Below are 115,343 nucleotides of genomic sequence, written 5' to 3'. Positions count from 1 at the left end.
CGGGTTCCCCCGTCGTACAACCGGCAAGGCGGTAGTGGGCCAGCATTCCTTCCAATTCTTCGACATCAGGGTTTCCATGACCAAAGCGCTCGAAATCAAGCAACTACGCAAGGTCTATGACAACGGCTTCGAAGCTCTCAAGGGCATCGACCTTGACGTGGAACAAGGCGATTTCTTCGCCCTGCTGGGCCCGAACGGGGCCGGTAAATCGACCACATTGGGTATTGTTTCCTCACTCGTCAACAAGGGCTCCGGCACGGTCCGCGTGTGTGGGCACGATCTGGATACCGAACGTGAACGTGTGAAACGAAGCCTGGGTGTGGTTCCCCAGGAATTCAACTTCAACACGTTCGAGAAAGTCGAGGACATCCTCATCCAGCAGGCCGGCTATTATGGCCTCAGGCCCCGGCTCGCTCGGCAACGGGCGGAAAAATACCTGAAACAACTCGACCTCTGGGACAAACGCGATGTCCAGTCCCGCATGCTGTCCGGCGGCATGAAGCGCCGGCTGATGATCGCCCGGGCGCTGGTGCATGAACCGCGCATGTTGATTCTGGACGAGCCCACAGCCGGCGTGGACATCGAGATCCGCCGTTCCATGTGGCGCTTCCTGACGCAACTGAACGCCGAAGGCACCACCATCATCCTGACCACACACTATCTCGAGGAAGCCGAGAGTCTGTGCCGGAACATCGCCATCATCAACCACGGTGAAATCATCGCCCAGGCGCCGACCAAGGAACTGCTCAAAGGGAAGCAGCGGGCCACCTTCGTCGCGGACGTACGCGGCACCCTGTCCGAGGCGCCGGCGCTTGAAGGGCTGTCCAGCCGCCTGGTCGACGAACACAGCATCGAGTTCGACCTGACCAACGGCCAGAGCCTGAACCGGGTCTTCGCCCTGTTCGAGCAGGCCGGGCTGGACGTGGTCAGCATCCGTCCAAAAACCAATCGCCTGGAAGAACTCTTCGTCGACCTCACCACCCCCAGCCAACAGGAGGCCACTGCGTGAATCATCCTTACTGGGTCGCTTTCTCCTCCATCGTCTTCAAAGAGGTGCGCCGCTTCATGCGCATCTGGCAGCAAACCCTGTTGCCACCCGCCATCACCATGGTGCTGTACTTCATCATCTTCGGGAATCTGATCGGCAGTCGCGTCGGCACCATGGACGGCTTCGACTACATGCAGTTCATCGTACCCGGCCTGATCATGATGAGTGTCATCACCAACAGTTACGGCAACGTCAGTTCCAGCTTTTTCTCGAACAAGTTCCAGAAATCCATCGAAGAGCTGATGGTCGCACCGGTTCCGAACTGGGTGATCCTGCTGGGCTTCGTCATCGGTGGTGTATCGCGGGGGCTGGCCTGTGGCCTGATCGTGACCGCGCTCAGCCTCTGGTTCACCGACCTGCAGGTCCACAACATCTGGGTGACGCTCTCGGTGATCCTGATGACCGCCGTGGTCTTCGCCACCGCCGGCCTGATCAACGCCATCTTCGCCACCAAGTTCGACGACGTCACCATCGTACCGACCTTTATCCTGACCCCGCTGACCTACCTTGGCGGCGTTTTCTATTCGGTCTCCATGCTGCCGGAGGTCTGGCAATGGGTCAGTAAGCTGAACCCCATCCTGTACATGGTGAACACCTTCCGTTACGGCATCATCGGCATCAGCGATATCCCGATTTTCGCCGCCTATGGTATGTTGTTCCTGTTCATGGGTGCCCTGATGAGCTGGGCGCTCTATCTACTGCATACCGGGCGCGGACTGCGCAGCTGAAACCTGGAAAACGCCATGCATACCCCCGAACATTCGCCGCTGGGTAAAACCAGCGCCTACATCGCCGAGTACGACCCGAGTTTGCTGTTTCCGATCGAACGGAGCGGCAAGCGCGAGGAAATCGGCATCACCGGCGATCTGCCGTTCCACGGCGTGGACATCTGGAACGCCTATGAGCTGAGCTGGCTGAACGCCAAGGGCAAGCCGATCGTGGCGATGGGGGAATTTTTCATCCCGGCGGATTCGCCGCGACTGATCGAATCGAAGAGTTTCAAGCTGTACCTGAACTCCTTCAACCAAACGAAGTTCGACAGCGTTCGCGAAGCCGCCGACCGGATGACGGCCGATCTTTCCAGGGCCGCCGGGGCCGAGGTCCGCGTCACCCTGGTTCCGCTCAGCCAGATGGGCCACAGCGCTGACATCGCCGCCCTGCCGGGGCACTGCATCGACGAACTCGACATCGAAACCGACCAATACCAGACCGACCCCGGCCTGCTGGCCGCAGCGTCCGACGAGGTGGTCCACGAAGTCCTGCACAGCCACCTGCTCAAATCCAACTGCCTGGTCACCGGTCAGCCGGATTGGGGCAGTGTCGTTATCGACTACACCGGCCCTCGGCTCGATCAGGCCGCCTTGTTGAAATACCTGATCTCCTTTCGACAGCACAACGAATTCCACGAGCAGTGCGTCGAGCGGATTTTTCAGGACTTGAAACGGGAATGCGGGGTGAAACAATTGACGGTGTATGCGCGCTACGTTCGTCGGGGCGGTCTGGACATCAACCCCTACCGAAGCAACGACCCCAACTTCAAGGCGGATAACCGTCGGTTGGTTCGGCAGTAGTCTGGGAGGCTGGTTTATCTATCGTGGCATAAACCCGCAACGGGCGGCAGGGTATGCTTTTCCAGGGACCGCTGTAAATACGTCCATGTACGCTTAGCATCGGCATCCATGCCTCAGATGTCCCTTCCAAAGCATCCCCCCTCCGCCCGTTGCTGGCTTGCCGTGGCATGATTATCAGATGCCCACATTCCCAGAAAACTCCTCGACGGAAACTGCAGGCTAGCGCCGGGTGGGGGTGGACCTCCAGAGGGATGTGCGAGGCATGGATGCCGAGGTCAAGCCCCCATGGACGGGTTCACGGCGGCCCTCTGGAGGTCCACCCCCACCCCGGCGAGGGTTCAACCACAGTAACAAGGGGTGTAAGACACTCAAGGCGTCTTATTATTCAAAGAGGTTTTGACCTTCTCGATGGCAGAGAGAATCCTATCCCGGTCGTAATTCCGCACTTTCTCCATGTCGAGTGACAACGTGAAGCCCTCCAGCTCCAGTTCGGTAAAGCTGTGCTTGGCCCCCAGATCCCGCCGGAAATCCACCACCTGGTAGATCGGTACCGGCCGCGAAAAGCCCTTGGCCTTGATGTGCCCCTTCTCGCGGCACAGAATCTTGTCCTTGATCTGGGCATAGGTGTCGTACGACACCAGAATCTCGCCCGGCTCCGCCGAAGACTCCAGCCGGGAGGCCAGGTTCACCTCCTTGCCCAGAATGGTGTAGTCCATCCGCGTCTCGGCGCCGAAGTTGCCCACCGTGCAGTACCCCGAGTTGATGCCCATGCGGATTTCCAGCGGCTGCTGAATACCCTGGGCGCGCCAGCGCTGGCGCAGCACCCGCATCAGCTTGCGCATCTCGATCGCCATCGACACACAGGCCAGAGTGTCCTGGCGGGCGCCCTTGGATTCCGGGTCGCCGAAAAAGACCATGATGGCGTCGCCGATGAACTTGTCGATGGTGCCGCCGTACTTCATCACCACCCGGCTCATTTCGGTCAGATAGGTGTTGATCAGCTCGGTCAGCGCCTCGGCCTCCATCATCTCGGAGATCTCCGAGAAACCCTTGATGTCGGAAAAGAAGATCACCAGTCGCTTGCGCTGGGTTTCCAGCTTGACGTCGCGCTTGCCGCGGAAAATCGTCTCCCAGACCTGGGGCGAGAGGTACTTGGACAGTTTTTGCGACAGCGCGCGGTATTTTTGGCTCTGCGTATGCAGCTCCTGCCGGGTGGTTTTCAGATACCGCGCCTGCTGGGCCGTGTAATAGGCGTTGGTAGCCACGTGGAGACCGGCGCCGATGGCCGCGATGACATTGGTGATGGTGCTGGACTCGGTCAGGTAGGCCACCGGTTCGATGGCGTACATGACTCCGCCACCCAGCACCAGAAACAGCAGGCACAGGATGTAGGACGAGGTGCGCCCCACACAGATAAAGCTGGCGTTCGCCATGATGATCAGCAACAGCGTCGGTACCAGCGGCGAGCCCATGGCCACCAGGATGGCGCCGATGAAGAACGCATCGAACAGCATCAGGGTGTAGCCGACCTGCTTCGGATAGCGCTGGCGCAAGGGCATACTCAAGAACCGGATCAGCGTCGGGTAGAGCAGACAGAAGGCGACAATGATGGTGAACAGATTGGAGATCTGACCCGTATACAGAATACTGACCAGGGTACCGGCCAGCGTCAGATAGATCAGCGATCGAGAATTGAATTCGGCTGAAATCGGCAACACGGTGAAATCGTCATAGAGATCCAGATCAGGTGTTGCGGGCGGTTTGGCCGGTTTTTTCTTTTTTTGGGCGACAGGCCGCTTACTCATTAACGGGATTCCGCTGTTAATTCACACTTGGAGCGCCTCGCTGGATTTGTTCCGAGGCTCCCTAGTAAAGTGGTTGAGAACGGCTACCATACCCGATTCTCGAACCGAAATCACTGAGGGGACCATGCCCGACGAATCCACCCAGACACCCTTGACGCACTTGCAGACCCGCGTCTCCCATCCCAGGCTGACCGAACCCGGTCCCAGCCGCGACCAACTCGATGAGCTTTATCGGGCCGCCTTCCGCGCGCCGGACCATGCCTGGCTCAGACCCTGGCGATTCATCGAGGTCGGCGGTGACAAACGTACCCAACTCGGCGAATGGATGGCCGAAAGTGTTCGGGCTGAACAGCCGGACCTGGACGAAAAGCAAATCACCAAGCTGCTCAACGCACCGCTGCGGGCCCCGCTGGTGCTGATCGCCTGGGCCCGCATCACCGAGCACCCCAAGGTGCCGCCCATTGAACAGATCCTGGCTACCGGGGCCGCCTGCACCAACCTGGTCAACGCGGCTCATGCCCAGGGGCTCGGCGCCATCTGGCGGACCGGCACCGCAGCCTACAGCCCGGGCTTGCGGGCCAGGTTGGGCCTGGACACCGACGATGTACTGGTCGGGTTTATATACCTCGGTACCCCGGCCGGCGAGGACAAACCCATCCCCGAACTGGATCCGGCCGACTTTGTGTCCCGGCTTTAAACCGGCGCCTGCCGCCGTCGGGCGCATGATGTGAAGAGGCTAACTGATTGTTTTATATCAAAAACTTGCATTAGCCCCCGGTATCCTATAAAGTTCGCCGCCGTTGTGCAGGACATCCCGCGCAGTGGACAATATGGTGAGGTGGCCGAGTGGTCGAAGGCGCACGCCTGGAAAGTGTGTAACGGGAAACCGTTCGAGGGTTCGAATCCCTCCCTCACCGCCAGATTCAAAAAAAAGCCCCCGTGCCGCAAGGCCCGGGGGCTTTTTTGTAAGTGTCACTTATTTGTAGCTAGCGCCTCAAACTCTACTTCCAGTCCTCCAGTCCGTAGTCCGCCAAAATCTCCTGCAATCGGCCACTGTCCCGCAATTGACGTGTCCCCTCACTGAACATCGTTACATAGCCCGCCGTGGCGGCCTTGGCCGGACTGCAGGCGATGTACATCTCACTGCCTTCGCCGAGGTAACCGACCCGCTTCATTTGGCTCTGAACGCCCATGGATTTAAGTTTATGTCCCATAACAGCGGGCGATTCCAGGGTGGCGGTCAGGCGGCCGGCGAGAACCTTCCGGATGTTGTTTTCCAGGGCGTTATCGGCGTTGAGCCACTGTACGACGTCCGGGTTCTGTTCGGCGAAGGCGTCAAAAGCGTCGGAGTAGGCGTAACCGCCGATGACGCCGATTTTTTCGCCTTGCAGCGAGTCCAGCCCGTCATAGGCGAAGTCGCTGTCGGCCTTGGCGTAGACGGCGGTCTGGTCCAGGCCCCAATGTTCGTCCGGGAAGCGGAAATCCGGGGCGTCCTCGACATAGGCGCCGACCACGCAGTCGAATTGACCTTCGCGTACCGAATCCACCGCGCGGCGCCAGGGCATGGTTTGGTAGTCGACGCTGTGGCCGTTCTGCTCGGCGATCTCGCGGGCGAATTCGATCATGTATCCCGGCTGTGTCGTGCCGGGCTCGCAGTTCATCGGGCACCAACTGTCGGCGCGTATGGTGATGGTGTCTGACCAGGCGACGCTGGCGGCGGCACAGGAACAGGCCAATACAATCAGGCTGGAAACAGCTTTCATCCGTCTTCCCCTCTCATTGATCAACGCCTTGGGCGGTAAAAAAAGTGTAGGAAAGGGAAGGCGAGGTTCCACCGGATCGACCGGGTATCGCATTTTGTAATCTGTATTTGGTTTTCAGATCAATATCTTAGGGGGTATTTTATTTTTTGTAAGTTGCTTTTGAACACCATTAGTACTCGAAACGTTGATGTTGACGGTCGATGCGACAAATTTCAGGTCAAAATGACCTATTTATCGGGAGGAAATTACTAAAATTGATGCAGGCAAGCCAAACCTTTGACATTACAGTCGACGTCCATAAAGATGTGAACTCTTCCACAAAACGCTCACAGGGAATACGAGAATGGATTGGGTTTCATACCTGCTGTCGGGGCTCGGTTTGGCGCTCCTGTATCGGCTGGTGGCCGCGAACCTCAGAGGGATTCGCGCTAATAACAAGAAAATGCCGCACGACCGGGGGCAGGGGCGGGACTTCACCACGTCTCAAAGTCTCCATTCCCATGACGGTAGCACTGGCCTTGCGTTCGACCGTCATCGTAAAAAGTTGCGATTGCTGTACTCATTGGGCGGTTCACCGGTCGCCCGGACGCTGGATTACCACGACCTGTTGGCGTGCGAAATCCGGGAAGACGGTCGAACCGTGGCCAAATCCGAACGGGCCGCCAAGATCCGCAACCCCAGTCTGGGGCGCATGCCGGCATCCTCCGGTGACTCACCGGCCCCGTCCCAGGACGATCGGATCGGGCAGCTGGAGCTGAAATTGATTCTGAACGATCCTGCCCGGGCACAACACCGCGTGGTGCTGTTGGACCATCCGACCCGGCGCGGTGGCCCGACGCACCGTCAGGCCGATGCCGACATTCAGCATTGGTACCGTCTGATGAAAGTCCTGATCCATCAGGCGGATTCGACCGAAACACCCGAACCCGGTTTGCGTCCACTCACCGACAGCGGTGAGGCGGTATAGCCCAGGCGGCAAGAGGCTTGACCCCATCCCGGTTCTGAACCACTGTTTCAACCCGAATGCTAGCGGCTGATCGGTATGTTAAGACTCACTCACTTCGGTGTCGGTAACCTGCGGGACCTCGAGCTGACCGTGCAACCGGGTGAGATTCTGTGTCTGTCGGGTCCCTCCGGTTCCGGCAAGACCCGCCTGCTGCGTGCCATCGCCGATCTGGACCCCCACGACGGCGAAGTGGCCTTCAATGGTTCCCGCCAGAACGATCTTCCCGCCCATCAGTGGCGACGCCGGGTTATGTTGGTACCGGCGGAAAGCCAGTGGTGGGAGGAGCGCGTGGGCGCGCATTTCCCACTGGATGCCCGCGAGGAATGGGAGGCGCTCGGGTTTTCCGACAATCCGTTGTCTTGGCATGTCAGTCACCTGTCCACCGGCGAAAAACAACGTTTGTCGCTGTGGCGGGCGTTGGCACGTGGGCCTTCGGCCTTGCTGCTCGACGAGCCGACGGCCAATCTCGATAGCCACTCACGTTATTTGACGGAAACATGGCTGCAGGCGCGCATCCGCGAGCACGGCTGGCCGGTCATCTGGGTCGCGCATGATGAAGCCCAGATCGAAGGCGTGGCGGACCGTCATTTCGCGATAGTCGCGGAACACCTGAAGGAGGTGCCATGCCGGTCATCGAGCTGAGCCCCTGGGAGTTGGCGTTGGCGGCGGTGATGGTGCTGTTGCTGGCCGCGACCTCCTATTGGGCGCGTCTGGGCGTGGGTAAGTCCTTGCTTATTGGGGCGGCGCGCACGGTGGTGCAATTGTCGCTGATCGGTTTGGTGCTGGAAGCGCTGTTCGCCGTCGGGGCACTGATCTGGGTGGCTTTGCTGGCGATCGCGATGCTGCTGGTGGCCGGGCGCGAGGTGGTGGCGCGTCAGAATCGTCGGCTGATCCGGGGTTGGGCCTTTGGCATCGGTACCTTGTCGATGTTTGTGTCGTCTTTCACGGTGACGGTACTGACTTTGACGGTGATCATCGGTCCCGATCCGTGGTACCGGCCGCAGTATGCGATTCCGTTGTTGGGGATGATGCTGGGCAATACGATGACGGGGGTGTCGATTGGGCTGGATCGGTTGACGGACAGCGTCTGGCGTGGACGTCAGGTGATCGAGGCGCGGTTGATGTTGGGCCAGCCTTGGCAGGAGGCAATCGCGGATATGCGTCGGGATGCGGCGCGCAGTGGCTTGATTCCGGCGATCAATGCGATGGCGGCGGCCGGGGTGGTGAGTCTGCCGGGGATGATGACGGGGCAGATCCTGGCGGGGAGTCCGCCGTCGTTGGCGGTGAAGTATCAGATTCTGGTGATGTTCACGATTACCGTCGGGACGGGGTTCGGGACGCTGGTGGCCGTTTTGCTGGCCAGTCGGCGGTTGTTCGATCAACGCGAGCGGTTGCGGTTGGATCGCATATCGGCTTCTTCCAATTAAGTGGCTATGGTTCGCGTCGGGTGCCGGGCAGTATCCCTCCGGGTCGCCGTGAATACGTCCGTGTAGGCTAGACGGCAGCATCCTTGCTGCCCACTCCCCGGCTGGACACTGCCCGGCACCCGACGCTTGCATCAACGGTTATTCTCACCACTGACGGATCTTGTTTTGATTCGCGAGGCGGCTAAATCGCTTGTAGTTTAGCTCGATGGATCGGCGAGTACCTTATTCACTCCAAAGCCTGTTCCAAACTTTTACTACCATGAAACAGCGAATAAATCTTACCCAGGGTCCGTGGTTCGTTCAGGCAGTAGGCGATGGCGTCGGCGACGTCGGCTCGGGTGATCCATTGGTCGTCAGGGGCGGCGGGCCAGTCGGTGGTGAATTGGCCGGTGGCGGGGTCGTTGGTAAGGCGACCAGGGCGCAGGATGGTGTAGTCGAGCCCGCTGCGCAGCAGGTGGTCGTCGGCGAGTTTTTTGCAGACGGTGTAGTGTTTGATTTTGGCGGGGCCCTGTTCGGGGTTTTCGGCGCCGCGTGAGCTGACCATGACGAAATGTTGGATGCCGGCCTGTACGGCGGCGTCGATGGCTTTCATGGCGCCCCAGAGGTCGACGAGGATGGTTTTGTCGGGGCCGGTTTTGGCGCCGGAGCCGGCGGTGAAGACAATTTGGCTGCAGCCGCTGAGGGCGGAGGTGAAGTCGTCTTCGAGGTCGCCGATGACGGGGGTGGCGCCGAGGTCGCGCATGGCTTCGGCCTGGTCCTGGGTGCGGACCATGGCTTTCGGCGGTTCGCCGTTTTTGACGAGTTGTTCGACCAGCAGGCGGCCGATCTGACCGTTGGCTCCTATGATGAGGGTGCTCATGGGTGCTCCTTGTTGTCTTGTCTGGATCTGGTTCAGATGGCGACGTTTCCCGGGGTTGCAACCATTCGACCGAGTGAACAGTCGCGTTCAGTGGCGGCCGAAGAGGTTGATCAGTACGGTGAGGATGATGCTGATGATGATCATGGAGACGATGGGGAAGTAGACTCGGGTGCGTTCGCTTTCGAAGCGCAGGTCGCCGGGGAGCTTGCCGAACCAGTTGAGCAGGCCGGGGGCATAGTGGAGGATGAGGCCGATGACAATGAGGACGATACCGGCGAGGATGAACCAGCGTGACATGGGGTCGGGTCCGTTTGGTGGCTGTGGTGATGGCATGTCGGGGTGGTTGGTTTAACTTCAACTGTGGCTTAGCAGAGTCTAGTGCCAGTGGTTCGTGTAGGGTGGCGGGTTAGGCCTCCAGGGTCGCGCGGGGTGCCGCCCACTTAATACATCCCTGTAGGCTAGACGGCAGCATCCATGCTGCCCACTTCCCTGGGGACCTAACCCGCCACCCCACACTGGCTTGGTACAGCAACACTGTATGAGAGAAAGCCGGTTCAAACATTTGGTACGCAATTGGTTACAGGTTGGAGAATCGAATGAGCGACACTCAACATACGGTTAAAAGTCTTTCGGAAGAGTTGGCGCTGGGTCGAGCCGATCCTGTTGATGTGGTGGAAGAGGCGTTGGCTCGAGCAGCGGCTTCCGAGTCGGTGTTTATCTCTCTGCTGGAAGAGCGGGCGCGGTTCGAGGCGGAGCAGTCGCGGGCTCGGCAGCGGGCCGGTCGGCGATTGGGTCCGTTGGATGGGGTGCCGGTGGCGTGGAAGGATGTGTTCGATGTGGCCGGTTCGGTGACGACCGGTGGCAGTCGGGTGTTGAATCATCCGGCGGAGGCGGATTCGGAGTGCGCGCGTCTGGCGGGGCAGGCGGGTCTGGTTCCGGTCGGGAAGACGAATATGACGGAGCTGGCGTTTTCGGGGTTGGGCATGAACCCTCATTTCGGGACGCCGCATCATACTCCGGGCGAGGGCGCGGCCCGGGTGCCGGGCGGGTCGAGCAGTGGTTCGGCGGTGGCGGTGGCACAGGGCATTGTGCCGGTGGCGACGGGGTCGGATACGGCCGGTTCGTTGCGCATTCCGGCGGCGTTCAATGGGTTGTATTCCTATCGGCCGACGGTGGGCCGTATGCCGATGGCGGGGGTGTTGCCGTTGGCGCGGTCGCTGGATACGGTCGGGACGCTGGCGAGGACGCTGGGCGACTGTTTGTGGGTGACCGAGGCGATGCGCACCGGGTGTGCGGCGCTTCCGGAGCCGATGTCGCGGGCGGCGCTGACGCTGGTGTTCGATGAGAATGCGCTGGATTCGCCGTTGATCCAGGGTTCGGTCAAGGCCCGGATGCTGGAGGTCGCCCGTAAACTGGAAGAGGCCGGTATTCGCGTTGTGCGCCGCCGGGTTTCGGCGGTACGGGAAACATTGGCCGTGATCGACCGGTATGGCTGGCTCGGCGGTTACGAGGCGCTCGCCGAGTACCGCGATCTGCTGGAGCATCACCCCGCGGAGGCCTTCGATCCGCGCGTGCGCAACCGCATCCTCGCTGTTGGCCAGCAGCCGCCTGATCGGGCTGTTGTGCTGTATCGAGAACGCGAACGGCTGCAGCGGGCGTTGGCGCAGGAACTGGAAGGGGCATTTCTGTTGTCGCCGACTGTGGCGCATGCCGCACCGGAACTCGCGCCGCTGGTCGACAGTGACGATTTGTACATGAAGACCAATCTGGACACTTTGAAGTTGACCATGGTGGCGAGCTTTCTCGATTGCCCGGCCGTGGCCATGCCCGCCGGGACCGACGCCGATGGGCAGTATCTAAGCGTTCAGTTGTCCGCCCCCCGGGGGGATGATAACCGGGTACTGCGGGCGGCTTTGGCTGTTGATTCGGTTTGAGCCGGGCGTGGTTGGCCTCCGATACGCATTAATTTCCGCGAACACCGCTTGTAAGCCGGCGGTTTGAACACATTATGGTCACAGTGACATTCATCAGGTGGGCTTTGTGACCATGGAGTTCAAAGACTACTACAAGATCCTGGGCGTCAGCGACGACGCCGAGGCGTCTGATATCAAAAAGGCATACCGCAAACTCGCGCGGAAATACCATCCCGATGTGAGCAAGGAAGCCGGTGCCGAAGCCCGATTCAAAGAAGTCGGCGAAGCTTACGAAGTGCTCAGCGACCCGGAAAAACGCGCCGAGTATGACCAGATTCGCCAGCTCGGAGCCCGCGGTTATCAGCAGGGCGCGGCGGGTGCCGGAACCGGCGCGGGCCAGGGGTTCAGTGAAGAGGACCTCAGCCGTCAGTTCACCGATTTCTTCGAATCCATATTCGGGGGAATGGGCGGCGGCCACCGTCAGGCGGGACCCGACTGGCAGCAGGCCTTCAGCCAGCGCGGCCAGGACATGCACCACAAAATCGCCCTTTTCCTGGAGGAAGCCGCTTCGGGCGTGCAGCGACAAATCCGCCTGCAGGTCCCCGAGGTGGATGCCTACGGCCGTGTCCATCGCCGCACCAAGACGCTCAACGTCAAGATTCCACCCGGGGTTGTCGCCGGCCAACGCATCCGTTTGGCCGGGCAGGGCGGTCCGGGTGTCGGCGACGGCGCGACCGGGGATCTGTTTCTGGAAATCGAACTGGCTCCGCACCCGGTCTTCGGCGTGGACGGCAAGGATCTGCTGCTGACATTGCCCGTCACGCCCTGGGAGGCCGCCCTGGGTGCCCGGGTGAAGGCGCCGACGCTGACCGGCCAGGTCAATTTGACGATTCCCAAAGGGTCCGCCAGCGGCCAGCGACTGCGCTTGAAAGGCAAGGGGCTGGGGCGCAACCCGACCGGAGACCTGATCGTCACCTTGCAGGTCACGGTGCCCAAGCGCCATTCCGATGAAGCGCTGGCGCTTTACCAAAAATTGGCCCAGACTGAGGCGGACTTTGATCCCCGAAAGCAACTGGAGGCGCGTTCATGAACACGACGGTGACGACGATCGTGGTCACGGAGCACCAGTTGTCGGATGAAACCACCGTCTGGACGCTGACGGAGGTGTGCGAACGGACGGCCCTCAGTCGTGAGTCCGTCATGGACCTGGTCGATCTGGGCGTGATACGCCCGACGGCGGAATCCCGCCGTGGTGCGCGGGAATGGACCTTTCAGGACCAGGCACTGGCCCGTCTGCAACGGGCCAGCCGGTTGCGCCGCGAACTGGAACTGGATTGGGCCGGGGTCGCCGTGGCGATAGACCTGATGGAGGAAATTCAGCAGTTGCGTCGGGAGGTCGATTCCCTCCGCAAGCAACTCTATCGCTCCTGACACACCCGCTCATATGAACATTCAGGTTCCGCCCACCAGCACCAGCCTGCGCCGAGAGTGGCATGAGGTGGATTACAATTCACTCATTTCCGGTTCGGCAGCCACCACCTGGTTGCGACCGGCCCGTTTGGCCCGATAGACCCGCTGGTCAGCCTGTTTCAACCCCTCGTGAAAGCCCTGCTCGCCCTCGAATGCCGCCACGCCGGCACTGAACTGGACTTGAACCTCCTGTTCGCCGAAGGTGAAGGTGCGCCCGGCGACCAGTTCCCGGAGCGATTCCACAACCTCGGCGGCTTTGCGTTCGGAGACGTCGGAGAACAGAATAACGAACTCCTCACCACCCCAACGACAGACGACGTCGTCCTGTTTCAGGTTATTGCGCAATACCTTGGCGAAGGCGGACAACACCTTGTCGCCGATGTCGTGACCGTATCGGTCGTTAATGGCTTTGAAGTGATCGATGTCGATCAATACCACGACCGCCGGTTGGCGTGGGTTGTGCCATTGCGAGAGCGTTCGTTCCAAACCGGCGCGGTTGACCAGTGTGGTCAGGGAGTCGGTCAGTGAATTGCGCCGGTGGGTTTCGGCGGTGAATTTGATCGCGGAATAGGATTGCAGGTGAATCCACTCGGCCACCAGAGTCAGCAGGACGATAAACGCCGTCGAGGCTCCGATGCGAATCCGGGTACCTTGCGGATAGTCATAAGTGAAGCCGGCGTCCAGGCCGAACGACAGAAAAACGACGGCACAATACCCCAGGCCCAGCGTCAGACCGGTACGCAGGCCGGCCATCATGATCATCAGCACCACCAGACTGAATGAGAAGTAGACCCCCGTGCCATTGACGCCTCCGGTCACGGTCAGGTAACTCGAAAACAGCCACAGACCGGTGGCCACGAACAGACTGGCCGGACCGGTGCGCTGATTTCGATGGGCGTGAAGGATGGCCGTGGTGATAATGACGATAACAACCGCCAGGATGATGGCCGCTTCCCAGCGTTGATGATACAGCGACACCCCCAACAGGGGGATCATGACGAGATTGCCGGCGACGGCAAAAAATCGCATCAGCAACAGCTTGCGCTGCAGTTCGATTTCCTCGGGTGTGTTGCCCAGGTGCACGTTGGTTGGTCCTTACCGGTACGGCTCTCTCGCTATGATAGCAGTTGACCAGCGTTTACCACGGAATAAATAGTTAACTGCGTCACATTTCCGACTTGGTTGGCGAAACCGCCGGTACCCGTATGCCCGACGATGGACTGATCTGGTTCCGCCCGCGTCGTTTGGCCTGGTAGAGGTGTTCGTCGGCTTGATGCAGCGCCGCACGAAACTGGTCCCGGGATGCCATCAAGGCCAGACCGCCACTGAAATGCAATGTCAGCTCATGCGGTCCGAACACGAATACCCGGTTCGCCATCAGGACTCGCAATTCCTCCAGTGTCCGAAAGGCGGTGTCGAGGTCGATATCGCGCAGCACTACCACAAACTCTTCGCCACCCCAGCGGCAGAGCAGGTCGTAATGTTTGATGCTGTTGCGCAATACACGCGCGAAGGCGGTCAGTGCCTGATCGCCCAGGTCGTGTCCCAGTCGATCGTTCACCCCCTTGAAGTGGTCGATGTCGATCATGGCGACCACCGATCGTGGCGTGTCCGGGGGCCAGTCGTTCAACGCGTGCTCCAGGCCTGCGCGGTTGAACAATCCGGTCAGCGGGTCGGTCATGGCGTCTTTGTGGTGGTTTTCCGCCGTCACGGTAATGGCATCGTACGAACGAACCCGAATCCATTCGGTCACGGTGATCAGCGAGACGGTGCTCAGCGTGGAAATCAGGATGCGTTGTTCGTACAACTCGGTGTAGCTGTAGCCGGAGAGCCAGTTACTTGTCAGCGCCAGATAAACTCCGGCGGCGTAGACCAGAGTGATCAGCGCACCCAGGCGATGCCCGAGCATCATGATGACCACCGCGATCAGGCCATAGGTGTAGAGAATGCCGGTACCGCCCTTTCCACCGGTGACGGTGATGTAGAAAGAGAGCAGCAACAAGGTGAACGACAGGGTAAGGCTGGGCACAAACACGGTGCGAAGCACGCGCGCGAGCAGATAAGTCCCGGTTACAAATGCTGCTGCGAGTCCAATGACAGCCGCCAGGATCAGATTTCCATCGTGCAGAGCGATGATGCCCAATGGAATGAGGAATGCGTTACCAACCGATGCCAGAAACCCGAACAAGAAGAGTTTGCGGCGGAATTCGATTTCGCCCGGCGTCTTGCCAAAATACAGCATGGCCTCGCCTCCGTTGCGGTTCGCGTCTCAGTTTACAGCTGGCGGCCCGGCCAAAAATGGCGATGCTCCTTCATCAACCTGACAGTCCCGCAGTGACAAGTCTTGGATTAGATTGCTGTAAGGTGATTGCTCTGTCAATTCGACTCATGGCCGATCCCGTTTGGGTCACTCGCTTTGTTGAAAGCGTTGACGTTGCTGCCACAGCCCGAACGTAGTCAATATGGCGGCCAACGCAAAGCCGATGAAGGTCGCACCAAACCCGAAAACATCGGCCACGGCCCCCATCAGAAAGGCTCCGAAGGCGGGACCGCCCATGCTGACAACGGTCCAAACACTCATGATCCGGCCCCGAAAAGCGTCGCTGACCACCAGTTGCACCAGTGCCTGACAGCCGGTTCCAATGATGGTCATGCTGAGCGCGGAAACGATGACGACGGGAATCAGAAACGCCAGGCCCTGCAGCCAGACAACGGGTATCAACACCAGCGATCCGGTCAGCAGGGCGACGAACACCAGCCGGCTGATGCCCAGGGTGTTGCCGCGCTGTCGCGAAATGACCCAGCCGCCTACGATGGAGCCGGCCCCGGCAACGGCGGTAAGCGTGGCCAGTGCGCCTGCCGTCCCGCCGGCCAGTTCACCGGAAATCGCCGGCAGCAGCTCCATGACGGTGCGACCGACCAGGCCGTTGACCAGAGTCATCAGCAGGATCAATTGAATCAGGGGTGCACGCCCGATGAAGCGGAAACCGGCCCGCAAATCGGTAAGCAGGGATTCCGGCTCCTCCGGCTTTACGGGCGGGGCCGAGGGCACGCGTGTCAACAGGCCCAGTGTCGCGGAAAACAGCAGGGCGGACAGGGCAAACGCCCAGGCGGCGCCGAAGGCGCCCAGTATCCAGGCGCCGATGGCCGGGCCGATGATGCGGGATGTGTTGAATACGATGGCGGACAGACCGATGCCGCTGGGCAAGAGGTCCCGCGCCAGTATCTTCGGCATCAGCGATAGTCGCATCGGATGATGGGCCGCGGTGACGCAACCAAATGCCAGTGCGACCGAAAGCAACGCCACGATCGTCAGCCAGTCCTGAGCGGACAGGCCTACAATGGTCAGACAAATGGCGATATTGCATGCGGCCGTGGTGACCATGCCGTTGCGCGGGTCGACCCGGTCCGAGACCACGCCGAATACCGGGGACAGGAATATCGTCGGCGCCAGCAACATGACGCTGACCGTGCCGACCCAGAACGCCGACCGGGTCAGTTCCCAGGCGGTCCAGCCGATCAGGAAGCGAACGATCCAGACCGCGAGCGTGGCGCAGCAACTGGCGAAAAAGTAGAGACGAAAAACGGGTTCGCTGAGGGCGGAACGGTGTTTGGCGGTCGACGGTTCGCTGTGCGAGGCAGTGGACATGAAGCAGGCTGGCCAGAATGAACGCCAATGCTAGGGCTTTTTAAGGCGCTTTGCCAATCGACACGGCGGGAACGCAGCTGTCCATTTAACCGCCGGTTCGGGAGTTGCTCTGTTTGGATCCCGAGGTAGAGACTATACTGCGCGGGTTACCGTCTCCATTTTTACCAGGCAACCAGGAAACACATGGCCGAACGCAAGCGCACAATCCCGCGCCTGACCCGGGTCAATTACCCACCCCGGGTCTTCGGATTCGGAGCCACATTCGTTGCCATTGGCGCTCTGGTAGTCGACCGTGACTGGTCGCTGCTGCTGTTTATCCCGCTGACCCTGTTTTTTCTGGTCTATCCCCATCTGATCTACCTGGCGGATCGTCTGCGACGCGCCAACACCAGTCTCGAACATCGCGCCATGATGTTCGATGCCTTCATGCTGGGCGGGTTCACAGCCCTGATCGAATTTTCCGGCTGGATCTCCTATACCCTGCTGGCAGCGACGATTCTCAACAACACCATGACCGGTGGGCTGCGTCAGCTGCGCAATGCCATGGCGCTGTATCTGGCCGGTCTAGGCAGTTGGGGGCTGGTGGTCGGGTTCGATTGGCGGCCCGAGGCACCGCTGCCCATCGAAATCCTGACCATGGTGTCGTTGCAGTGCTACATACTGAGCACCGCCTGGGTCTTTTACACCCAGAACCGGCGGCTGAATGCCATAAAGATGGATGCCCAGGATAAGAACACACTGTTCGGTGTTCTGCTCGAGCTGAGAAGTTTGTCGGACCATGCCGAGGATCTCGATGAACTGGTCGAGGGAGCCCTGCGACAGTTCCGGGTTTTGCAGCCGGACCGCTCGTTCGGGTTCGTGTTGCGCGACAGCAATCGCCTGGAAACGCTGCAGTTCGCCGCCTTTTCCGAAGACATGGTGGAAAGTCAGCGGATCTGGGTGTTACGCCGATTGGTGCGGGCGCGGCAGAATTTGCCTGACGGCTATTATCTCGAAGGCGACGGCCAGCAAAACGGTTATTTCGTGTTTACCCTGCATTCACCGATTAACCTCAGTCAGGGGCTGCTGCTGGTGCAGGCCAAGCGGTTGTCCGAGACGGATACCAAGACCATCGGTTTGTTGCTCGATCAACTTGGCACCAGCCTCGCGAATCTGCTGCTGACACAGGAACTGAAGAAGGCGGCGGAGCGTGATGCGCTGACCGGTGTCTATAACCGGGCCAGCCTGGACCGGGATCTCAAGGCGGTGGAGTCGGTACGGCAGCACAACCCGAGCATCGATTATTCGGTGGTGCTGGTCGATCTGATCGGTTTGAAGCGGGTCAACGATCATTACGGCCATGAGGCGGGTGATCGCTTGATCAGTACGGTGGCGGAAGGCTTGAGTGCGGTGTCGCGTCGTGGGGATCGGGTGTATCGATTCGGCGGGGACGAGTTTGTGATTTTGTGCCAGGACAGCACTCTGGAGGGGGCTCAGGTACTGGGGGAGCGGATCGACCGGTTGGTGCGGGGGCGTGAGATGACCTTGGAGACGGAGCAGGGGGGATCGGTGACGGTGCCGATTCAGCTCAGCCTCGGGGTGGCCAATTCGGCGCATGATCCGGCCAGGGAGTTGCTGAAGAAGGCCGATGAACGGATGTATGCGGACAAGGCTCACTGGTACGAGACGAATGCCCGTTATCGGTGAGTGGTGGTAACCCGCACTGGCACGTTTTTCCTGGGGTCGATAGTTGCCAGAACCCGCACCGGCTGCCGGGTAGACCTATTCGGGGTCGTCGTGAACCCATCCATGGGGACTTGACGGCCGTGTCCGACCGCCATGGATGGCGGGAGTGCCGGTTTTGCATGGAGCAAAAACCGGCCGGGCGGCCGACATCCCCGAATAGGTCTACCCGGCAGCCGGCGCTAGCTATTAGTGGGAACATCAAGCCTTTAATAACTATTCCAACTTCAAATGAGACGTATCCGGCGCCGGAGGTGGAGGGTTCTTGTCTTCCTCGACCAGGGTTTCACCCACCTCGCCCATGGACAGGGAGGAGATATCGACGCGGACCGGTTCCGGTTGTTCCGCGTTCTCGACCAGGGTGACGCCGACTTCGGCGATGCTGAAACCGCTGGTGTCGACGGCGACGGGTTGGATGTCCCGGTGTTCGCCGATGTCACTGCCCGGAGGGAGGATGGTCCAGTCCGAGCTGGGTTCACCGGACGGGGAGGGGGATGCGGCGCCCGTTTCCGGCGCGGAGGTCGTTTGTGCCTGAGGTTCGGGCAGAGGTTGGCCGGCGGGTACGATGACGGGTTTGGCACCGATGTCCTTGAGCGCTTTTTGGTATTTGGCGGCCGTGGCCTTGTCGACTTTCAGTTTGATCGGCTGGGGTTGGCCGCTGAAAAAGGGTTCGATGCGGTGTTCTTCGGTTTTGAACAGTCGGGCCATGTCGGCTTTGACGAAATCCTCGAAGTAGCCGTCGAGGATTTCACCGCGGAAGTAGATGTCGTAGCGATCGGTGCTCATGCCAGCCAGTCAGCCTGTGTCGGGTCGATTTCCTGTCAGTTTAGCGCCCTCGCGCCGGGTTTTCATTTTTCGAGCCGCAGGTGGGCGAGCTTGAGGTCGCCTTTGGGGAAGGCGATGCAGGGCAATATCCAGCCGTCGGCCTGTTGGCCGCCGTTGAGTCCGTAGGGGTGGCGGCCGCGATAGTCGACGGCGCCGGACATCAGCCGGCACCGACAGACGCCGCAGGCGCCGTTGACGCAGGATTTGCGGATTTCCAGGCCGTGGTCGAGCAGGTTGTCGTACAGTGTTTTTCCCGTATTGCCTTGCACGATATCCAGCGGCGCCTGGTGCAGGCGAATGGCCACTCGGTTTGTCGTCACTTCTTCGGTCATGTTGGACACTGTTCCGGAAAGTAGACTTATACTGGCTGGATGCTACCCTGATCCAGGCGTGGGGTACAATGGCCGATACCGGTCAAGTCCCTGTTTTGGTTGTTTATTCAGGAGTCGTAGTGTCCAAATGGACGGCATGCTGTCGGATTTCAGTGACTTTCTGTTCAGGCTGTATCGCCGTGCGGAGGAACAGGCGCCCGGTGAATTCCAGGAGGCGACACTGGCCGACCTGTCCGGTTTGTTTCCCGTCGATTGCGCGGCCTGGGGCGGTGGCTTCGCGGCGCAGCGCGCGATCACCGATTTGGTGGTGTGGAACGAGGATGACCGCATTCTGACCGACTGGCACCAGGTTCGGGAAGTCGATCCGCTGTGCGACCATAACCTGCGCCATCCGGGGCACATGCATCACATCGATGATCTTCCAGAATACCGCCAGTCGCTGGCGTTCAACGAACACTGGCGCCGACACGACATCCATCAGTTGATGGCCACCATTGTCAACGAGCCGCAGTCGAATTACGTCAGTTTCATCGCCCTGTGCCATACCGACCCCAAACGACCGTTCCAGGATGCCGAGCGCGATCTGTCGCAGGCACTGCTGCCGCATCTGGTGCAGGCCCAGCGCCAGAACCAGCGTATTTATCTGGAGCAGTCGGCGAAACCGTCCGAGGCGGTTGCGCTGGTCTCGGCGTGTGGGCTGGTGCGTTCCGCGCATCCGGCCTTCGATGAGCTCAGTCGATCCCTTTGGCAACAGAGCAGCCGCATCCCCGACCCGGTAATGGCGGAGTTGCGTGATGCGGGGCAATGGCGGACTCCGGAAGCCGAAGTGGTGGCCCAGGCGCTGGGGTACGGCTACCTGATTCGCATCGCGGTCGGAGCGCCGGTGGCACGGTTGTCGGCCCGCGAGCGGGAAGTGGCGGAGATGTATGTCCAGGGGCTGACCTACAAGGAGATCGCCGGGTATCTGGACCGATCCCCGGCCACCATCCGCAACCTGATTGCCCGCTGTTATCAAAAATTGAAAGTGCACGACAAGGTGTCGCTCATTCGGCGCCTGGCCGAATAAGATGATGCATTTGCATCACAGACAATGCCCCTGATCGGACGGTAGCTTGACAGGCTGACACTACGCAGTAGCCTCTGGAGACCTGTATGTCCGTTCTATTACATTCCTATCGTCTGGCCCTGGCCGGTGCGATGCTGGCAACCCCGCTGGCCGGCCTGGCCGTTACCCTCGCACCCAGCCAGAGCCTCTCCGAAGACCAGTCCTTTCAAGTCGCCGTTGCCGATGTGGACGGAGACAACGACCTGGACCTGGTTTTCGGTCAGTACGACGACTATGTCGAGGTTTGGCTCAACGACGGCACCGGCCAGTTCTCCAATGCCGGCATTGACCTTGGCAATCAATACACATCCAGTCTGTACGTAGTCGATGCCAACAACGATAACCACCCAGACCTGTTCGTCGCGGGCGGTTCGGGACTTCAGGAAGCCTCCGCCCAACTGTTGTTGAACAACGGTTCCGGGAACTTTTCGGAAAACGCCAATGTCAGTGTGAGTGGGGAATATCCGGCTGACTGGACCATAGCCGACGTCGATGCGGATGGTGAGCTGGATATGGTCGCTCTGAATCGCAGTACCGGTTCCACCAAGTACTCCGTACTCTGGATCTGGTACGGTTCTGACGATTACGCAGCGTTGCCCAGCAAACGAGTTCTTAGCGACCTTGACTGCACGCGTGTTGAAGCCGCTGATCTTGCCGGTGACAGTGGCGATGAACTGGTTGTGGGTTGCAGACCCTATAACGCAGACGGTACTGACTACGCCGGTGGTATTCAGGTGTGGGAACACGATGGCATGGGTCTGACCGAACTGACTGCGGTCCTGAAAACCGATTGGGACATAGGCGATGTCGACTTTACCGATATCGACGGCAATGGCCATCTGGACATCATTGGTACCCACTTCAATAGTTCGACTCCCGTCTCCGTCACCGGCAAGGACCATTCCGTCTGGACAAATGATAACGGCACATTCACCGAGGCCGATCTCGATTTCGAGGGCATCTCACTGGACATCGCCGATGTCGACGGAGACAGCCGGGACGATCTCCTCATCGCCGACGGCAGCAACGTTCGTCTTTACCTGGGTGAATCCGGTACCAGTTTCGCTTACCAGGCCGGCGCCGCCAATGTCTGCAGCGCGTATGTGCAGCATGTGGCCACAGGCGACCTGAATGACGACGGCAAGACCGATCTGGCTGTGGCCGGCAACAGCATCACCGATCCGGCCGACTTCGTGCTGATCCAGGATGGCACCAATACTGAATGCCCAACCACCGGCGGCAGCGGAAGCTCAGGTGGAGATTCCAACAACGATGATGATTCCGACGACGGCGACTCCGAAGACTCCGGCGGAGGCGGTACCCTGGGATTCGGGTTCTTGCTTGTGCTTGGTCTGCTGAGCGTCGTTCGTATTAAACGAGACTGAAGAAAAAGAGAGGAGACTGATCATGGATGTTCAATTTCGATTCGCTCTCATCCCCTTGCTGGCCGGCCTTCTGGTCGGCTGCAACAGCGGCGGTGGCGGAGACGACGGCGGTGACGACGGAGGCAACGGCTCCTCCGCCTCCAGCGCCACCTCGGGCTCCGCCCAAAAAGGCCCCTTTCAAATGGGGCAAACCGTCACCGCCACACGCTTGAAGACCGATGGCAGCCTCAGCGGCGACACCGCCACCACCGAGACCACCGAACGGGGTGAATTCGAATTCACCGATCTCAACTGGGCCGGCGGCACCCAGCTGTCGATCGAAGGCACCTTCTATGACGAGATCGGCGGCAACTTCACCGGCACCGACCGCACCCTGCTGGCGGTCACCGATCTCGAAGATGGCCAATCCCTGTCGACCAACGTCAACCTCTATACCCACTTCATCGCCAAGCGGGTGCGTCACCTGATGGGGCAGGGCACCGCCTTCGCCGCCAGCCACGACCAGGCGAGAGGTGAACTGCAAAGCGCCTTCGCCATCGACAGCGCACCGAGCGACCTCAACCTGCTGCAAACCATCGACGGCACCTCCGAAGAAGACAGCGCCAACCTGCTCATGTTCTCCGCCGCCCTGCTCAAGGCCGGCATCGACCAGAACGGCCTCGACGCCATGGCCGACGACTTTGCCGACGATGGGGCAATTAATGGCGATGGGGTGGACGAGTTGAGTGAGGTGAACGCCGAACAGGACGACACCCTGCTCAGTGCCGCCCGCCTCAACCTGAAAAACCAATACAGCACCGAACCGCCTAACTCGGGAGGATCCGGCTTCGGCTGGATACTTGACGAATGCGCCCTGCAAACCCTGAACGAAACCAGTCGTCCCGTCTTCTGCACCAGTCAGGACGAGCAGGCCGAATTCAACCGCAGTAATGACCCGGGTGAGACCCGCTTCACGTCAGTATTCGTCTCGGAAAAACCGGGCCACTACTGGCTCGAAGTCAGCGTCGACGCCGAAGAAGACAGCCCCAGTTTCAACTCCTGGGAACTCTTCGGCGACGACGATGAAGACACGCCTCATTTTTGTGAAAACCGGGGCTATAACAACGGTACCGGCGACGGCAACCAGCACGCAGAAGGGCGCACCGATCGACTGGACATCAACGAAGCGCATTGCCTTGAATCCTACATCAGCCCCTCATTTGGCAGCGATGGACCCAACCACATCCTCGTTAACTGGTTCCTCGTCTCCGAAGGCGGCTCAAACCTCAGGGAAGCGGTCGAACTGACCCTGGGGAGCACCCATCGAGGTACCGTCGGCAACACCGTCTCCACCGCCCAGGACATGCCTGCCTACAGCTACTACCAATTCACCGTTAAACAAAGCGGTGACTACAGCATACTGGCCGACAACTACAGTAACGGAGGCAGCGGCTCCCTGCGCATCGCCCTGTTCGCCGACGAGGACGACTCCGGCGGCATCACCTTCTACAACGACCAGGAACGTGTCGACTTCATCGGAGGACCCGGCACCGACAGCACCAGTACCGAAATGGTGAAATCCCTCTCTGCCGGGACATACGCCGTTCGCATCTTCAACGGCACCAATTACCGTGGCGATTCGGACAGCAACCCACTGGAGTTTGATATAGAAGTGACCAAGCAGTAAGTCCAAGAACCCCTTACTACTGATTTATTTGAAAGCCCTTGCTGGACAAATGGTGAGGGCTTTTTACGTTAGTGGGCCCCGAATAGAGCCCTTGGAATCTGAAAAAGCTTTGGCAGGGATGCTTGTCTTTTAAAGCGGCCGCTGAGCCAAGCGCCTGGTGGCGGGGTAGACGTCTGGAGGGAAGTCCGCAGCATGGATGCTGCGGTCTAGTCTACAGGGAAGTATTCACGACGACCCTCCAGGCGTCTACCCCGCCACCAGGTGCGAACTCTAGCCACCTTAAAGCCGAGCCACCGGATGCAACCCGAAGCCCCTTCCGAAACACCTCTCAGACTAATTGTCTACAAAGTGTCATTGAACTATCGCGACTATTCAGGTTTAATGCCGAAAACCGTGAAGATTGTAGACAATGACGGAATCGAGAACCCAGGTCGACCGGATCTACCAGCAACTGCTCGACGCCATCGTCACCGGCGAACTGGCGCCGCACAGCCGCTTGCGCGAATCCGACCTCAGCCGCGAGCTCGGCATCAGCCGGGGGCCCCTGCGTGAAGCCCTGCACCGCCTCGAATCGCGCAAACTCGTCCGCAAAGTGCCCCATGTCGGCGCCCAGGTCGTCGGCATCGACCGTCAGGAACTCATCGAGCTCTACCAGATCCGCGAAAACCTCGAATCCCTCGCCTGCGAACTCGCCGCCGAACGCATGACCGACGACGAACTCGCCGAACTCGGCCGCATCCTCGACCGACATGCCCACTACCTGGACGACCAGGACGGCCAGTTCTACATTCAGCAGGACGGAGATCTCGACTTTCACTTCAACATCATCCAGGCCAGCGGCAACCGCTGGCTGATCAGTCTGCTGTGCGACGAACTGTACCAACGGGTGCGCATGTTCCGCTTCCAGTCCGCCCACCGGCGACGCAGACCCCGCCAGGCCCTGGAAGAACACCAACGCATCTATGAAGCCCTGCAGCAGCGCGACGGCGAACTCGCCTCCCTGCTTATGAAACGACACATACGCTCGGCACGTCGCGTGCTCGAACAACTCCAAACAGAGGAGACACCTTCATGACCGCCAAGACCGCCGGACGCCGTTTTCGAGACGCCCTGACCAACCACCAACCACTGCCCATCGTCGGCGCCGTCAACGCCTACAGCGCCATGCTCGCCGAACGCGCCGGACACCAGGCCATATACCTCTCCGGCGGCGGCGTCGCCAACGCCTCCTTCGGCCTGCCCGACCTTGGCGTCACCACCATGAACGACGTCGTCGAAGATGCCCGCCGCATCACCGCCGCCAGCGATCTGCCACTGCTCGTCGACATCGACACCGGCTTCGGCGGCGCCTTCAACATCACCCGCACCGTCCGTGAAATGGAACGCGCCGGTGTCGCCGCCATCCACATCGAAGACCAGGTCCTGCAGAAACGCTGCGGCCACCGCCCCAACAAGGAAATCGTCAGCAAAGGCGAAATGGTCGACCGCATCAAAGCCTGCGTCGACGCCCGCCACGACGAAGACTTCTTCGTCATGGCCCGCACCGACGCCTTCGCCCAGGAAGGCCTCGACGCCGCCATCGACCGCGCCCGAGCCTGTGTAGACGCCGGCGCCGACGCCATCTTCGCCGAAGCCGTCCACACCCTCGAGGACTACCAGGCCTTTGCCAACGCGCTCAACGTCCCCATCCTCGCCAACATCACCGAGTTCGGCAAAACACCGCTCTTTAACCAGAAAGAACTCGCCGACGTCGGCGTCGCCATGGTCCTGTACCCGCTCAGCGCTTTCCGCGCCATGAGCCTCGCCGCGTTGGAGGTGTACCAAAGCATCCACGACAACGGCGACCAGAAAGCCGTTGTCGACAAAATGCAGACCCGGATGGACTTGTACGACGTTCTGAACTACCACGAATTCGAGCAAAAACTGGATGAGCTGTTCGCCAGTTCCAAGGGTTGAATGAAGACTGTGGAGTTTTGTGGTTAAACCCGCGCCGGCTACCGGGTAGACCTATTCGGGGTCGCTGTGAACCCATCCATGGGAGCTTGACGGCCGCCGTCCGGGCGGCCGACATCCCCGTATAGGTCTACCCGGCATCCGGCGCTAGTCTGCGGTGGACTCTACATCCCGGTAATGGTCACAGAAGTAAAGGACGTTTTCTCAATGAAGTGGCACAGATGTGAGTGTTCGGCGCGGGGGTAGCCCCAAGCGGGGATGTCCGAGGCATGGATGCCGAGGTCAAGCGTCCATGGATGGATTCACAGCGACCCCGATTGGGGCTACCCCCGCACCGAACACGGACCAATGGCAAAAAGTGGCCCAAGGGTTCACATACCCAGGCAACCAACACACCAATGGCAGTACAGGGGCAAAAACCGACCCCGACACAAGAACACAACCAGGAGGTCAGTCATGGTTAAGAAAGCACTTGGAGGCGCCGGTCTGAGAGGCCAGGTCGCCGGAGCAACCCGTTTGTGTACCGTCGGCCAGGATGGCAGCGGCCTCACCTACGTCGGCTACGACATTCAAAGCCTCGCCGACCAGGCCCAGTTCGAAGAAGTCGCCTACCTGCTGCAACACGGTGAACTGCCGACCGCCAGCGAACTGGATAGCTATAAAACCCGGCTCGCCAAAAAACGCGAACTGCCGCAAGCGCTTAAAGACGTCCTCGAACGCATCCCCGCCAGCGCCCACCCCATGGACGTCATGCGCACCGGATGCTCCATGCTCGGCGTCCTTGAACCCGAAGCCGATTTCAGCGAGCAGGACGACAAAATCGAACGCATGCTCGCCGCCTTTCCCAGCATCATCTGCTACTGGCACCACTACGCCGCGAACGGCAAACGCATCGACACCGACTCCGATGCCGACAGCATCGGCGAGCACTTCCTCACCCTGCTGCACCAGAGCGAGCCCGACCCGACCCACATCAAAGTCATGCACGCCTCGCTCATCCTCTACGCCGAGCACGAATTCAACGCCTCCACCTTCAACGCCCGGGTCGCCGCCAGCACCCTGACCGACATCTTCAGCGCCGTCACCGGCGCCATCGGCACCTTGCGTGGGCCATTGCACGGCGGCGCCAACGAAGCCGCCATGGAGATGATCCAGGGCTTCAACGACCCCGACGACGCCGAGCAGAAACTGCTCAAGATGCTCGAAAACAAAGAAAAAATCATGGGCTTCGGCCACGCCGTCTACCGCACCAAAGACCCGCGCAACGCCATCATCAAGGACTGGTCGCGCAAGCTGGCGGAAGAGAGTGGCGACTCCAAACTGTACGACATCTCCGTGCGGTGCGAAGAAGTCATGTGGCGGGAGAAAGAACTGTTCTGCAACGCCGACTTCTTCCACGCCTCCGCCTACCACGCCCTAGGCATTCCGACCGCGTTGTTCACACCGATCTTTGTGATGTCTCGGGTCAGTGGTTGGACCGCGCACATCAAAGAGCAGCGGGAAAACAACCGGATTATCCGGCCAAGCGCGGATTACACCGGCCCCGAGTTGCGGAAGTTCGTACCGTTGAGTGAGCGTTAATACGTAGGGTGGGCAATGCCCACCACAAGTAACCACGCAAATGGCAATGGGTACCTCAATCGAATACCGAAATACGGGTGGAATACGGTGGTTGATCAATGGTGGGCAGTGCCCACCCTACGATTTGGCTTCGAAGCCAGCGGCTGATGCCGGGGGTAACCCCAGCGGGGATGTGCGAGGCATGGATGCCGAGGTCAAGCCTCCATGGATGGATACACGGCGACCCCGATGGGGTTACCCCCGGTAGCAGTCGCGAACCACAGCCACCGAACCCAGACCAACCACCGAACTCAGACAAACCACAGAACCAAAACAGGAACCACCATGAGTGCAAACGTTGACTTGAATGAACGTCCGGATTACGACCAGGTACTCCAGGACATCGCCGACTACGTACTGAACTACGACGTCACCAGCGACGAAGCCTGGGACACCGCCCGCAACTGCCTGATGGACACCCTCGGCTGCGGCTTGCTCGCCCTGCGCTTCCCCGAGTGCACCAAGCACCTCGGCCCGCTGGTCGAAGGCACCGTCGTTCCCAACGGCGCCCGCGTCCCCGGCACCCAACTGCGTCTCGACCCGGTCAAGGCTGCCTGGGACATCGGCGCCATCGTCCGCTGGCTCGATTACAACGACACCTGGCTCGCTGCCGAATGGGGCCACCCGTCCGATAATCTGGGTGCGATTCTGGCCGTAGCCGACCACATCTCCCAGGTCAAACTCAGCCGGGGCGAGCAACCGCTGACCATGGCCGACGTGTTGGAAGCCATGATCAAGGCGCACGAAATCCAGGGCATTCTGGCGTTGGAGAACTCCTTCAACCGCGTCGGTCTGGACCACGTCGTCCTGGTCAAGGTCGCTTCCACCGCCGTTGTTGCCAAGCTGATGGGTGCCAATCGCGAGCAGACGCTCAGCGCGCTGTCCCACGCCTGGGTCGACGGTCAGGCGCTGCGTACCTACCGTCATGCGCCGAACGCCGGTTCACGCAAGAGCTGGGCGGCCGGCGATGCCACCAGCCGCGCTGTACGTCTGGTCGATATCGCCATGCGCGGTGAAATGGGTATTCCGGGTGCGCTAAGTGCGCCGCAATGGGGCTTCTACGACGTCCTGTTCAGTAAGACCAACAAGGACCAGCAGGTGAAGCCGGAAGAGCAAAGACAATTCAGCTTCCAGCGCGATTACGGCAGTTATGTCATGGAGCATGTGTTGTTCAAGATCAGCTTCCCGGCCGAGTTCCACGCCCAGACTGCCGCCGAGGCGGCTGTGACTCTGCACCCGCAGGTGAAAGACCGGCTGGATGAGATCGACAAGGTGGTGATCACCACCCACGAGTCCGCGATCCGCATCATCAGCAAGGTCGGACAACTGGCGAATGCGGCCGACCGCGACCACTGTTTGCAATATATGGCGGCCGTACCGCTGATTTTCGGTAATCTGGTGGCGGAGCATTACGAGGACGATTTCCACGCGGCCCATCCGGAGATTGACGAGCTGCGCGATAAGATGGAGATCGTGGAAGACAAGCGTTACAGCGAGGAATACCACGAGCCTTCAATGCGCTCCATTGCGAACGCCATTCAGGTGTTCTTCAAGGACGGTTCCAGTACGGAGCAGGTGGCGGTGGAGTATCCGATCGGTCATCGTCGTCGTCGTGAGGAGGGAATTCCGTTGCTGGAGAAGAAGTTCCAGGCGAATCTGGCGACCCGTTTCCCGGCCGGACGCAGTCAGGCGATTTTCGAGCTCTGTAAGGATGCCGATCGTCTGAAGGCGACGCCGGTTCATACGTTTATGGATCAGTTCGTTATCTGACCTTGTTAGACGGTGGTGATGGATGGTTGGTTGCCACCGTCTTGTTGTGCCACGGTTGATCTGTTGCCAGTGGTCCGTGCCCGCCGTCGGGGTAAGCCACTGCTGGGTCGCCGTGAACCCATCCATGGGGGCTAGACGGCGGCATCCATGCCGCCCACTACCCTGCAGTGGCTTACCCCGACAACGGACACTTGTTGTGTCGCCACGGCTTATCGTCCACTTCCTTTTTTACCTAATGCCCTGTACCGGATACTGGCTGTGCAACCCCTTTCAAATTGTTTCTGTATCCCTCCCTCGACAAGTCTTTATACTTCCCCTGATTCTTAACACTCCCTCGACGAAGGACGTCTTATGTTTCAATCGGGACTCTGGTTTTTCCGCCTCATCGCCATTGTTTGGCTGTTTTTACCGGTTCGTCTGTACGCGAATGCCGATACGGAGAGCTGTCAATCCGATTGGCTGGAGCCGCCGGTTTTGAAAGTGGTGACTACGCCGTTTCCGCCTTATGTGGTGGATTACGAGGGGCTTGTGGCCGGTCCGGCCACGGAGGTGGTGCGTGAGGTGTGTCAGCGGGCGGGGGTTCGGTGCGAGTTTCATGCTCTGCCGTGGGCGCGCAGCTATCATCTGGCGCAAACCGAACCCGATACGCTGATTTACAGTATGTCCCGCAATGCCGAACGCGAACCGTATTTCGAGTGGGTGGGAACGGTGTCGCCGTACGATGTGAAAATATTCGCGATACGGGGATCGATTGTGCCGGAGGTGGCGGATTGGCGGGAACTGGCGGGGTTCCGGGTGGCCGGTCAGTTGAAGGATGTGAAGGCGCTGTTTTTGGCGAAGGCGGGGTTTGAGGTGGATTTCACCGGGACGGCGGAGAATACGATTCAGATGTTGTATCACGACCGGGTGCATTTGGTGGCGGGCGATGCGCGGTCGTTGCCGTATCGGGTTGGGCAGTTGGGGTTGCCGTTGGAGCAGTTGCGGGTCGTGGCGGATATCGGAGAGTTGTCGTCGGATTTGTATCTGGCGGCCAACTCTCGGATGCCGGTGGCGGTGTTGCAGCGGTTGTCGGGCTGTTTACGGTCGATGAAGTCGGACGGGGCCTATGAGCGGATCTGGGAAGGGGTGTAACCATCCGATTGCGACCGGTTAACGTATGTTGGCTGTCTTTGCGGATTCTATGATCGAGGGGAATATGTCGAACGGGTTTAAACGACTGTGTGGAGGCTTGATTCGATCAACGGGGGTCGCGACCGCGCTTTTGCTGGCCGGGTGTACCTTGCCGGCCCTGAACCTGGTGACGCCGGACAACGGGTATACATTGACGTCGGACGTTGAATACGGCGATCACGAGCGCCAGCGGATGGATGTGTATCGACCGACCGAGCCGTTGACGGGTGCGCCGACGGTGGTGTTTTTCTATGGCGGTTCCTGGCAGTGGGGGTACAAGGAGGGCTATCGCTTTGTGGCCCAGGCCCTGGCCGAGGAAGGCTATCGGGTGGTGGTGCCGGATTATCGGTTGAATCCGGAAGTGATGTTTCCGGCTTTTATTGAGGATGGCGCTGCCGCTGTCGCGCGTGCGGTTGAACTGAACCTGGGGGACAATGGCCTGGTGTTGATGGGGCATTCGGCCGGGGCGCATACGGCGGCTCTGCTGGCGCTGGATGAGCGGTATCTGGTCGCGGCCGATGTGGATCGAAGCCGGGTGACCGCCTGGATCGGCCTTTCCGGCCCTTATGATTTTCTGCCGTTGCAGGCGCAAGAGTTTATCAATGTCTTCGGCGCGGCGGACGGGATTCCCGAAACCCAGCCGGTGAATTTTGTCAGCGAGGACGACCCGCCCGCGCTGTTGATCTGGGGCGAGGACGATTCCAAGGTCGCCCGACGAAATATCGAGAGCCTGTCCGAGGCGCTCCGTTCGGCCGATGTCCCGGTTCAGGTACGGATCTATGCCGAGGCCAATCACTACGATCCGATCGGCGCCTTTTCGGTCCGGTTCCGGGACCTGTCGCCCGGGTTCGCCGATGTGATGTCCTACCTGAACGGGCTGAGCGGCGGTATTCAATAGCCGGTCAGTTCCAGATAGCCCATGCCGGGCGTGGTGCCTGTCACCTCGATCGGCCCCTCCCAATACGGGAAAGCGGTGTTGAGCCAGTGGTTGGGCTGAACGGCGCGGATGTCCCAGCGTTGCTCCAGAGACGGAATCGCCAGGGTCCAGGTCAGGGGCAGCGCCCGTGTTTCTTCCGGTCCGACGTTCACCTCGGTTCGTTCCTTTACCCGAAGTTCGATCTCGTCCGCCGTCAGCGGCCGGGCGTTTCCATCCGGTGTGACCCAGGTGCCGCTCAACCAGGGCGCGCCTTCATCGTGGCGCAATTGATAGACCATCAGCGCATGGCCGTCGTCCAGGTGGATGGAGAACCAGTCCCAGCCGGGTTGGTCAGGAGCCAGGGGCTGTGAGCTCCATTCGCGGTCGAGCCAGGCTTTGCCGGACAGGTTTACGGTCATGTTCGGAGCAGTCAAAGTACCGGTGGTCCGGATGTGCGGTTGGCTGTAGTAGTGGCTGGCCTGCCCCTGGTCCGATTTCTGGCTGTAGCCGTTCTGGCCCTGCAGCACCCAGGGTGTATCGGCGCTCAGCTCCAGCGTCAGGGTGCGGTCGCCGATGGTGAAGCTCAGCGTTCCCGGGATCGGTCCGGGACCTGTGCCCAGCAATTGCCAGTCGTCCAGCCAGGCGTCGAAACGCTCTTCATCGTCGATGGCGACACCGGCCTGGCCGATGCCGCCCCGGGCGAAGCGTTCCCCGTAAACATGGCCCTCGGGCGTGCTCAGGGCGGCGTGAGCCATCCAGACCTGTCGGCTGGACCAGTCATCGACCGGGCCGGCTGGCGCCAGAGATTGGCGAAACAGCGTCCAGTGCACGCCCCAGGGTTGACCCCGGTCGTCGGTCAGATTGGCGGTCAGGTACCACCATTCGATGCGGTAGTCCGGGTGGGGCTGGTGGTCCTGTGGGAAATTGATGGCCCGTTCCGGCATCACTTCGGCGTAACCCTCGCCGGTGCTGCGCAACACCTCATAGGGCGATTCGGCGATGGCCGCACCCGCCAGCAGAATGAGCAGGGAGATACGGATAAAACGGCGGATCATGATTGTCCTCCCAGTCGGCGCAACGCCTCCGGCAATTGGCGATGCAGGCGCCACAGGCTCACCGCCAGTGCGGCCGCGACAACGCCCGCGGTCAACAGACCCAGCCGGATGGCCGGTGCCCAGTCCCAGTCCAGCGCCATGGTCCAGCCGAAGGCCAGGACGTTCAGGTCGTGGATCAACAGCCAGGACAGCAGCGCCCCCAACGGCATCGACGCCAGCCAGGTCAACAGAACGATCACCGCCAGGGGCAGGGTGAGAACCCGGCCCATTTCCCGGTAACGCACGCCGAGCGACCGCCAGTGCGCGTAGTCCGGCAGTCGCTGCTGGTGTATGGCCAGCAGGGCGGTCAGCAGCGCGAGACCGGCCACGCCCAGCGTCAGCCCGTTCATGGCGGCGGTGATGGCAAAGGTTCGGTCGAAAATGCGCAGTGAGACCGTCTTGATTTGAGCCTGACGGATCCAGTCGCCGGCCTGGGCGCCGGCGGCGAGCAACGCCGCTTCGGCGCTGGCTTCGGCATCGGGCCGGTCGCTGAGCCACAGGGCCAGGCCCTGGGGTTCGGCGCGGCCGGGCCAGAGCCGTTCGACCTCGCCGCGCGGCAGGTAGAACTGGTAATAGGGGTTGCCGTAGTCGTGCACGAAACCGACGATCTCGAACGACCGGTCACCCAGTCCGGTTGACAGCGTGATCGTCTGGCCGGACTCGACGCCGGCCAGATGCCGCACCTGTTCGTTGGCTAGAATGACCGGATTATCCGTGTCCCATACATACCAGAGCGACAGTTCATTGCTCGAGTCGGCTAGTGGCAACGCCCGACTGTCCGGCGCCTCCGGTTCCAGGCCGCGTACCTCGGTGGGGCGTCCCCGCCAGCGGATGTCGAGACCGACGCGCTGATGACTGGCCGCCAGCCAGTCGGCATCGGCGGGCAAATTCAATTCTTCACGGGTCAGGCTGTCGCGCTGCAGGTACAGATCCGCCGCCAGGCGTTGGTCCAGCCAGTCGGTCAGGGCCGTGCGGAAGGAACCGACCAGGGTTTCCACGCCCAGATTGGCGGTCAACGCGAGCAGCAGGGCCATCATGGCGATGCGCAGGGTTGGCAGTTGCGCGCCGCCATCGCTGAACGCCCAGCGCAGTTGCCAGGCTTTTTCGGGTAACGCACGCAGAGTCCAGCCGAGAACGGCGCCCAGGACTACCGGCAGGCAGAAAGCGGCGGCGAACAGCGCCAGACCGAGCACGACGAATCCGACAAGCACCGTGGTCATCTGGCTGTACACCGCCCCGGCCGCTAAAGCCAGGATCAACCCGACCCAGGCCAGCCGGCGGCGGGCGGTGCGATCGCGAACCCAGCGGTCACTCAGATCGCGCGCCGCCCGGACCGATTGCCGGCTTTCCTGCCACAACGGCATGGCCAGCGCGAACACCAGCCCGGCCAGCGTGATGCCCCAGGCCAACAGCCAGGTGCTTGGTCGCAGCAGGATGTCGGCCCCGACGACTGCGCCGTACAGGCTTTGCAGAGTGGCGGCCAAAGGCGGCAACAATACCTGGCTGAGACCGAACCCGACCGCCAGACCGAGCCCGGTTCCGATCAGGCTCCAAACCCCGGTTTCGAGCAGGATGGCGAAGCTCAGCTGGCGGCCGCTGGCACCGAGCTCACGCAAGGTATGGAAGGTGGGCGACCGGCTGAGCAGGGCATAGCGTACGGCGTTGAACACGATAAACAGGCCGACGGCGAAGGACAGCAGGCTCATCGCCGTCAGGTTGGTGTGCAGGCTTTCGGTCAACTGGTTCAGGTCCAGCCGCTGACGGTTGGGTTCCAGCCGCAACCCTGATGGCAGTGCCGCCTCCAGTTCTCGCGCGGTGTCCGCATCCAGACCAGCCGCGGCCAGATAACTGAACCGATCCCGGTCGAGCACATCCAGCGCCGCACCGATGTCCATGAACAGACGTCGGCCTTGTTGCTGTTGGGACTGGGGAACGGCTGGCGGCAGAGTGCGCCCGTCCGACAAGGTCAAGGTATCGCCCGGCGCCACACCCAGGGACTCGGCCAGTTCCGGCGGGTACCAGGTCTGGTAGGGCGGCTGGATCATCGCCAGCCAGCCCGCACCGGAGGCGTCGATCGAACCCTCGCTGCGCGGCAGGGCCAGTAGATCGGTGGCGATCAGCCAGAGCGGTTCGCCCGCATCAGTCGCGACCCGCGTCTCGATGACTGGATACAGCTGGGTAAAGCCCGCCCGGCGCAACTGAATGTAGGCATCCGGATCGACACCCCCGCCGTCGGATGCCCGGACCCAGTGACTGGCCTGGGCCCCGAGCACCTGATCGGCCTCGGCGTAGCTGGCGCGGGCGTGGCTGTTGATGATCTGCACGGCGGACCAGATTCCGACCCCGGTCACCAGGCCGATGATCAGAAAGGCGGTCTGGGCCGGGTGGCGACGATAGTGGCTGAGCAATGTCAGCCCGACCCACATCAGCCGGCGCAGGCTGGCCAGTCCACTCATGCCACCTCGCCCTCACGGCTCAGGGTGCCGTCGTGCAACCGCCAGCGTTGGTCGAGGTAGGCGGCCATGGCGGCACTGTGCGTAACCATCAGCAGGGTGCAGCCGGCTTCACGCACCAGATCGACGAACAGCGCCATGACTGATTCACTGCTGTGCTCGTCGAGGTTGCCGGTCGGTTCGTCGGCGAGCACCAGGGGCGGCCGGTGCAACAGGGCGCGGGCGATGGCGACGCGTTGCTGTTGACCGCCGGACAACTGATGCGGCAGGCGGTGCGTCAGGGTGGCGAGGCCGAGCCGGTTCAACAGTTGGTGCTCATAGTCCGGATCCATTCGGCCACACAGGCGAGCCTGTAGCCGGACGTTGTCGAGGACAGTGAGTGTCGGAATCAGGTGAAACTGCTGAAAGACAAGACTGATGTGGTTGCGCCTTTGCTCGGCCCAGTCGGCTTCGGTGTGGTGTCGGGTGCTTTGGCCGTTGATCTTTATGTCGCCGTGGTCGGGGTGGTCGAGGCCGGCGGCGAGGTGCAACAGGGTGCTTTTGCCACTGCCGCTTTCGCCGAGCAGAGCGGCGGACTGGCCGGCTTCGAGATGAAAGTCGATGCCGCCCAGGACGGTGATTCGTCCCGTCGGTTGGTCGAATGTTTTATGTAAATCGATCAGTTGCAACATGGAGGAGGTGTTTGACCATGGTCTAAGGTGGTTGATGGGTCCGATTTTGTGCCAGTGGCTATTTGTGCCAGTGGTCCGTGCCCGGGTGCGGGTAAGCCTCTGCCGGGCCGCCGTGAATACATCCATGTAGGCTAGACGGCGGGCTCCGACCGCTATGGATGGCGGAAGTGCCGTTTTTGCAGGAGCAAAAAACGGCCATGCCGCCCACTACCCTGCAGAGCCATACCCGCACCCGGGCACTTGGTTCATCGCAACATCCGGGCACGTGTATAGGTTGCGAATTTCGTAGGGTGGGCACTGCCCACCGGAATGCTAACCGAACCAGTAGGTTGGATTAGCCGAAGGCGTAATCCAACATCCAGCATGGCAACCAATACTACTCGGCCTGGTCGTGTTGGATTACGCTTCGCTTCCGGAGCACCGGCCGGTCCAACCTACAGGCAACGATTCAATGGTGGTGGTTGCCTGCGTGGGCCGTCATATCTTTGGTGGGCGGTGCCCACCCTACATTAAAAAATTAAATCACGTTCATTCTACGTGGATAAGAAGCAAACAGGCCATGAATAACAATAATCCGCTCCGTCGCCGTCAGGGAACACTCAAACGTCACTTTTTACACCTGTTTTTGTTGGGCCTGTGTTGTGCTCAAGGGGTGTTGGCGGATGAGGCGAGTTTCGATCCGTTTGTGCCGGTCGCGCAGACAGAGTTTCCGCCGATTCCTGTCTATGCCGAGACGTTGCAGGCGATTCGGTTACATCAGTTGGCGGTGGATCAGTTTTATCAGCATGAGTTGCGGATGTTTTCGCGGCGGTTGGAGGACTACCGGCTGTCGTTGGAAGAGGCCCGGCAGGCGTTGGAGCGTGAGCGGGAGGAACGGGAGCAACCGAGCATTGAAGCCTGGGAGCGTAAGGAGGCGTTGCGTCTGTCGTCGGTCGATTGGGAGTTGAAACGTCAGGATCTGGAGAAGGAGCGCGATGCGATGGAGGCGGCGTTCGAAGCGGGCTCGATCGGGCGGGATGAGTATGAGGCCCGGTTCGAGGCGTATCGAAAGGGGATCGCGGAGTATAAGGCGTTTCACGATCGGTATGCGTCGGCACGGCGTGCGTTCGACCGGGAACATGAGGCGTTTCAGCGGTATCTGGAGGAGGCGTACCGGCCGGCGATTGCGGCGTATCGGTCGGTGGTGCGGACGTCGTTGGAGCCGCAGCAGGAACGGCGGCGACTGTTGTTGGCCCGGTTCGAGGAGCGCAAGGCGTGGTGCCGGTCTGTGATTCAGGCATTACAGGCGGTTGAGCAGGCCGATGAGCGTCGGGCGTTGTTGGAGAAATTGAAAGCGGAGGCGGGTGCCTGATGGGCGGAGAGATGTCGTTCGGTTCTTTGTTGGCGTCGGTGTCGTTGGGCGAGGCATTGGGGTTGGTGCTGGCCATTGTTGTGAAGGTGATACTGCCTATTGTGCTGGTGCCCACGTTGTGCGTGTTGGCGGTGGCGTTGATTCGGTCTCGACAGGGGCGATTTTCGGCGGAAGCGTCGGTGGCGTTGGTGTTTTGCCTGGTCGGTGGCGCCTTGGGGTTCGCGGCGGGTTTCAGTCGCAATCCGGTGGTGGATGTGGTGCTGACGGTGACCGTGACGCTGGTGGCGACTCTGTTGAGTTATGTGGCGGCGCGCGGTGTGGATGGGGCGATCCGCCAGGCGGCGCCGACGGCGATGCTCGGCTTTGCGCTGGCGTTGTGGATCGCTCTGATTTACGGCGCGTCCCTGCGCTTCGATTGGGTGGCGATGATCGGTTGATCAGCCGATTTCGCCCGGCACCTCCCAGCCGTTGTCGCGCGGGTGTTTTTTCAAGCGCCAGACGCGTTCGACGTAGTCTTCGATCGACCGGTCCGAGTTGAATTTCCCCATGGTCGCTGTGTTGATGATGGCGCTGCGCGTCCAGGCGGCGGAGTCGCGGTATTTGGCGTCCACTAGTTTCTGGGCGTCGCAGTAGGCGCGGAAGTCGGCCAGTACTTTAAACGGGTCGCCGCCTTCGAGCAGGCTGTGTTTGATCGAGGACAGGGCGCCGGGCTGGCCGGGGGTGAAGAAGTCGGTATCGAACCAGTCGACCAGGGTTTTCAGTTCGCCGTCGTCGAGGTAGACATCGAAGGGGTTGTAGCCGTTATTGTGCAGGGCTTTAACGTCATCGACCGTCAGCCCGAAAATAAAGGCGTTGTCTTCGCCGGCTTCCTCGACGATCTCGATGTTCGCGCCATCCAGAGTGCCGACGGTGAGGGCACCGTTTAGCGCCAGTTTCATGTTGCCGGTGCCGGAAGCTTCCTTGCCGGCGGTGGAAATCTGCTCGGAGACATCCGCCGCCGGGATGATTTTTTCCGCCAGGCTGACGCGGTAGTTCGGCAACATGACGACTTTCAGTTTATCGCCGATGCTGGTGTCGTTGTTGATGCGATCGGCCACCATGTTGATGGCGTAGATGATGTCTTTCGCCAGTTGGTAACCGGGGGCCGCCTTGGCCGCGAAGATGAACACGCGCGGTACCACATCGGCTTGCGGGTTCTGCAGCAGCTTTCTGTACAGGGCCATGATGTGCAGCAGGTTCAGATGCTGGCGCTTGTATTCGTGCAGACGCTTGATTTGAACGTCGAACAGGGCTTCCGGGTTGACCGTTACTCCCGTCAGCTGTTCGATCTCGGCCGCGAGATCCTGTTTATTGGCGAGTTTAACGGCACGGTATTCGTTCTGAAAATCAGCGTCGTAGGCCAGGTCTTTCAGTTTTTCCAGTTTGCTCAATTCGGTCGGCCAGTCCGGCTCGATGTGCCGGTCGATCAATTTTGCCAGGCGCGGGTTGCAGGCTTTCAGCCAGCGTCTGGGGGTGATGCCGTTGGTCACGTTGATCAGTTTGTCCGGCCAGAGCTGATGAAAGTCCGGGAACAGGTCGGTCTGAATCAGTCTGGAATGCACTTCGGCCACGCCATTGACCTTATGCGAGCCGATGACACAGAGATTCGCCATGCGAATGTGTCGCCCATGGTTTTCGCCGATGATCGACAGCGCCGCTTTCTTGCCGTCGTCCCCTGGCCACATCGCTTCGACTTCTCCGTACAGAAACTGGTGATTGATCTCGTAGATGATTTCCAGATGGCGCGGCAGCACCCGCTCGAACAGTTTCACCGGCCAGGTTTCCAGCGCTTCAGGCAACAAGGTGTGGTTGGTGTAGGAAAACACCTGCTGGCACATGGACCAGGCATCGTCCCAATTCAGCCCTTTTTCATCGACCAGCAGCCGCATCAGTTCGGGAATGGCAACCGCCGGGTGGGTGTCGTTCAACTGGATGGCGACCAGCTTGGTGAATTGCGACCAGTCGTCGCCGTGCACTCGGCGGTAGCGGCGGACAATGTCGGCCAGTGACGCGGCGCTGAAGAAATACTGCTGAATCAACCGCAGGGCTTTGCCGGCTTCGGTGGCGTCATTCGGATAGAGCACCTTGGTGATGGCTTCGGCTTCGGCCTGTTCTTCCTGGGCATCGACATAACCGCCGGCGTTGAACACGTCCCAGTCGAAAAAGTCCGGCGCGCGGCTTTCCCACAAACGCAGAATGTTCACGTTCGAGTGGTTGTAACCGACAATGGGAATGTCCCACGGCACGGCCTTGACGGTGCGCCCCGCGTGCCAGACCTTGCGGGTCTCGCCGTTTTCGATGCAACTTTCGACATAGCCGTAGAGCTTGATCTCCTGCACGGATTCAGGCCGGCAGATTTCCCAGGGGTTACCGTATTCACGCCAGTCGTCGGGGCGCTCGATCTGGTGGCCGTTGCGGAAATGCTGCTCGAACAGACCGTGTTCATAGTGAATGCCGTAGCCGATGGCCGGGTAGTTCAGCGAAGCGAGCGAGTCCAGATAGCAGGCGGCGAGCCGACCCAGACCCCCATTCCCGAGCGCCAGATCCTGCTCCTGTTCCAGCAGGTCGGCGAGGTTCTGGCCCATGTCCTTGAGCGCTTCATCGGCGAGTTCGAACAAGTGGAGATTGTGCAGGTTGTTGGACAGCAACCGACCCATCAGGAATTCGAGTGAGAAGTAGTTGATCGCCCGGGTGTCGTATTTGGAGTGGGTTTTCTGGGTGTCGGTCAGGCCGAAAAAGGCGAATTCGTTAACGGCGGCGGCGGTGGCCTGCCACCAGGCTAAGGGGCTGGCCTTTTCGGGATAGGTGCCGAGTGTCGTGTGCAGGTGGGTACGGATTTTCTCCTGCATGCCTTCACGAGTAATCGGTGGCTTACGGTTAGTCGCTTCCGGTTTCTTTGACATGCTGTGCCTTCTCCATTCTGTGCCTGGGTTTTGCTTAGTGCCAGGAACCCGCGACGGCTGGGCGGTAAACTCCTCCGGGGTCGCCATGAACCCATCCATGGGGGCTTGACCTCGGCATCCATGCCTCGCACATCCCCGGATGAGTTCACCGCCCATCCGTCTCTCGTGACTGTGGCTAATCCAATATAGTTACCAGCTTAAGTTTAAGCGTACTCGTTAGGCTAGCGCCGGATGCCCGGGGGTCCTAACTGGGGAAGTCCGCAGCAGGGATGCTGCGGTCTAGTCTCCATGGATGGATTCACGACGACCCCAGGTAGGACCCCCGGGCAGCCGGCGCGGGTTTTGGCACTATAACGAACACTAAAACTTGAACCTCATAACCAGATTGCGGCCGCACTAGCGGCCAGTGTCATGAGTAACAAGAACCATTTCATGGCTTGTTGACTGACGTTCAACGCCAGTTTTACACCCAGTCGCGCGCCAATCATAGTCCCCACGCCCAACACCAGCCCCGGTACCCAGGCGACTTGCCCGCGCCAGATGAAAACGGCGAGAGCGGCGATGGTGAAAAAGGCGGTGCAGAGCAGTTTGAGGCCATTGGCCCGTATCAGATCATAGCGTAGACCACCGGCGAGAGAAGCGATAAGCAGAAAACCGACGCCGGCCTGGACGAAGCCGCCGTAAATGCCGGTACCGAAGAGGCCGAACCAGGCCCAGGGACGGTCCTTGAGGCGGTAGGCCGTCTCGTCCGGGCCGGGGATGACCATGGCGGGTTTGACGATCATGATCACGGAGAGGGTGATCATGGTCAGTAACAGGGTGGGTTTGAGCAGGGTGGTGGGCAGATAGGAGGCGATGACGGAGCCGACCAGGCCGCCGAGCAAAGTCGGGACGAGGATGGCCCACATGTCGGAGCGGTCGAGTTTGCCGCCCTGGTCGAAGCCGCGCAGGCCGACGAGCGTTTGCAGCATGACGCCGACGCGGTTGGTGCCGTTGGCGACGTCGGCGGGCAGGCCCATGACCATCAGTGCGGGCAGCGTCAGGTTCGAGCCGCCACCGGCCAGGACGTTGATAACGCCGGCGACCAGGCCGGTGCTGAGCAGCAGGCTGATGAACAGCGGAGTTAGTTCGTACATCGTGACCTTCCTTCGTTCGAAGGCCGCTACCTTACAGGATTCCACCCAATTTCGGCACTCTGTCTTTGGTTGGACGGAGGGTCTTGCTTGTGGTCCGCGGAGGGTGGCCTTTCGGCGGTCGCTGCGAGTACTTCCCTGTAAGCTCGGCGGCCCGCGTCCCTGCGGGCCGACGTCCGCCAAAAGACCACCCGCCACCCTCCGCTCGCATACCGTCACCAGACAAGTAGGGCAGAAGAGCGGCAGCGTTATCTGCCCTACAGCCGTCATCCCCTCCCAATAGCACCCATACGCCTGTCCAAAAAACAACCATCGGGAAACCCGCCAAGCAAGCCACCCCGGTTAGCCGTTATACTCCCACCTCCTTTTAGCCTAAGCCCCGGATACCTGTGTCGGAACAACCAAATCAGAACCACCAACAAGCCGACCCTACTGTCGTATTGGACCGAGTGAGCCTGCTGCGCGACAACCAACCGGTCCTGCACGACTTCACCGTGCGTCTGACCGAGCACCGCATCGGTCTGGTCGGCAACAACGGGTCCGGCAAGAGTTCCCTGGTCCGGCTATTGAATGGCTTGCTGCAACCGGCTACCGGTTCGGTTCGCGTGGGGGACCAGGACCCGAGCGACGGGCCGGAGTCCATGGCGTCCCAGGTGGGTTTTATCTTCCAAAACCCGGACCACCAGTTGATCTTCCCCACCGTGCAGGAAGAACTGACCTTCGGTCTGAAAAACCTCGGTCTCTCCCGTTCCGAAGCCGAGTCCAGGGCTCAGGCCTGCCTGCGCGAACACGAACGCGAAGACTGGGCGGACCGACCGGTGCATTCATTGTCCGAAGGTCAAAAACAGTTGGTGTGCATCCTCGCCGTCCTGGTCATGCAGCCCCAATTGATCGTTCTGGACGAACCCTTTTCCGCTCTGGACCTGCCGACCCGCTGGCACTTGCTGGACTGGATGCATTCGTTGCCCCAGCAGTTGTTGATGATCAGCCACGATCTGGACACCCTGACGGATTTCGACCGCATCCTGTGGCTGGAAGACGGTCGTCTCCGCGGCGATGGCCATCCGAACGACATTCTTCCAGCCTATCGCGAAGCCTGTCGCGGTCAGGAGGGACGGTTGTGATCAGCCTGTACGTGCAGCGCCAGACCTGGCTGCATCGCATGCCGGCCGGCGCCAAATTGATTGGGCTCGCCGCCGTGAGCGTGGCCCTGTATCCGGTGACGACAGCCTGGTGGCTGCTTCCGGTGCTGATCGCGGTGGCCGGTGCCTACGCCAGCCTGGGGCCGGGCGGACTGGCTCGATTGTGGATCGTCAAACCCCTGGTGCCGATGTTTGTATTGATCGTCGGCTTGCAGTGGTGGACTCAATCGTTGAACGCGGCACTGGTCTTGTTGCAGCGCATGCTGATCGTGATCTGGCTGGCGAATCTGGTGACACTGACGACACGAATGGAAGCAATGATGGAGGCCGTCATGCCCCTGCTGACGCCCCTCAAATGGTTTCGGGTGGACCCGGCGCGGGTCGCCTTCGCGGTCGCCTTGCTGGTCCGGTTCGTGCCGGTACTGATGGCGGTGATGCTGAATTTACTGGAAGCCTGGAAGGCGAGGGGCGGTGGTCGTCAGGTGTGGCGCCTGGCCATCCCGATGATGATCAACGCCATCCGGATGTCGGACCACGTCAGCGAGGCACTGGCCGCACGCGGCGGGGTGCACAGTCGCTAAGCTCTAAGTCTACGTAGGGTGGGTCGGTCCGACGCCTCGGCTGCCCACCAACGTACCTAATTTAACCATTGGTGCGCCCACCGGCCCCACCGTAAGCTTCAGTGGATGAGTCCGTGGCTGGTTATGCTTCCTTGGTGGGCCGTGCCCACCCTACTTGGAGGCGGGAAGCTACCTGGTAATCACTTAACATTAAACAATAACGGAGTAGAACGTGAAAGATAAATCCTTAGTCCAAATCGCCCTGTACGCGGCCTTGATCGCGGCCCTCGGGCTGATCCCGCCGGTACCGTTCCTGACCGGCATCCCGATCACCGCGCAAACGCTGGGCGTCATGTTAGCCGGTGTCATGCTCGGCCCGTGGCGAGGCTTCTTGTCCATGGCGTTGTTCATTTTCGTCGTCGCCCTGGGCGCGCCTTTGTTGTCCGGCGGTCGCGGTGGTCTGGGTGTGTTCGTCGGTCCCACGGCCGGTTTCGCCATCGGTTTTCCGTTCGCCGCCTTCGCGACCGGTTGGGTGGCCGAGCGATTGAAGCGGTTGCCCGTGTTCGCCGCCGCATTGATCGGATCCATCGTCGGCGGCATTCTGTTGCTGTATGTCTTCGGCATCACCGGGTTCAAACTGGTGACCGGAAACGACTGGCTGCGCTCCACCCAGATCATGGCCGTGTACATCCCGGGGGATCTGGTGAAAACCGTGATTACGGCCATCGTCGCCCAGGCGGTATACAAAGGCATGCCGTCGGCCGTGGCGACACGGTAAAGCGGCAAATTGGGCGTATGAATTGGCGTCGGTTATTGCTGGTGTGCCTATGCGGCCTGACGGTGTCGGGCTGCACCTGGACGGTTATCCCGCCTGATGTCGAAGGCCCGTCGGAGACGGTGTACGTCAGTCTCTATGGTCGCCATACACGCTTGGCACTGCCGGTGGAACCCGGCAGCCATCGTTATGTCGAATACGGCGTTGGCGACTGGCGTTATTATGCGCTGGCCGAACGGCACTGGACCAGCGGAGTCCGCGCGCTATTATTGTCGCGGCAAACCGCACTGTCGAAACGAAGCCTGAACATCGAACCCGGAGCGGTTCCTAAAAACCGCCTGCGCAGCGAGCGAACAGTAGCGATCATTGTCCCGGCCGACACCGTTCCACCACTGGCTGCGAATCTGCAGACGCTTTGGCGCAATGGCAGTGGTCCGACGATTGAGCGATATGGTCACAGCTATCGGAAAATTCGCAGGGACTACGGGTTGCTCCGGAACTCCAATCGACAAACCGCGCTCTGGCTGGAACAGCTGGATTGCCGTGTCGAAGGGTTTGTGTTGTGGAGTGAGTTTGAAGTGCGACAAGAGTCATCGCCTTAGCTGAATCCATAACCGCGAGTAACGACGGTTGCATTGTTTATCAGCTCCGGTCAAGTACCCAGCAGCGAGGGTTGTGTGTAAATCCAATGTGCTCGTAGTAGGCGTTCGCAGCGGGAGCGGCGATGAGAATCAGCTTGCACTCGGGCCCCAATTGCGCCTGTGTTAGTGATAGAAGTTGCTTGCCAATGCCCAGTTTCTGAAAATTCTGACTCACCGCCAGGTCGGAAAGGTAGCAGGCGTAATGAAAGTCCGTGACACTTCGTGCGATGCCCACCAATTGACCCTCGTGCCAGGCACTGACGATGAGGTTGCTGTTCGAGATCATCCCCGACATACATTCCCGGTTGTCTACCGGGCGTCGCTCGCCCAGTGTTGAGTCCTTGAGTAATTCAATAAACTGGTCTGTCGAGACGGGTTCGTTGATTTTGTATTCGATTTTCATTTTCTAGTTGTCCCCTCCAGGTCGCTGGTTTTCTGATGAATTATTTTCACCTAACACTACCGAATATTACATAATGAAACTTGCTCATCCGAGGTTCCTATTTTAGCCTCGGATTTGGCGTTGCAGTCCCAAGGTGTCTGTCTGGGCGTATCTGTAATGTTGTTCTTCACGTTGTGATCGCCCGTCAGGGTTCGCCTTCATTGCTGTTTGTCTTCCCTTGTTCCCGAGGGGTGGCAATTAAAGGATTTTCAACAGCATTTAGGAGATCACAAAATGCCCTATGTCCATTTCATGAAACCCACGCTCCCTGTTGCACTTTCAGCCGTTTTGATCAGTTCCCTATCCGCTTTGGCGCAGGCGAAAACCCCAGTCAGTTGCACCGACGCACTCGACAACTTCACGGCTGGCCGAGGCGCGTATGCAACGGGTACCGTAGTGGGTAAATCGGAAACCGACTGGTCAATGGTCCAGTTGATGACCGCCCCCTCGTTCGACGACTCCGATTGGAAGCCTTCCGAAGAAGGTGCTTCGAAATTTTACCTGGATACTTACGATAGTTACATGCGTGGCGACTATCAGGGGCTGCAGGTGTCCAGCAAGAATAACCAACCCTTTTCGGATGACGTCGACCTCTGGATCTACAAGTCTGGTATTGTATGGTCGCGTAATCTGACCTGGGGATCGAGTTGGACTCGGTGGGAGGATGTAACTTGTTATTCCGCTCCTTCCAATATCGATTCCGTGGATGGTGAGCCGCTTGGCCGCGTGTTTATTACAGCCTTCAACCCTTACGGAGGCAGTAATGGAGGCACCTTTATGACACTGGAGATTCGGGAATCGCCGAATCTGTTTTGATGAGGTCAGGGGTGGATCAAGCCCTGGTAACTGACTGTTCTTCCTTGAATTCGGGCCCTCCATTGGAGTGTTGAGGGCCTTTTTTGAACGTTCAGGAACGCTTCTCGCGTCATGGCGGACTATGCCGTGTGGACTCTTCTTCATTCGGGTGTCTCGTTATAAGCATCCACTGCGTACTGCCCTCGGTACTGCTCACTGCCCCATTGTTGGGCTCACTCCGGGAATCTGGCTGTTTCTGGACCTTTCGAAGAATCGTTCCCGCGATTGGTGTTCGATGGCAAACTGCGGAAACGCCGCCAAAGTGCGCCGGTTTCGGCAACGTAAGGCGGCGCATTGAACCCACCATCAGGCCTTCCAGAAGGGTTTATAGGCTTCCTGGCGCAGCGCTCCGGTCGGTAGGCCGGTGTCCTTCTCGATGCGGGCAATGTCCATTACCACCATATCCGCGCGCAATTGCGAGCGGACCTTGTGGCGCCATTGCCACACCTTGAGGGTCGCCTTGATGCGCTGAAGCAGCGGCTGGGTGGCTTCGGGCAGACGGCTGGCACAATCCACCAGCGCATTGTGGCATTGGTTTGAAGCAGTGTTCATAGCGTTGATCTCCATGAAATGTGAATTGAGGCAGGCCTGCAATTACTATTAGACTGCTCTAGAATGACTGAATCCATCAGTCTTTCATGAAGGTGGCGTTCGTAAACCATGAACATTAAGCTCGATAAACTGCGCTCATTCGTACTGGTGGCCGACGAAGGCAACCTGACCCGGGCCGCCAAGCGCCGGCACACCACACCCTCGGCCGTCAGCGAACACCTGCGCCAGCTCGAAGACCAATTCGGCCTACCCCTGTTCGAGCGCTCCGCCCGGGGTATGGAGCTGACGCCCGAAGGCCGCAAACTGCTGCCTCCGGCCCGCCAGGCGTTGATGCAAATCGCCGAGCTGGACGAGATCGCCCGTTCGCTGCGCAGCGAAACGCCGACCACCCTGATGTTGGGCCTGAACGCGCCCCCGGAATACCTGAAGGTCGATCAGTTGCTGCGAAAGGCGGCTCGGGAACTGCCCGAGGCCCAGCTGGAATTAATCACCAGTAGTTCCTATCAGATTGCCGACCAGGTGCGCGAGGGCAAGATGGACCTGGGCTTCATGTACGGCGACCCGACCCATGAGGCCGTCAAAGCCATACGACTGGCGGACATCGAATTTTGTGTAGTGGGTCCGCCCGACAGCGAGCACGATATTTTGCCAACCGACCCGGAAGAGCGCAGAGCCCTGCCGTGGATCTGGGCCTCATGCAACTGCCCGGTATCGCGCATGATGCCCGGTATCGTCGGCTTTGAGCGCGAACAGACCCGGGTGGTTTCCTCCTCGGAAGACGAGCACGTCACCTTGTCGATGATACGGGCCGGTTTAGGGTATGGCGTGGTGGAGAAGGAGTTGTCTCAACATTGGGCGAGCCGGGGCAGTGTGCGCATCCTCGCGGATGCACCCACCAAAGCCAGCCTCAACCTGGTGGTGCGTCGGGATCGGGTGGAGCGCAAGCCCATAGCCGCCGTGATCGATATGGCGCGGCGGCTGTGGGAAGAGAGCGTCGACCTTGCCGTGGAGGCGGACGTTGTCGACGGATGAATGTTGCTGTGTCCGCAGTTCATTGAGCAATAATGGAGCGGCGCGATCGCGCCGCTGTTCGGCTTATTCCGCTGGTACTCACCCCTTTCAAGCTTGAGGGGCCCGGGCGGTAATGCACCAGGAACTCGAAGGCATGACCACGCCTTCCGGTTGGTGGTAGGGCGCCAGTGCCCGCTGCATGGCCTGCTCGATTTCGCCGCGCCGGCGTTCGCCTTCGTCACCGGCTTCGCGGAAAACCTCACCGGCCGGCCCGATGGCCAACTGGAAACGCACCGCGTTCTCCAGCGAATCGCCAACAGTGACCGGGCCGTCGATGCGCTCGAAGTCCAGGTCTGTAAACCCGGCGATTTCCAGCTGCTTACCCACCACCTCGGTGTTGGCCATTGAGAACGGACCCGGTCCGCAGGTGCAGGCCTCTTCTCCCGGCGGCTCAAGGTAGTCGAGCACGACCTGCTTGGGTAGGCCAAGCCAGGGGTTGTCCTCGATCCGGCGCCAGACGATGAACATCAACTCGCTGCCGGGTTTAAGGGCACGGTGTATATTGCGCATGGCCGCCACCGGGTTTTCGAAGAACATCATGCCGAAGCGCGAAAAGCAGAAGTCGAATTCCGGCTCGAACGGGTAACGTTCGACGTCCTCCGCCTGGAAATGGAGGTTATCCAGGCCGGAAACCTCGGCTTCACGCCGGCCGCGTTCAAGAAAGGTGTCGACGCAGTCCATACCCAGCACGAAGCCGTCCGGGCCCGTCTTTCGCGCCAGTTGGATGGCGGTATCGCCCCAGCCGCAACCAACGTCCAGGATGCGTGCACCGGGTTCAATGTTGAGCTTCTCCAGCGGAATCCGGCTGTGGTAGCTCAGGCCGTTCATCAGAATGTCGCGAAAGCGCTCGAACTTCTCGGCCAGGGTATCGTTCCAGAACTCGACATAAGGCGTCGTGGTCTGGGTCATTTCTTGTTGTGTCATTGTGTGTCCTCCCTAGTCGCCGCTGCCCGACAGTATGTCGGACCGGTCGGACGCAAGGACGCGGCGGCGTCCGTTTTTGTTCCCCGGGAACCTTTTTCACCACCGGTGCGTCCTTGCTGCAATGTCGGTCCGCATGACGCTGGACGCCCGCCGGGCGACCGCCTAGGGTTTGACGGGACCGGCCGAACACAGAGGGGCCTATGCCAGCGACGGATTCGCATCGGTCACGTTCGGTGGCCGAACAACGAAGGTTTTTCGCCCGTGAGGTGGAGCGGCTGACCGACCGCCTATACGGCACCGCCCTGCGCCTGACGCGCGACCCGGACGAGGCTCAGGATGTGGTGGCCGAGGCGGTGGCCAAAGCCTGGTCGCGTCTGGACGAATTGCGCGACCGGGCCCAGTTCGAAGGCTGGCTGTTCCGCATCCTCAACAACACCTTCATCAGCCTCTTGCGTCGCCGGCGTTGTCGCCAGGACCGGGAAACCGGGCTGGAGACCGAGGGGGAAGAGCAACCTGTGACAGGCTTTTCCCTCTTCGAACAACTGCATCAGCCCTTTCTGCTGTGGTGGGGAACGCCCCAGGACCAGGTGCTCGACAGCCTCTTGCTGGACGACATCGAGCGCGCTCTGGACGATCTGCCGGAGCCCTACCGACTGGTCGTGGTTCTGGTCGAGGTCCAGGGCTACAGTTATCGGGAGGTGAGCGAGATGCTGGCACTGCCGCTGGGTACCATCCGTTCGCGACTCAGCCGGGCGCGTTCGCAATTGCAGGCCGCGCTCTGGGAATGCGCACAGGACGCCGGGCTGGTGTACGGCCCTTGTCCGACCAACCACGGTGGAGGTGAATGATGAGCCCGCGAGACATCCGTTGCGAGGAGGTAATCGAGCAATTGTTCGACTACCTCGACCGTGAATTGGACGAGGAGATGCAGCACCGCATCGAGCGTCACATCGAACACTGCCGGGATTGTTTCACCCGCGCCGAATTCGAGAAACGTCTGCGTCGCCGGCTGGGCGAGACCTCCCGAGTAGCGGCGCCGGAATCGCTGCACCGGCGGTTGCGAGAGGTCATGGAATCTTTCTAAAACCGGGGTCGGGAGGGCGCCATGGTTGCCATTCTGGGGTACACACACGATCAGATCCGCACGGCCGTCCGGCAGATGTACACGGCCGTCGCCGAGCGGCCGCGAACGCCCTTTCACTTTCTGGTCGGCCGACACGCGGGCGAGGTGCTCGGCTACCCCGACGATCTGCTGGATGCGCTGCCCGAACCGCAACTGGAATCCTTCGCCGGGGTGGGTTACCCCTTCCGCGCCCAGGCCGTGTGCGCCGGGGATACCTGCCTGGACATCGGCGCCGGTGCCGGTACCGACAGCCTCATCGCCGCCGGCCAGGTGGGCGCGCGGGGCCGGGTGATTGCTCTGGATATGACCCCCGCCATGGCGCACAAGCTGCGCAACGGCGCCCGGCGAGCCGGTTTCGACAACGTTCAGGTGGTGCAGGGCTCCGCCGAAGCGATACCGTTGGACGATGAATCGGTGGACGTCATCACCAGCAACGGGGCGCTCAACCTGGTGCCGGACAAGCGCCGCGCCGTGGCCGAGATGTTCCGTGTCCTGCGGCCGGGCGGGCGCCTGCAGATCGCCGATGTGGTGATTGGTCGGCCGGTCACAGTGGACTGCCACAGCGACCCTCGCCTGTGGGTGGAATGCGTGGTCGGCGCTACCCCGGAAGACCAGTTTCTGGCCCTGTTTCGCGACGCCGGTTTCGAAGACATCGACGTGCTGCGTCGTTTCGACTACTTCAGCCACAGCCCCAGCGCCCAGACCCGGGAAATCGCCGCCGCCTTCGGGGCCTGCGCGATCGAGGTCGGCATGCGTCGTGGAGTGCAACCACCGGCACCCGGCCGGCAATGGCTGCGGCGGCTGAACCCCAGGCGCTGGCTCAGCGGGCTCTGGCGCCGCGGCCTGGCCGGATGGGCGGGGCTGGGCCTGGCGCTGATGGCCTGCTACGGCCTGATCGCCGTACTGGGTATTCTGGTCGCTCTGGGGGTCAGCCTGATGCTGAACGAGGCCGTCTGGGCCGGCGCCATCGTCGCGTTCACCCTGGTCGCCACAGCGGCCGTCCTCGCCGGGACCGTACGCCACCGCAAGCCCTGGCCCGCCGTGCTGGCCGTGGCCGGAGCCGCCCTGGTTCTCCATACCCAACTGATTCGCTACCAGGGAGGCATCGAACTGGTCGGTTTCGCGCTCCTCGCAGCCGCGGTCGGATGGGACTTTATCCAGCACCGGCGCTGGCAGGCTCGGGTGCTGGGGCTCGACCGACCGGAGCGGCGGTTAGTGCGTTAGCCGGCCACCTCTCAACCTCGTAACGCCCCCTCGATGGTGGCGATGTCGATCTTTCTCATCTCCATCATCGCTTCGAACGCGCGTTTGGCCGCGGCCGGGTCGGGGTTGGTGACCGCTTTGGTCAAGGCGATGGGCGTTATCTGCCAGGAGATCCCCCATTTGTCCTTGCACCACCCACACTGGCTCTCTTCTCCGCCATTGCCGACGATGGCGTTCCAATAACGGTCCGTTTCGGCCTGGTCTTTCGTGGCCACCTGAAACGAGAACGCCTCGCTGTGGGTGAACTCGGACCCGCCGTTCAGCCCGAGGCAGGGTATGCCGAGCACGGTGAAGTCGACCGTCAGCACGTCGCCTTTCTTGCCCGACGGGAAATCACCCGGTGCGTGGTGTACGGCGTGGACGGACGAATCCGGAAACGTCTCGGCGTAAAACCGCGCCGCCTCTTCCGCGCCACCGTCGTACCACAGGCAAATCGTGTTCTTTGCGGGTGTTGTCATGGTCTTTCTCCTTGGAATTGGATGATCGGGTACTCCAGCACAGCTCAGAGCCGCGCTGGATTGGCAAAGGTCAGCGGTGTGATCCCGCTGCATCCCGTATCGAGTAGTCGAACCAGCCGCCCCGTTTTCGACAGGGCAAGGTTCGAAAAGTGACTTTTTTATGCCCGCAACGTCTCCGGGCCACTGCGCCAACCATTGTAGAGGGTGTTTCCGGTTCTGCGCGGGGGACAGACATGCCAGGGGTCAGCCCAAGCCAGGGAGCCGGTTTATGTGGATGGTCCTTCGGAAGAAAAACTGTCGAGTGAATTTCATGGTTTCGAACATTGTTAGCACTGCAATTAACCTCAAACCCAGTCAATGTGAAGCACAGCCTCGTGGTTGACGCGGTTTTACAGTCATCCTAAGATGTAAGAAATATTCTTACAGGAGTTATGTAAGATGTCACGTACCATTACCTTCCAGCCCAGCCCTGAGCTCAGTGCCTTCATCGAAGCGCAGATCGAGACCGGCGGTTTTGCCAGCCAGAGTGAAGTGGTCCGCGCCGGATTACGATTGCTCCAAGAGCAAACAGCGGCTAGTAAGTTGCAACAGTTGCGTCGACTGATCGAGGAAGGGGAAACTAGCGGTGAACCAATTCCTTGGGATGTAGAAGGATTTCTGGCCAAAGTAACTAAGGATACCGATGGCTCCACCGACGATTGACTTACGCCCAAAGGCCGAAGACGATCTCATTGCAATAAAAAATGTGCTCGGCCCCGGCTTGAGGCAATATTTGTTGCGTTGGGGGCTCTATTTACCCGATTGCTCCACAGGAAGCCAGCCTCACAAATGGCTCGACAGCTTGGGCCGACGGTCGACTAGGGACGTTAAGCGTTCCTGAACATCTGACCGGACAGTTCGGGCACCAGTCGATCCAGCACTCTCAATATCTTCGATTTGCCGATGTACAGGGTGTTTCGTTCGGCCTCCACACCGCTCACAATGCCGGTGGCGGCCGAGAACGCGCTGATTTTCCCGGTGCCACGCCCAGCGGTCATCTGGGTGTCCACCATTGGGAGGATCACATCCATGACCCGCACGTCAGCGCCACTGCGCGCTTGATCGGCCTCCAACTGAAATCGAAATGCCTTATTGAAAGTGAGCAGCCCGGACTTGGTGGCACAATAGACGGCGCCCGACTTTTTGGGGGCCAACGCCAGGCCGGAATTCAGATTCACAATGGCACTGGGCTGTCGGGTTCGAATCGACTGCTGACGCAAGGTGGGTAACAAGAGCCCGCACAATTGAATGGGGGCGATGAAATCCACCTGGGTTTCCAGAGCGATGTCGTTGAACAACCGGTCGGGGTCCGTTTCCGAGAACAATCCATTGATTTGAATTGCGGCACTGTTGACGAGAATCGACACGTCGGGATGATCGGCGGCCACCTTAGCTCCCAGCGACCGCACGGAATCGGGTGAGGTCAAGTCGGCTACGATGGCGGTTCCCGATACCGCATTGGCCGTGTCGGTGAGTCGCTCCCGGTCGCGACCGGTCAATAAGACAGAGCAGCCTTTCTCGGCAAAGCGGAACGCCAGTTCCCGGCCAATGCCTGAAGACGCTCCGGTAATGAATACAGTTCTGTTACGCAGTTGCATGATGAGTATCCTGTGTTGAGGTCGAGTCCAGACTGTTGACCGCCTTTAGTGGTCAACGACTTGGGTGGACGTTGGTTTGCGGTTCAGGAGTCGTTTGAATAAACGAGTTTGGCCGAGCCAACGGGGACCCCTGGCCACCAGCCAGGCCACGGTGGGGTAGGCGACCAGGCGTCCGGCCAGCACGATCGCCGCCAGCACCCAGGGCGCGTATCCCGTCATCGCCAGAATGGCTACGGCAATGCGGACGGGGGCGGACATCAGGGACAGGGCCGCCAAAGTGAGTAGACCGTAGCGGGCGATCAGATGATCAATACGCTGCCACACATCGGCGGCTTCCGATTGCGCCACCCAGGCTGTGAACGCGTCCCCGGTTAGGGCCATGAGCGTCGCCAGTAAAAAGGTGCCGAAAGCACAACCCAGGGCGAAATAGAGGCTCAAGGACCGCCAACGATCCGCCCGGGGCAACACCGAGCCGATGAAGATCGCATTGGTGGGTGCTCCGGGCACGAAATAATCGGATGCAGCGACCAGAGCCAGCAGGCCTGGATACCAGGGGCGATGGGCGAGCCGAATGATTCGGTCTTGCACGCCTGAGAGTCGTTTGATCATATTGAGGTCACCTTGATGAACAGGCGACCAGACTATCGGTGGGTGGGCAGTGTTTCCTTAACAGATGTTAATGGCGGCCCGGGCATCAGCCGCACTCGCCTCGACGTCACGTTCGGGCTTTCATTTTTTGCCGAATTCTCGACAAGGACACATCTGTAATGCCCAGGTAAGACGCTATGTGATAGTTGGGCAGGCGCTTCACCAATGTCGGGTGTGCGGTCAGAAACGCCTGATAGCGTTCCGTTGCATCCAGCTCCAGTAGCTCGCGTTCCCGGTTGACCTTTTTGACCAACAGCCACTCAGCGATACGCCGCCCCAAGCGCTCAAGTGTCGGGTGAGTTTGGTAAAGGTTATCCATATCTTCCCATCGGGCATACAGCAAGCGACAAGGTTCCAGCGTCTGAATGTGGAATGGCGATGGTTCCAGAACCGAGTAGGACGAAAACGCCCCGGCAAAGCCCCCTGCGTCGATGAACGATTTGTTCGTTTCGCGCCCGTCTCGATCGATGTAGTAAATGCGCAGCAGCCCCTCGGTTACAAAGTAGAACACGTCCGTATGCTCGCCGGCCGAGACGACCGGTTTAGCGGCCTCCATCTCGGTCGCCGAAAACAGTCTGGCCACATCCGGCCACAGGGCATCCGGAATGGGGTGCCAGAACGCGAGAGCCTGTCTGAGCGAACGGAGCTGTCGTGGATCGGGCTTCATGATCGAGTCCATGGTAAATGTGAGTAGCAGTTTAGCACCACCGTGATGGCGATGGAAAAGCCGCTCTGGACGGAGGTGTCAGTAAACGGGGGTGTCTCCATTTCGTATAAATAAACGTTGTATTTGAGCGTATCGGTACGTTCTAAATGTGTGAAGAATGAATAAATGACCTACTGTAATTTTTGGCATTTTCTCAGTGGTTTATAGCCGAATTAAATCTATTTTTGTGATTAATTCCACGAAAGTTTGCTATGCATCCCGTATCTTGAAAGTCGTCTTTTCCCTACACTTCGCCACTCCCTTTGTTGTCGAGTTGTTTCGCATGCCACAAAACCAAACGGCGGGTGTATCTCAACTTCGGTAAGGAAAACCGCGACGGTAACGACCAAAAGGATGCAAGATGAGTGTGTTTGACGAGGAGACAAAACCCTCAATTCCCGCCGGCTACCAGTCCATTCACTGGTTCGCTTTGCCTCAACCTGTGGCTTCCAGATTACGACCGATCATTCAGAACGACGGCGGCTTTTGTTGGCTGCAACGCATCCGGGTGGAAGGACTCAATTGGCTAGTCGAGCCGGTGCCGTCCGATCAGGTTTTGATTCTCTGGGACGGTCGACAGGCCCGACACATTGAACGCAGTGTCTGTTCCGCCATGGATAGAGGGCAGCCCTATCTGTTTAGAAAGTTTCCGAATGAATCGAAGACCGGCGGATCGTCCGGCACGGCTTCCCACAGCACCCGTCAAACGCACGAGACCGAACACGGTGAGGGTGAGCGCAGTCGCTGGGGCGGTGGTCGTTTCACCGGGCCACCGCATTTCAACGTGACGGTCCACATTTACGACCCCTTGGACGGTATCCACCCCAAACCACCGGAGCTTGAACTGGGCGAGCGACCCATCCACCCAAGCCGCGAGGCGTACCAACTGGGCGAGGACGAATCCGTGTTCGACCTGGCCCGGCGGCTCTACGGCCTGCCAATCCTCAAGCCACTGCTGAACCTTAATGAGCGCCACAGCTACGACCGACTGCCCGCTCCGGGCAGCCGGATTCAGGTGCCCGGCTACCGTCTGCCGATCTCCGGCTCGGCCAACCCGCAGACTAAAAGCATCTCACTCACCTGGGACGGGCCGACCGAGGGCCAACAGAACCTGCCGTTCCAGCCAGGCCCAGCGGCCACCTCCGGAGAACCCCGGTTCTGGGACTTCCGCATCCCGGTCAAGGCCGGTGACTACCAACTGACCGCCCGCAACGGCACTGTCGAACACAGACGGACAATTCGCATCGAACCGCCCAGCAACCCCCGTGCGCAGCCATTGGATGTCTGCTACCGCCCGGAGACCGGCGAACTGCTGCTGGTGACCGACTACCTGACCCATCAGATCGACACCGACAGCCAACTCATCGACGACGCCTTGCTTGCTCTCAACGAAGCCGTGGAAGCGGACGACGCCGAGGCCATCCCCGAAAAGAAAGCCGCCGTCATGAAAGCCCTGGCCCCGGCCGGGCGCAGCGATACTGGCATCGCCGGCCTGACCGAGTTGGCCGGCTACAAAGGCCGCAAGGCCACCTACGTGCGCAGCGACAAGATCGCCAACCATGTTCGCCGCTACGGCCTCGCCGTCACCGTGCGCGACGAGCGCCGCTTCACCGACGCCACCGGCTCCTTCGATGCCGCCAAAGCACAGCGCACCCTGAAAGAGGACTACCAGGGCGGCCTGGAGAAAGTCGACTTCAAGCTCAGCCTCGCCCAATTCGACACCGCCATGACCGACTGGGCCGAAAGCTGGAACGAGACCACCGGGCAAAAGCGGGACTGGCTGGCCGACTCCGAGCTTTTCACCGCCACCACCGAAGCCGCCGTCATGCGGCTGATGGCCGGCGCCTCATTGAGTGCAAGCGTCAGCAAAACCGCCATCGGCCTCGCGGCCAATGCCTCCGCCTCGGCGGCGTTGGCCGAGGGCAAGGTCACGGTGGAGAGCCACTTTCCAGATAAGGACGGCTTTGCGCTCCAACTGGAACTGAAAGACAAGCATTCGCCCGACACCACCACCCTGGATTTCGGCGCCGTACGCGCCAGCATGATCATCGAATTGATCGGCTTTTCCGGCGCCAAGGCCCTGGTCTGTGCCAATGTCGAACTGAGCATGGAGGGCTCGAAGGCCGCGTTGAAAGGGCTGACCGACAGTGAAGCCGAAGAAAAAGCCGAATCCGATGAGGACTTCGAGCCTCATCCTCCGGTTCAAGGCGCCGATGTGGGCGCTTCGGCATTCGCGGGGATTTCCGGAGGCTGTGGTGTAAAAGGAGCGCTGGAATGGGATAACCCAGAAAAGCGGACTGGCGATGAACCGGCTTTTTCGGCGTTTGCTGAGATGGGTGGGGAGTTCAATGCGCAGGCTGGGGCCGGTGCTGAGGCCAAGCTTTATGTCGCTTTCGATGACGGTAAGTTTATGGTCCGCAGTCGGGTTGGAGCGTGTTTTGGGGTCGGTGCTGCCGGTGCCTTGGTTGCCAGTGTTAACGTGGATACCATTACTAGCTTCATTCAGTGTATTTACCACCAGTTGATGAAGTTCGACTTCCGAAAACTGGAATTTATCAATGAAGAAGCTTTCCAAGCCTTTCACCAAGTGATTTCGGGTGCCTTGCAACTGGGTGAGAACGTTTTCGACTGTTTACTGGATACAGTGCGGGACATTGATGAGTGGTGGGGGGCTCTTAAGCTTATGTCAGAGCAAGATGAACAAGCGAAGCAATTGGCCATAAACATTTTGAAGGATGAACAGGGACTGATTCAATTCGCTCCACCGGAAGCTAAGGCAAGTATTCTACGAAAGCTGTGCATGGTTGAAGGTAAGTACGGCAACATTGGGTTGACCGGATTTAACGAATACAGGGAGGAAGCAGTGATCAAGGTTCTGTCTACAGTTACATGCGAGCGTGAATTGGTTGAGATCGTAGAACGGATGGGTCCCGATGGTCCTGTTCACCCCAGCAGCACCGACTGGGATGCCTGGCGAGGGTTCGAGTTGTTGAGTGATTTCCTTGACGGGAAGGAGCAGCGATTGTTCAATCGGTGGTATGACCAGTTACCCAAAACAGCCATTAAGGATGTCAAAGCGGAAGTCGCCGCCTTGATGGCACAGCCTTCTGTACGCCTGGTTTAGGCCCAACGGTCGGCTCATCCAACCCTGAAAAACACACGGGGTAGGATGAGCCGTATTTCTAAAGGGACCCCATTCTTCGGTCAATGGGAGTTGGTTGGTTTACTGCACATCGAAATCCTGTACTTCGATAGTCTGTATTGAGCTTCTCACTTTCATATCGGTGAAATACATTGCTGGCACTGGGGGATTCAAGGAAAGTCCCCCCTCTGAGCACCTTGTGGGTTCCACTTTCTGGACCTTGGGGGTTAATCGAGTCTCCCCATTGGTAGTAATCCTTTGCAAACCAATCATTAACCCAGTCTTCCATATTACCTGCCATATCGTAGAGTCCCAGTGGGTTCGGAGGAAAGGTTCCGGACGGACGTGGGTTGCGCGTGAACTCAGAGAAATTTTCACCGCGACGAATAGTTCCGTCATTCGTCGCGTACAGGACTTTCTGCCCCCGGCTGCGGGCGGCGTACTCCCACTGTGCCTCGGTTGGCAGGTCGAAAGGCAGACCCGTCTGCTTGGCCAACCACAAGCAGTAATTTTTGGCGCCATGCCAACTGACTCCGGCTGGGTAATCTGGCCCCCGCCATTCCGCGCCTACAGAACGAACCTTCCAATTTGTTCGGGGCAAATTATTGAAATCGGTGTATAGATCGTATTCCCCATAACTAATCTCATAGGCACCAATGGAATAACTGTCTAAGGTCACCTCGGTCGGGGGCTTATTGTCCCGATAAGGTGTCATATAGAGGCCGTCCTCGTTCTTATAGTCCCCCATCATAAAGGTCCCACCCTCCACAAACACCATCTGTGCCTTGGAGCGCTTGATCAACGCATCGATCTCAGCCTGGGTGACGGTGCGCTCCGGCATAGGCGGGGTGTCATCCTTGGGTTCGGATCGGCAGGCTGCGAGGGCTATAGTGGACAGCGCGAGGGTCAGCGCGATGCTCCGGTGATTCATTCCTTCGTTCCCTGTATGGTTCGAACGGCATTGTAACAAAGGTACCTCTCCGCCTCATGGGCGGGTACAGCACAAAAGCCGGTTACACTTCACAAAACCATCAATTCAACCGATCTCTCCGGGTTATGCGCTGTTAGTTGGCGGGTCGTCACTCGCCTGGACGTTGAGGTAAGGGACTACCCGCGGGTATTAGGCGAGCCAGCTGATTTCATTGCACGGTTTGCTCTCCGGTAGATACATGCCGTCCGCCAGTCATTGCAAATACCGCCCACCAGCCCCAACAACAATAACCAACAACCCAAGTATCAAATTGACCCCAACCAGCATGCGGATCTGACCAACACGGCGTTGGCCCTCTTGCGGGTCGCTGTTCGCCACTGCCTGTTTCAGTCGCCGGAAGGGTACAAAATAGACGTGCAGGAAAATCAGCATCATCACGATTCCAAGTCCCTGCATGACATGGATGTGCCAACCAGCACCCGCCATGCCCCCGAACACGGCGAATATCATCCAGTAGCCGGTTGCCAGCAGTAATACTATCGACACCCAAACCCATCGGAAAAAACGCGTCAGTGTATGACACCAGAGCGCGCCGCGCTGAGGGGCATCCACCACCAGGCCAACGGCGGGGCGCATGGCCATATAGGCGAAAAACATGCCGCCTACCCAGATGGCGGCTGCGAGAACGTGAAGGGCAATGGCGACACTCATAGTAAGCTCCTTGGTGTTTGACGAAATCGGTGGATTTATCGGGATAGGGTATCAGGTTAGAATCCATGACGCAGGGCATCTCGCTGAAGCCACACCTTCGACAGGGGCTTTGCCTTCTATCCCCTAGATTTACAGTTGATTGTCGAGTACCTCCAGGCATTCACGGGCATGACTGGTCACTAAAAAATGACTTGCCCCCTCAATTGTGTACTTTTTGCTATGCGGTATTAGACTGTTCAAGTGGTCGCATATTGAGTGGGCCACAGGATTGGATTTAGTACCACAAATTAACTGCGTGGGTACAGAGATCCCCTGAAAATCGATTAGCTTGTAGTCCATATTGGCTTCGGAATCCCAGTGTCGTATGTTGTTGTCAACTAAAGCTTCCATGCCTTCTTGTATAAACCCGGGTAATGAATCAAACGAACCTTTTCCTCCCCAAAAATCGATAACCTGACCGCAAGCAAATGGAACTTTGGCAGTTACATCACGACGGTACTTGGCAAGAAACTCTTGTACGATAGTACTCATTCTGTCATCCAATAATGATACTGCTACGGGTTCAAACAGTGACAACCGACTAATGTTTATATTGTTTTTAAGAGCTTGTGCCAACGCCACAACGCCCCCGAAAGAGTGGCCCACTAAATGAACTGGCTCTTCTGTCAGTGAATTGACTACTTTCTTTACAATATCTAACTCGGTTTCTATGGTCGGGTTGATAAAATCATCGGGATCAGGAGTGCCGCAATGACCCGGAAGTTTTATTGAAATACAACGATGACTTGCAGCGAGCTGATCAACCATCTTTTTCCATGTTGATGCCGTCGCATACGAGCCATGTATTAATATGATAGGTGAACCACTGCCTTGTTCATCAAAATAATTATTGATATTCATCTTGGCACCTAAGAGCTGGCTTTGAGTAGTAATGCCAAGTTAAAGCACATTGGCACTTGGCGTCGTCTTTGAGTCTTTTGTAGAACGAAGCCGCTGGTGCGGTTGAGTTGGTGATGGTCTTAGCTCTTCGCCTCTGTCATACCGAAGGACAATCGGAGGAGAATGAATATGAACCGCGAATACATGACGCTCTACCAGAGTTGGCGGCATACCGTCCAGCCCTGAACATAACGGCTTCTTGATGATAAATCAGGTTGGAATCCATGTCCCTGACTGCGTCATAGCTTTGCATCCCCTAGATTCCAACCACAATGTCCCATTCCGCCTCCAACTCCGCGGACTCGGAGCTGGAAGCGACAAATTCGGCTTCCACCAACTGCCTCAACTCGGGGCTCCCCACGTTCCGATAGAGCCAATCTTCGATATTCTGAGGGTCTCCAGCAACATAAAGCTGGGTGGTCAGGTCCTCGAACGCCTCGCCCTTCACCCTGAAGTGGATGTGCGGCGTTCGGCCCGGGTACGGAACCGGCTTGATGGTGCGGAACCGGTAGCGTCCGTCGGTGTCGGTCGTTGTCGAGCCGAAGCCCTGGAAATTCGGGTCCAGGGCCGCGTCATTGGGGTCGCCCTGGTGGTGGTAGCGCCCGTTGGCGTCGCATTGCCAAATCTCGACACGCGCCTGGGGTACGGGTGCCCCGCTGCGGTCAAGTACGCGGCCATAGACGTTACTGATCACACCCTTCGCCTGCTCGCCGTCATTCACCCGAATCAGGTCGTTGTCGTGGTCGAGCGGCAGTTCATCCGGGTAGAACGGGCCAGCTGACTGGGTAGGGGTAAGGACGAGATGCCCGGCCGCGCGCAGCAACGGGGCCGGCAGCAGCAGCGGCCCGGACGCAGCCAGGCCGATCAGGAACCTGCGACGAGTTGTTTCGTTCATGGCGCTTCTCCGGATAGATGGGGTGTGGAGAATCAATGTAGCAGGTGCGGCCAAGCGTTGTAGCCCCGGAACTGGCGACAAAATCACGGCCCAGGGGAAATTCAACCGGAACCCCAACCAGGACGGCTGCACCCTTCTCTTGGCTCAACGACGGCAATCCAATAAGCTCGTCCCTTTCGTTGACCCAAGAAGGAACCTTTTAATGCCCTTGAAGCGCCTATCCCTGCTGGCGACCAGTCTATTCCTGGTCGCCTGCCAACCCGAAACCGATTCCCAAGCCGAGGCCCAACCGGATACACCGGCCGAACGTGAGATCACCTGGTCAGACGAGCTCACTCAGCCCGCCAGTCTGATCCACCATCTGCCGGATGACACCGTCGCCTACGTCCGTGTACCGAGTGTTGCGGCGCTGTATGCCGCACCCAAGGACAACGGTATGGGGCAATTGCTGGAAAGCGATGCGAACGAGCAAGCGCTGAAGCAACTGTTCAGCGGCACCCGAACCGAGTTGGAAGGCATGGGTGCGGCCGCGTCGGTCGCCAACCTCGTGTTGGAACGTTTGCGCTCCCCGCTGGAAATCGCGGTATCCATTCCCGAGGGCGCGAGCTTCACCGCAGCCCGCGTGCAGGCCACCGCCCGTCTGGATTTCGACAGCCAGGAGGCGTTTCAGGAGCAGATCGCGCAATGGGTCGCCACTCAGTCCGCCGTCCGCCTGAACAAACCGCTGACCTCGGATGCGCCGGGGATGCTCGCCCTCGGCCCGGTACCCGCTTACTACCAATACAACCCCGACAATCGCCGTCTGACGCTGGTGGCCGGGTTTTCCGCCAGTGCCGATGCCCTGTCTCAAATCGGGCAGACGGCCAATGACACCCACCCGGCCCTGACCCGTCAGGCCACTATGGAGGCCAGCGGCTATGGGCTCTATACCTGGGTGAGCGCGGCCAAGCTACTGCCGATGGCACAGCCGTTCATGGGCCAGAGCCAATTGGCCCAGCTCAAACAACTCGGATTGGACCGTACCGATGAAGTGGCGCTAAGCCTGGGAACCGCCCAAGGGCGCGGTCGTTTGAGCGTCTATGCCGACGGCACTGGCGGCCCGATCTGGGATTTGACTTTGCCCGCGGCCGCACCAACCAGCGTGACCACCCACGGCCGACCGGATGTTCTCGGTGTGTTTTCAATGCCGAACTACGAGTGGGTGACAACGGTGGCTCAGCTTGCCGGTACAGACCTCACCAAGTGGGACGCCGAACTGGCCGAGTACGACATGACCGTCCAGTCGATCGTCGACGCCTTTTCCGGTCGCGTCACCACGGTTTACGATGAATTGGGCACCTACAGTATTCTGGAAGCTACGCAGCCCAACCCGTTAGCCGACCTGGTTGCCAAACTGTCGGCTTCGGAACTGCTCTCCGTGACCGAGCATGACTACAATGGCACCACGCTCATGCGCTGGCGCGTACCCACAGAGCAGTGGATGCCACAACAGGAACCGGAATTTGCCTTGTTCACGCGCGGACAAAGCATCCAAACCTGGGTGATGCGCGAAGGCGACAACTGGGTCTTCGCCGGCGTGCCCCAAGTGCTGATGGCGCGGGTCGACCTGGGTAGCGAATTCGAAGTCCAGCCCTGGCTGGCCGCCACCGGGGACGCCGGTCGCAGCATGATGGTGTTAAGCCACTCCGACGACGTGGTCCGGAAAAATTACCATTACTATCTGATGGGGATGCAGATGTTGAGCGACGCGGTCAACGCGGATGTGAACATGATGGCGTTCCCGCCGGCCCATCAACGGGCCTGGCCCGAGACCTCGACGGTTAGCGCCGCCGTGGACTATCAGGACCAGGCCATCCGGCTTGAATTCGGCTATGAGAACCACCCGATCGAACTGGTTCAGGCGTCGCCCATGGCCGGGGTCGCCATGGTGGGAATTCTGTCGGCCGTCGCCATTCCGGCCTATCAGGACTATGTTGAACGCGCTGAAGCGTTGTCCGATTAATCGTTGCAGCCCGGGCCGGCGAACTGTCGGCCCAAATAATTCCTATGATCTACTATAATGAGGAGCGGTACCGCCTTCATAGCAGGTGCTCTTAGCTGGAAATGGCCGTGGCCGCAGGTTTTTCCAATCAGAGTCCTTAAACCGAAACATACCGAGACCTTTTAGAAAGGGGAAGTATTGTGAACCTGACTAAACGCCAGAGAATTACTTTGTTTATCGGTATTGCAATGACCTTAATCATAGCTTGGTCTGGTTTGCTTGATTCTATGGCCAGTGAATATGCCAATGACGGGCTAATTCAAGCCGGTGCATTCTATGGGACCATTCGATTCCTGAATGCGATTATTTCGACGTTTCAAGAAATTGAAGTGAATTTTGTGATCTCCAGTTTGGCTGTCGGTGAGCTCCTGGATCCGGTTAATGATCTCGTCGAATATGTTTCCGAGGGACTCAAACTCGCAATCGGCTCTTATCTCTTACAGAGAATTATAGTTGAAATAACATCGACAATATTGTTCAATATTTTATTCACAGTTTCCTGTCTGTCTTTTCTCTTGAGTTTCTATGTATTTGGGGTTGGTGTAAAAGTAGTTCTGTTCAGGCTATTTGTTTCTGCGTTGTTCCTTCGGTTTGCGGTTACTATTATGATGCTGGTCACAACTGCATTCAGTACATCTTTCCTGGATGAGAAAATCAGTAAGGAAAGTGCAACCACTAGTCAACTGTCTTCTGAACTTAACGAGTCGAAACAGGCAGCGGCAGATGTATCAGAGGAATTGGAAGGAGCCATACAGGCCGATTTGGGCGTTCTCAAAGCACGGAAAGATACATTGCAGAGTGAGTTGAAACCTATTAGAGAGGAATACCGTAAACTGGTCTATGAAATAGACAAACATACACGTGAATTTGAAAAGGCTAAGGATGAAATCGGAGGATTTAACAGTCTGATAGGAAATGAAGAAACAGATAAGCTGAAAACTGAAATTGAATCCATGGAAGACCGTGCCAATAGTTTACAAGATCGCTCTTCGGAAATTGATAATGAAATAGAACACATAAATGATGAAATTGAACGAGTACAACAGCATCTATTCTCAGAGAGTGATGGTTTCCTAAGTAAATTTTCTGGCGGTGTGACGGAGGCCTGGAGCTACATCTCCAGCCTCGCAGACCGTTTAGTTAATTCCACACTGACAGCGTTGACTTTGTTTCTGTTCAAAATGCTGTTATTGCCACTTTTGTTTCTCTATATTTTGATAAAATCATTCAAGTATGTGTGGGGCATTGATTTGCCTTATGTTGCCGAAGCTGCGACATCCAGAGTTAATAAAGTTAAAAGTCGTGCTAGAAATATAGACGATGACCTAAATCATTAAATGGATGGTTGAGACAGTCTTTGATGTGGGTGTCTCGATAAGCATTGGAGCGATGCGGTCAACGCAGATGTCAATATGATGGCGTTCACGCCGGCCCATCAACGGGCCTGGCCCGAGACCTCGACCGTCAGCGCCGCGGTGGACTATCAGGACCAGGCCATCCGGCTTGAATTCGGCTATGAGAACCACCCGATCGAACTGATTCAGGCGTCGCCTATGGCCGGGGTCGCCATGGTGGGGATTCTGTCGGCCATCGCCATTCCGGCCTATCAGGACTACGTTGAACGCGCAGAAGCGTTGTCCGATTAATCGTTGCAGCCCGGGCCGACGAAGTGTCGGCCTGGGTGATACGGGTAGACTTCAAAACCCCTAGGAGCATTGTTGCTAGGTTTGTTAGCCGCGAAGAATTCTCGATAGCTGATGGAGCAGCTTCTTCCAGCTTGGAGTACTCCAATAATACTTCCAACTTTTTGGATTGAACTCGGAAATGTATTTTTCAGCGATTTCTGGAAACATGGTTTTGGCTTTCTTTAGGAAGCGATTCTGTTCTGCAACACACAACCGTTCTATTCTTTCCCAGTTTTCCTCAGAGTACTTTATTCCCTTTCGGTAAATATACCCATGTGTAGCTTCATGAATAACCAGGGACGCATAGTAAATAACGTCATCATTACTAGTTTCGTCTGTAATGTCGTATCCGACAGAGCACATACGAAGCGAGCTAGAATACTTTCCAGAGTATCGTGCGAGCGCTTGCTGATTGACTATCCAGTCCAGCTCTTGAGTGATTCTCTGATACCTTTTTAAATCTACTTCTTCTACAAATGTCAGTACTCGAGTTATAAAGTGGAAGAATTCTCTGTTGTCGGATTTGAAACAGGCTATATTGATCGAATCGTAACTGCCAATTTGAACAGTCTTCAGCAAACTCTCTAGTAACCATTTCACTCGAATGATGCCCCATTCTTGCTAAACCCGAAGTTATGCGGAGCCCTGTAAAGGGCGTCTGGTAAAGGATGACAGTCGAAACAAACTTAAGCGCATTGTAAAGGGTTTATGGTGGAGTTTGAATTATCGCGGTTCAACCTGGACACCAGTAATCCCCCGAAAATTAAGGTGGGTGCCCATAGTGTCCTTTGTTGATGCTGACGTAGTCGCCGTTTCCGCCTTGCAAAACTGATTGAGTACCTGGCAAATCGAACTTTGGCCGTCAGCTGCCCTACATGTCCGGCTGAATCGAGACTTGCCGGTCCGGCGGCGGCAGTTTGGGTAGCATGGACTCTACGTCAACCGTGTGGGTAGCGAAAAAAGCTTCCGCCGCTTCGATGAGAGCCGGCTCGGTTTTGAGGATACCAAGATAGACCGGCCATTCGGCGTCAATCAGTTCCGTTCTGTATTGGTCTGGATCAACTTCCACCAACTGTGCCAGAAACCGGAACTCCGTTTCATTCATGACGGTGTAATCACACCGATTGTGCAGAAACATGCCCAGCATCTGCTGGGCATTGTTCGCGTCATGGCGGACCAGGTCGCTACCGATCAGCCGTTCGAGTCGATCACTGTAGACAAACCACTTGCGCAGACAAATGCTGCCTTGAAGGTCGTCAAAGGATTCCGGTTGTGAACCAGGTTGCGCGAACACACGGTCACGCCAGGTTAGCACCGGTCCGACGGCGTGCATCCGATCCGGCAACGGCATCCATAGAGGGCTGGCGAAAACGGCGTTCGCTCGACCTTCCTCCAGAGCCCAGGGCTGCCGATTGCGCGACATCGGGCGGAAATCGGCGGCGATACCGGTCTCTTGTGTGAACTCATTGATCAGCTCGACCAGGATGCCCTTGTTTAGGTTTTTTCCGTAATAAAACGGCAGAAAGCCCTGTTCCGACCCCATGATCTGGAGCGATTGGGACGAAGCTGGAAGGAGCCAGAATGCTGCGATGATCAGCAGTACTATTCTCATTGGGCCCTCCTATCAGTGAACGATCGGGGAAGGCTGTCTCTTGTCTGACGCCGCCTTGGCCAGTAAATGAGAGCCTGTAAACACCGTCTCACCAGACAACTATTCTGGGGATCAGTGTCTTCCCAGGGGCATATCCCGGTGAATATCGTCGATGTGCGTCGTCCATCGACTCAGGTTTAGAGCACATTGTGACAGAGTTCAAGAATTACTTGGGGGAGGTAAAACGTGTCCGCCTCACAAAACAGAAGAAAATGATCAAGTAGAGCAACCCATTCAAAACGATCATACATCTAGAAAAGCCGCACAAAACCCACCAAACAGTGTTTGCCACAGCAAGAACCAGATTACGGACTATCAGGACTATGTGGAACGCGCGGAAGCGTTGACCAATTGATCGTTGCATTCGGGTCGAGGAGCATTCGGCCCGGGTGACGATAGTGAGCGTTGGGTGGCCCAAGCGGGGCTTCGAATGATTGATTGAGTTGGGCGCAGAAACTCGATTTGTCATGCAGAAAATTACAAAGTGAAATTAAAATTGTCCTTTAGAATAGACGACTAGCCATTCGATATGTTTTTTTGTGATTAAGTCCACGAAAATACCGTTTCATAGCGGTACCTTGACCGTTTCTTTTTCCCTAAACTTCGTACCTCCCTTTGTTGTCGAGTTGATTCGCACGCCGGACCGTTAAACGGCGTGATTTGTTCAACTTCGGTAAGGAAAACCGCGACAGTTACAACTAAAAGGATGCAAGATGAGTGTGTTAGACGAGGAGACGGAATCCTCAATGCCCGCAGGCTACCAGTCCATTCACTGGTTTAGTTTGCCTCAACCCGTGGCTTCCCGATTACGACTGATCATTCAGAACACCGGCGAATCCGGTTGGCTGCAACGCACCCGGGTGGAAGGGCTAATTTGGCGAGTCGAACCGGTGCCGTTCGACCAGATTTTGATTCTCTGGGATGGTCGCCAGGCCAGGCACATTGAACGCAGTGTCTGCTCCGCCTTCGATAGGGGGCAGCCCTATCTGTTCAATAAATTTCCGAATGAATCCAAATACGGCGGTTCGTCGGGTGCGGCGACTCAAGGCAGCCGCCGAGCGCATGAAGCCGAAATAGGAGATGGTAGGCGCAGCCGCTGGGGCGGCGGTCGCGTTGACGGGCCAACGCATTTTAACGTAACGGTCCACATTTACGACCCACTGGATCAGACACACCCGACACCACCGACGTTGCGGCTAGGTGAACGCCCAACCCATCCGAGCCGTGAGCGGTATTCATTGGGGGAAGACGAATCCATCTTCGATGTGGCCCGGCGCCTTTATGGTTTGCCAATCATCGACCCCTTGCTGAACCTCAACGAGCGTCACAGCTACGACCGTTTGCCGGCTCCGGGCAGCCAGATTCAAGTACCCGGTTATCGTCTACCCATTTCGGGATCGGCCAACCCCCAGACCAAGAGCGTAACGCTCGCCTGGGACGGGCCAACGGAAGGCCAACAACGCCAGAGCTTTCAACCGGGCCCGACTGCCACAACAGGCGAAACTCGCTTTTGGAATTTTCGCATTCCGGTCAAGGCCGGTGACTACAGCCTCACCGCGCGCAACGGGACGGTCGAACATAGCCGCTCGATTCGCATCGAACCACCAGCGAACCCACGACCTCACTCATTGAATGTTTGCTTTCGCTCGGAAACCGGAGAACTGCTCTTGGTGACCGATTATCTGGACCACCAAATCGACACCGACAGTCAGTTGATTAATGATGCTCTCCAAGCCTACAACGACGCCGTGAACGCGGAAGACCAGGACGCCATTCCCGAAAAGAAAGCCGCCGTCATGAAAGCCCTGGCCCCGGCCGGACGCAGCGAAACCGGTATCGCTGGCCTAACCGAGCTGGTCGGCTACAAAGGCCGCAAGGCCACCTACGTGCGTAGTGACAAAATCGCCAACCACATTCGCCGCTACGGCCTTGCCGTTACCGTACGCGACGAGCGCCGCTTCACTGATGCAAGCGGCTCGTTCGATGCCGCCAAGGCGCAACGCACCCTGAAAGAGGACTACCAGGGCGGTCTGGAAAAAGTCGACTTCAAACTCAACCTCGCCCAGTTCGATGCCGCCATGACCGACTGGGCCCAAAGCTGGAACGAGACCACCGGCCAACAACAGGACTGGCTGGCGGATTCCGACCACTTCAGCGCCACCACCGAAGCCGCCGTCATGCGGCTGATGGCAGGTGCTTCGTTGAGTGCCAGCATCAGCAAGACCGCGATTGGCCTCACAGCGAACGCCTCCGCCTCGGCGGCGCTGGCCGAGGGTAAGGTCACCGTTGAAAGCCACTTTCCCGACAAAGATGGTTTCGCGCTTGAACTGGAATTGGAGAACAAGCATTCCTCCGACACCACTATGCTGGATTTCGGTGCCGTACGCGCCAGCATAATCATCGAACTGATCGGCTTTGCGGGAGCAAAGGCGTTGGTCTGCGCCAATGTCGAACTGAGCATGGACGGCTCGAAGGCCGTTTTGAAAGGGCTGACCGACAGTGAAGCCGAAGAAAAAACCGAAACCGATGAAGACTTCGAGCCTCATCCTCCCCTTCAGGGCGCCGACGTAGGTGCGTCGGCGTTCGCGGGGATTTCTGGCGGCTGTGGCGTAAAAGGCGCACTGGAATGGGATAACCCCGAGAAGCGAACCGGCGATGAGCCGGCGTTTTCGGCGTTTGCTGAGATCGGTGGGGAGTTCAACGCTCAGGCAGGGGCTGGCGCAGAAGCGAAACTCTATGTGGACTTTTATAACGGAAAGTTCATGTTCCGTAGTCGTGTTGGTGCGTGTTTTGGTGTAGGCGCTGCTGGTGCTCTCGTCGCCACTGTAAACGTGAATACCATCAGTGATTTCATTCAGTGCATCTACCATCAACTAATGAAATTCGATTTCCGGAAGCTGGCCTTTATAAATGAGGAGGCGTTTAGAGTGTTCCACCAATTGATTTCGGGAGCACTGCAACTAGGTGTTCAGGTATTTGAATGCCTACAAGATACAAGTTATCTGGTGGATAAGTGGTGGGGCAGTCTTGAGTTAACTACAGAACATGACGAGCAAGCACAACAATTGGCCAAGAATATCCTGGACGACGAGCAAGGGTTGGTGCAGTTTGCTCCTCCCGAAAGCAAAGCATCGATACTGCGTAAATTGTGCTTGGTTGACGGATTAGTCGGAAACATAGGTTGGAACGGCTTTAATGAAATCCGGGAGGAAGCGGTGATTAAAGTTTTATCTACAGTCACTTGCGGACGGGAATTCAATGAGATTACAGAACGCATGGGACCAGACGGCCCGTGGCACCCCATTATAACGGGGTGGAATGCGGAGCGGGGACTGGATTTAATACGGAGCCTATTAGACGGGCGAGAAGATTTGCAGTTCATGCACTGGTATATGAACTTACCACTCTACGCAGCAAAGGAGACTGCTGCTACTGTAGCAGCCCAGGCGACCCAACAGGAAGTAAGACTGGTGTAAGTTCTGGTGTGTGTTAAAGCTCTTCTGCATGCGACTACGTATCGCATGCAAGTTTTTATCATGATCGCTGATCGTGCTATTTTACTGGTTTTTGAGAGTTTATTGCGCACCTGAATCCTGTGCTTTTAAAGTCCGAATCTATTTGTTCCATATGATGTCGTATAAACACATTGCTGGCGAATGGTGATTCCAGATATACGCCTCCTCGGAGTACCTTTTCGGTACCCGTTTCAGGTCCTCCAGGGTTTATTGGGTTGTTTCGCTGATAATAATCCGCCGCGTACCAATCATTCACCCATTCACCCAAATTTCCCGCCATGTCGTATAACCCCAGAAGGTTGGGTGGAAAGAGGCCGGTTTGCCTTGGGTAGGGAGTGAACTCTGAATAGTTCTCACCGCGACGAATGGTGCCATCATTCGTTGCGTAGAGTACTTTTTGCCCCCGACTCCGTGCAGCATATTCCCACTGCGCTTCGGTTGGGAGATCGAACGGTAGACCAGACTTCTCAGCTAACCACAAACAATAGTTCTTCGCACCACGCCAACTGACGCCAGCTGGAAACTCTGGCCCACGCCAATCTTTATCAACAGACTGCTTCTGCCAGTAGGTGCGTGGCAGGCCATTGGCATCGGTATACAGATCAAATTCCCCGTAACTGATCTCGTATGCCCCAATCGAGTAGCTGTCCAAGGTCACCTGGGTCGGGGGCTTATTATCCCGATCTGGCGTCATATATACGCCATCATTGTTCTTATAATCCCCCATCATGAAGGTTCCCCCTTCTACAAACACCATCTGCTCCTTCGAGCGATCGATCAAGGTATCGATCTCGGCCTGGGTGACGTCACGCTCAGGCATAGGTGGGGTGTCATCCTTGGGTTCGGATCGGCAGGCCGTGAGGGCCAGTGTGGACAGTGCGAGCGTCAGTGCGGTGCTCCGGTGATTCATTCCTTCGGTCCCTGTGTGGTTCATTGGCATTGTACCAAAGGAGCCGCACCGTCTCATGGTAGGATAACGCTCAAAAGGCGGTTCCGTTTCACAAATCCGTCAGTTCGTTGGGCCGGTAGCATTGCGTGGCTCGAAGCGTACGCCGCGCCTTCCACTGTTTGCAGGATACCATGACCGGAGCCGAGCTTCTGGACTGGACCGGTTGGCGGTTCAGTTATGGCGAGCGCGGGTCTATTGATGAATCCCTGCCGCCGATTATGGAAAGACTGAAATTGGAGCCGGACAAGTGGCGTTATACTGCCATTCATTTTGAGCGTTCTATTACAGGCTTCGTCGGAACGGTTCGGTCCATGGTTGAGTTTTGCCGAAGATTGGACTATCAACGAACACCCGGGCTTTCAACGGGAAAGCTTCTCAATTAGAAAAGCCTTCCCATCCAAATAAACCTCGCTGAAGTGTTTTCCAGGATGTACCTATGCATGAAATCCGGCTTTAACCGGCATTTTTCGCTCGTTCTCTGACAGTTTTCCTATTACTGACCTCGGTTTTGTATGAACTTTGTTTTCAGTGACGGTTTATCGGAGGTTTCTTTTACAATGGCTGTCCTGTTTAATAGCACGTGAGGGGGCTATAACGGAGGTTGGCATGACCAGTCTGGCCGAACTGGGCAAGGTGCAGTAGGCGGCTGGGCGTAACCAGTTTGTAGTCTGTTTTCGGTCTTGCCTTCGAGTGGGTGCCCTGAAATATCAGTGCCTTAACCTGATCATCACCGGGGACGCCCAGTAATCAGTCGGGCTTTTAATCCATGGAAACCGTGAGTTATCCAGTTTATTTGTACGCAACCTGATCGTCATCCGTTGAAAGAGATAGTTTGTTTGAAGAAAGTACTGGTTTGTTTGATCAGCGTTAAGGTGGGTGTTAACAGTTTTCGAACTGTATTCCTTTGTTGTGGTCCACAGTATTCCGACAGTATATCAATGAATGCCCATCGCCAAATCAATCCCAGTCTAGTCGTTTTGCAGGAGTTTCTGAAGGTTCGATAGAATCTGCAATCGGACTCTCTCACTGGGCAACCCCACTGAGGATGCAATCAATTCGACGGTATAGCTCACATCGCCGGGTTCTATCGGTTTGTCCCCGCGAACAAGGAACGGTCCATCTGTTTCGGTCAGCACTCTATTGATCGGAATTTCGTGTAATACGCGCACGCCGGTAGGGGAGGCGAGCATTTTTTCGTTCAAAGAGAAGTAACAGCCACGATCTACAGCCCGGCGGACATCAGCCTTGCTGCCAGTAAACCAATGTAAGACAACGCCTCCTCGATCTGGAGGCAGATGTTCGTCGAGCATGTCCAAGACAGGCTTCGTTGCCCTAACGCTGTGCAGACTCAGAATTTTATGACCTTGCTTCGCACAAGCTTGAAGAATCTTGCTTAAGACCAACGATTGAAGATCAAAGGAGCGGTAGTGAGCAGGGCCACGATCAAGACCTATCTCTCCGACGTAACGTGTCTGTGTTAAAAGGCTCTCGAACAAATCGATCTCTGAATGTCGGTCGGCGACGAGCTGAGGATGTAGGCCAAGCCCAATCCTTACGAAGTCGCTGCTCTTGGAAAGCTCGACGTTCCTCTCGAAAGCCTTCGGAGTAGTCGTTACTGCTAAGGTCGCCACACGTTTTCGCTCACAGGTCGCAATCGCTTGCACTAGGTCGGGATATAGGTCTAGATGCGTATGGAAATCCACGTAGTCGTACCGCACAGTCAGCCTCCTGGCCTTGTCCGAACGCACTTTAAGAGGTCGTCGACTTCTAGGATGCCGCGTCGAAACACGTCCGCGTAGTCTGATATTGCTTCTGGTTCGTCGTGAAGCGGACCGGGTTTATGAACTAAGATTTTCGCAAGGCCCGAGTTCGCCTTGATCCTTTTTGCCATCATCTGGAACGACCGAACGTGCTTTCCCTCCGGTTGATCAGAGGCCAGGACACGTCCTTTAAGATTTTCAACCATGTATAGTGTCTCATCGTCTCCGTCGAGGCCAGCCTCTAGTGAAGCTCTGCGGATCAGGCACGGGACACAATAGCCGCAGTGTCGTGGGGAGAGTTTTTTGTAGCGTGCCTTCGCCGGTGACGAGCACGACATGGAATTCGGCACAATATATTCTAAGAAAGCCTTGTTCTCACAGTTCGCGACCATCTCGCCCTTCGTCTTGTGTCTATATGGGTTGCTCAGTCCGACATTGAGGGCGAGAGAATCGATAAGCTTCTGCATGCTGCTTATAAAATATGGATGTGCCGTCCGCGTGCTTAGCGCTCCGAAGCGTAAAGGATCAAGTGGTACGTTAAGTGCGATGAGACCGTTCTCCGGTATATCCACGATGGTCCACCCATCAATCGCCGACGCGGATAGCGTTGCAAGCGAGTAAAACAGAAAGGACCTTCCCCGTTGAGTATTTTCCGTCTCCCCGGTGTCTAGATGGTGCTTGTCGAAACCCAGCCGAACCCGTATGTTTTTGAAAGCCTCTTTACCGAATCGGCTTTTCAACTGGTCGAGGATGTAGGCTTGGGCCCTTGCAGTCTCACTGTCCCAATAATGACTGACGAAAAGTGGTCGATGCTCACCTCTACTCAGAAGATCGACTGCGCCGACGAGACTGTCCAAACCACCGGACAGCAGGCTTGCTTTCGTCAGTCCATCGATTGCCAAACACTGCGGAGCAATAGAGAGGGTTTTAGTCATTCTCGTCCGTTCACGGTAGTAAACACGCCAACGGTCGCCAGTTAGGAAGCGCAACATCGCTTCTGTTGATTTCGCGTTCGCAGACCAAGTCGAAGGGTCGGACACGGGGACGTAGAGGTCAATCTCCCTTGTCCAACCGTCCTGAGCGTTCAATCCTCGAGATATTCTTGTATCGCCGGCGTTGACAAGTGCGGCAAGGATGACAAGGTCGATACCCTTTTCGGAAGGTTGTAATCCAAGGGATGCGAGCTGGTCAAGTGCGTGGCCGATGCCAAAGCCAATGCGCCCATCGTCATCTAGAAAATCTATCTCGAATACATCAGCGTCTGGTTGTATGGTATCTATGCTACACGTGTCGTCGGAGCCTAGCCGACCAATCAGACTGAACCTTCTCATCCGTTATCTCCCAAGGCTTCAACTAAATCGAGCGTGGCGATATATAGATCGTCGACAAAACTATCTACAGCTGACACATCAAGGTCATTCAGATTGGTTCCGCGTGCGTCGAACTCGTCGCGCACACAGCCCTCGACAAAGTCATGAAGCATCGCCTGGGCGCGTTCGACCCCCGCAATACTCGAAGGTGCTGAAATAGCGTTGGTTCCGACCTCGTTCAGTATCTTGCCCTCGATCGACCGGCTAACCACTCCGACGAAGAACTCGCGTAGATCGTCTGCGGAGAGATTATCGAAGTTGCCGACGCCGGATGCTGCTAGGTCGGCAACTGTCTCAAGCATTGCGTCTCTTGCAATTGACTCGTCGATGCTTCCGCCCGCAGGGCACAGCATGTCTGTCAAAGCTACAAACACGTCCTCAGCTGGGGCACCTGTCATACTTTCAAGGTTAAACCGCCTTAGTGCTTCTGCCGGGCCCTGGTTGACGAAACTCCTTGCGAGACCAGCTACGCCTCCGGCCACAGCTCGGGAGTTGGGCATGCGACTCGACGTAGACCGACCGCCGCCGTTTGCACGTACATATCGACCGGCACCTCGACGAATTGCTCGTTCATCGGAAGATCGCGCCCCCCTCGTCATATTCCCACGAGCACCGCTGAGAGCTGAACTCGCCGGAATAGCAGGGATGGGGGGGTATATTAGTTCAGGTGTCGAACCTGGAGGATTGATCGGCATCTCCCCATCCTGATCCAATCCATCGCTGTCTTTAATGCTCTGTTCACTACTGTCGGGCTCGGCAGCGGGTGGTGACGCAGGTTCGTCGACCCAGCTCGGAACAAGCCCGTTTTTTGAGCCACCGAAAGTTCCCGAAGTTCCCATCAAGTTTGCTCCCGCTTGTTGGTGAGTTTCATCGCCGCAGTAGCTGCCGCCTTTAGCGGTTTGTTGTCATCCTGTTTAGCCCACCCTTTGAGAGTCGTCGAGAATTCCGACGCGACTTCAGGTTCACTAAATACCGACGCCCAACCAGTGACCACCCACGGGCCAAGTTTAGAGATGGGAAGATCTTGTACGAATGAAAGCAGCGGTTGCTGCAAGAAGGAATGCTGACGAGCTATCTCGGCTAAACCCTTAACACCCAAAGGCTCTTGGGTCAAGTCATCTGCGTCCCGGACCTTGGCGCGCAAGGCGTCGAAGACTTGTTCGGCTTCAATCGACTGAAGACGAGCGATTTCTGCAGCAGCCTGCCTCACCTGAAGGGGCGTGCCCTGGAGCTTCGCGACAAGTTCGTCTAGTTCGCCCAGGGATGTGACTGAGCCGAACACGCTTCGGCGATCCCTGGTTACGAAGACGTAAGGTCTAAGATCGTGCTCAGCAAGCGGCGGATCTATTGCGGCCCACTGCTTCGCCCATTCGAGGTTGGGCCAATCGGGAAGGGAGTCCTCAGCAGACGGTGCAGAGACCACAGTTTCGAGAGCGGCTAGCTCCTCAGACGCACCGGTACTCGCGGAGCCGCGTGCCATTGCGTCGTAGAGCTCCGGGGCAAAGCGCTCTGCGAGCATAACCTTCGCTAGTACCGAAATATTCAACTCATCGTCAAAGCCTCGCTCTTCAGCAATGGCCAAGCGGAGCATCATCGTATTGATGAAGCGTTTTATCTGCCTTGGGTTGCCTCGCGCGCCGTCTGCGAGAATCGGGGCGATTCGACCTGCTAACTCCATCGCCCGCTCGACTGCTACCGGTACACCGCCTAAGGCCTTGTCGACCGCCTTCCTATCGAGACCGGGACCCTTCCATGGACGGCGCAAAAGCTCGCGTGCCAGTTCAGTCAGGTTTTGGAACTCATCTGATTCCTCACCGCAAGCGTTTAGCACTAAGAGCAAAGTCACATAGATCCGTGTCTCTGCATAACCAAGCGATGGCAGACGAAACGGGACCTGGATCAGTTTCTCGAGATAGTTTCGGGCATAGGTAGCCGGACCAGTAGAGATGGGCAGGTCCGGGAAATGTTGCCTCACGGCGTACTCAATCATCCCCTCATCAGCTGCTATGACGAAGGATGCGCGAGGTACGAATAGGAACAGTCTGATAGCTTCCAATGTCTCGATTGCAGTGTTGGGGAGGCACCGATCGAGGTCATCGACGAGGACGATCAGGCGGTCGATTTCGGCATCCTCAAGGAGCTCCGCGAACTCCTCTCGGAAAGCATGCATCTGCTCAGGCGCATTGTCATCGGCGACTTCACGCAGGAACTCGTCAGAACTCTCTACAAGTCCGGCGAAGGTCTCTGGTGATACATCCTCAGCCCCCTTACCCATGAGGCTTCGTGCTGCTGTGCCAAGATCCTTGATCGTTTCCGGGTTTGGGATCCCTGTCGCTAACGTCAAGCCATAAGCTCCAGCCCTGCGTGCGACTTTCATCCAATCAACCCGCTTCAATACTTTTTTTGCCTGCTCAGTGACTTTCTGTGATCTAGGGCGCTTGCGGCGCAGTTCCTCAACGATCATTTCTATCAGAACCGCCTTCGCGTCCTCAAAGCCTTGGAATAGCCACCCGTTAAACCGTACGCAAAGAACGCGATCCTGGTCAGAAAACATATTTTCCACCATCATGAGGATGCTTGATTTACCAGCACCCCAGTCGCCATGTACGCCGACACTCAATGGCTCATCCGACTTCTCATTTACCAGTCGGACCACAGTCCTGGCGATCGCCTCATAGTAGAGGAGATCGACTGCTGTTTCATTATCCGCAACGATCATCTGTCGAGCCTCACACGCAAACGTCTAATACGCTCTTGAAAAGCCCCGGTTCCGCCTTCAAGAATTCCGCAATCCAATTCTCTAATCTCTGAGCTTTCTAATCCTCCTGAAATATAGGTAAACGGTGGAAGAGCATTTTGTAGGTGTGAGCCTGTCTCTTCAATGATAATTTGGTCTGCGTCAGTTGTTAGCTAAGTTAGCATTGTATGAAGCTGCATCTTGTTTTCTCTTTCAACTGCGTAGCCTATGAACAAAGTTCCTTATATTTTTAGATGGATCTTTTAGATTTCTTGTTTACTCAATTTCCATTTCATACAAATAAGCTATTTTTCTTTGTCACCTGAGTCTCTTGTTCTGGAGCATTGGCTTCACTGTGATCACAGTTCGTTCTGCCAATTCCAAAACGCCTTTGAGGCTAACGTAATCTCCTGAATACCATCTCACTAGTCGAATACCCCAAATATCACTGTCCTCTCTGACGCATATCTTGGGAAGCATCCGGAATATGCGTCACAATTGGACTCATGTTTAAAGCATTTTGTGACAGAGTTCAAGAATTTATTTGAGAGCGAAGTCAAACGTGTCCGCCTCAGAAAAGCATTAGAAAAACATCAAGTAGGCAAACAATCAAAACCGATCACAAAACCAGAAAAGCCGCACAACACCCGCTAGAAATCTGTTGATTTTTACAGTGTTAAATGCGTGAATGACCGGGTGCTTTTTTAAGCGAAGCAGGGCACGTTAAGAAGTGATAAACCAAACACGAAAAGGTCGCACTATCGCACAGTGAACCATTAAAAAGCGCTACCAACGGGTGTTGCAGCACCCGATGGCAGCTAACCATCACAACCTTGTAAGGAGGTTACAATGGCTGATTCGCATCATACGCCAGAATCCCGCTCGTCCCAAAATAATTGTCTCACCATCCTGTCTCATCCCGTCCGTCGACGGGGCGATTTCTATTCCCTGAACGATCTGCACCAGGCCGCCGGTGGCGACCCGGGGCACCATCCTGAGCGGTTTTTGGAGACTTCGTTGGCGCGGGGTTGGGAGGATTGTTTGGTGGAGCGGGTTGGGGGGCGCGCACGGGGTGGGCTCCTACAGGAGGATGAGGTTGAAGAGGGTCGCGCACGGCGTGCGCTCCTACAGGGGGATGACGGTGCAGGGGGAGCGCGCGAAGGCTCTGTGTCGGTGTTCGCCCGGCGGGAGTTGGCTCAGGGGTATGCGCTCTGGGTCGGGGAGGGCTTTGCTTTGGCGGTTTTGCGGACTTTGGGGGCTCAGGCCGATGATGGTTCGCTGGATTTGGCGCCCCACACCCGTTACGACTTGGGTTATGTCCGGGATTTGCGCTGGGATGAGGACCGGGCGGATGACGTTGCCTGGTGGGAGTATGACGGGCAGGGGGCCTTGACGGCTGAGGAGGCCGCCGTGCGGGGTCGGGAGTTCTTTGAGCAGACGCGGCGGTTGGCGCGTGTGAACCCTAAGGATGCTGAAATGGCGTTGAAGCGTTGTTTGATGCGGTGGTTTGAGGGGGGATTTCCCGGGCCTGGGTTTCATTATTGTGAGATGGTGTTTTGTGAGTTGGTTTGTTGGGTTGCTGTTGAGGGGATGGTTGGTGGTGAGGGGGTAAGGGGTGACTGAGGGGATGGAGTAGGCTTAAGGGCTTAGTAGTCACCCTCTCCCCCGGCCCCTCTCCCAGGGGGAGAGGGGAGAAAAGACCACTACGCCATCAGGTCGTCGAATAGCCAGAGGGTTACTTCTTCTCCGGCTTTTACGTTGCCCCGGTCCTGTTCCAGGGCGATGTAGCAGTTGGCGTCGGCCAGGGAGGTTAGGATGTGGGAGCCTTGGCCGCGTCCGCTGGGGGTTACTTCTATACCGTTTTCCGTTGTTGTCCATTGGCCGCGTTGGAAGTCCATGCGGCCGGGGGATTTGCGCAGGTCTGTGGTGGCTTTGGCGGTCAGTCGGGGCAGCGGTCTGGGGCCGGTGCCCTGGAACTGGCGGATGGCCTGGGCGCCGAGCAGGTGGAAAGTGACGGTGGCGGAAACCGGGTTGCCAGGTAAGCCGATGAACCAGCTGTTGGGCAGGCGGCCGAAGGCAAAGGGTTTGCCGGGTTTGATGGCCAGTTTCCAGAATTCAATTTCTCCGAGTTCGGCGAGAATTTCCTTGGTGTAGTCGGCCTCGCCAACGCTGACGCCGCCGCTGGTGACGACGAAGTCGCAATCGACATCGGCGCGAAGGAAGGCGTCGCGCACGGCTTCGCGGTCGTCCGGAATGGTGCCGAGGTCGAGGATGTCGACGTCCAGCCGGTCCAGCAAGGCCCGGATGACCGGGCGGTTGGAGTCGTAGAGGTCGCCGTATCGTAGTGCCTCGCCGGGTTGGCGCACTTCGTCGCCGGTGGAGAACAGGCCGACTTTCACGCGCCGGTACACGTTGATTTCGGCACAGCCGACGGAGGCGATCAGCGCGAGGTCGACCGGTTTCAGGCGGCGGTTGGCGGCAATCACTTCCTGGCCGGGTTCGATGTCTTCCCCGGCGCGGCGGATGTTGTTGCCGGGTTTGGGGGTCTCCAGAAAGCGGATGCCGGCGTCCAGAACCTCGGTGTTTTCCTGCATGACAACGGCGTCGCAGCCTTCCGGAACCGGGGCGCCGGTCATGATGCGGATGCAGTGGCCGGGCTCCACGGAGCCTTCGAAGGGTTGCCCGGCCATGGCTTTGCCTTGCAGCGGGAGGACCTGGTCGTTTTTAAGGTCGGCGAGGCGGATGGCGTAGCCGTCCATGGCGGAGTTGTCGAAGCCCGGAACCGGGGCCTGGGCCTGGATGGGGGTGGCGGTGACCCGGCCCAGGGCGTCGGTCAGGGGGACGGTTTCAACGTCTGTGCCGGGTGTTACGGCAGATAGGAGGCGGTTCAGGCCTTCTTCGAGAGGCATCAGGCCGGTTACGTCGCAGCATCCCATGGGGGTTCCTCTTGTGTTTTGTGGGAGGTGGTTGCCTTTGGGATTGACCCTCTCCCTAGCCCTCTCCCAAGGGGAGAGGGGATTGGTTTGTTTTTAGGCGGTCGTTTTGGTTTGTGCCGCCTTGGCTTTTTCGCGCAGGGGCCTGCGCTCCTACTGTAAAACTGCCCTCTCCCGGGGGAGAGGGGATTGGTTTGATTTTAGGCGGTTGTTTTGGTTTGTGCCGCCTTTGACTTTGTCGCGCAGGGGACTGCGCTCCTACAGTGAAACTGGCCTCTCCCAGTGGGAGAGGGGATTTGGTAATGGCTAGCGCCGGGTGCCGGGTTGACCTGTTCGAGGATGTCGGCCGCCCGGACGGCGGCCGTCAAGCCCCCATGGATGGGTTGAGTGGGCGGCACCCCGCGCGACCTCGAACAGGTCCACCCGGTAGCCGACGCGGGTTTGGGCACCGGCTTGTCAGTCTATGTCGTGTTCCAGGGCGAAGACGGCGGCTTCCACTCGGGATTTGAGGCCGAGTTTGGAGAGCAGCCGTTTGACGTGGACTTTGACGGTGCCTTCGGCGATTTCAAGTTCGGCGCCGATGCCTTTGTTGCTGAGCCCGCGTGCGATCAATCGTAGCACGTCTTTTTCGCGCTCGGTCAGTTCGCGGATGCGGGGGTGGACGTTTTCAGGCACCCAGGAATCCTGCGCGGACAGGAGGACGTCTTTGATGGTCTCGCTGACCACCTGTTCACCGCTGATGGCGCGGCGGATTTCGTGCAGCAGGTTGTCCGGTTCCAGGTCTTTCAGCAGGTAGCCGTCGGCGCCGGCGTGTACGGCCTTGAAGATGTCGGCGTGGTCGTCGGAGACGCTCAACACCACAATGCGCGAATCCACATCCGCCTTGCGCAGTTTTTCGATCACGCGCAGGCCGCTCTGGTCCGGCATGTTCACGTCCATCAATATCAGTTCCGGGGGCGGGTCCAGTTCGGGGATGCGTTTTATCGCTTCCGAGCCGCTGCCATAGGCGGCGGTCAGCTCCAGGTCGTCTTCCAGGTCGAGCAACTGGGCGATGCCGTGGCGGAGCAGGGGGTGGTCATCGACGATGACGATGCGTACGGGTGTATTGGCGCTCATAGTGCGTCCTCGGTAGCAGGTGTCTCGGTAACCGGTTTGATCGGAAAGCGCAGGCGCACATCGGCGCCGCCTTCCGGCCGGGATTCGAATGCGATGGTGCCGTGTAATCGCTTCGCGCGTTCGTTCAAAATGGTCAAACCGAAATGCGTCGGCCTGACGGCGATGTCCCCGAACCCTTTGCCGTCGTCGAGAATGTCGACCTGGCAATCATCGCCGTCTCGTTGCAAGCGCACTTCCGCATGCTTGGCTTCGGAATGTTTGACCACATTGGTGAGCGACTCGCGAATGATGTGCAGGCAATGCACCTCCTGGCTCGCCGTCAGTGTGGGCCAGTCTTCGGCCAATTCGCAACTCAGTTCGATCGGGGCCATCTTGCTGAATTCCTCGATGGTCGCGTCAACATTGTGCTCGAACTCGGGCAGGTTGGCGTTCAACCGGAAGGTCACCAGCAGTTCGCGCAGGTTGCGGTAGGCGGCGTTCAGCCCTTCCTCGATGTCGGCCACTTCGGAAACCAGTGTCTGCGCCGGTGTCTCGCGTTGTTGCAGTTTACGCCAGCGGGCGACCCGGAGTTTGAGGTAGCTCAATGCCTGGGCCAGTGAGTCGTGCAGTTCGCGTGCGAGCACCGAGCGTTCTTCCAGTAAGGCCAGGCGTCGCTCGTTCTCGGCCTGGTGTTGATGTTCCAGGGCGGCGTTCAACAGTTCGCAAATGGTCACCGCCAATTGCCGTTGCCAGTCTTCCAGCGGTTGCACCGAGGTGATCGACAACCAGGTGTCCGCGTTCTCCACCGCAACGTGAAAATGATGCTCGGAATTCGGGTCTTCGGGTTGGTCGATCCAGTCGACATCGCTGAGTTCGGCGACATGGGGCAGTTCCAGCACCAGGTCGCGCATCAGGGACGGCAAGGGCCGGTCCGTGTGGTTCAGTTCCCGGCTCAGGTTGAACAGGAACTGCAGAGTGTCGGTCCTGCGGCGTAAGGCGCGGGTTTGTTCGCGAACCCTACGTTCCAAGCCCTGGTTCGTGTCCACCAACTCGTCAGCCATGGTGTCGAGTGCTTTACCGAGCATGCCGAATTCGTCCCCTGACCTATAATCCGAGCGTTTTTGCAAATCGCCTTGGGTGACCGCCTCAACGGAAGAGGTTAGTCGCGTCAGCGGTCGTACAATGCGGCGTAAGATCAGGTACGTAAAACTGATGATCAAGAGGGCAGCGATGACAACCGCCAATGACTGGAACCACTGTAGTTGTTGTATATGACCTTCGGACCGGGCCTCCAATTCATCAACGAAGGCATGGATCTCCTCGACAAACTCATCCACAACAATCAGGTAGGCGAGGGGGGATTCCACCAACAGGCGACGCAATTGTTCCCAATGTTCGTTGATTCGCCCATAGTGCTGATTTAGCGGATGTCCTTCTGCATCCGGGAGTACCCGGATCAGAGCAGAGGAATTCAACCGGTACTCCATTTCCTCGACCAACTCGTTCAGTGGCTCGCCCGCAGCGGCCTGTTGCACCTGACTGGCGATGCGGTAGGCCTGCATGCGCAACGCACCGGATTCGTTGATGGCGGCGCTGGTACCATCCAGTGAGCGGCTGATAATGAGCGAATGCACCATCGAAGCCAGCACCAACAGAACCAGCATTGTGAAGTGTCCGATCAGTCGAACGGCGATAGGTCGGTCTTTGAGTGTCTTCATGCGGCCATTCTATGTGGGATTGAGTCTCATATACCAATGAACCGGAGCAATACTTGATTCGCCGCAAACTAGGTACCTCCAAGGGGGTAAGTCAGTTGGCCGCCTCAACTATAGACTCATTGACCATGAATCGCATAACACGACAACCGGGTGAAGGAACTCAACGAACCATATCCGTTCGTTGAAGAATGCTTCACCCGGTTTTTTTGTGATCGATTGATCGCCATCAGGAGCACGAGCATGAGTCACTTCCTGGACCGACTGAGGTTCTTCAAACAACACACTGAATCCTTCTCCGGAGACCACGGTGTCACCACCGAGGAAAACCGGAGCTGGGAGAAAGGGTACCGCCAACGTTGGCAGCACGACAAAATCGTGCGCTCGACGCACGGTGTGAACTGTACCGGGTCCTGCAGTTGGAAAATCTACGTGAAAGACGGTCTGGTCACCTGGGAAACCCAGCAGACCGACTACCCGCGTACCCGGCCGGACCTGCCCAACCATGAACCCCGGGGCTGCCCGCGCGGTGCCAGCTACTCCTGGTACATCTACAGCGCCAACCGCCTGAAATACCCGAAGATGCGCAAATCCCTGATGCGCATGTGGCGTGCGGCCAAGGCCGAGCATGCCGACCCGGTCGAAGCCTGGCGGTCCATCGTCGAAGACCCGATCAAGTCCAAACAGTATAAAGAACGTCGTGGCCTGGGCGGGTTCGTGCGTTCGTCCTGGAATGAAGTCAACGAGCTGATCGCCGCGTCCAATATCTACACCGCCAAGGTTTACGGCCCGGACCGGGTCACCGGTTTCTCGCCGATCCCGGCCATGTCTATGGTCTCCTACGCGGCCGGCGCCCGTTACCTGTCGCTGATCGGCGGTAACTGCCTGAGCTTCTACGATTGGTACTGTGACCTGCCGCCGGCCTCGCCACAAGTCTGGGGCGAGCAGACCGACGTGCCCGAATCCGCCGACTGGTACAATTCCGGCTACATCATCATGTGGGGCTCCAACGTACCGCAAACGCGGACGCCGGACGCCCACTTCCTGACCGAAGTGCGTTACAAGGGCACCAAGACCTGCGCCATCACGCCGGACTACGCCGAAGTCGCCAAATTCGGCGATACCTGGCTGGCCCCGCGCCAGGGCACCGATGCTGCCCTGGCCATGGCGTTCGGTCACGTCCTGCTGAAAGAATTCCACATCGACAAACCGAGTGAGTATTTCCAGGATTACGTGCGTCGTTATACCGACATGCCGATGCTGGTGATGCTCGACGAAAAGAACGGGCGCTACCAGCAAGGCCGCTTCCTGCGCGCGGCGGACCTGGTCGACAACCTGGGCCAGGAGAACAACCCGGACTGGAAAACCATCGGTGTTCACCAAGGCAACAACGAACTGGTCGCGCCGAACGGCTCCATCGGGTACCGCTGGGGCGAGCAGGGCAAATGGAACCTGGAAGCGCGCGAAGGTCAGGAAGGGCACGAGGTGAATCTGGCCCTGTCACTGAAAGAACGTCACGACGAGATCGTCGACGTGGCCTTCCCGTATTTCGGCGGTAAAGAGCACGAATACGGCTACTTCCAGCACACCGATCACGATGAGATTCAACTGCGCAAGATTCCGGCACGCACCGTTACGCTGGCCAACGGCGAGACCGCCCGAGTCGCCACTGTCTACGACCTGATGCTGGCCAACTACGGCGTCGACACCGGTCTCGGCGACGACCAGACCGCCAAGAGCTACGACGACGATGTGCCCTACACCCCGGCGTGGCAGGAAAAGATCACCGGTGTGAAACGCGCCGATGTCATCCGCGTCGCCCGCGAATTCGGCGACAACGCCAACAAGACACGCGGCCGTTCCATGGTCATTGTCGGTGCCGGTCTGAACCACTGGTACAACATGGACATGAACTACCGTGGCCTCATCAACATGCTGATGATGTGCGGCTGTGTCGGTCAGAGCGGTGGCGGCTGGGCCCACTACGTCGGTCAGGAAAAACTGCGCCCGCAACTGGGTTGGCTGCCGCTGGCGTTCGGTCTCGACTGGACGCGCCCGCCGCGTCAGATGAACGGGACCTCCTTCTTCTACAACCATTCCAACCAATGGCGTTACGAAAAACTCGACATGCGCGAAACGCTGTCGCCATTGGCCGATACCGATGATTGGACCGGTTCGATTCTCGACTACAACACCCGCGCCGAACGCATGGGCTGGTTGCCGTCCGCACCGCAGTTGAACACCAACCCGCTGCGCATCAAGGCCAAGGCCGATGAAGCGGGCATCAACGTGAAGGACTACGTCGTCAATGAGTTGAAAGCCGGCGATCTGGACTTCGCCTGTGTCGACCCGGATGACCCGAAGAACTTCCCGCGCAACATGTTCGTCTGGCGCTCCAACCTGCTGGGTTCCAGCGGTAAGGGCCACGAATACATGCTGCGTCACCTGCTCGGCACCAAGCACGGGTTGCTGGGCAAAGAGTTGGGCGATGCCGACGCCGGCCGTCCGGAAGACGTGACCTGGCGTGAAGCGCCGGAAGGCAAGGTCGACCTCTGGGTCACCATCGACTTCCGCATGTCCACCACGGCGTTGTATTCGGACATCGTGTTGCCGACGGCGACCTGGTACGAAAAAGACGACCTGAACACGTCCGACATGCACCCGTTTATCCACCCGCTGACCTCCGCGGTCGATCCGGTCTGGGAAGCGCGCAGCGACTGGGACATCTTCAAGGGCCTGGCGAAGAAGTACTCCGAATTGTGCCCGGGCCACCTGGGTGTCGAAACCGATGTGGTCACCGTGCCGATGCAGCACGACACGCCGGACGAACTGGCCCAACCGTACGATTTCAAAGCCTGGTGGAAAGGCGAGTGCGAACCGGTGCCGGGTAAAACCATGCCGAACATCGCCGTCGTCGAGCGGGATTACCCGAACACCTACGCGCGCTTCACCTCGCTCGGCCCGGCCCTGGAAGAACTCGGCAACGGCGGCAAGGGCATCAAGTGGGACACCAAAGAGGAAGTCGAATTCCTCGGCAAGCTGAACCTGACCCACACCGAAGAGGGCGCGAACAAGGGTCGGCCGAAGATCGAAACCGCCATCGACGCCTGCGAGGTCATCCTCAGCCTGGCGCCGGAAACCAACGGTCATGTCGCGGTGAAAGCCTGGGAAGCGTTGTCGAAGTCCACGGGCATCGACCACACCCACCTGGCCCGTCCGAAGGAAGAGGAAAAGATCCGCTTCCGCGATGTAGTGGCGCAGCCGCGCAAGATCATCTCGGCGCCGACCTGGTCGGGTCTTGAAGACGAGCATGTGTCCTACAACGCCGGTTACACCAACGTGCACGAACTGATCCCCTGGCGGACCATCACCGGCCGGCAGCAGTTCTACCAGGATCACACCTGGATGCGCGACTTCGGCGAGACGCTCTGTGTCTACAAGCCGCCGGTCAACCTGAAAACCATCGCGCCGGTGCTGAACCAGAAGGGCAACGGCAACAAAGAGCTGGTGCTGAACTGGATCACCCCGCACCAGAAGTGGGGCATTCACTCCACCTACTCGGACAACCTGCTGATGCTGACCCTGTCGCGTGGCGGGCCGATCGTCTGGCTGAGCGAAACCGACGCCAAGGCCGCCGGCATCGAAGACAACGACTGGATCGAGATCTTCAACGTCAACGGCGCCATTACGGCCCGGGCCGTGGTCTCCCAGCGCGTACCGACCGGCATGAGCATGATGTACCACGCCCAGGAGCGCATCGTGAACGTGCCGGGCAGCGAGACCACCAAGACCCGCGGCGGTATTCACAACTCGGTCACCCGGGCGGTGATGAAACCGACCCACATGATCGGTGGCTATGCCCAGCAGGCGTATGGCTTTAACTACTACGGCACCGTCGGCTGCAACCGCGACGAATTCGTCGTCGTGCGCAAGATGAACAAGGTCGACTGGCTGGATACGGAATAGGAGTCAATCATGAAAGTACGTGCTCAAATCGGCATGGTGTTGAATCTCGACAAGTGCATTGGCTGCCACACCTGTTCAGTCACCTGCAAGAATGTCTGGACCTCGCGCGAAGGCGTCGAGTATGCCTGGTTCAACAACGTCGAAACCAAACCCGGGGTCGGGTTCCCGAAAGAATGGGAAAACCAGGACAAGTGGAACGGCGGCTGGAAGCGCCACAAGAACGGCAAGATCACACCGCGTATCGGCGGCAAGCTGCGGGTGCTGGCGAACATCTTCGCCAACCCGGACCTGCCGCAGATCGACGACTATTACGAGCCGTTCGATTTCGACTACCAGCACCTGCACACCGCCGGTGACTCGAAGCACCAACCGGTGGCGCGCCCGCGCTCGCTGATCTCCGGCCAGCGCATGGAGAAGATCGAGTGGGGGCCGAACTGGGAGGAAATCCTCGGCACCGAATTCGAAAAGCGGCGCAAGGACAAGAACTTCGACGAGGTGGTCCAGCAGGACATCTACGGTCAGTTCGAAAACACCTTCATGATGTACCTGCCGCGCCTGTGCGAACACTGCCTGAATCCGGCCTGTGTCGCCTCCTGCCCGTCAGGCGCCATCTACAAGCGTGAAGAGGACGGCATCGTCCTGATCGACCAGGACAAATGCCGCGGTTGGCGCATGTGCGTCTCCGCCTGCCCGTACAAGAAGATCTACTTCAACTGGAAGAGCGGCAAGTCCGAGAAGTGCACGTTCTGCTACCCGCGCATCGAGGTTGGTCAGCCGACTGTGTGTTCGGAAACCTGTGTCGGCCGGATTCGCTACCTGGGTGTGCTGTTGTACGACGCGGACAAGATCGAAGCGGCGGCCAGTGTCGAGAACGAGCGTGACCTGTATCAGGCGCAGCTCGACATCTTCCTGGACCCGACCGACCCGAAAGTGATCGAGGCCGCGCAAAAAGAAGGCATTCCCGATGCCTGGATCGAGTCCGCGCAACTGTCGCCGGTCTACAAGATGGCGATGGAATGGAAAGTGGCCCTGCCGCTGCACCCCGAATACCGCACCCTGCCGATGGTCTGGTACGTGCCGCCGCTGTCGCCGATCCAGTCCGCCGTCGAGGCCGGTCACATCGGCATGAACGGCGTCATTCCGGACCTGAAATCGCAGCGGATTCCGATGCGGTACCTGGCCAACCTGCTCACCGCCGGTGACGAGGAGCCCGTGGTCGCGGCGCTGGAGAAAATGATCGCCATGCGCGCCTTCAAACGCTCCCAGCAGGTCGATCAGGTCGAGGATCTGGAGGTGCTGAAGCAGGTGGGGCTGACCGTTAATCAGGTGGAAACCATGTATCAGGTGATGGCCATCGCCAACTACGAAGACCGCTTCGTGATTCCGACCAGCCATCGCGCCTATGCCGAGAACGCTTACGACATGAAGAGTGGGTGCGGCTTCAGCTTCGGCAACGGCTGCAGCGACGGTGACACCGGCGTTAGCCTGTTTGGCGGCAATACCCAGGTCGATCGCAAGATCATTCCAGTCAAGTTGGAGGATTGAATATGAATTCCGTGATCATTCTCTCGCACTTGCTGGACTATCCGACATCGGCCCTGGTCGAGCATCGCTACGACGTGTTGAATGCCATCGATGCGTTGCCGCTCGACGGTTCCGACAAGGACGCCCTGAAGGACTTCGTGCGGTCGCAGACCGCACGCGACCTGATGGACTGGCAGTCGGAATACGACGAGCTGTTCGAACGCGGCCGGTCGCTGTCGCTGATGCTGTTCGAGCATCTGCACGGCGAATCGCGCGATCGCGGCCAGGCCATGGTCGACTTGCTGCAGCAGTATCGCGCCGCCGGGCTCGACATCAGCGAACGCGAACTGCCGGACTATCTGCCGCTGTACCTGGAATTCCTGTCGACCCAGGGCGAGGACAACTTCCGCGCCGGCCTGGCCGAAGTGGCTCACATCCTGGCGGTTCTAGCGTGCCGCCTGGAGCATCGCGAAAGCCCTTATGCCGCCGTGCTCCACGCCTTGTTGTCCCTGTCCGGTGTGGACGTCGCGCTGGACGACGTTCGTGAACAATTGAATGGCGAAAAGCGCGACGACACCCCGGAAGCCATCGACAAGGTCTGGGAGGAAGAGCAGGTAACCTTTGGCCCGGGTGCGGCCGGCGACAGCTGCCCGACCGCCCAGAACAAACCGTCCGAGTCACAGCGACGCGATCAGTACATGCCGCTCAACTGGGTGGACGCCGCCGGCGACCCGTCCGTCACAGCGGAACGAGGAGTCTAACCATGAATTTTGCCAACATGTTTTTCTTCGGGATTTATCCCTACATCGCTTCCGGCGTGTTCCTGCTCGGCAGCCTGATCCGCTACGACCGTGAACAGTACACCTGGAAAGCCAGCTCCAGCCAGATGCTGGACAAAAGCAATTTCCGCATTGCCAGCATCCTGTTCCACGTCGGCATCATCATGATCCTGCTCGGCCATTTCGCCGGTTTGGTGGTGCCGTATGAACTGTGGCACCTGTTCGGCATCGACCTGGCCACCAAGCAGTTGATCGCCATGGCTGTCGGCGGCATCTTCGGCATTCTGTGCTTCATCGGCCTGACCATGCTGATCAAACGCCGATTGACCAACCCCCGCGTCCGCGCCAGCAGCAGCCGAATGGATATTGCCATTCTGTTGTTGATCTACGCGCAGTTGATCCTTGGCATGATCACCATCTTCATTTCCTCCAGTCACATGGACGGGCAGGAAATGTACAAACTGATGAGCTGGTCGCGGTACCTGTTGACCTTCCGTCCGATCGAAGCGGTGGGTTACATCGGTGAAGTGCACTGGGTGTACAAGATGCATGTGACATTGGGCATCACCCTGTTTGTGCTGTTCCCGTTCAGCCGGTTGGTGCACATCTGGAGTGTGCCGGTGACGTACGTAACGCGGAATTACCAAGTTGTGCGTCGGAAAGTGGCGAAGGTGTAAATCAACAATTGTGCCACGGTTGGATTGTTGGATTACGCGCTCACGCGCTACCGAAGCGTCGGACCGATCCAACCTACGTACTGAACTAACCCGTAGGGTGGGCATTGCCCACCAATGATCGGACCACCGTGTATTGTTGGTCCACCATGGTGGGCGGTGCCCACCCTACGGGCTCATGCTACGAGCTGCCAGCCAAGGTTTATGTAGGTTGGATTAGCGCGAGAGCGCGTAATCCAACAAGAAGGCCAAACAGAACCAAACGAGAGCCCCGACATGATCAAAATCAACGGTCGAACCCTCCCGGAAGACCACCTCTACCGGGAAATGCAATACCACCCGGCCGAGTCGAAAGACGAGGCCTTGTTCCAGGCCGCCCGGACGCTGGTGATCGGCGAGGTCCTCAAGGACCGCGCCGAAGCCCTGGGTCTGGAACTGGACGACTGGGACGACCCGGCCGGCGAAGCCGACTTCATCGAGCAACTGTTCGACGCCGAGGTCACCTACCCACGGGCCACCACAGACGAATGCCGACAGTACTTCGAGGCCAACCGGGATCGTTTCGTCACCTCACCGCTGCTGGACGTCAGCCACATCCTGTTGGCGGCGGACCCCGAGGACGCCGAAGAACGGATGCAAACCCTGGAACAAGCCGAAGTCTTGCTGGAACGGTTGAAAGGCGAGCCGGGCCGGTTCGCCGAACTGGCCAAACGCCACTCCGCCTGCACCAGTCAGAACGAAGGCGGTTCACTGGGGCAGCTGGAGCGCGGCCAGACCGTACCGGAATTCGAACGGCCCGTCTTCGCGGCCAGCGTCGGCTTGCTGCCGAACCCGGTGGAAAGCCGTTACGGCTATCACCTGGTTCAGGTTCACCACAGAGTGGAAGGCCAGGCTCTGACGTTCGACATGGTGGAACAAGACATTCGGGACTATCTGAACGAGAAAGTACGGCGCAAAGCCATCGCACAGTACCTGACCCAATTGTTGGCGGACGCCAATATCGAAGGGTTGGATATGGATGTTAGTGCATCGCCTCTGATGCAGTAGTGATGAAAAAGGGGGTGTTGATTCACCCCCTTTTTTTTGTGGTTCGAGCATTTGTAGGGTGGGACGGTCCGACGCTTCGGCTGCCCACCATGAATTCGGTTACACCCACAGAGGCATCCACTTAACAATAGAAGGAGACCTCAGCCAAGTAAGATGGTGGGCAGTGCCCACCCTACAGATTTTTCAGGATTGGTATGGATTCCCGCACTATTGGGTTTTAGCAATCAACGCCTCGGCATTCGGGCAAAACGCCCGGCACTCACTCGCATCGGCGTCCCTTCTCAACGCCTGCCAGCATTGACTGATGTGATCGCACTGATCGCATTGTTTACTCATCGTCTTAAGCTCTTGATTTAAAAACTTCGATTTTGTGACTTCGAATTGCCTCATCATCCGGGGGAACAGCACATGGGACGGTCGGAAGTCGACCAGTTCGCGACGTTTCAGTGTATCGGCGACGAGCGTTTCGAAAGTCGGGTCCAGCCTGACGTCGAGATCGGTGATCATGGATTGGTACTGGGTGTGTGCTTCCACTCTGAACTGAGACACGGTCCGGCCCATGTTGGCCCGGTAAAACCGACCAATCAGTCGGTCCAACCAAGTACGATGTTCGATAATGTGCGGGGTCGATGTCGACATGGTTCATCCTCCACGTTGGAATACATTCAGTATTGATGCAACCAGGTCTGAAAACATTGATGTGGATCAATCGGGCATCGTTCCACTTTTTTGAAATATGAAACTGACTGTTCCACTGGGTAGACGTTTACTTCAAACCGTTGTGTTGGGCTGACTGATCGGCGTTAAAGACTTTATCGAGACCATTCAGTATCGTTGACATAGGAAATTTCAATATATCTTCAAGCGGCATACGATCGATGAAATTCTTGATTTCCAGGCCTAACGCTGTATCACCGGTGATCATCAACTTACGATTGAAGAACAGTCCGTCTGGATCTTCCTCTTTCAGCGCCAGGGTAACAAAGCTGGCGATCGGGCCTTTGAAGGTAAGATCCGGAGTGCCTGTGCACGGAGTGACCTTGATGCGGCGATTGAGGAGAGTGATACAGAGCGCTCTCGGTGCGTCGCTGACATCGATTTTCCAGTGCTTGCCTTCCAGGAAATCCAGTTCCGCATTGTCAATATACGACTTGAAGGTGTGATTCAGAAACAATTCAGCCGAATGATGAAATACAGGGGATGGGCACTTGGACAGAAATTGACGCAGCGTGAATTTAATAGCTCTTTTTGGGTATTGATGTTTCGCCGGATCATGCATGTCGGATCGATTCCTATAAACAATTAAAAAGTGCCCGTGATTCTGAGTGAAGTTAAGTGAACGTCTTTTGAGTCAAATCAACCTTTTACGGAGTTTCTCGTGCCACTATGTGGTTATACAGGTGCTCAATTTGGAGTTGAACGACATCTATGGAGTTGTTATGTCCAGCCGGCAGTCTGGTTGCTGTCGATACCGCCATCACCAATGGTGCCGACGCGATATACGTTGGCTTGAAGGGCGGTACCAACGCCCGACGGTTCGCGGGTCTGAACCTGACCGTGGAGCAACTGACCGAGGCGGCAACCAGGGCGCACAGTCACGGTCGAAAACTGCACGTCGCAATCAACACATTCGTCCACCCCAAGGGGTTTGAGCAGTGGCAGGAGGCGGTCGATATATCGGTGCGTTGCGGAGCCGATGTGCTGATTCTGGCCGATATCGCGCTTTTGGATTACGCGGCGACTCAATATCCCAACGTTGAGCGCCATCTGTCGGTACAAGCATCCGCAACCAACCTAGGGGCCATCGATTTTTATCATCGCCAATTCGATGTGCGACGTGTAGTGCTACCCCGTGTCCTGTCAATGCCGCAAGTTCGCGCACTGGCACGCGGTACCGACGTTCCTCTTGAGGTTTTCGCCTTCGGCAGTTTGTGCATTATGGCCGAAGGACGTTGCTACCTGAGTTCCTATATGACCGGCGAATCACCCAATACGGCTGGCGCCTGTTCACCCGCTGAATTCGTTCGGTGGTCGGAGGAAGGGGAAGATATGGTGTCGCGCCTTAATGGCGTCGTTATCGATCGTTTCCAGCCCGATGAACAGGCCGGTTACCCGACGTTGTGCAAGGGGCGCTTTCGGGTGGAGGACAACACATACCATGTGCTCGAAGAGCCCACCAGTCTGAATACACTGTCACTCCTTCCGGACCTGTACAATGAGGGGATCGCCGCGGTCAAGATCGAAGGTCGGCAGCGCAGCCCGGCTTATGTGGCTCAGGTAACCCGTGTCTGGCGGCAGGCTATCGACGAGGTAAAGCGCGACCCGAATCGGTTTCAGGTTCGCTCAACCTGGGACGAGACTCTGGCCCGTCTGTCCGAAGGGCACCAGACGACCTTGGGTGCCTACCACCGCAAGTGGAACTGAGGAGAAGTGGATATGAAGTTGTCGTTGGCTCCCATAAGTTACTTCTGGCCCAAGGCGGATGTACAAGCATTTTACAAGCGGGTCGCCGATTCCCCGGTTGATCGTGTGTATCTGGGTGAAACCATATGCAGTAAACGTCGAGAGTTGTCTCTGGATGACTATCTGCGCATTGCTAATGAATTGCGCGCTTCCGGAAAAGAGGTCGTCCTGTCCACCTTGACTTTGCTGGAAGCGGCAGGGGAATTGAAAGAGCTTCAGCGGTATTGCGACCAGTCCGACTTCCTGATCGAAGCCAACGATCTGGCGGCGGTACAGCGGGTGGCGGAACGCGGTGGCTCTTTCGTGGCCGGTAACGCTGTCAATTGTTATAACGCGAGCACACTGAAAAGACTGGTGGACATGGGCATGAAAACCTGGAATCCGCCTGTCGAGTTATCCCGGGAATGGTTAGTGGAGTTATTGGACGATCCGGTTGCCCGTTCCATTCGGTCGCGACTGGAAGTGGAGGTTTTTTCTTTCGGTTACCTGCCTTTGGCCTATTCGGCCCGATGCTTCACCGCACGATCCGAAGACCGGCCCAAAGACGATTGCCGTTTGTGCTGCATCAATTACCCCAACGGTCGCACCGTTTATACCCAGGAAGACGATCCCATATTCACCCTCAACGGAATTCAGACCCAAAGCGGTCAACGGTATAACCTGCTGAGCGATATCGATTCCATGCGCGGCCTCGTCGACTTTGTCCGCCTCAGCCCTCAAGCCGAAGCCACCTTCGATTGGATCGATCAGTTTCACAATGCCATCCACAACGATCCGATATCCATAGAAATCCCCGAGTCGGATATCAACGGTTACTGGCACAAATTAGAGGGTATGCGTCAACTCTGAGGCGCCCCGGAGCAGTTCGAACTACTGAAATGGAAGGTAATCAACCATGACTGACCATCTAACCGTTAACCGGTCGGACCAGCGTCGTGCGCTGGGACTATCGACTTTTGCTTTTACGCTGTGTTTCGCAGCATGGACGTTATTCTCGATTCTGGGCATACGAATAAAGCAGGATCTAGGCCTTTCCGACAGTCAATTGGGTCTGTTGATGGCGACCCCGATATTAACAGGCTCCATCAGCCGCCTTTTTCTGGGGGTTCTGACAGACCGGTTCGACGGGCGTTGGGTCTTCGGGCTCGTGATGATGGCGTCCGGTGCCGCCATCTATTTGTTAAGTCTGGCACCGAGTTACGAACTTATGCTGGTCGCGGCTCTGGGAGTCGGACTTGCGGGTGGTTCCTTCATCGTGGGCGTAGCCTATACATCGGCCTGGTATGAAAAGGAGCGCCAGGGGACGGCACTTGGCATATTTGGTGCGGGTAATGTCGGGTCGGCGGTGACCAACCTGATCGCCCCGCTGCTGTTGCTGGCATTGGGGTGGCAGGGAACAGCTCAAGTCTATGCGCTTGTCATGGCCGCGATGGGGGTGGTGTTCATTCTGATCGCGAAGCCGGACCCCGGCATTGAACAACGCCGCCGGGCATCGGCCACGTTGAAGCAGCAGCTCGCTCCTTTGGCCGAGTTGCGAGTGTGGCGTTTCTCGCTGTATTACTTCTTTGTATTCGGCGCCTTTGTGGCCCTGGCATTGTGGTTGCCACACTATTTAATGGAAGTGTACGGGCTAACCATTACCCAAGCCGGTACGGTTGCGGCCATGTATACGATTCCCGGATCGCTTTTCAGAATTTATGGTGGTTGGCTGTCGGACAAATACGGCGCCCGCCGGGTCATGTATTGGACCTTATTTGCGTCGAGCTTGATTACATTCATCCTGAGCTATCCTCCGACGCAATACCATGTAATGGGGATCGATCGAACCTATGACTTTGAACTGTCCACCAACGTCTTTCTATTCGCTTCATTGATTGTCGTTCTTGGTTTTTTCATGTCGTTGGGCAAGGCTGCGGTCTTCAAGCACATTCCGGTATATTACCCCAACCATGTCGGCTCCGTCGGCGGTGTGGTCGGTATGATCGGCGGTTTGGGCGGCTTTTTCCTGCCGTTGACATTCGGCATGCTGAACGATGTGATCGGTGTCTGGCAGAGCACCTTCATGCTCTTGTTCGCCGTTTCGACGGCGGCATTGGCCTGGATGCACTACGCCATCCTGCGCGCCGAACGCATCGAATGGTATGAGCACAAAACGGTTCGCGATCTCCCTGAGCTGTCCACACCGTCCAAGTTCGTTCTGACCGAGTGGCACCCGGAGGATGCGACATTCTGGAAGACTCAGGGGCGGAAAATCGCCCGGCGCAATCTCTGGATTTCCATTCCCAATTTGTTCCTGGCGTTTGCCGTCTGGTCCATTTGGAGTATTCTGGTCGTCAAACTGCCACAACTCGGGTTTACCTATACCAGCAACCAGTTGTTCTGGCTGGCGGCCTTGCCGTCCCTGTCGGGTGCCACGTTACGTATTTTCTACAGCTTTATGGTTCCCATATTCGGTGGACGACGCTGGACCGCATTCTCCACGGCTTCCTTGCTACTCCCTTGTATTTGGTTGGGCTTTTCGCTTCAAAATCCGGATACGCCGTATCTGGTCATGCTGATTCTGGCACTGATGTGTGGCTTTGGCGGCGGTAATTTTGCCTCCAGTATGGCCAATATCAGCTTTTTCTATCCACAAGCTGAGAAAGGCGGTGCCATGGGGTTGAATGCCGGGCTTGGCAATCTCGGCGTATCCGGCATGCAGCTGATTGGCCCTCTGGTGATATCCGCCAGTGTGCTTGGCCCGTTGGGCGGTGATGCATTGGTTGTGCAGGCCGGCGCGGCCGCGGGTAATTCCGTATGGATACAGAATGCTGCTCTTATCTGGATACCTTTGATTGTCGTAGCAACCGTGGCGGCCTGGTTCGGTATGAATGACATTGCCTCGGCCAAATCATCCTTCAAGGATCAGGCTATTATATTCAAACGGTCGCACACCTGGGTTATGTGCTGGCTTTACTTGGGTGCGTTCGGCAGTTTCATTGGCTTCGCTGCCGGGTTCCCTCTATTGTCCGGCAAACTGTTTCCCGAGGTGGACCCGACACGGTATGCCTTCATCGGTCCCCTGCTGGGCGCTCTGTTCCGGCCCGTTGGCGGCATCCTGGCGGACAAACTGGGTGGTGCCCGAGTCACATTCTGGGTTTATTTGGTCATGGCTCTGGGAGTTATCGGAGTTTTGCAATTCCTGCCGGTTGAAGGTGATGACGGTTTCTTCTGGGGTTTCTTCGGCATGTTTATCGTGTTGTTTATCGCCTCCGGAATTGCGAACGGGTCCACCTTCCGCATGGTGCCGGTCATGTTCAAGCAGATGCGCGAAGAAGCTCTGGGCCACGACAAGCACGAGCAGGCCCACCGGGAAGCGAACAAGGAAGCGGCCGCTGTACTCGGGTTCATATCCGCCATTGCGGCCTATGGTGGCTTTTTTATACCTAAAGCTTATGGAACCTCGTTCGCCATGACCGGTGGCGTCTCCGCCGCAATGATTGGGTTCGTGGTCTTCTATATAAGCTGTTTGTTGATTACCTGGTGGAACTACTCAAGACGGGGTGCGCGTTACCCGTGCTGATGTGAACGGCGGGCCGGCGTTTGTTGACAGGCTAGCGCCGGCCAACCATCGGGAACCTTTGAAGAGAGAGAGTATTCATGACACGAGACAAGACTGAAGACTGGGATCCAAGAAGCGCCGATATTCTGGACGATCCGATTTCGGCCTACGATACCATGCGCCACAAGTACGCGGTGGCCTGGAGCGACTATCAACAATGGTCGGTGTTTCGTCATGCCGATGCGATGCGGCTGCTGACCGAGCCGGAGACATTCAGTAATAACGTCTCGGACCGGGTCTCCGTTCCCAATGGGATGGATGCCCCGAAACACCAGCGCTATCGTGAATTGATCGAGCCTTATTTCTCCGCGAACCGAGTCGAAGCGTTCCGTCCGGTATGCCAGACCATCGCGGAGAAAACGGTTGGCGCCATCGACGCGGGTGAACCTTTCGAAGCCATGTCTGTATTGGCCGAAGAATATGCGTTGCGGGTGCAGTGCGCGTTCATGGGCTGGCCTGACCGTTACCGCGAGATCCTGCGGCAATGGCTGCACAAGCAACAGGCCGCGACCCTGGCCGGAGATCGCACCGCACTTAAGGCGATCGCATCGGAATTCGATGGCTACATTCATGAGTTGATCGATGAGCGCGTGCGCCTGGGACAAAAAGCACCCAATGACAACACCACGGCGCTGATGAATGAACGTGTGGACGGGCGTCCTCTGTCGCATGAGGAACTGGTGAGCCTGCTTCGAAACTGGACCGTGGGCGAGGTCGGGACCATATCCGCGAGCGTGGGCATTCTGTTGAACTATCTTGCCCGATATATCGACTTACAGGCTCACCTGCGAAACAACCCACAGGAATTGAGCGCGGCCATCGATGAGATTCTCAGGATCGACGCCCCTCTGATGTCGAATCGTCGGCGGACCACCTGTCCGGTACATTTGGGTGGACGCGATCTGGACGCGGGTGAGCGGTTGACACTGCTATGGGCATCGGTCAATCGGGATGAACGCGTATTCGGTGACCCGGACCGGTTCGACCCCGTGAAGAACGCACCCAATAACCTGTTGTACGGTGCCGGTCCCCACGTTTGTCCCGGAGCGCCTCTGGCTCGAATGGAATTGACAGTATTTATGTCCGCGGTACTGACGGAAACGCAAAGCATCGAATTGGCAACCGGCCAGGCCGCCGTTCGCGCGCATTATCCTTCAGGCGGGTTTGCCGAGTTACCTATCGTCTGGCGCTGACAGGCGTCGACGTTCGAACCCTTGGGGTGTGATCCGGGCTGCTACCGGTGTGTGGATACTTCCGGGGCCCTTTTTGGGGCACTGAGCATCAGCCCCAGCATGGCCACGATCCAGAGCAGGAGTGTGATCCAGAACAGGATGCGGGGAATCCAGAGCAGCGGCGGGATGTCCAATGCCTGCGCCAGTTGGAAGGAGCCCGTGGAGTACATCGCCAATGGAAATATCATACTCCACACCTGGGGCTCATATCGAACCGGATACCGACGGATCCCATGCCGCCAAACCGTCAAACCGACGAGTAGAGGGATCCACCAGGTGGCCGTCGTCCAGAACAGCAGTGTGAACCCTCGCAGAAAAGGTGCCAACGAGACAATCAATTCGTGGCCGTTGGCCTTGAGCAATAATGTGGAGCCGGCCAATGTGGTGATAGCGACCGCTCCCATATTGATCCAGTAGGGTGGCGTCAGCAGTTCCACCGTCACCTTCAGAAAGGTCAGGCGGTAGAATATGAGGGTGATGATGGCCAAGTACAGCATACAACCCAACAAAAACGAACAGATCGCAATCAACGGACCTATGGGGTAAAGCGCCTTGAGCGGCATCAGCAAGGATGTGATTACGGAAACGGACTGGGTGCCCACCGCCGCGAGCAACCAGGCCCCGTTTATGCCCTCGGTCAATGTGGGTTTTCGTTCGCGAATAGTCACGAAAAAGAAGAAGTTATACATGATCAGCACCCACAACACGCAAGCGAGTGCCCAGAACCCGGTCGTCAAGAGGCGGTTTTCAAACAGTAGATAGGAGCACGAACCAAGAATACTGGTCGCCGCGACCCAGGTGAAAAAACCGGGCCCGCGGGCATGACTGGTGAAGTCGAGAATGAAAGCCGATGGGAAGACTTTCAATCGGACGGCATTGAGGTATCCCAACAATACATATAGACACGTTCCGACCGAAAACAGTATGTATGAGAGCGATACCAATCCCAGCAAATGCGCACAGACGGCCAGTGCGCCTGTGGCCATGACGACCGAGAAATAGCCCGGAAACAAGGAAGCGGCGGTTTGATGTACCCATGTCCGCGGCATTGTTGTCGTTGTATTCGTCATCAGCATCAACATCGGAAGGGCCCGTACTCAGTGTACGCTGCTGGGTAGGGTGCCCATCCATCGAAAAGGGTAGTTCGACTGTCCTGGGTCAATTTTTCGACATAGAGTCGATCGATCCATCGATAATTGAAACCATGAACCTTCTATCGGAGGTCGAGACTTGACAATCCACCGCGATTGGCAATAATTAAAACATATATATAAAATGAATCTTAAGGCCGACCAATACCGGAACATTTAACCGTATTCGGATGGTTAAGGCCTGAGCCGTGACACATGACATCCGGGGATCCACTATGACAAACGACCTTTTAAATACCAGTCTGGGCGAAATCGCCGTTCAATTGGCCGGCGCTACGCGTGTATTGCGTCAATACAAGCTTGATTTCTGCTGTGGCGGCCACGTAACCCTGGCCGATGCGCTGACGAAAAAGGAAATCGATCCCGAAGAGGTGGTAAGCCAGCTCAACGCCCTGGCGCAGCCGGACGATACGCAGGACTGGTCATCGAAACCCCGGGCGGAACTGGTGGATCACATCTATGAACGGTTTCATATTCTGCATCGGCAACAATTGCCGGAACTGTTGAAGATGGCGCGGCGTGTCGAGGCGGTTCACGGTCAGCGCCCCGAGTGTCCCGTGGGGTTGGCGGATCACATCGCCGTGATGTCACGGGAACTGGAAGACCACATGCAAAAAGAAGAGCAGATACTGTTCCCAATGTTAAAGCAGGATATGGTGGCGCAGGCGGCCGGTCCGATTCGCGTTATGCAGATGGAGCACGACAGCCACGGTGACGCCCTCGAACGCTTATCCGAATTGACCGACGATCTGACCCCGCCTCCAGGTGCGTGTAACACATGGCGAGCGCTTTATACCGGGCTGGAGTCGTTGCGTGATGATCTGATGGAGCATATCCATCTGGAAAACAACGTTCTGTTCAAGGTCACTTGAACAACCGGGCATTATTTCACCAGAAAAAGGGAGGCTGAGCCTCCCTTTTATTGATCTATCTCATGATAATGATTATTGAAGGCATTATGGTTTGTGTTCGTTAGTGTATAAACCTTCATTGATGACCATCGCCGTGATCATCATCCAATCTTTGGAGTTTGAGCATGTCCACACAATACCGATTGCGAATTTCATGTCTTCCGTTGCTCGGTCTGATCATGATGGCCATCTTGGCAAATCTGGCTTGGGCGAAGGATGACCGTATAACGCTGGCAGGACCCTCGGCGGCGGTATCGTTTCCGTTGGCGTACCTGGTGGCGACCGGTGGGTTGGATCACCTGGCGGATGAGGTCGAGTTCCGGCTGTGGTCGACGCCGGATCAGTTGCGAACCCTGGCGATGGACGGGCAGGCCGATTTCATGGCCATGCCCTCGAACGTGATCGCCAATTTGAATCAGCGCGGTGCGCCCGTGCAACTGGTGAATATTTCCACCTGGGGAATTCTGTGGATTGTTTCGAGAGGCGAGGCGGCGGACTCGTTGGCCGCACTGAAAGGCCAGGAAATCGTCATGCCGTTTCGTGGCGACATGCCGGACATCGTTTTCAACACGCTGGCCGAGCAACAGGGGCTGGATACAAAAGCCGATTTCGACTTGCGCTATGTCGCGACACCGGTCGACGCCATGCAGTTGCTGCTGTCCCGTCAAGCGGATCATGTGGTGCTGGCCGAACCGGCGATTTCGATGGCGCTGAATAAAGCGAACACCCTGCCCACCAGTTTGGTCGCGCCGGAACTGACCCGCAGTCTGTCGCTGCAGGATGAGTGGGGGCGTGTGTTTGAACGTGCTCCGGAAATGCCGCAGGCCGGTATTGCGGCGGTGGGAAAGGCCAGTCGGGATCGGGCGCTCATCGCCGCCGTGAACCAGGCTTATGACGAGGCGTTGCAACAGTGTCTGGCCGAACCGACGCCCTGCGCCGAAGCGATTGCTCCCTTGCTGGGTGGGCGATTGTCCGTCAAGGCCATCGCCGATGCGCTGGCGGTCAGCCCCTTGCACACCAAAGCCGCGCCGCAAGCCCGGGATGAACTGGAATTTTTCTACCGCACACTTGCTGATCGCCAACCGGCTCTGATTGGCGGCCAACTGCCGGATGAGTCGTTTTATCAGTGGCCGAACGCTCAGTGATAGTCCGCACCGCTCATTACATCTGGGGCGGTTGGGGGGCCATCAGTGTATTGCTGGTGGCACTGGCGGCCTGGGAATGGGCCGCCGGTTTTCAAAGTGAACTGATTCTGCCGTCACCGCTTGATGTGATGGCGCACTTGTCACAGCTGTTGGCGGACCCGGAAGCCTGGCGCACGATCGGTATCACCGCTCGTCGCGCCTTGCTTGGTTTCGGTTTGGCCTGGGTGGTCGGCGGCGGATTGGGGTTGCTGGCCGGTCGCACCATCACGGGCGCGGTAATCAGCCGCCCGTTGATTTCCGTCCTTCTGGGTACGCCACCCATCGCTTGGCTGGTGCTGGCGTTGTTGTGGCTCGGCAGTGGCGATGGCAGCCCTGTTTTCACGGTCTTTATCGCCTGTTTACCGGTGCTGTTTCTGCAGTGCATGCAGGGCAGCCGCACACTCAGTCTGCAATACCACGACCTGGCGCATAATTTCGAATTGAACGCGAGACAGCGCTGGGTGGAGATCAATCTGCCCCACATTCTGTCGTATGTATTACCAGCGACCATCACTGCTTTGGGGGTCGCCTGGAAAGTGGTAGTCATGGCGGAATTGCTGGCATCCGATGAGGGTGTGGGCGCCATGTTGGCGGTGTCCCGCAGTTGGCTCGACACCACCGGTGCATTGGCGTGGATTCTGACAACGGTCGGATTATTACTGTTGACTGAGTATCTGTTCCTTGAGCCCATCAAGCGGCATATAGAGCGTTGGCAGGTGAGAGAATGACGGTCTTCAATACCGAACCGGCGATGCGTCTGCATCGCGTTGGTTTCCGATATGGCCTGCAAACCGTGTTGGACAACATCGATCTGGCTCTGTTCGCCGGTGAGCGGCTGGCACTCGTGGGCCCGTCGGGGTGTGGCAAGACCACACTGTTGCATCTGGTGGCCGGCTTGCTCTCGCCATGGGAGGGACAGTGCGAACATAGGTTTCAGCGAATACGCATGGTGTTCCAGCAACCCCGACTGTTGCCCTGGCAAACGACGTTGAACAACCTGACGTTCGGGTTGCGGGCGTTGGGCATCGACCCCCGTGCCCGACAGGCGGCCGGACGGTCGATGGCCGAGCGATTCGGGTTGCATGCGGACGACCTGGCCAAATACCCGGATCAACTTTCCGGTGGCATGCAAAGTCGTGTCGCGCTGGGGCGGGCGTTGATCGTGGAGCCGGATCTTTTGCTGATGGATGAGCCGTTTTCCGCCCTCGACATCGGTCACAAAGCGAGGTTGTACGACGACCTGGTTCGGCTGACCGAGACCCGGACCTCGATGATGATGATCACGCACGACCTGCTGGAGGCGGTCAGGCTCGCCGACCGGATTCTGGTCATGGCGCCGTCCCCCGGTCGAATCGTCGCGGAAATCCGGTTGGGGTTGGCCGCTGCTCTGCGGGATGATCTCTATGTCCACCATAATGGAGCGGCGCTTATGCAGAACCCGACGGTCAGGTCGGCATTCAACCTGCCATCATCGACGGCCGTGTCGGTGTCGTCGCATACGGAAACGGACGTTTTGATCACACCGGTCGATTCCATGAACGCGAACCCTACACCCAATGCCGGAGTAACGGGATGTTGAAGCGCTTCCAATCGATTCCGGACTGGCCGCTCTGGTATGGCGCCTTTCGCCCTTTCTTCCTGCTGACGGCCATCAGCGCCGTCGTGTACAGCCTGGCCTGGTGGGGAATGCTGCATCATGGCTGGCGCTTTCCCGGCGCTGTTCGGCATCCGATCGCCTGGCACGGCCACGAAATGATGCATGCGGTTGTCATGGCCTCGCTGATCGGTTTTCTACTGACGGCCATGCCGGAATTCACCCGATCGAAACCGGCGAGCCCATACACCTACATGGTCTTGGTTCTGGTGTGGTTGGCCGGGCGGTTGGCGTTTATGTCGACCGCATCGTGGGCAACCTGGGCGGTGTTCGTTCTGGATATGGTCCCGCCGATCTGGCTGCTGCATTTTATCTGGATTCGGGTTCGCACGGACCCGGGGCGCGATCAACGCGGTTTCCTGTGGGGGTTGGCAGCGCTGGTGCTTGTCATCGCCGGTTATCATCTGGCGCAGCTGGGCCAAGACGATGTGATGCGTTGGCTGCGTGCGCAGGTGGGCGTCTGGATGATCATGATCGTGCTCGCCATGAGCCGGATTTCGATGCGCATCGTGAACATGAATCTGCGGGCGCTGGAGGCGTCGGAGCGTGTCTATGTCGCACGGCCGCCAAGGCGAAATCTGGCCATTATGGCCGTCGGCCTGTATACAGGAGCGGAATGGGCATCGCTGCCGGATTCCGTTCTGGGCTGGCTGGCGGCGGCGTGCGCGGCCGCATTGCTAAACTTGACCAACGATTGGCACTTAGGGCGCGTGCTGTTGCGGCGGTGGGTGTTCATTCTTTATCTGGTGTACTGGTGTATGGCACTGGGTTACAGCGTAATGGCGGCTGCCTGGTTGGCTGGGCTGCCCACATTGAGTGCCGGTCGGCACGTGTTGATGATGGGTGCGATCGGTGTGTCGATCTTGTCAGTTCTATCCATCGCTGGTCGTTCACATGCCGGTTTGAAACTGGACCCGCGCATCTGGATGCCGCTGGCTTGCGCTCTGCTGGTCACAGCCGCACTGCTGCGCGTCGGCTGGCCTTGGCTGATCGCCTCGCCATGGGTGTTGACTGTTTCCGCCGGCGCATGGGTGACCGCCTGGACACTGTATCTGGTTACATTCACCCCCGTCCTGATCGGCCCACGCGAGGATGGCCGTCACGATGCCAGCGGTCCCGAATGAGCATCGATCAAAGTGAATCGCTCATCAACCGATGCAATGCACGGTATGTCGTATCCAGGCGGTTTTGAAGCATGTCAAAGTGAGATGGGTCGGTTGTGGCGTCGGAGTGTTCCATTTCACGGATCAATTGTTTAAAAGTTTCATGGTGTTCGCGGATAAGTCCGGGTAGCGGGTTGTTGTCGTTTTCATGAATCGACAGCCGGTTCAGCCAATGATTAAAGTGATGTTCGTAGTGGTTCAGGGAGTAGTTGGATCGTTTATCGTCCGACGCTGGCGTCAATGAGCGGTACCAGGCGTTCAAGTCGACCAGACCGAACAGTAGGGGCAGCTTTTCGGGAGGCAGCGGTGCCGCTTGGCTCCAACTGGGATAAGTCCGCCATTGAGTTATCCAGTCGTCAACCGATTCGGCCGGCATAGGGCGGGCAATGGCATAGCCTTGAGCTTGACAACACCCCAATTGGAGCAACATTTTACCCAACGATTCGGATTCGACACCCTCGGCGACAACCTCGCGCCGAAAGGCCTGGGATAACCCCAAAACACCTTCCAATATCGCCAGGTCATCGGGGTCGTCCAGCATGTCGCGGACGAAGCTCTGGTCGATCTTGAGCGTGTCGACCGGAATGCGCTTCAAATAGGACAGCGATGAATACCCCGTGCCGAAATCGTCCAGGGAAAACCGAATACCCAGTTCGTGGCAGTCGGCAATGATGTCCTGGAATTGTACAATATTCTCCAGAGCACTGGTTTCGAGCACTTCCAGTTCAATGAGGGACGGATCATCGATGTCGAATTCAACCAATAGGGTCCGCAAACGGTCCACGAACGTAGGGTGTTCGAGGTGTATCGCATCCACATTGATACTGATCGACAGATTCATACCCTGACGTTGCCAGAGGGCTAATTGTTCGAAAGCGTGCCGCAACACCCAATGGCCCAGATCCACCAACAACTCGTGGCCGTCCAATATCGGAAGGAAGTCGGCGGGCGATCTCAATCCCAGTTCAGGGTGTTGCCAGCGTAATAGTGCCTCGAACCCCAGTACCTCGCCAGTACGCATGTGGACCCTTGGTTGATAATGCAAGATAAACTGCGATTCATCGATGGCTGTTCGTAGTTCTTTCAGCTTCCTGTTGTGCTCCCTTTGCCGTTGATCGTGACTGGAGTCAAACAAGTGGTGCTGGTTTTTCCCCTGTTGTTTGGCGTGATACATGGCCTGATCGGCTTGTCGCAACAATTGGTCGGCATCGATGCTGGTGTCCGGCTGTGGATAGAGCGTGATGCCGATACTCGTTGATACCCTGACCGGCATGTCATCGATCAGAATGGGCTCTCCCGAGACGTCCAGCAGGCGATTCACAACGGGTATGTAGTCGTCCGGTGTGGCCAGATCGGGTAATATGGCGATGAATTCATCGCCGCCCAACCGTGCGAGCGTGTCCTCTTCCCGCAAGCGTGAACGTAGTTTGTCGGATTGCGTCTTCTATACGCGATCACCGGCTTGGTGACCCCATCGGTCATTGATGTGCTTGAAGTTATCGAGGTCCAGGCAAACCACCGCCAACAGATTCCCATGGCGGTTCGCTTGGGTCATGGCTTGCCTGAGCCGGTCACCCAGCAGCATACGATTGGGAAGACCGGTCAGCGAATCGAAATGCGCGACCCGTTCAAGCTGCAATTCGAAATGCTGTCGCTCATAAACATTGGCCAATAGATGTGTGAACAAGCGCAGCAGTTGGTATTCGTCCTCACTCGGATGAATGTGGGCGTCCGTTTTGCCCAGCACAATGAAGCCGATGCACTGGAATCGATTGGTGAGCGGTATTGACACAAGGTTTTGTATGTGCAGTTGACTCAGTAGCTCATTCAGACCCGTAGGAGGGTCGACTGTCGAATCCGAATGGATCCAGGGCTTGCCGTTCTCATGGGCCTCGACCATGTCGCCAAGCCCTTCGGTTAGCCAAACGTCTCGTTTTGGCGGCTGTGAATCGGAATCCTTACTCCAACTCAACCGTTCGAAAACCCAGTTCCGGTTGTCGTCGTATTCGTACAGGCCGGCCCGGTCGGCTTCGAAGAGTAGGGCGATTTTTCCCAGTGCGTCTTCGATCGCCGATTCCATGTTGTCCAGAGGTTGACTGATAAAGTCGATCGCCAACTGCATGATCGTGGCGTTGTGTTGGCTCAGCCGCTCGATCTCGCGCACCCGGTCGCGTTTCGATTCCATTTCCCGCATCAGGTGCAGGGTGTTTTTGGACAAAGTGCTGTAGGCGGCCAGAGTAATGTCGATGATGACATGTGTCGTTCCGGCCATGCGGCGATCGGCCCGGGTCTTGGCTTGCTCCTGTGTCAATCCGGTGTCGATCGATTGAACGATGTACGCCAAGCGGCGATCGGAACGGAGGATATGCTTCAGCAGCCATTGAACGAGAAATTCCAACACACCGTCCATCGCCGGGAAGGATTTGGCCTCGATCAGTTCCTGGCGCAGTTGTTTAAAATAGTCAATGAAGTCATGGTGCGCGTTCAAGTGGCCTTCGACGTCCTGGTGAGACGGGGTGATGCGGCTCCGCCACAGGGCTTCCTCCGCCCCGAAATGAAATCGGGTGTAGTCGAGCAGGTCATCGAATACGGTTTCCATCTCTGTTCTTGAACAGCCCCTGGCCGTGAACTGAGCGACCCGATTGACCAGCGCCACCAGGGTTTCATGCTGGTCATCGATCTCCTCGATGCCCGTCTTGAACCGGTCGTCCCATGGAAATATTTCCAAATCGATGGACGAGGAGTGGGCTGTGTTCACTGGCTCGGTCGTCAAGGTACGGCTTCTCACTTTGGTCGGCTGGTTACGCCAGGGAGATGACGACTTCACCGATCCGGTTGACTGAAGGGTCACTCAAGCACCCGCATGCACTTAAGTCTAGCGGAACCACAGTGTCTGTCTACGGGTGAGCCGGGCTATTGGACCAAAGAAGTAACGCCTGGTTCCATGCCGAATACAAAAAGACGGTTCGAGCATTGAATACCGCATCCGAGGTATGGGTGGAATTCTTAAAACATTCATGTAAAATGAATGTTAAAGCAATCGATGCAGCGAGGTCGTCGGAATGCCTTGGGTTACTCGGAGTCGGATGTCGGAACACGACCGGCGGCTGACCGCCTTGATGGAAGAGAACGAGACTCTCCGTCGGGATAACGTACAACAGCGTAAGGCGCTGGAAACGCTGAATAAACAGCACGAGTCCACCCGCGAACACCTGGGGGTATTCCTGGAAATGATGACCGGTCTCGGCGACTTCGGACAGTCGTTGGAAGCTTTGAAACAGTCGTTCAGTCATCTCTCGACCATGCTGAACGCTCGAAGTGAAGACGCCCGGACCAGCGGTCGGGAATCGTCGGTGATGCGCGATTCCATGAGCGAGTTAGTCACAAGGCTGGGGACGGCCCGTCGGGATATTCATGCCTCTTCGGAACATATGAAGGAACTCAGGAGCCAGGCGGAGCATATCGACAGCCTGGTCGGTGTGATCGATGGCGTTTCCGACCAGACATCCCTGCTGGCCTTGAACGCGAGCATCGAAGCGGCGCGGGCCGGTGAACACGGTCGTGGGTTCAGTGTCGTCGCGACCGAGGTTCGATCCTTGTCCAGCCGCGCCGGCGACGCCACACGTGAAATCGAAGCGGTGGTCGGTCAGATTCGCACCTCCGTCGAGACTGTCGCGGAAGCCGGCCATCGCAGTGCCGCCGATATGGATACTCTGTCAACATCGGCCAGCGACGCCAGTGAGCGATTGACCGGATTGATGCGTATGGCGGAAAACGCGGCTCACACCATGAGCAGCGCCGCAATGATGGCGGAGGTGGAACTGGCCAACCTTGAGGAATTGGAAATCAAATTGCTGGTCTACCGGGTGTTCGCCGGCCTGTCGGATGCGAACGCGGATCAACTGCCGGATGAGACCGAGTGTCGGCTTGGACAATGGTATTATCAGGGTTCCGGCCATTCGGCTTATAGCGAGCGACTGGATTTCAAGGCCATTGAAGAGCCTCATCGAATGGTACATCGCTATGCGCGATTGGCGGTCCAGGCCTGGCGGGAAGACCGGCCCGTTGAAGCGGTCGAGGCATTGAAAATTATGGAAACCAACAATCTGGATGTCATGGAGCGGTTGAGGCGCTTGATCGGATCGACTTGATCGATGCGGGTGACAGGTACAGCGGCGTGTCGCCCAGCCATCTCGGCTCGAAATACGTGACATCGATGGCATCGGACGGTGTCCGGTTCAGCAGATGCCAAACGGGTAGGCTCCGGTGCAGGGCCCAGGCGTGTTCACCGCTGTAATACGGGTCGACGTGGTGCCAGGACGGCAACGTTCGTTGCAGCAACCTGGATTGGTGGCGGTTGATCAATACACCCGACGGTTTTTCCGACAGCGCTTCGGCCGCTTGCACCACGGCGGGCAGCCGGGGTGCCGTAGATACGGTGACCAGGGTAAATGTGATTCGGACCAAGGTCAGGGCCTGGGTGGTGAGCGGTGCGTGAACCCCAATCCAGATCATCGACAAGGTCAGTGGCGGCAGTAAATGGCGAAGGTTTTCCGGGTTTTGCGCTAAAAGCGTCCAGACCGATACCAGGCACCAGGCCACACCGATGGGCCGGATGTGCCTCTCCGCCCGCCACGGTGGATGGAAAACAAAAGGCGACACAACGAGTATTCCCAGAAGCGCTCCCTCCCAGCCGAACCGCGAAAGACTTGTGAACCAACCGAGACGTTCGCCCATGTCACCCCAGGGTGAACCCCAGATCAGAAAATGCCCCCGCAGAAAGGTCAGACTGGTTCCAAGCAACGCCATCCCGTCTCTCGACCACATAAACGCCAAGCCGAACAACGGCAGAGCCACCACACCCGCCACAATCGCCGCGCGGCGGCCCTCGCTCGATAACCACGTCTGAGCGGCCAGATACAGCCAGATCAGGCCGAGGCCGGGACGAACGATGACCCCAAAACCGATCAACCAGGCGGCTGCCCGGTAGCGGCGGCGAACACAGGCGTACAAGGCCGCGACCAAACAGGCATTGCCCGGCGCATCGGACAGGCCGCTCAAAGCGGTGTGTATGCCAAGTGGTTGGCTGAGCACTAAAAAGCCGGTGGCCCAGGCGACGCTCTCGCGACCGGTCGCGCGGTGGACCAGCGCGGTGGCCAACACCGCCGTCAGCGCATGCCCCGCAAGAGACAACGTCCTAAAGGCTGCGAACCCCTCTAATCCCATGCCATGCAGCCAATCCGCCAGCCAGACCAGCCCCGGATAGCCAGGAAAGTGCGGTTGCTGTGCGACCAGGCTGAAATGCTCCAGAGCCGCGATAAAGCGCAGAGCGTCATCCGTGGCGGGTCGGGCCGGGTAGTGAACGGCCAGGGCGAAGGCGACGATCATCGCCACGGCCCCGACTCCGAGCCAGGGAGGCGGACGGGTCACAACCAGGATTGGACCGCGTGTCGGAAGTCCGCGATGGCCCGCCCGAGGCGTTCGGAATCCGGCGACTCCTCACCAACGCCGAACACCCCGGGGCTGCCGAGCGCGACCAGAGCCTCGTTTAGGGCGTCACGGCCTTGGCTGGCCTGTGTGGTGGTCAAGGCCGGTTCCAGAAAGGTGAACAGTTGTTGACAGCGCACGACCAGTGTTTTGGCTTTCTGGTGTTGGAGGATGTACATCCTGGCCTCGCTCAGCCGACGATCGATGTCCAGTGCAAAAGTTTGATTGAGCACCTTGATGCTGCCGGGGGTATCGTAATCACGTGCCGCCTCCAAAAGTTCATCCCATAGCCCCGGTCGGATCCAACTGGCCAGGAAATCAACCGGTTCGTTCAGATCGTCCAGGGCCTCTTCCAGGGCCACGTTATCGCGTGCTTCGATCGCCGACAGCAGGGCTTGACGGCCACTGATCAGGACGTTCTCGCCGGTGGCGGTGTAGGTATAGGCCCGTGCGGTACCCATGACGGCCCAGGCCAGGACCAGACCGACCAGGCATTCAATTGCGCGGTTCGTTATCCAGGTGGTCTGTCTCGATGACGTGGGCTTCGTTCCGGTGCTCGTAGATGGCATGGCGGAGGTCCTCTTGTTCGATCAGGCAACAGGCGGCCATTTGGCCCATTTCCATGGCGGTGTCGGTGAAGATGTAGCGAAAAGTGCCCTGTCGGCCACAACTGATCAGGTTGTCGTAGCGGTTCAGGCAGTCGATGGCTTTGCGGCGCTCGGCGGCATAGCGGAGGTCCATCAACGGATAGGCGTGCGCCGCATATTGGCTTTGGCGATAGCCCAGGTCCCGATCCCGGTCAACGCCCAGGCGTACCAGGTCGGACCAGGCGCGTTCGGCGAGTACCGATTCCGGGGCGGTCCAGCGGTGGTCTCCGGACTGACAGGGGATTTCCAGCATTACCGAGGTGAAGCCTTCCGGCGCCATGGCCGGGGACCGACGCTTGGGTTCCTGAAGCCGGGTGGCCAGCATGTCGGGGTCGGAGAGGTATTGCCAGGTGTGGGGCGAGACGGCCTCGCCGGCCAGGGGGATGTTCAGAAAGCGCAGCGCGCGAAACCGTAAACCGCATTCGCCGCCCAACATGCGCACGACCGAGGGCAGCGGCAGGGTGTTGATGACCGCATCGACCGGCCATTCCCGCAGCCGACCGGCATGCTCGGTCCGGATGGCGCGCACGCGGCGGTCTTCGCATACCAGGCCTCGAACGCGATGGCCGGTGAGGATGTCCCCGCCCAGTCTGTTCAGCGATTGACCCAGGCGTTCGAACAACTGGCCGAACCCGAGCCTGGGGTATCGGTAGTGACGAGCATAACCGCGCAATCCTCGATCGTGACCCGGTAGCATGAGCCGGGCCACCTGGCGCAGATCCAGTCGGGCGATGCGCTGTTCGGCCCAGTCGCCACTGAGGGTTTCCGGCGGAATGCCCCAGAGTTTTTCGCTGTAGCCGGCGAAGAAGTGCCTATATAGGGTGTCGCCGAAACGATGACGAGTCCAGTCGGCGAAACTGGCCTGTTCGCCTCGCGGCGAGGTCCGTCGCGTCAGACCGCCGGTCAGCAGATCGAATCCCGCGCCCAACAGCAGGCCCGGAGGCGCCTGCCGCAGCAGGTTGCCGATATTAAGTGGATAGTCATAGGTGCGCCCGCGATAACGGATGACCGAGGAGCGCCGGGCGTGTAACAGGTCGTCGCCCATCAGCTCATCGACGAACCTCAGCAATTCAGGGTCTCGTGTCAAAAAACGGTGCCCACCGTAATCGAATCGAAAATCACCGTGCGGTGTGCCGAGTGTCCGGGTGCCGCAGAGCCCTCCCGGTCGCGGTTCGGCATCGAATATCGACACCGCAAAACCGGCCTCCAGCAAGCGGTGCGCGGCCATCAACCCGGCTGGACCGGCGCCGAGCACGGCCACGGACGTTTGCGTCATGGTGCCTCCCGAGCGGCCTGATCCGACGTCTCCCAGTCGGCCGTCAAGTGATTCAGTGTCACAATGGGCGGGTCCGGCAGTTCGGGAACGGTTTGCTGAACCAGGTCGGTGACCCATTGTGGATAGATGCGGAATTGGAGGTGTGTCTCGACGTGCAGCGGCCATTGCGCATCGGCCGGCAGCGCGAAGCGTTCATCCCGGTAGCCATCCACCGGAATGCGGGTATCCGAGAGCAAGGTCGCATAGCGCCAGAAGGCGAGGCCGACGGGTTCGCCATTTTCATCGCCGAACACTTTCATGAATAGCCGGGCATTGTCGGGCAAGTGTCCGGCCTTGTCGGCGTTGCCGCTGGCCAGGACGGTGCGCCCGGAGGCATCGGTGACCGTGATCGACAACTAGAGTTGGCGAAAGTCGGCCACGCCGGTGGGCAAAGCGTGACCGGCGCCGACGTTGCGCACCCGAACCACCAGTTCCCCGTCTTTATACCATTGATCCAATTCGGCCGAGGTACGCAACAGCGCCAGGCTCATGTCCTCCTGTTCGGCATTACGCAATCCAACCAGATGATGGTTGGCGCCGGTGAACTGGTGGGTGTAGACATTGTCTTTCAAGCGCCCGCCCTCGGTGCTGCGACCGGGAATGGCTTCGCCGATGCGATCGATATCGGCATGCATGTGGCAATCGAGGCAACTTCTGTGCTGCTCGGGGTTGTCCGGCGCATTGAAGGACGACAGCGCCCATTCGTCGAACGTGGTGACGATGCGTGCGCCCTGACCCGGCGAAAACTCGTCGTGACAGGCCCGACAGTATGCCGAATCGTCGTAGAAATCCCGGGAATAGGATTCGGCGTGGACCTTCGGTTGGGCGTTGATGGTGGTTTCGGCGATCCAGCGCACCCAGGGTCGTTCCGACTGCTCGCCGGGATAGGTCGGGCGTTCGGTCACATCGAGATGAATAGCGCCGTTGCCGCCGCTGTCCTCTATCCGGCTGACGCGGTGGCAGGCTACGCAACCGGGTCCCTCGTCCAGGGACCAGGATTGGTGTTCATACTCTGCAAGCAAGTCCTCGCCGCCTTGGGAGAACATGCGGTTTTCCTGACCGCGGAACGGCAAGCCCACGGTGGTGCGTTGCGGATTGTGGCACCCCACGCACCAGGCGCGGAAAGCTTCTCCTTCGGTTTCGGCGGCGAAATCCTCCATAACCCGGTAGTAGGGGTTGGACTCGGCCATCAATCGATGGTTGGAGTCGGCCCATTGTTCGAAAATGCGCTGATGGCAACCGGCGCAGGACGCGGAACTGGGCCAGTCGCTCGGTTCCAGCCGGTCTCCGTTGGATGGTGCCAGCCGCAGCCAACTCGGGCCGAAGGGCAGGTTGTTGGGCCGGCGGATATAAGCCTGTAAAGCGTCGATATCGTCCTCGATGGCATCCGGTATCGCCTCCGGTGTAACCCGCCGGGCGTTGTCCCGGTCGTCGTGTCCCAGTCCCCCTTGGGTGTCCTGAATCAGGCGCACCAGGTCGGGGCCGGATTCGCCGCTGAGCAGGGAAGATAGGCCGCCATGACCACTGATGGCGCGGATCGACTTGTCTTCGGCATGGTCGTCCATCAGGTAGCGGTTGGTCAGGTTGAACCCGTCGAGGTGGCAGCTGTTACAACTCATCCAGAAGTCGCCGGTCATGGGGTATTCGGGGTTCCGATCGGTATTGCCCGAATGGAACAGGTGTGAACCCCGGCGTTCCATGGGGGTCAAAGCATCGGCTTCGCTGAGGCGCGCGTAGTCGGCATTGGTCACGCGGACACGGGCAAACGGTGAGTCGCCGCCGGTGGTCAGGCGCGTCAGATTCAGACTCTGACGGTTTTGTACCCAAAGAGTGTCGTTGTCGACCACCAGACCGTAGGGTTGTGCGCCGGGCAGGTGACGCAACAGTTGCACCGCCTGGGCTCCGCCCTGATCGATCTTGCCGACACGTCGGGCGCGGCGTTCGCCTTCGCCTTCGCCGGACCGGGAGCGGGCGCGATCGAAGACCAGTAGATCTTCGCTGCCGGCCAGGGTGATGAACACTTTGGCGCCCGTTGTGGAAAACTCGGCGTCGACCGGGTTGGAGACGATCTGGGTGCGACCGTCGACATCGGTCAGATTGATCTGGCGAAACAGTTCCTTGCGCCGGGTCGGGTCTTCGGTGAAACCGGTCGGGCCCACTGTCACGATCGACACGGCGGGGTAGACGGTCGACTGGAACTGAAATGGATGATCGACATTCCACAGCACATGGGGCAGCCAGAGTTCCGATTCGTCCGGCACGACCGCGATGTCGTCCAGGCGACGGGGCACGCCCTGAGAGACAAATTCATCCGGGTCCGACGTGTCGGTCAATGTGAAGCGCTGCAGCAACGGGGTGTCCGCCCGGCGCGTGTCGTACACACTGAGTTCTCCGGTCATCGAATGCGTCACGACCAGCCGGCCGTCCGACAGCAGCGCCAGGCCGCGTGGGGTGTCCGCGGTCGGGATGCGTTGGACGATTTCACCGGCACGCGATAACGCCACCAGTTCGTGGCTCTCGAACAGGGAGACCCAGAACCGGTCGTTGGCGGCATCATACAACACACCGTAGGGGCGATGTTCGAGTTCGACGCGTGTTCTGATGTCGAGTTCTTCGGCGTCCAACAGCCACACGTGGTCGTCAAGATACCCGGTCGCAGCCAGAATCCGACCGTCGGCGGTCACTGCCAACTGCCGTATATCGCGTCCCAGTCGGAGTTCATTTCGTTGAGTCGGGTCACTTCGATGGAGTCGACTGACGGTTCCGGCCTCGGCATTGGCGCTGAACAACCAGGGACCGGTCGGGTGGGAAATCAGACTTCCGCTTGAAACAGCCCCCTGGGCGGCAATCGGTGTCGCGACCAGCAGCATCGCCAGGATGGGGCGCAGCACACCCCAACGCCAGGCATGGCGTGCCAGCAATGGCGCGAGCATCAAGCCGGGGTACAGATGCGCCCAGCCGATCCAGGCATCGAACGCATTGCCCCGGTTACCCTTGAGGAACAGCCAGGCACCGGTCAGTGTCAGTGTCAGCAGCAGGATGTCCATGCTCCGACCGGTCCAGCGCAGGAACGGCTTGCCACTGGTGCTCAACAGACGCCGGTGACTGAACCAGAACGGTAGCACCAGTATGGGAAACACAAAGGCGCCGATCAGGGTGTGCGAAAGCAGGCTCCAACGTTGCAAACCCCAGGGAATGTGAAGCGGCGCCCACAATAACAAACCTGTTACAGCCAATGCGTACAGTAACCATTCAGGGCCACGGTTTCGAAAAGCCAGTCGTCGCCAGTACTGGCCCGGTTTGAATGATCGGTCGGTATGCACCCGTTATGACCCTCTGGATGAATCAACGAACAACGATTCCGGAGTATCGTCATTGGGGGATGTGAGAAAAATAAAGCGCCCCGTTTCGCGGGGCGCCAGTATAGCGGCGTGATCGGCCGTGATTTTGATTCACATCAACATCAAGGGGCCGCGCCGAACCGGTGTTCGCCCGAATCGCCCAGCCACTCGGCCATTTGCATGCCCTGGTTCGTTGTCGGTCCGTTGATGACGGTGCGGAACCACTGGTTGTGGCGCGCCACCAAATGGGCGACTTCCAGCTTCGGAGCGGATTCCGCACCCACGTTCCGCAATTGCAGCAGGGCGGTGCGCAGACCCGCCGAAATGGCTGCGGCGGTATACAGCGTGTGTTCTGTGGGGGTACCCGGCACGCTGGCCCAGGTGCCGATGGCGGGGTCGTATTGTTCGCGATCAATGGCGATGAACAGGTCGCGGGCGGCGTCGCGATAACGACGATCCCCGGTGGCGGAAAAGGCCGCGCCCAGTCCGCGCAGAACGGCGAACTGCGTATCCAGTGACTGGCCCGGCTCCAGGTTGACGGACGATCCCGATACCGTCGCGCCATCCCGCATCAAGCCGTTTTCGCCCTCCAAATGGGCCAGAATGAAATCGGCCTGGTGGCGAATCAGCTTCAGCGCTTCTTGCCCCAGCTGTGTTCCCAGGCCGCCGTCGCTGGTGTTCCCGCCCGCGTACCCGACCGGCAGTGCGTCCTGCGCCTTTTGGAACACGCTCAATGCGACCAGACTGTACGCCAGATCGTAGGTGGTCACGTCGCCACCACGCTCGCCGTCCCAACGATCCACCAGGGTACCGACGCCCTTGTCGAAATGCAGAGCGTTCAAGTTGCGAAACGCCATGCGGGCAAGCGTATTCGCCAATGAAAAGGCATCGGTACCGAATACATCGTTGTCGCTGTTCGCATCTCGATTGGCTTTGGGTGTTGCGGCAAATGGCTTGCCATCGAACACGGCCCGGAAGGCGGGGTTCTGGCTTTCATTGGCACTGCGCTGGTCGCTGAACGCGAGCATCTCCGCCGCCGGCCAGAGCAGCATCCAGGAATCGCGCAGATAGGATGCGCCGTCCGCGACCGTCAAAGCCGTGGCCGATTCAACCCCTAAGCGTTCTTCACTCTCGACGGCCAAACGATGCGGGAACCAGACCGGCGATGAAGCGTCGTAAGTCGGATCGATCGGTGCGCCCAGAGATTCACCGTCGTAGGTCATCCGGGTCAGCAAGTCGTGCATTTTATCGAGCGATAGCTCGGTCAGGATAACGCCGTTCAGGCCGTCCACCGAGGAAACACCCAGAGCGAAGCCGTCCCGCTGATCCTGATCGGCGGAATCGGCTTCCACCTCTTCGTCGGTATCGGTGGTGTGCAATCCACCCAGGAAATCCTGCGACCACATCACCTCCTTGAGCAGCAGGCCGCCTAGTGCGGCCGGAGATGCTTCCTTCACTGTGTCGGAGTCGGTCCAGCGCAGGGAAGCGTAGTCCCGGAAGTAGGCGGGTATGATCGCATCGCCATCGCGATCGACTTCGGATACAGCCACCGGTTCGGCGAATTCCGGCGAACCCAACTGATACGGCCAGGACAGGGGGTACATGTTCAACGGAATTTCCGTTACGGGATAACCGACGCTATTGGCCAGTTCGGTGAACCGGCGACCCAGTGCGTCCATTTCCCCGCCCCGATCCCGATTGCGTGGGCCATTGACCAGG

At 58.3% G+C, this 115,343-nt stretch carries 99 protein-coding genes, 1 tRNA gene and 1 pseudogene (1 of these 101 only partly in view); 56 read left to right on the top strand and 45 right to left on the bottom strand.

What is annotated here, in order from left to right; translation table 11 throughout:
• The first annotated feature begins 76 nt into the window (after nt 1–76).
• The 3 genes from IE111_RS18915 to queF are packed head-to-tail and all read left to right on the top strand — an operon-like array spanning nt 77 to nt 2,619.
• Nucleotides 77–1,009: an ABC transporter ATP-binding protein gene (locus IE111_RS18915; RefSeq protein WP_189611721.1), complete on the top strand. Its 933-nt coding sequence runs from the start codon at nt 77–79 to the stop codon at nt 1,007–1,009.
• Between the two features lie 56 nt (nt 1,010–1,065).
• Complete coding sequence (locus tag IE111_RS18910) at nt 1,066–1,776, top strand: ABC transporter permease (protein ID WP_373300940.1); 711 nt, start codon at nt 1,066–1,068, stop codon at nt 1,774–1,776.
• A 15-nt stretch (nt 1,777–1,791) separates the two neighbouring features.
• Complete coding sequence (queF, locus tag IE111_RS18905) at nt 1,792–2,619, top strand: NADPH-dependent 7-cyano-7-deazaguanine reductase QueF (protein WP_189611719.1); 828 nt, start codon at nt 1,792–1,794, stop codon at nt 2,617–2,619.
• Between the two features lie 368 nt (nt 2,620–2,987).
• On the opposite strand, the gene IE111_RS18900 is transcribed toward queF, so the two are convergent.
• A complete protein-coding gene (locus IE111_RS18900; protein WP_189611717.1) occupies nt 2,988–4,424 on the bottom strand; it encodes an adenylate/guanylate cyclase domain-containing protein in 1,437 nt (478 codons plus the stop codon).
• Between the two features lie 124 nt (nt 4,425–4,548).
• On the opposite strand from IE111_RS18900, the gene IE111_RS18895 reads away from it, so the two are divergent.
• Nucleotides 4,549–5,121 carry a nitroreductase family protein gene (locus IE111_RS18895; RefSeq protein WP_189611715.1) on the top strand — a complete coding sequence of 191 codons (573 nt, stop codon included), beginning with the start codon at nt 4,549–4,551 and terminating at the stop codon, nt 5,119–5,121.
• A 135-nt stretch (nt 5,122–5,256) separates the two neighbouring features.
• Nucleotides 5,257–5,344: transfer RNA gene (locus IE111_RS18890), tRNA-Ser, on the top strand.
• A gap of 81 nt (nt 5,345–5,425) precedes the next feature.
• Here IE111_RS18890 and IE111_RS18885 read toward each other — a convergent pair.
• A complete protein-coding gene (locus tag IE111_RS18885; RefSeq protein ID WP_189611713.1) occupies nt 5,426–6,187 on the bottom strand; it encodes a substrate-binding periplasmic protein in 762 nt (253 codons plus the stop codon).
• Nucleotides 6,188–6,530: 343 nt separating this feature from the next.
• Here IE111_RS18885 and IE111_RS18880 point away from each other — a divergent pair, with 343 nt between their 5' ends.
• From IE111_RS18880 to IE111_RS18870, 3 genes are all read left to right on the top strand, one after another.
• Nucleotides 6,531–7,154: a hypothetical protein gene (locus tag IE111_RS18880; protein ID WP_189611712.1), complete on the top strand. Its 624-nt coding sequence runs from the start codon at nt 6,531–6,533 to the stop codon at nt 7,152–7,154.
• 75 nt (nt 7,155–7,229) lie between these two features.
• A complete protein-coding gene (locus IE111_RS18875) occupies nt 7,230–7,835 on the top strand; it encodes an ABC transporter ATP-binding protein (protein ID WP_189611709.1) in 606 nt (201 codons plus the stop codon).
• Nucleotides 7,817–8,620: an ABC transporter permease gene (locus tag IE111_RS18870; protein ID WP_189611707.1), complete on the top strand. Its 804-nt coding sequence runs from the start codon at nt 7,817–7,819 to the stop codon at nt 8,618–8,620. Before IE111_RS18875 ends, IE111_RS18870 begins: the two co-directional genes overlap by 19 nt.
• A 226-nt stretch (nt 8,621–8,846) precedes the next feature.
• Here IE111_RS18870 and IE111_RS18865 read toward each other — a convergent pair whose 3' ends face one another.
• Both IE111_RS18865 and IE111_RS18860 read right to left on the bottom strand, forming a co-directional pair.
• A complete protein-coding gene (locus IE111_RS18865; protein WP_189611705.1) occupies nt 8,847–9,479 on the bottom strand; it encodes an SDR family oxidoreductase in 633 nt (210 codons plus the stop codon).
• An 87-nt stretch (nt 9,480–9,566) separates the two neighbouring features.
• Nucleotides 9,567–9,776: a DUF2905 domain-containing protein gene (locus IE111_RS18860; protein ID WP_189611702.1), complete on the bottom strand. Its 210-nt coding sequence runs from the start codon at nt 9,774–9,776 to the stop codon at nt 9,567–9,569.
• Nucleotides 9,777–10,075: 299 nt separating this feature from the next.
• On the opposite strand from IE111_RS18860, the gene IE111_RS18855 reads away from it, so the two are divergent.
• The 3 genes from IE111_RS18855 (at nt 10,076) to IE111_RS18845 (ending at nt 12,823) form a co-directional block, all read left to right on the top strand.
• On the top strand, nt 10,076–11,413 hold the full coding sequence (locus IE111_RS18855; protein ID WP_189611700.1) for an amidase family protein: 1,338 nt from the start codon (nt 10,076–10,078) through the stop codon (nt 11,411–11,413).
• A 112-nt stretch (nt 11,414–11,525) separates the two neighbouring features.
• On the top strand, nt 11,526–12,482 hold the full coding sequence (locus IE111_RS18850; RefSeq protein WP_189611763.1) for a DnaJ C-terminal domain-containing protein: 957 nt from the start codon (nt 11,526–11,528) through the stop codon (nt 12,480–12,482).
• Entirely contained in the window at nt 12,479–12,823 is a 345-nt protein-coding gene (locus tag IE111_RS18845) for a chaperone modulator CbpM (RefSeq protein ID WP_189611698.1), read from the top strand. Before IE111_RS18850 ends, IE111_RS18845 begins: the two co-directional genes overlap by 4 nt.
• A gap of 72 nt (nt 12,824–12,895) precedes the next feature.
• Here IE111_RS18845 and IE111_RS18840 read toward each other — a convergent pair whose 3' ends face one another.
• The 3 genes from IE111_RS18840 to IE111_RS18830 all read right to left on the bottom strand — a co-directional run bounded on the left by IE111_RS18840 (nt 12,896) and on the right by IE111_RS18830 (nt 16,511).
• On the bottom strand, nt 12,896–13,945 hold the full coding sequence (locus IE111_RS18840; protein WP_189611696.1) for a GGDEF domain-containing protein: 1,050 nt from the start codon (nt 13,943–13,945) through the stop codon (nt 12,896–12,898).
• 82 nt (nt 13,946–14,027) lie between these two features.
• Nucleotides 14,028–15,104: a GGDEF domain-containing protein gene (locus tag IE111_RS18835; protein WP_189611695.1), complete on the bottom strand. Its 1,077-nt coding sequence runs from the start codon at nt 15,102–15,104 to the stop codon at nt 14,028–14,030.
• A gap of 165 nt (nt 15,105–15,269) precedes the next feature.
• Nucleotides 15,270–16,511: an MFS transporter gene (locus IE111_RS18830; RefSeq protein WP_189611693.1), complete on the bottom strand. Its 1,242-nt coding sequence runs from the start codon at nt 16,509–16,511 to the stop codon at nt 15,270–15,272.
• A 183-nt stretch (nt 16,512–16,694) separates the two neighbouring features.
• On the opposite strand from IE111_RS18830, the gene IE111_RS18825 reads away from it, so the two are divergent.
• Nucleotides 16,695–18,197 carry a sensor domain-containing diguanylate cyclase gene (locus IE111_RS18825; RefSeq protein WP_189611691.1) on the top strand — a complete coding sequence of 501 codons (1,503 nt, stop codon included), beginning with the start codon at nt 16,695–16,697 and terminating at the stop codon, nt 18,195–18,197.
• A gap of 252 nt (nt 18,198–18,449) precedes the next feature.
• On the opposite strand, the gene IE111_RS18820 is transcribed toward IE111_RS18825, so the two are convergent.
• A complete protein-coding gene (locus IE111_RS18820; RefSeq protein WP_189611689.1) occupies nt 18,450–19,019 on the bottom strand; it encodes a hypothetical protein in 570 nt (189 codons plus the stop codon).
• 62 nt (nt 19,020–19,081) lie between these two features.
• Nucleotides 19,082–19,390, bottom strand: coding sequence for a 2Fe-2S iron-sulfur cluster-binding protein (locus IE111_RS18815; RefSeq protein WP_189611687.1), 309 nt, complete (start codon nt 19,388–19,390; stop codon nt 19,082–19,084).
• A 127-nt stretch (nt 19,391–19,517) separates the two neighbouring features.
• Here IE111_RS18815 and IE111_RS18810 point away from each other — a divergent pair, with 127 nt between their 5' ends.
• The 9 genes from IE111_RS18810 (at nt 19,518) to IE111_RS18770 (ending at nt 30,957) form a co-directional block, all read left to right on the top strand.
• Nucleotides 19,518–20,456 carry a helix-turn-helix transcriptional regulator gene (locus IE111_RS18810; RefSeq protein ID WP_189611684.1) on the top strand — a complete coding sequence of 313 codons (939 nt, stop codon included), beginning with the start codon at nt 19,518–19,520 and terminating at the stop codon, nt 20,454–20,456.
• Between the two features lie 86 nt (nt 20,457–20,542).
• Entirely contained in the window at nt 20,543–21,880 is a 1,338-nt protein-coding gene (locus tag IE111_RS18805; protein ID WP_189611682.1) for an FG-GAP repeat domain-containing protein, read from the top strand.
• Between the two features lie 22 nt (nt 21,881–21,902).
• Entirely contained in the window at nt 21,903–23,546 is a 1,644-nt protein-coding gene (locus IE111_RS18800; RefSeq protein WP_189611680.1) for a hypothetical protein, read from the top strand.
• Nucleotides 23,547–23,955: 409 nt separating this feature from the next.
• Nucleotides 23,956–24,621, top strand: coding sequence for a GntR family transcriptional regulator (locus IE111_RS18795; protein ID WP_189611678.1), 666 nt, complete (start codon nt 23,956–23,958; stop codon nt 24,619–24,621).
• The gene (gene prpB, locus IE111_RS18790) at nt 24,618–25,502 is read left to right on the top strand and encodes a methylisocitrate lyase (RefSeq protein WP_189611676.1); all 885 of its coding nucleotides are present in this window, start codon (nt 24,618–24,620) and stop codon (nt 25,500–25,502) included. The genes IE111_RS18795 and prpB overlap by 4 nt, the downstream gene beginning before the upstream one ends.
• Nucleotides 25,503–25,955: 453 nt before the next feature.
• On the top strand, nt 25,956–27,080 hold the full coding sequence (gene prpC, locus IE111_RS18785) for a bifunctional 2-methylcitrate synthase/citrate synthase (RefSeq protein ID WP_189611674.1): 1,125 nt from the start codon (nt 25,956–25,958) through the stop codon (nt 27,078–27,080).
• A gap of 324 nt (nt 27,081–27,404) precedes the next feature.
• Nucleotides 27,405–28,889: a bifunctional 2-methylcitrate dehydratase/aconitate hydratase gene (locus IE111_RS18780; RefSeq protein ID WP_189611672.1), complete on the top strand. Its 1,485-nt coding sequence runs from the start codon at nt 27,405–27,407 to the stop codon at nt 28,887–28,889.
• A gap of 351 nt (nt 28,890–29,240) precedes the next feature.
• Nucleotides 29,241–30,020, top strand: coding sequence for a substrate-binding periplasmic protein (locus IE111_RS18775; RefSeq protein WP_189611670.1), 780 nt, complete (start codon nt 29,241–29,243; stop codon nt 30,018–30,020).
• 64 nt (nt 30,021–30,084) lie between these two features.
• Nucleotides 30,085–30,957, top strand: a complete 873-nt coding sequence (locus tag IE111_RS18770; protein WP_189611668.1) for an alpha/beta hydrolase — start codon at nt 30,085–30,087, stop codon at nt 30,955–30,957.
• Here the strand turns inward: IE111_RS18770 and IE111_RS18765 are convergent.
• From IE111_RS18765 to IE111_RS18755, 3 genes are read right to left on the bottom strand one after another with little or no spacing between them, the layout of a single operon-like run.
• Entirely contained in the window at nt 30,951–32,030 is a 1,080-nt protein-coding gene (locus IE111_RS18765) for a lipocalin-like domain-containing protein (protein WP_189611667.1), read from the bottom strand. The two genes, IE111_RS18770 and IE111_RS18765, sit on opposite strands and share 7 nt — an antisense overlap.
• Nucleotides 32,027–34,525 carry an FtsX-like permease family protein gene (locus tag IE111_RS18760; RefSeq protein ID WP_189611665.1) on the bottom strand — a complete coding sequence of 833 codons (2,499 nt, stop codon included), beginning with the start codon at nt 34,523–34,525 and terminating at the stop codon, nt 32,027–32,029. Before IE111_RS18760 ends, IE111_RS18765 begins: the two co-directional genes overlap by 4 nt.
• Complete coding sequence (locus IE111_RS18755) at nt 34,522–35,193, bottom strand: ABC transporter ATP-binding protein (RefSeq protein WP_189611663.1); 672 nt, start codon at nt 35,191–35,193, stop codon at nt 34,522–34,524. The genes IE111_RS18760 and IE111_RS18755 overlap by 4 nt, the downstream gene beginning before the upstream one ends.
• Nucleotides 35,194–35,752: 559 nt before the next feature.
• On the opposite strand from IE111_RS18755, the gene IE111_RS18750 reads away from it, so the two are divergent.
• Together IE111_RS18750 and IE111_RS18745 are read left to right on the top strand one after the other, a co-directional pair.
• Complete coding sequence (locus tag IE111_RS18750) at nt 35,753–36,544, top strand: hypothetical protein (RefSeq protein ID WP_189611661.1); 792 nt, start codon at nt 35,753–35,755, stop codon at nt 36,542–36,544.
• A complete protein-coding gene (locus IE111_RS18745; protein ID WP_194523974.1) occupies nt 36,544–36,981 on the top strand; it encodes a hypothetical protein in 438 nt (145 codons plus the stop codon). The genes IE111_RS18750 and IE111_RS18745 overlap by 1 nt, the downstream gene beginning before the upstream one ends.
• Here the strand turns inward: IE111_RS18745 and IE111_RS18740 are convergent, their stop codons facing one another.
• Together IE111_RS18740 and IE111_RS18735 are read right to left on the bottom strand one after the other, a co-directional pair.
• Entirely contained in the window at nt 36,982–39,486 is a 2,505-nt protein-coding gene (locus IE111_RS18740; protein WP_189611658.1) for a glycogen/starch/alpha-glucan phosphorylase, read from the bottom strand.
• Nucleotides 39,487–39,860: 374 nt separating this feature from the next.
• Nucleotides 39,861–40,622, bottom strand: coding sequence for a sulfite exporter TauE/SafE family protein (locus IE111_RS18735; RefSeq protein ID WP_189611656.1), 762 nt, complete (start codon nt 40,620–40,622; stop codon nt 39,861–39,863).
• A gap of 386 nt (nt 40,623–41,008) precedes the next feature.
• Here IE111_RS18735 and IE111_RS18730 point away from each other — a divergent pair, with 386 nt between their 5' ends.
• From IE111_RS18730 to IE111_RS18715, 4 genes are all read left to right on the top strand, one after another.
• Nucleotides 41,009–41,743, top strand: a complete 735-nt coding sequence (locus tag IE111_RS18730) for an energy-coupling factor ABC transporter ATP-binding protein (protein WP_189611653.1) — start codon at nt 41,009–41,011, stop codon at nt 41,741–41,743.
• Nucleotides 41,740–42,342: an energy-coupling factor transporter transmembrane component T family protein gene (locus IE111_RS18725; RefSeq protein ID WP_189611651.1), complete on the top strand. Its 603-nt coding sequence runs from the start codon at nt 41,740–41,742 to the stop codon at nt 42,340–42,342. The genes IE111_RS18730 and IE111_RS18725 overlap by 4 nt, the downstream gene beginning before the upstream one ends.
• A gap of 211 nt (nt 42,343–42,553) precedes the next feature.
• On the top strand, nt 42,554–43,099 hold the full coding sequence (locus IE111_RS18720) for a biotin transporter BioY (RefSeq protein ID WP_189611649.1): 546 nt from the start codon (nt 42,554–42,556) through the stop codon (nt 43,097–43,099).
• A gap of 17 nt (nt 43,100–43,116) precedes the next feature.
• A complete protein-coding gene (locus IE111_RS18715; RefSeq protein ID WP_189611647.1) occupies nt 43,117–43,698 on the top strand; it encodes a hypothetical protein in 582 nt (193 codons plus the stop codon).
• 40 nt (nt 43,699–43,738) lie between these two features.
• Here the strand turns inward: IE111_RS18715 and IE111_RS18710 are convergent, their stop codons facing one another.
• Nucleotides 43,739–44,140: a GNAT family N-acetyltransferase gene (locus IE111_RS18710; protein ID WP_189611645.1), complete on the bottom strand. Its 402-nt coding sequence runs from the start codon at nt 44,138–44,140 to the stop codon at nt 43,739–43,741.
• 273 nt (nt 44,141–44,413) lie between these two features.
• Between IE111_RS18710 and IE111_RS18705 the strand changes: the two genes are divergently transcribed.
• Both IE111_RS18705 and IE111_RS24830 read left to right on the top strand, forming a co-directional pair.
• A complete protein-coding gene (locus IE111_RS18705) occupies nt 44,414–44,995 on the top strand; it encodes a hypothetical protein (RefSeq protein ID WP_189611643.1) in 582 nt (193 codons plus the stop codon).
• 121 nt (nt 44,996–45,116) lie between these two features.
• Entirely contained in the window at nt 45,117–45,332 is a 216-nt protein-coding gene (locus IE111_RS24830) for a CGNR zinc finger domain-containing protein (RefSeq protein WP_189611642.1), read from the top strand.
• 8 nt (nt 45,333–45,340) lie between these two features.
• Here the strand turns inward: IE111_RS24830 and IE111_RS18695 are convergent, their stop codons facing one another.
• Entirely contained in the window at nt 45,341–45,586 is a 246-nt protein-coding gene (locus IE111_RS18695; RefSeq protein WP_189611640.1) for a hypothetical protein, read from the bottom strand.
• A gap of 108 nt (nt 45,587–45,694) precedes the next feature.
• Here IE111_RS18695 and IE111_RS18690 point away from each other — a divergent pair, with 108 nt between their 5' ends.
• The gene (locus IE111_RS18690; protein ID WP_189611637.1) at nt 45,695–46,618 is read left to right on the top strand and encodes a LysR family transcriptional regulator; all 924 of its coding nucleotides are present in this window, start codon (nt 45,695–45,697) and stop codon (nt 46,616–46,618) included.
• Between the two features lie 87 nt (nt 46,619–46,705).
• On the opposite strand, the gene IE111_RS18685 is transcribed toward IE111_RS18690, so the two are convergent.
• Nucleotides 46,706–47,581 carry a class I SAM-dependent methyltransferase gene (locus IE111_RS18685; protein ID WP_189611635.1) on the bottom strand — a complete coding sequence of 292 codons (876 nt, stop codon included), beginning with the start codon at nt 47,579–47,581 and terminating at the stop codon, nt 46,706–46,708.
• Between the two features lie 233 nt (nt 47,582–47,814).
• Here IE111_RS18685 and IE111_RS18680 point away from each other — a divergent pair, with 233 nt between their 5' ends.
• From IE111_RS18680 to IE111_RS18670, 3 genes are read left to right on the top strand one after another with little or no spacing between them, the layout of a single operon-like run.
• On the top strand, nt 47,815–48,429 hold the full coding sequence (locus IE111_RS18680) for an RNA polymerase sigma factor (protein ID WP_229805442.1): 615 nt from the start codon (nt 47,815–47,817) through the stop codon (nt 48,427–48,429).
• Nucleotides 48,426–48,665, top strand: coding sequence for an anti-sigma factor family protein (locus tag IE111_RS18675; RefSeq protein WP_229805441.1), 240 nt, complete (start codon nt 48,426–48,428; stop codon nt 48,663–48,665). Before IE111_RS18680 ends, IE111_RS18675 begins: the two co-directional genes overlap by 4 nt.
• 21 nt (nt 48,666–48,686) lie before the next feature.
• Nucleotides 48,687–49,928 (top strand): MerC family mercury resistance protein, encoded by a 1,242-nt coding sequence (locus tag IE111_RS18670; protein ID WP_189611631.1) that lies wholly within the window; start codon nt 48,687–48,689, stop codon nt 49,926–49,928.
• Between the two features lie 11 nt (nt 49,929–49,939).
• Here the strand turns inward: IE111_RS18670 and IE111_RS18665 are convergent, their stop codons facing one another.
• On the bottom strand, nt 49,940–50,425 hold the full coding sequence (locus IE111_RS18665; RefSeq protein ID WP_189611630.1) for a VOC family protein: 486 nt from the start codon (nt 50,423–50,425) through the stop codon (nt 49,940–49,942).
• A 438-nt stretch (nt 50,426–50,863) separates the two neighbouring features.
• On the opposite strand from IE111_RS18665, the gene IE111_RS18660 reads away from it, so the two are divergent.
• A complete protein-coding gene (locus tag IE111_RS18660; RefSeq protein ID WP_189611627.1) occupies nt 50,864–51,127 on the top strand; it encodes a type II toxin-antitoxin system ParD family antitoxin in 264 nt (87 codons plus the stop codon).
• Nucleotides 51,128–51,291: 164 nt separating this feature from the next.
• On the opposite strand, the gene IE111_RS18655 is transcribed toward IE111_RS18660, so the two are convergent.
• The 3 genes from IE111_RS18655 to IE111_RS18645 form a co-directional block, all read right to left on the bottom strand.
• Nucleotides 51,292–52,062: an SDR family NAD(P)-dependent oxidoreductase gene (locus IE111_RS18655; protein ID WP_189611625.1), complete on the bottom strand. Its 771-nt coding sequence runs from the start codon at nt 52,060–52,062 to the stop codon at nt 51,292–51,294.
• Nucleotides 52,063–52,107: 45 nt separating this feature from the next.
• The gene (locus IE111_RS18650) at nt 52,108–52,671 is read right to left on the bottom strand and encodes a hypothetical protein (RefSeq protein WP_189611623.1); all 564 of its coding nucleotides are present in this window, start codon (nt 52,669–52,671) and stop codon (nt 52,108–52,110) included.
• A 106-nt stretch (nt 52,672–52,777) separates the two neighbouring features.
• Complete coding sequence (locus IE111_RS18645; protein WP_189611621.1) at nt 52,778–53,377, bottom strand: Crp/Fnr family transcriptional regulator; 600 nt, start codon at nt 53,375–53,377, stop codon at nt 52,778–52,780.
• 400 nt (nt 53,378–53,777) lie between these two features.
• Here IE111_RS18645 and IE111_RS18640 point away from each other — a divergent pair, with 400 nt between their 5' ends.
• Nucleotides 53,778–56,540: a hypothetical protein gene (locus tag IE111_RS18640; protein ID WP_189611618.1), complete on the top strand. Its 2,763-nt coding sequence runs from the start codon at nt 53,778–53,780 to the stop codon at nt 56,538–56,540.
• Between the two features lie 58 nt (nt 56,541–56,598).
• Here the strand turns inward: IE111_RS18640 and IE111_RS18635 are convergent, their stop codons facing one another.
• The 4 genes from IE111_RS18635 to IE111_RS18620 form a co-directional block, all read right to left on the bottom strand.
• Nucleotides 56,599–57,399, bottom strand: coding sequence for a formylglycine-generating enzyme family protein (locus IE111_RS18635; RefSeq protein WP_229805440.1), 801 nt, complete (start codon nt 57,397–57,399; stop codon nt 56,599–56,601).
• Between the two features lie 342 nt (nt 57,400–57,741).
• Complete coding sequence (locus IE111_RS18630; RefSeq protein WP_189611607.1) at nt 57,742–58,200, bottom strand: CopD family protein; 459 nt, start codon at nt 58,198–58,200, stop codon at nt 57,742–57,744.
• 129 nt (nt 58,201–58,329) lie between these two features.
• The gene (locus IE111_RS18625) at nt 58,330–59,100 is read right to left on the bottom strand and encodes an alpha/beta fold hydrolase (protein ID WP_189611605.1); all 771 of its coding nucleotides are present in this window, start codon (nt 59,098–59,100) and stop codon (nt 58,330–58,332) included.
• Nucleotides 59,101–59,395: 295 nt separating this feature from the next.
• Nucleotides 59,396–60,034 carry a dioxygenase family protein gene (locus IE111_RS18620; protein WP_189611602.1) on the bottom strand — a complete coding sequence of 213 codons (639 nt, stop codon included), beginning with the start codon at nt 60,032–60,034 and terminating at the stop codon, nt 59,396–59,398.
• A gap of 202 nt (nt 60,035–60,236) precedes the next feature.
• Here IE111_RS18620 and IE111_RS18615 point away from each other — a divergent pair, with 202 nt between their 5' ends.
• The 3 genes from IE111_RS18615 to IE111_RS18605 all read left to right on the top strand — a co-directional run bounded on the left by IE111_RS18615 (nt 60,237) and on the right by IE111_RS18605 (nt 63,721).
• Nucleotides 60,237–62,036: a pilin gene (locus IE111_RS18615; protein WP_189611600.1), complete on the top strand. Its 1,800-nt coding sequence runs from the start codon at nt 60,237–60,239 to the stop codon at nt 62,034–62,036.
• 179 nt (nt 62,037–62,215) lie between these two features.
• Entirely contained in the window at nt 62,216–63,412 is a 1,197-nt protein-coding gene (locus IE111_RS18610; RefSeq protein ID WP_189611599.1) for a hypothetical protein, read from the top strand.
• 75 nt (nt 63,413–63,487) lie between these two features.
• Nucleotides 63,488–63,721, top strand: coding sequence for a hypothetical protein (locus tag IE111_RS18605; RefSeq protein WP_189611597.1), 234 nt, complete (start codon nt 63,488–63,490; stop codon nt 63,719–63,721).
• 84 nt (nt 63,722–63,805) lie between these two features.
• On the opposite strand, the gene IE111_RS18600 is transcribed toward IE111_RS18605, so the two are convergent.
• The gene (locus IE111_RS18600; RefSeq protein ID WP_189611595.1) at nt 63,806–64,360 is read right to left on the bottom strand and encodes a hypothetical protein; all 555 of its coding nucleotides are present in this window, start codon (nt 64,358–64,360) and stop codon (nt 63,806–63,808) included.
• A 271-nt stretch (nt 64,361–64,631) separates the two neighbouring features.
• The gene (locus IE111_RS18595; RefSeq protein ID WP_189611592.1) at nt 64,632–65,372 is read right to left on the bottom strand and encodes a substrate-binding periplasmic protein; all 741 of its coding nucleotides are present in this window, start codon (nt 65,370–65,372) and stop codon (nt 64,632–64,634) included.
• Nucleotides 65,373–66,124: 752 nt separating this feature from the next.
• On the opposite strand from IE111_RS18595, the gene IE111_RS18590 reads away from it, so the two are divergent.
• Nucleotides 66,125–68,887 carry a hypothetical protein gene (locus tag IE111_RS18590; protein ID WP_189611589.1) on the top strand — a complete coding sequence of 921 codons (2,763 nt, stop codon included), beginning with the start codon at nt 66,125–66,127 and terminating at the stop codon, nt 68,885–68,887.
• A 76-nt stretch (nt 68,888–68,963) separates the two neighbouring features.
• On the opposite strand, the gene IE111_RS18585 is transcribed toward IE111_RS18590, so the two are convergent.
• Nucleotides 68,964–69,746 (bottom strand): formylglycine-generating enzyme family protein, encoded by a 783-nt coding sequence (locus IE111_RS18585; protein WP_189611586.1) that lies wholly within the window; start codon nt 69,744–69,746, stop codon nt 68,964–68,966.
• Between the two features lie 260 nt (nt 69,747–70,006).
• Here IE111_RS18585 and IE111_RS18580 point away from each other — a divergent pair, with 260 nt between their 5' ends.
• Complete coding sequence (locus tag IE111_RS18580) at nt 70,007–70,258, top strand: hypothetical protein (protein WP_189611584.1); 252 nt, start codon at nt 70,007–70,009, stop codon at nt 70,256–70,258.
• Between the two features lie 585 nt (nt 70,259–70,843).
• On the opposite strand, the gene qatD is transcribed toward IE111_RS18580, so the two are convergent.
• The 4 genes from qatD to qatA form a co-directional block, all read right to left on the bottom strand.
• Nucleotides 70,844–71,593, bottom strand: a complete 750-nt coding sequence (gene qatD, locus IE111_RS18575) for a Qat anti-phage system TatD family nuclease QatD (RefSeq protein WP_229805439.1) — start codon at nt 71,591–71,593, stop codon at nt 70,844–70,846.
• Between the two features lie 2 nt (nt 71,594–71,595).
• Complete coding sequence (gene qatC, locus IE111_RS18570; RefSeq protein WP_189611582.1) at nt 71,596–72,966, bottom strand: Qat anti-phage system QueC-like protein QatC; 1,371 nt, start codon at nt 72,964–72,966, stop codon at nt 71,596–71,598.
• The gene (qatB, locus tag IE111_RS24750) at nt 72,963–73,604 is read right to left on the bottom strand and encodes a Qat anti-phage system associated protein QatB (protein ID WP_308427559.1); all 642 of its coding nucleotides are present in this window, start codon (nt 73,602–73,604) and stop codon (nt 72,963–72,965) included. Before qatB ends, qatC begins: the two co-directional genes overlap by 4 nt.
• A gap of 239 nt (nt 73,605–73,843) precedes the next feature.
• On the bottom strand, nt 73,844–75,724 hold the full coding sequence (qatA, locus tag IE111_RS18560) for a Qat anti-phage system ATPase QatA (protein WP_189611578.1): 1,881 nt from the start codon (nt 75,722–75,724) through the stop codon (nt 73,844–73,846).
• A gap of 867 nt (nt 75,725–76,591) precedes the next feature.
• On the opposite strand from qatA, the gene IE111_RS18555 reads away from it, so the two are divergent.
• Entirely contained in the window at nt 76,592–77,365 is a 774-nt protein-coding gene (locus tag IE111_RS18555; protein WP_189611576.1) for a hypothetical protein, read from the top strand.
• 80 nt (nt 77,366–77,445) lie between these two features.
• Here the strand turns inward: IE111_RS18555 and moeA are convergent, their stop codons facing one another.
• From moeA to IE111_RS18540, 3 genes are all read right to left on the bottom strand, one after another.
• Complete coding sequence (moeA, locus tag IE111_RS18550) at nt 77,446–78,678, bottom strand: molybdopterin molybdotransferase MoeA (protein ID WP_189611574.1); 1,233 nt, start codon at nt 78,676–78,678, stop codon at nt 77,446–77,448.
• A gap of 453 nt (nt 78,679–79,131) precedes the next feature.
• Nucleotides 79,132–79,791, bottom strand: coding sequence for a response regulator (locus IE111_RS18545; RefSeq protein WP_189611572.1), 660 nt, complete (start codon nt 79,789–79,791; stop codon nt 79,132–79,134).
• Nucleotides 79,788–81,488: a type IV pili methyl-accepting chemotaxis transducer N-terminal domain-containing protein gene (locus tag IE111_RS18540; protein WP_189611569.1), complete on the bottom strand. Its 1,701-nt coding sequence runs from the start codon at nt 81,486–81,488 to the stop codon at nt 79,788–79,790. The genes IE111_RS18545 and IE111_RS18540 overlap by 4 nt, the downstream gene beginning before the upstream one ends.
• Before the next feature lie 240 nt (nt 81,489–81,728).
• Between IE111_RS18540 and IE111_RS18535 the strand changes: the two genes are divergently transcribed.
• The 5 genes from IE111_RS18535 to IE111_RS18515 all read left to right on the top strand — a co-directional run bounded on the left by IE111_RS18535 (nt 81,729) and on the right by IE111_RS18515 (nt 89,475).
• On the top strand, nt 81,729–85,451 hold the full coding sequence (locus IE111_RS18535) for a nitrate reductase subunit alpha (RefSeq protein ID WP_189611566.1): 3,723 nt from the start codon (nt 81,729–81,731) through the stop codon (nt 85,449–85,451).
• Nucleotides 85,452–85,460: 9 nt separating this feature from the next.
• Complete coding sequence (narH, locus tag IE111_RS18530) at nt 85,461–86,996, top strand: nitrate reductase subunit beta (protein ID WP_189611564.1); 1,536 nt, start codon at nt 85,461–85,463, stop codon at nt 86,994–86,996.
• Between the two features lie 2 nt (nt 86,997–86,998).
• Nucleotides 86,999–87,736, top strand: coding sequence for a nitrate reductase molybdenum cofactor assembly chaperone (gene narJ, locus IE111_RS18525; RefSeq protein ID WP_189611562.1), 738 nt, complete (start codon nt 86,999–87,001; stop codon nt 87,734–87,736).
• A gap of 2 nt (nt 87,737–87,738) precedes the next feature.
• Nucleotides 87,739–88,431 (top strand): respiratory nitrate reductase subunit gamma, encoded by a 693-nt coding sequence (narI, locus tag IE111_RS18520; protein ID WP_189611560.1) that lies wholly within the window; start codon nt 87,739–87,741, stop codon nt 88,429–88,431.
• 273 nt (nt 88,432–88,704) lie between these two features.
• On the top strand, nt 88,705–89,475 hold the full coding sequence (locus IE111_RS18515) for a peptidylprolyl isomerase (RefSeq protein ID WP_189611559.1): 771 nt from the start codon (nt 88,705–88,707) through the stop codon (nt 89,473–89,475).
• A gap of 207 nt (nt 89,476–89,682) precedes the next feature.
• On the opposite strand, the gene IE111_RS18510 is transcribed toward IE111_RS18515, so the two are convergent.
• Both IE111_RS18510 and ubiT read right to left on the bottom strand, forming a co-directional pair.
• Complete coding sequence (locus IE111_RS18510) at nt 89,683–90,114, bottom strand: hypothetical protein (RefSeq protein WP_189611557.1); 432 nt, start codon at nt 90,112–90,114, stop codon at nt 89,683–89,685.
• Nucleotides 90,115–90,241: 127 nt separating this feature from the next.
• Nucleotides 90,242–90,754, bottom strand: coding sequence for a ubiquinone anaerobic biosynthesis accessory factor UbiT (gene ubiT, locus IE111_RS18505; RefSeq protein WP_189611555.1), 513 nt, complete (start codon nt 90,752–90,754; stop codon nt 90,242–90,244).
• Between the two features lie 149 nt (nt 90,755–90,903).
• On the opposite strand from ubiT, the gene ubiU reads away from it, so the two are divergent.
• The 4 genes from ubiU to IE111_RS18485 all read left to right on the top strand — a co-directional run bounded on the left by ubiU (nt 90,904) and on the right by IE111_RS18485 (nt 96,732).
• On the top strand, nt 90,904–91,899 hold the full coding sequence (gene ubiU, locus IE111_RS18500) for a ubiquinone anaerobic biosynthesis protein UbiU (protein WP_189611553.1): 996 nt from the start codon (nt 90,904–90,906) through the stop codon (nt 91,897–91,899).
• 12 nt (nt 91,900–91,911) lie between these two features.
• Complete coding sequence (locus IE111_RS18495) at nt 91,912–92,787, top strand: U32 family peptidase (protein ID WP_189611551.1); 876 nt, start codon at nt 91,912–91,914, stop codon at nt 92,785–92,787.
• A gap of 46 nt (nt 92,788–92,833) precedes the next feature.
• A complete protein-coding gene (locus IE111_RS18490) occupies nt 92,834–95,500 on the top strand; it encodes a nitrate/nitrite transporter (RefSeq protein WP_189611549.1) in 2,667 nt (888 codons plus the stop codon).
• Between the two features lie 77 nt (nt 95,501–95,577).
• Entirely contained in the window at nt 95,578–96,732 is a 1,155-nt protein-coding gene (locus tag IE111_RS18485; RefSeq protein ID WP_189611547.1) for a cytochrome P450, read from the top strand.
• Between the two features lie 41 nt (nt 96,733–96,773).
• Here IE111_RS18485 and IE111_RS18480 read toward each other — a convergent pair whose 3' ends face one another.
• The gene (locus IE111_RS18480; protein ID WP_229805438.1) at nt 96,774–97,853 is read right to left on the bottom strand and encodes a tellurite resistance/C4-dicarboxylate transporter family protein; all 1,080 of its coding nucleotides are present in this window, start codon (nt 97,851–97,853) and stop codon (nt 96,774–96,776) included.
• 284 nt (nt 97,854–98,137) lie between these two features.
• Between IE111_RS18480 and ytfE the strand changes: the two genes are divergently transcribed.
• The 5 genes from ytfE to IE111_RS18455 all read left to right on the top strand — a co-directional run bounded on the left by ytfE (nt 98,138) and on the right by IE111_RS18455 (nt 102,795).
• Nucleotides 98,138–98,794 (top strand): iron-sulfur cluster repair protein YtfE, encoded by a 657-nt coding sequence (gene ytfE, locus IE111_RS18475; protein WP_189611545.1) that lies wholly within the window; start codon nt 98,138–98,140, stop codon nt 98,792–98,794.
• 164 nt (nt 98,795–98,958) lie between these two features.
• The gene (locus IE111_RS18470) at nt 98,959–99,978 is read left to right on the top strand and encodes an ABC transporter substrate-binding protein (RefSeq protein WP_229805437.1); all 1,020 of its coding nucleotides are present in this window, start codon (nt 98,959–98,961) and stop codon (nt 99,976–99,978) included.
• Nucleotides 99,960–100,745, top strand: coding sequence for an ABC transporter permease (locus tag IE111_RS18465; protein WP_189611543.1), 786 nt, complete (start codon nt 99,960–99,962; stop codon nt 100,743–100,745). Before IE111_RS18470 ends, IE111_RS18465 begins: the two co-directional genes overlap by 19 nt.
• Complete coding sequence (locus IE111_RS18460) at nt 100,742–101,596, top strand: ABC transporter ATP-binding protein (RefSeq protein ID WP_189611541.1); 855 nt, start codon at nt 100,742–100,744, stop codon at nt 101,594–101,596. Before IE111_RS18465 ends, IE111_RS18460 begins: the two co-directional genes overlap by 4 nt.
• Complete coding sequence (locus IE111_RS18455) at nt 101,590–102,795, top strand: NnrS family protein (RefSeq protein WP_189611539.1); 1,206 nt, start codon at nt 101,590–101,592, stop codon at nt 102,793–102,795. The genes IE111_RS18460 and IE111_RS18455 overlap by 7 nt, the downstream gene beginning before the upstream one ends.
• A 7-nt stretch (nt 102,796–102,802) precedes the next feature.
• Here the strand turns inward: IE111_RS18455 and IE111_RS24825 are convergent.
• Nucleotides 102,803–105,592: pseudogene (locus IE111_RS24825) on the bottom strand (bacteriohemerythrin).
• 328 nt (nt 105,593–105,920) lie between these two features.
• On the opposite strand from IE111_RS24825, the gene IE111_RS18440 reads away from it, so the two are divergent.
• Nucleotides 105,921–106,985: a methyl-accepting chemotaxis protein gene (locus IE111_RS18440; protein ID WP_194523973.1), complete on the top strand. Its 1,065-nt coding sequence runs from the start codon at nt 105,921–105,923 to the stop codon at nt 106,983–106,985.
• On the opposite strand, the gene IE111_RS18435 is transcribed toward IE111_RS18440, so the two are convergent.
• From IE111_RS18435 to IE111_RS18415, 6 genes are all read right to left on the bottom strand, one after another.
• Nucleotides 106,948–108,228, bottom strand: a complete 1,281-nt coding sequence (locus IE111_RS18435; protein ID WP_189611530.1) for a hypothetical protein — start codon at nt 108,226–108,228, stop codon at nt 106,948–106,950. The genes IE111_RS18440 and IE111_RS18435 overlap by 38 nt on opposite strands.
• Nucleotides 108,229–108,260: 32 nt before the next feature.
• Nucleotides 108,261–108,890: a hypothetical protein gene (locus tag IE111_RS18430; protein WP_189611528.1), complete on the bottom strand. Its 630-nt coding sequence runs from the start codon at nt 108,888–108,890 to the stop codon at nt 108,261–108,263.
• The gene (locus tag IE111_RS18425; protein ID WP_189611525.1) at nt 108,817–110,244 is read right to left on the bottom strand and encodes an FAD-dependent oxidoreductase; all 1,428 of its coding nucleotides are present in this window, start codon (nt 110,242–110,244) and stop codon (nt 108,817–108,819) included. The genes IE111_RS18430 and IE111_RS18425 overlap by 74 nt, the downstream gene beginning before the upstream one ends.
• Complete coding sequence (locus IE111_RS24560; protein WP_229805436.1) at nt 110,241–110,639, bottom strand: hypothetical protein; 399 nt, start codon at nt 110,637–110,639, stop codon at nt 110,241–110,243. The genes IE111_RS18425 and IE111_RS24560 overlap by 4 nt, the downstream gene beginning before the upstream one ends.
• Nucleotides 110,640–113,498, bottom strand: coding sequence for a multiheme c-type cytochrome (locus IE111_RS18420; RefSeq protein ID WP_229805435.1), 2,859 nt, complete (start codon nt 113,496–113,498; stop codon nt 110,640–110,642).
• A 248-nt stretch (nt 113,499–113,746) separates the two neighbouring features.
• A protein-coding gene (locus IE111_RS18415) for an AGE family epimerase/isomerase (RefSeq protein WP_189611523.1) crosses the window boundary here: on the bottom strand, nt 113,747–115,343 show its 3' portion. Its footprint extends 308 nt past the window's final position; 1,597 of the gene's 1,905 nt are visible here — the last part of the coding sequence; its start codon lies beyond the right edge, outside the window; its stop codon occupies nt 113,747–113,749.

It is taken from the genome of Saccharospirillum salsuginis, assembly GCF_014651855.1.
In the GTDB taxonomy this organism is placed as follows: domain Bacteria; phylum Pseudomonadota; class Gammaproteobacteria; order Pseudomonadales; family Natronospirillaceae; genus Saccharospirillum; species Saccharospirillum salsuginis.
The sequence above is the reverse complement of the archived record's forward strand: the minus strand, read 5'-3'. Positions and strand labels throughout refer to the sequence as shown.

Bases quoted from the DNA above. Each gene is read 5' to 3' on its own strand.
- IE111_RS18675 (WP_229805441.1), top strand. From the start codon at position 48,426: ATGATGAGCCCGCGAGACATCCGTTGCGAGGAGGTAATCGAGCAATTG.
- IE111_RS18705 (WP_189611643.1), top strand. From the start codon at position 44,414: ATGCCCTATGTCCATTTCATGAAACCCACGCTCCCTGTTGCACTTTCA.
- qatA (WP_189611578.1), bottom strand. From the start codon at position 75,724: ATGATCGTTGCGGATAATGAAACAGCAGTCGATCTCCTCTACTATGAG.
- IE111_RS18640 (WP_189611618.1), top strand. From the start codon at position 53,778: ATGAGTGTGTTTGACGAGGAGACAAAACCCTCAATTCCCGCCGGCTAC.
- IE111_RS18425 (WP_189611525.1), bottom strand. From the start codon at position 110,244: ATGACGCAAACGTCCGTGGCCGTGCTCGGCGCCGGTCCAGCCGGGTTG.
- IE111_RS18665 (WP_189611630.1), bottom strand. From the start codon at position 50,425: ATGACAACACCCGCAAAGAACACGATTTGCCTGTGGTACGACGGTGGC.
- IE111_RS18685 (WP_189611635.1), bottom strand. From the start codon at position 47,581: ATGACACAACAAGAAATGACCCAGACCACGACGCCTTATGTCGAGTTC.
- IE111_RS18510 (WP_189611557.1), bottom strand. From the start codon at position 90,114: ATGTCGACATCGACCCCGCACATTATCGAACATCGTACTTGGTTGGAC.
- IE111_RS18805 (WP_189611682.1), top strand. From the start codon at position 20,543: ATGTCCGTTCTATTACATTCCTATCGTCTGGCCCTGGCCGGTGCGATG.
- IE111_RS18590 (WP_189611589.1), top strand. From the start codon at position 66,125: ATGAGTGTGTTAGACGAGGAGACGGAATCCTCAATGCCCGCAGGCTAC.
- IE111_RS18800 (WP_189611680.1), top strand. From the start codon at position 21,903: ATGGATGTTCAATTTCGATTCGCTCTCATCCCCTTGCTGGCCGGCCTT.
- IE111_RS18745 (WP_194523974.1), top strand. From the start codon at position 36,544: ATGGGCGGAGAGATGTCGTTCGGTTCTTTGTTGGCGTCGGTGTCGTTG.
- IE111_RS18470 (WP_229805437.1), top strand. From the start codon at position 98,959: ATGTCCACACAATACCGATTGCGAATTTCATGTCTTCCGTTGCTCGGT.
- IE111_RS18855 (WP_189611700.1), top strand. From the start codon at position 10,076: ATGAGCGACACTCAACATACGGTTAAAAGTCTTTCGGAAGAGTTGGCG.
- IE111_RS18690 (WP_189611637.1), top strand. From the start codon at position 45,695: ATGAACATTAAGCTCGATAAACTGCGCTCATTCGTACTGGTGGCCGAC.
- IE111_RS18820 (WP_189611689.1), bottom strand. From the start codon at position 19,019: ATGAGCACCGATCGCTACGACATCTACTTCCGCGGTGAAATCCTCGAC.
- IE111_RS18670 (WP_189611631.1), top strand. From the start codon at position 48,687: ATGGTTGCCATTCTGGGGTACACACACGATCAGATCCGCACGGCCGTC.
- IE111_RS18765 (WP_189611667.1), bottom strand. From the start codon at position 32,030: ATGATCCGCCGTTTTATCCGTATCTCCCTGCTCATTCTGCTGGCGGGT.
- IE111_RS18760 (WP_189611665.1), bottom strand. From the start codon at position 34,525: ATGAGTGGACTGGCCAGCCTGCGCCGGCTGATGTGGGTCGGGCTGACA.
- IE111_RS18835 (WP_189611695.1), bottom strand. From the start codon at position 15,104: ATGCTGTATTTTGGCAAGACGCCGGGCGAAATCGAATTCCGCCGCAAA.
- IE111_RS18795 (WP_189611678.1), top strand. From the start codon at position 23,956: ATGACGGAATCGAGAACCCAGGTCGACCGGATCTACCAGCAACTGCTC.
- ubiU (WP_189611553.1), top strand. From the start codon at position 90,904: ATGGAGTTGTTATGTCCAGCCGGCAGTCTGGTTGCTGTCGATACCGCC.
- IE111_RS18625 (WP_189611605.1), bottom strand. From the start codon at position 59,100: ATGAATATCAATAATTATTTTGATGAACAAGGCAGTGGTTCACCTATC.
- IE111_RS18515 (WP_189611559.1), top strand. From the start codon at position 88,705: ATGATCAAAATCAACGGTCGAACCCTCCCGGAAGACCACCTCTACCGG.
- IE111_RS18615 (WP_189611600.1), top strand. From the start codon at position 60,237: ATGCCCTTGAAGCGCCTATCCCTGCTGGCGACCAGTCTATTCCTGGTC.
- IE111_RS18825 (WP_189611691.1), top strand. From the start codon at position 16,695: ATGGCCGAACGCAAGCGCACAATCCCGCGCCTGACCCGGGTCAATTAC.
- IE111_RS18875 (WP_189611709.1), top strand. From the start codon at position 7,230: ATGTTAAGACTCACTCACTTCGGTGTCGGTAACCTGCGGGACCTCGAG.
- IE111_RS18695 (WP_189611640.1), bottom strand. From the start codon at position 45,586: ATGAACACTGCTTCAAACCAATGCCACAATGCGCTGGTGGATTGTGCC.
- IE111_RS18845 (WP_189611698.1), top strand. From the start codon at position 12,479: ATGAACACGACGGTGACGACGATCGTGGTCACGGAGCACCAGTTGTCG.
- queF (WP_189611719.1), top strand. From the start codon at position 1,792: ATGCATACCCCCGAACATTCGCCGCTGGGTAAAACCAGCGCCTACATC.
- IE111_RS18880 (WP_189611712.1), top strand. From the start codon at position 6,531: ATGGATTGGGTTTCATACCTGCTGTCGGGGCTCGGTTTGGCGCTCCTG.
- moeA (WP_189611574.1), bottom strand. From the start codon at position 78,678: ATGGGATGCTGCGACGTAACCGGCCTGATGCCTCTCGAAGAAGGCCTG.
- IE111_RS18870 (WP_189611707.1), top strand. From the start codon at position 7,817: ATGCCGGTCATCGAGCTGAGCCCCTGGGAGTTGGCGTTGGCGGCGGTG.
- IE111_RS18895 (WP_189611715.1), top strand. From the start codon at position 4,549: ATGCCCGACGAATCCACCCAGACACCCTTGACGCACTTGCAGACCCGC.
- IE111_RS18555 (WP_189611576.1), top strand. From the start codon at position 76,592: ATGGCTGATTCGCATCATACGCCAGAATCCCGCTCGTCCCAAAATAAT.
- IE111_RS18650 (WP_189611623.1), bottom strand. From the start codon at position 52,671: ATGATCAAACGACTCTCAGGCGTGCAAGACCGAATCATTCGGCTCGCC.
- IE111_RS18545 (WP_189611572.1), bottom strand. From the start codon at position 79,791: ATGAGCGCCAATACACCCGTACGCATCGTCATCGTCGATGACCACCCC.
- IE111_RS18535 (WP_189611566.1), top strand. From the start codon at position 81,729: ATGAGTCACTTCCTGGACCGACTGAGGTTCTTCAAACAACACACTGAA.
- IE111_RS24830 (WP_189611642.1), top strand. From the start codon at position 45,117: ATGCCGTGTGGACTCTTCTTCATTCGGGTGTCTCGTTATAAGCATCCA.
- ubiT (WP_189611555.1), bottom strand. From the start codon at position 90,754: ATGCATGATCCGGCGAAACATCAATACCCAAAAAGAGCTATTAAATTC.
- IE111_RS18595 (WP_189611592.1), bottom strand. From the start codon at position 65,372: ATGAGAATAGTACTGCTGATCATCGCAGCATTCTGGCTCCTTCCAGCT.
- IE111_RS18440 (WP_194523973.1), top strand. From the start codon at position 105,921: ATGTCGGAACACGACCGGCGGCTGACCGCCTTGATGGAAGAGAACGAG.
- IE111_RS18480 (WP_229805438.1), bottom strand. From the start codon at position 97,853: ATGTTGATGCTGATGACGAATACAACGACAACAATGCCGCGGACATGG.
- IE111_RS18430 (WP_189611528.1), bottom strand. From the start codon at position 108,890: ATGCCATCTACGAGCACCGGAACGAAGCCCACGTCATCGAGACAGACC.
- IE111_RS18775 (WP_189611670.1), top strand. From the start codon at position 29,241: ATGTTTCAATCGGGACTCTGGTTTTTCCGCCTCATCGCCATTGTTTGG.
- IE111_RS18850 (WP_189611763.1), top strand. From the start codon at position 11,526: ATGGAGTTCAAAGACTACTACAAGATCCTGGGCGTCAGCGACGACGCC.
- IE111_RS18715 (WP_189611647.1), top strand. From the start codon at position 43,117: ATGAATTGGCGTCGGTTATTGCTGGTGTGCCTATGCGGCCTGACGGTG.
- narJ (WP_189611562.1), top strand. From the start codon at position 86,999: ATGAATTCCGTGATCATTCTCTCGCACTTGCTGGACTATCCGACATCG.
- IE111_RS18630 (WP_189611607.1), bottom strand. From the start codon at position 58,200: ATGAGTGTCGCCATTGCCCTTCACGTTCTCGCAGCCGCCATCTGGGTA.
- IE111_RS18645 (WP_189611621.1), bottom strand. From the start codon at position 53,377: ATGAAGCCCGATCCACGACAGCTCCGTTCGCTCAGACAGGCTCTCGCG.
- IE111_RS18885 (WP_189611713.1), bottom strand. From the start codon at position 6,187: ATGAAAGCTGTTTCCAGCCTGATTGTATTGGCCTGTTCCTGTGCCGCC.
- IE111_RS18710 (WP_189611645.1), bottom strand. From the start codon at position 44,140: ATGAAAATCGAATACAAAATCAACGAACCCGTCTCGACAGACCAGTTT.
- IE111_RS18455 (WP_189611539.1), top strand. From the start codon at position 101,590: ATGTTGAAGCGCTTCCAATCGATTCCGGACTGGCCGCTCTGGTATGGC.
- narI (WP_189611560.1), top strand. From the start codon at position 87,739: ATGAATTTTGCCAACATGTTTTTCTTCGGGATTTATCCCTACATCGCT.
- narH (WP_189611564.1), top strand. From the start codon at position 85,461: ATGAAAGTACGTGCTCAAATCGGCATGGTGTTGAATCTCGACAAGTGC.
- IE111_RS18605 (WP_189611597.1), top strand. From the start codon at position 63,488: ATGATGGCGTTCACGCCGGCCCATCAACGGGCCTGGCCCGAGACCTCG.
- IE111_RS18810 (WP_189611684.1), top strand. From the start codon at position 19,518: ATGGACGGCATGCTGTCGGATTTCAGTGACTTTCTGTTCAGGCTGTAT.
- IE111_RS18755 (WP_189611663.1), bottom strand. From the start codon at position 35,193: ATGTTGCAACTGATCGATTTACATAAAACATTCGACCAACCGACGGGA.
- IE111_RS18865 (WP_189611705.1), bottom strand. From the start codon at position 9,479: ATGAGCACCCTCATCATAGGAGCCAACGGTCAGATCGGCCGCCTGCTG.
- IE111_RS18635 (WP_229805440.1), bottom strand. From the start codon at position 57,399: ATGCCGGAGCGCACCGTCACCCAGGCTGAGATCGATGCGTTGATCAAG.
- IE111_RS18900 (WP_189611717.1), bottom strand. From the start codon at position 4,424: ATGAGTAAGCGGCCTGTCGCCCAAAAAAAGAAAAAACCGGCCAAACCG.
- IE111_RS18655 (WP_189611625.1), bottom strand. From the start codon at position 52,062: ATGCAACTGCGTAACAGAACTGTATTCATTACCGGAGCGTCTTCAGGC.
- IE111_RS18620 (WP_189611602.1), bottom strand. From the start codon at position 60,034: ATGAACGAAACAACTCGTCGCAGGTTCCTGATCGGCCTGGCTGCGTCC.
- IE111_RS18585 (WP_189611586.1), bottom strand. From the start codon at position 69,746: ATGCCTGAGCGTGACGTCACCCAGGCCGAGATCGATACCTTGATCGAT.
- IE111_RS18580 (WP_189611584.1), top strand. From the start codon at position 70,007: ATGACCGGAGCCGAGCTTCTGGACTGGACCGGTTGGCGGTTCAGTTAT.
- qatC (WP_189611582.1), bottom strand. From the start codon at position 72,966: ATGAGAAGGTTCAGTCTGATTGGTCGGCTAGGCTCCGACGACACGTGT.
- IE111_RS18750 (WP_189611661.1), top strand. From the start codon at position 35,753: ATGAATAACAATAATCCGCTCCGTCGCCGTCAGGGAACACTCAAACGT.
- IE111_RS18660 (WP_189611627.1), top strand. From the start codon at position 50,864: ATGTCACGTACCATTACCTTCCAGCCCAGCCCTGAGCTCAGTGCCTTC.
- IE111_RS18770 (WP_189611668.1), top strand. From the start codon at position 30,085: ATGTCGAACGGGTTTAAACGACTGTGTGGAGGCTTGATTCGATCAACG.
- IE111_RS18490 (WP_189611549.1), top strand. From the start codon at position 92,834: ATGACTGACCATCTAACCGTTAACCGGTCGGACCAGCGTCGTGCGCTG.
- IE111_RS18910 (WP_373300940.1), top strand. From the start codon at position 1,066: ATGCGCATCTGGCAGCAAACCCTGTTGCCACCCGCCATCACCATGGTG.
- IE111_RS18495 (WP_189611551.1), top strand. From the start codon at position 91,912: ATGAAGTTGTCGTTGGCTCCCATAAGTTACTTCTGGCCCAAGGCGGAT.
- prpB (WP_189611676.1), top strand. From the start codon at position 24,618: ATGACCGCCAAGACCGCCGGACGCCGTTTTCGAGACGCCCTGACCAAC.
- IE111_RS18815 (WP_189611687.1), bottom strand. From the start codon at position 19,390: ATGACCGAAGAAGTGACGACAAACCGAGTGGCCATTCGCCTGCACCAG.
- IE111_RS18830 (WP_189611693.1), bottom strand. From the start codon at position 16,511: ATGTCCACTGCCTCGCACAGCGAACCGTCGACCGCCAAACACCGTTCC.
- ytfE (WP_189611545.1), top strand. From the start codon at position 98,138: ATGACAAACGACCTTTTAAATACCAGTCTGGGCGAAATCGCCGTTCAA.
- IE111_RS18735 (WP_189611656.1), bottom strand. From the start codon at position 40,622: ATGTACGAACTAACTCCGCTGTTCATCAGCCTGCTGCTCAGCACCGGC.
- IE111_RS18915 (WP_189611721.1), top strand. From the start codon at position 77: ATGACCAAAGCGCTCGAAATCAAGCAACTACGCAAGGTCTATGACAAC.
- IE111_RS18540 (WP_189611569.1), bottom strand. From the start codon at position 81,488: ATGAAGACACTCAAAGACCGACCTATCGCCGTTCGACTGATCGGACAC.
- IE111_RS18860 (WP_189611702.1), bottom strand. From the start codon at position 9,776: ATGTCACGCTGGTTCATCCTCGCCGGTATCGTCCTCATTGTCATCGGC.
- qatB (WP_308427559.1), bottom strand. From the start codon at position 73,604: ATGACGAGGGGGGCGCGATCTTCCGATGAACGAGCAATTCGTCGAGGT.
- IE111_RS18740 (WP_189611658.1), bottom strand. From the start codon at position 39,486: ATGTCAAAGAAACCGGAAGCGACTAACCGTAAGCCACCGATTACTCGT.
- prpC (WP_189611674.1), top strand. From the start codon at position 25,956: ATGGTTAAGAAAGCACTTGGAGGCGCCGGTCTGAGAGGCCAGGTCGCC.
- IE111_RS18485 (WP_189611547.1), top strand. From the start codon at position 95,578: ATGACACGAGACAAGACTGAAGACTGGGATCCAAGAAGCGCCGATATT.
- IE111_RS18460 (WP_189611541.1), top strand. From the start codon at position 100,742: ATGACGGTCTTCAATACCGAACCGGCGATGCGTCTGCATCGCGTTGGT.
- IE111_RS18780 (WP_189611672.1), top strand. From the start codon at position 27,405: ATGAGTGCAAACGTTGACTTGAATGAACGTCCGGATTACGACCAGGTA.